This is a genomic window from Thalassotalea sp. 1_MG-2023 (assembly GCF_030546745.1).
Classification (GTDB): domain Bacteria; phylum Pseudomonadota; class Gammaproteobacteria; order Enterobacterales; family Alteromonadaceae; genus Thalassotalea_C.
The window spans coordinates 57,672-173,014 of the sequence record NZ_JAUOPD010000003.1; the positions used below are offsets into that span (position 1 = coordinate 57,672).

The 115,343-nt window shown below is 39.0% G+C and carries 89 protein-coding genes, 1 pseudogene and 1 riboswitch (2 of these 91 cut by a window edge); of the genes and pseudogenes, 51 read left to right on the plus strand and 39 right to left on the minus strand.

From position 1 onward, the window contains the following. The 4 genes from ilvD to ilvG form a co-directional block, all read right to left on the minus strand. Positions 1-1,424: the 5' portion of a dihydroxy-acid dehydratase gene (gene ilvD / locus Q4489_RS03090; RefSeq protein ID WP_303476957.1), read on the minus strand. It extends 445 nt beyond the left edge of the window; only the first 1,424 of its 1,869 coding nucleotides appear in the window; it begins with the start codon at positions 1,422-1,424; its stop codon lies off the left edge, out of view. A gap of 109 nt (positions 1,425-1,533) precedes the next feature. Next, a complete protein-coding gene (locus Q4489_RS03095) occupies positions 1,534-2,460 on the minus strand; it encodes a branched-chain amino acid transaminase (RefSeq protein WP_303476959.1) in 927 nt (308 codons plus the stop codon). A 44-nt stretch (positions 2,461-2,504) separates the two neighbouring features. Further along, positions 2,505-2,792: an acetolactate synthase 2 small subunit gene (gene ilvM, locus Q4489_RS03100; protein ID WP_286270620.1), complete on the minus strand. Its 288-nt coding sequence runs from the start codon at positions 2,790-2,792 to the stop codon at positions 2,505-2,507. Between the two features lies 1 nt (position 2,793). Further along, a complete protein-coding gene (gene ilvG / locus Q4489_RS03105) occupies positions 2,794-4,458 on the minus strand; it encodes an acetolactate synthase 2 catalytic subunit (protein WP_303476965.1) in 1,665 nt (554 codons plus the stop codon). Between the two features lie 442 nt (positions 4,459-4,900). Between ilvG and Q4489_RS03110 the strand changes: the two genes are divergently transcribed. Continuing rightward, on the plus strand, positions 4,901-6,421 hold the full coding sequence (locus Q4489_RS03110) for a YifB family Mg chelatase-like AAA ATPase (protein WP_303476967.1): 1,521 nt from the start codon (positions 4,901-4,903) through the stop codon (positions 6,419-6,421). A 71-nt stretch (positions 6,422-6,492) separates the two neighbouring features. Here Q4489_RS03110 and ilvY read toward each other — a convergent pair whose 3' ends face one another. Continuing rightward, positions 6,493-7,371, minus strand: a complete 879-nt coding sequence (ilvY, locus tag Q4489_RS03115; RefSeq protein WP_303476969.1) for an HTH-type transcriptional activator IlvY — start codon at positions 7,369-7,371, stop codon at positions 6,493-6,495. A 148-nt stretch (positions 7,372-7,519) separates the two neighbouring features. On the opposite strand from ilvY, the gene ilvC reads away from it, so the two are divergent. Next, positions 7,520-9,004 carry a ketol-acid reductoisomerase gene (gene ilvC / locus Q4489_RS03120; RefSeq protein ID WP_303476972.1) on the plus strand — a complete coding sequence of 495 codons (1,485 nt, stop codon included), beginning with the start codon at positions 7,520-7,522 and terminating at the stop codon, positions 9,002-9,004. Positions 9,005-9,100: 96 nt separating this feature from the next. Here ilvC and Q4489_RS03125 read toward each other — a convergent pair whose 3' ends face one another. Next, positions 9,101-10,357 carry a glutamate-5-semialdehyde dehydrogenase gene (locus Q4489_RS03125; protein WP_303476974.1) on the minus strand — a complete coding sequence of 419 codons (1,257 nt, stop codon included), beginning with the start codon at positions 10,355-10,357 and terminating at the stop codon, positions 9,101-9,103. Between the two features lie 16 nt (positions 10,358-10,373). Continuing rightward, the gene (gene proB, locus Q4489_RS03130; RefSeq protein WP_303476976.1) at positions 10,374-11,474 is read right to left on the minus strand and encodes a glutamate 5-kinase; all 1,101 of its coding nucleotides are present in this window, start codon (positions 11,472-11,474) and stop codon (positions 10,374-10,376) included. Between the two features lie 288 nt (positions 11,475-11,762). On the opposite strand from proB, the gene Q4489_RS03135 reads away from it, so the two are divergent. Both Q4489_RS03135 and Q4489_RS03140 read left to right on the plus strand, forming a co-directional pair. Next, the gene (locus tag Q4489_RS03135) at positions 11,763-12,659 is read left to right on the plus strand and encodes an acyltransferase (RefSeq protein WP_074496870.1); all 897 of its coding nucleotides are present in this window, start codon (positions 11,763-11,765) and stop codon (positions 12,657-12,659) included. 8 nt (positions 12,660-12,667) lie between these two features. Beyond that, complete coding sequence (locus Q4489_RS03140; RefSeq protein WP_303476980.1) at positions 12,668-13,909, plus strand: mechanosensitive ion channel family protein; 1,242 nt, start codon at positions 12,668-12,670, stop codon at positions 13,907-13,909. On the opposite strand, the gene tesB is transcribed toward Q4489_RS03140, so the two are convergent. Next, the gene (gene tesB, locus Q4489_RS03145; protein ID WP_303476983.1) at positions 13,906-14,763 is read right to left on the minus strand and encodes an acyl-CoA thioesterase II; all 858 of its coding nucleotides are present in this window, start codon (positions 14,761-14,763) and stop codon (positions 13,906-13,908) included. The genes Q4489_RS03140 and tesB overlap by 4 nt on opposite strands. A 195-nt stretch (positions 14,764-14,958) precedes the next feature. Between tesB and Q4489_RS03150 the strand changes: the two genes are divergently transcribed. Then, the gene (locus tag Q4489_RS03150; protein ID WP_303476986.1) at positions 14,959-15,201 is read left to right on the plus strand and encodes a hypothetical protein; all 243 of its coding nucleotides are present in this window, start codon (positions 14,959-14,961) and stop codon (positions 15,199-15,201) included. Between the two features lie 233 nt (positions 15,202-15,434). Here Q4489_RS03150 and Q4489_RS03155 read toward each other — a convergent pair whose 3' ends face one another. The 5 genes from Q4489_RS03155 to Q4489_RS03175 form a co-directional block, all read right to left on the minus strand. Further along, positions 15,435-18,284, minus strand: a complete 2,850-nt coding sequence (locus tag Q4489_RS03155; protein ID WP_303476989.1) for a pitrilysin family protein — start codon at positions 18,282-18,284, stop codon at positions 15,435-15,437. A gap of 18 nt (positions 18,285-18,302) precedes the next feature. Continuing rightward, positions 18,303-19,694 (minus strand): pitrilysin family protein, encoded by a 1,392-nt coding sequence (locus Q4489_RS03160; RefSeq protein ID WP_303476990.1) that lies wholly within the window; start codon positions 19,692-19,694, stop codon positions 18,303-18,305. After that, positions 19,681-21,018, minus strand: coding sequence for a pitrilysin family protein (locus Q4489_RS03165; protein ID WP_303476993.1), 1,338 nt, complete (start codon positions 21,016-21,018; stop codon positions 19,681-19,683). Before Q4489_RS03165 ends, Q4489_RS03160 begins: the two co-directional genes overlap by 14 nt. A 316-nt stretch (positions 21,019-21,334) precedes the next feature. Continuing rightward, complete coding sequence (locus tag Q4489_RS03170; protein ID WP_303476996.1) at positions 21,335-22,690, minus strand: hypothetical protein; 1,356 nt, start codon at positions 22,688-22,690, stop codon at positions 21,335-21,337. A gap of 132 nt (positions 22,691-22,822) precedes the next feature. Beyond that, positions 22,823-25,045, minus strand: coding sequence for a winged helix-turn-helix domain-containing protein (locus Q4489_RS03175; RefSeq protein WP_303476999.1), 2,223 nt, complete (start codon positions 25,043-25,045; stop codon positions 22,823-22,825). 296 nt (positions 25,046-25,341) lie between these two features. Between Q4489_RS03175 and Q4489_RS03180 the strand changes: the two genes are divergently transcribed. Next, positions 25,342-25,569: a hypothetical protein gene (locus tag Q4489_RS03180; RefSeq protein ID WP_303477003.1), complete on the plus strand. Its 228-nt coding sequence runs from the start codon at positions 25,342-25,344 to the stop codon at positions 25,567-25,569. 58 nt (positions 25,570-25,627) lie between these two features. Then, on the plus strand, positions 25,628-26,515 hold the full coding sequence (locus tag Q4489_RS03185) for a TraB/GumN family protein (protein WP_303477005.1): 888 nt from the start codon (positions 25,628-25,630) through the stop codon (positions 26,513-26,515). Positions 26,516-26,574: 59 nt separating this feature from the next. Here Q4489_RS03185 and Q4489_RS03190 read toward each other — a convergent pair whose 3' ends face one another. Beyond that, positions 26,575-28,626, minus strand: a complete 2,052-nt coding sequence (locus Q4489_RS03190; protein WP_303477368.1) for a prolyl oligopeptidase family protein — start codon at positions 28,624-28,626, stop codon at positions 26,575-26,577. 298 nt (positions 28,627-28,924) lie between these two features. On the opposite strand from Q4489_RS03190, the gene Q4489_RS03195 reads away from it, so the two are divergent. After that, positions 28,925-29,791 carry an SPFH domain-containing protein gene (locus Q4489_RS03195; protein ID WP_303477007.1) on the plus strand — a complete coding sequence of 289 codons (867 nt, stop codon included), beginning with the start codon at positions 28,925-28,927 and terminating at the stop codon, positions 29,789-29,791. A gap of 41 nt (positions 29,792-29,832) precedes the next feature. Further along, complete coding sequence (locus Q4489_RS03200) at positions 29,833-30,021, plus strand: hypothetical protein (protein WP_303477371.1); 189 nt, start codon at positions 29,833-29,835, stop codon at positions 30,019-30,021. Positions 30,022-30,324: 303 nt separating this feature from the next. On the opposite strand, the gene polA is transcribed toward Q4489_RS03200, so the two are convergent. From polA to gorA, 4 genes are all read right to left on the minus strand, one after another. After that, on the minus strand, positions 30,325-33,057 hold the full coding sequence (gene polA / locus Q4489_RS03205; protein ID WP_303477009.1) for a DNA polymerase I: 2,733 nt from the start codon (positions 33,055-33,057) through the stop codon (positions 30,325-30,327). Positions 33,058-33,655: 598 nt separating this feature from the next. Then, positions 33,656-34,621 carry an aldose epimerase family protein gene (locus Q4489_RS03210; protein WP_303477013.1) on the minus strand — a complete coding sequence of 322 codons (966 nt, stop codon included), beginning with the start codon at positions 34,619-34,621 and terminating at the stop codon, positions 33,656-33,658. A 213-nt stretch (positions 34,622-34,834) separates the two neighbouring features. Beyond that, positions 34,835-35,692, minus strand: a complete 858-nt coding sequence (locus tag Q4489_RS03215) for an N-acyl homoserine lactonase family protein (protein WP_303477015.1) — start codon at positions 35,690-35,692, stop codon at positions 34,835-34,837. Positions 35,693-35,715: 23 nt separating this feature from the next. Continuing rightward, positions 35,716-37,071 carry a glutathione-disulfide reductase gene (gene gorA, locus Q4489_RS03220; RefSeq protein WP_303477018.1) on the minus strand — a complete coding sequence of 452 codons (1,356 nt, stop codon included), beginning with the start codon at positions 37,069-37,071 and terminating at the stop codon, positions 35,716-35,718. Positions 37,072-37,233: 162 nt separating this feature from the next. On the opposite strand from gorA, the gene prlC reads away from it, so the two are divergent. The 3 genes and pseudogenes from prlC to Q4489_RS03235 form a co-directional block, all read left to right on the plus strand. After that, positions 37,234-39,282 (plus strand): oligopeptidase A, encoded by a 2,049-nt coding sequence (prlC, locus tag Q4489_RS03225; RefSeq protein WP_303477021.1) that lies wholly within the window; start codon positions 37,234-37,236, stop codon positions 39,280-39,282. A 12-nt stretch (positions 39,283-39,294) separates the two neighbouring features. Beyond that, positions 39,295-39,981 carry a DNA-3-methyladenine glycosylase I gene (locus Q4489_RS03230; protein ID WP_303477024.1) on the plus strand — a complete coding sequence of 229 codons (687 nt, stop codon included), beginning with the start codon at positions 39,295-39,297 and terminating at the stop codon, positions 39,979-39,981. A 134-nt stretch (positions 39,982-40,115) separates the two neighbouring features. Then, a pseudogene (locus tag Q4489_RS03235) lies at positions 40,116-40,778 on the plus strand (class I SAM-dependent methyltransferase); the annotation flags it as partial. Between the two features lie 141 nt (positions 40,779-40,919). Here Q4489_RS03235 and Q4489_RS03240 read toward each other — a convergent pair. Continuing rightward, entirely contained in the window at positions 40,920-43,733 is a 2,814-nt protein-coding gene (locus Q4489_RS03240) for a TonB-dependent siderophore receptor (protein WP_303477028.1), read from the minus strand. A 1,092-nt stretch (positions 43,734-44,825) separates the two neighbouring features. Next, complete coding sequence (locus Q4489_RS03245; protein ID WP_303477030.1) at positions 44,826-45,824, minus strand: LacI family DNA-binding transcriptional regulator; 999 nt, start codon at positions 45,822-45,824, stop codon at positions 44,826-44,828. Positions 45,825-45,989: 165 nt separating this feature from the next. Here Q4489_RS03245 and Q4489_RS03250 point away from each other — a divergent pair, with 165 nt between their 5' ends. The 6 genes from Q4489_RS03250 to Q4489_RS03275 all read left to right on the plus strand — a co-directional run bounded on the left by Q4489_RS03250 (position 45,990) and on the right by Q4489_RS03275 (position 56,587). Further along, a complete protein-coding gene (locus Q4489_RS03250) occupies positions 45,990-48,398 on the plus strand; it encodes a GH92 family glycosyl hydrolase (RefSeq protein ID WP_303477032.1) in 2,409 nt (802 codons plus the stop codon). Positions 48,399-48,447: 49 nt separating this feature from the next. Beyond that, positions 48,448-50,961 (plus strand): GH92 family glycosyl hydrolase, encoded by a 2,514-nt coding sequence (locus Q4489_RS03255; RefSeq protein ID WP_303477034.1) that lies wholly within the window; start codon positions 48,448-48,450, stop codon positions 50,959-50,961. Continuing rightward, positions 50,961-52,220, plus strand: coding sequence for a sugar MFS transporter (locus tag Q4489_RS03260; protein ID WP_303477036.1), 1,260 nt, complete (start codon positions 50,961-50,963; stop codon positions 52,218-52,220). Before Q4489_RS03255 ends, Q4489_RS03260 begins: the two co-directional genes overlap by 1 nt. Continuing rightward, on the plus strand, positions 52,217-53,227 hold the full coding sequence (locus tag Q4489_RS03265) for a carbohydrate kinase (RefSeq protein WP_303477038.1): 1,011 nt from the start codon (positions 52,217-52,219) through the stop codon (positions 53,225-53,227). Before Q4489_RS03260 ends, Q4489_RS03265 begins: the two co-directional genes overlap by 4 nt. Positions 53,228-53,237: 10 nt before the next feature. Further along, positions 53,238-54,413, plus strand: coding sequence for an AGE family epimerase/isomerase (locus Q4489_RS03270; RefSeq protein WP_303477041.1), 1,176 nt, complete (start codon positions 53,238-53,240; stop codon positions 54,411-54,413). Between the two features lie 209 nt (positions 54,414-54,622). Further along, positions 54,623-56,587, plus strand: a complete 1,965-nt coding sequence (locus tag Q4489_RS03275; protein ID WP_303477044.1) for a methyl-accepting chemotaxis protein — start codon at positions 54,623-54,625, stop codon at positions 56,585-56,587. Positions 56,588-56,600: 13 nt separating this feature from the next. Here the strand turns inward: Q4489_RS03275 and Q4489_RS03280 are convergent, their stop codons facing one another. From Q4489_RS03280 to Q4489_RS03295, 4 genes are all read right to left on the minus strand, one after another. Beyond that, complete coding sequence (locus tag Q4489_RS03280; protein ID WP_303477047.1) at positions 56,601-57,872, minus strand: GGDEF domain-containing protein; 1,272 nt, start codon at positions 57,870-57,872, stop codon at positions 56,601-56,603. 10 nt (positions 57,873-57,882) lie between these two features. After that, positions 57,883-58,899, minus strand: coding sequence for an ABC transporter substrate-binding protein (locus Q4489_RS03285; protein WP_303477050.1), 1,017 nt, complete (start codon positions 58,897-58,899; stop codon positions 57,883-57,885). A gap of 165 nt (positions 58,900-59,064) precedes the next feature. Next, positions 59,065-59,763 carry an exonuclease domain-containing protein gene (locus Q4489_RS03290; RefSeq protein WP_303477053.1) on the minus strand — a complete coding sequence of 233 codons (699 nt, stop codon included), beginning with the start codon at positions 59,761-59,763 and terminating at the stop codon, positions 59,065-59,067. Between the two features lie 4 nt (positions 59,764-59,767). Next, complete coding sequence (locus Q4489_RS03295) at positions 59,768-61,621, minus strand: putative nucleotidyltransferase substrate binding domain-containing protein (protein WP_303477055.1); 1,854 nt, start codon at positions 61,619-61,621, stop codon at positions 59,768-59,770. A 282-nt stretch (positions 61,622-61,903) separates the two neighbouring features. On the opposite strand from Q4489_RS03295, the gene Q4489_RS03300 reads away from it, so the two are divergent. The 3 genes from Q4489_RS03300 (at position 61,904) to Q4489_RS03310 (ending at position 64,494) form a co-directional block, all read left to right on the plus strand. Next, positions 61,904-62,155, plus strand: coding sequence for a DUF4212 domain-containing protein (locus Q4489_RS03300; protein ID WP_303477058.1), 252 nt, complete (start codon positions 61,904-61,906; stop codon positions 62,153-62,155). After that, positions 62,155-63,894, plus strand: coding sequence for a sodium:solute symporter family protein (locus Q4489_RS03305; protein ID WP_303477060.1), 1,740 nt, complete (start codon positions 62,155-62,157; stop codon positions 63,892-63,894). Before Q4489_RS03300 ends, Q4489_RS03305 begins: the two co-directional genes overlap by 1 nt. A 159-nt stretch (positions 63,895-64,053) precedes the next feature. Beyond that, positions 64,054-64,494, plus strand: a complete 441-nt coding sequence (locus tag Q4489_RS03310) for a hypothetical protein (RefSeq protein ID WP_303477063.1) — start codon at positions 64,054-64,056, stop codon at positions 64,492-64,494. Positions 64,495-64,522: 28 nt separating this feature from the next. On the opposite strand, the gene soxR is transcribed toward Q4489_RS03310, so the two are convergent. Further along, positions 64,523-64,963 carry a redox-sensitive transcriptional activator SoxR gene (gene soxR / locus Q4489_RS03315; RefSeq protein ID WP_303477065.1) on the minus strand — a complete coding sequence of 147 codons (441 nt, stop codon included), beginning with the start codon at positions 64,961-64,963 and terminating at the stop codon, positions 64,523-64,525. Positions 64,964-65,197: 234 nt separating this feature from the next. On the opposite strand from soxR, the gene Q4489_RS03320 reads away from it, so the two are divergent. From Q4489_RS03320 to Q4489_RS03330, 3 genes are all read left to right on the plus strand, one after another. Then, on the plus strand, positions 65,198-65,650 hold the full coding sequence (locus Q4489_RS03320) for a VOC family protein (protein WP_303477374.1): 453 nt from the start codon (positions 65,198-65,200) through the stop codon (positions 65,648-65,650). Beyond that, on the plus strand, positions 65,647-66,162 hold the full coding sequence (locus tag Q4489_RS03325) for a flavodoxin family protein (RefSeq protein WP_303477068.1): 516 nt from the start codon (positions 65,647-65,649) through the stop codon (positions 66,160-66,162). The genes Q4489_RS03320 and Q4489_RS03325 overlap by 4 nt, the downstream gene beginning before the upstream one ends. A 165-nt stretch (positions 66,163-66,327) precedes the next feature. Beyond that, on the plus strand, positions 66,328-69,771 hold the full coding sequence (locus tag Q4489_RS03330; protein WP_303477071.1) for a PAS-domain containing protein: 3,444 nt from the start codon (positions 66,328-66,330) through the stop codon (positions 69,769-69,771). Positions 69,772-69,814: 43 nt separating this feature from the next. Here Q4489_RS03330 and Q4489_RS03335 read toward each other — a convergent pair whose 3' ends face one another. The 4 genes from Q4489_RS03335 to coaBC form a co-directional block, all read right to left on the minus strand. Continuing rightward, positions 69,815-70,471 (minus strand): response regulator transcription factor, encoded by a 657-nt coding sequence (locus Q4489_RS03335; RefSeq protein WP_303477074.1) that lies wholly within the window; start codon positions 70,469-70,471, stop codon positions 69,815-69,817. Positions 70,472-70,560: 89 nt separating this feature from the next. Beyond that, on the minus strand, positions 70,561-72,027 hold the full coding sequence (locus tag Q4489_RS03340) for an aminoacyl-histidine dipeptidase (protein WP_303477078.1): 1,467 nt from the start codon (positions 72,025-72,027) through the stop codon (positions 70,561-70,563). Between the two features lie 115 nt (positions 72,028-72,142). Continuing rightward, positions 72,143-72,727: a nucleoid occlusion factor SlmA gene (gene slmA, locus Q4489_RS03345; RefSeq protein ID WP_074499580.1), complete on the minus strand. Its 585-nt coding sequence runs from the start codon at positions 72,725-72,727 to the stop codon at positions 72,143-72,145. 62 nt (positions 72,728-72,789) lie between these two features. Beyond that, complete coding sequence (gene coaBC / locus Q4489_RS03350) at positions 72,790-73,998, minus strand: bifunctional phosphopantothenoylcysteine decarboxylase/phosphopantothenate--cysteine ligase CoaBC (protein WP_303477081.1); 1,209 nt, start codon at positions 73,996-73,998, stop codon at positions 72,790-72,792. Positions 73,999-74,085: 87 nt separating this feature from the next. Here coaBC and radC point away from each other — a divergent pair, with 87 nt between their 5' ends. From radC to rpmG, 6 genes are all read left to right on the plus strand, one after another. Beyond that, positions 74,086-74,757, plus strand: a complete 672-nt coding sequence (gene radC, locus Q4489_RS03355) for a DNA repair protein RadC (RefSeq protein ID WP_303477083.1) — start codon at positions 74,086-74,088, stop codon at positions 74,755-74,757. A gap of 94 nt (positions 74,758-74,851) precedes the next feature. Further along, positions 74,852-75,157, plus strand: coding sequence for a PilZ domain-containing protein (locus Q4489_RS03360; protein ID WP_303477086.1), 306 nt, complete (start codon positions 74,852-74,854; stop codon positions 75,155-75,157). A gap of 154 nt (positions 75,158-75,311) precedes the next feature. After that, entirely contained in the window at positions 75,312-75,980 is a 669-nt protein-coding gene (locus Q4489_RS03365; protein ID WP_303477088.1) for an AAA family ATPase, read from the plus strand. Beyond that, a complete protein-coding gene (locus Q4489_RS03370) occupies positions 75,967-76,350 on the plus strand; it encodes a hypothetical protein (RefSeq protein WP_303477092.1) in 384 nt (127 codons plus the stop codon). Before Q4489_RS03365 ends, Q4489_RS03370 begins: the two co-directional genes overlap by 14 nt. A 252-nt stretch (positions 76,351-76,602) precedes the next feature. After that, positions 76,603-76,839 (plus strand): 50S ribosomal protein L28, encoded by a 237-nt coding sequence (gene rpmB / locus Q4489_RS03375; RefSeq protein ID WP_074499586.1) that lies wholly within the window; start codon positions 76,603-76,605, stop codon positions 76,837-76,839. A gap of 10 nt (positions 76,840-76,849) precedes the next feature. Further along, a complete protein-coding gene (rpmG, locus tag Q4489_RS03380; protein ID WP_044834320.1) occupies positions 76,850-77,005 on the plus strand; it encodes a 50S ribosomal protein L33 in 156 nt (51 codons plus the stop codon). A 69-nt stretch (positions 77,006-77,074) separates the two neighbouring features. On the opposite strand, the gene Q4489_RS03385 is transcribed toward rpmG, so the two are convergent. Beyond that, positions 77,075-77,458, minus strand: coding sequence for a PleD family two-component system response regulator (locus Q4489_RS03385; RefSeq protein WP_074499587.1), 384 nt, complete (start codon positions 77,456-77,458; stop codon positions 77,075-77,077). A 254-nt stretch (positions 77,459-77,712) separates the two neighbouring features. Here Q4489_RS03385 and Q4489_RS03390 point away from each other — a divergent pair, with 254 nt between their 5' ends. Beyond that, a complete protein-coding gene (locus tag Q4489_RS03390; RefSeq protein ID WP_303477100.1) occupies positions 77,713-78,894 on the plus strand; it encodes a trypsin-like serine protease in 1,182 nt (393 codons plus the stop codon). A gap of 62 nt (positions 78,895-78,956) precedes the next feature. Then, positions 78,957-79,289 (plus strand): hypothetical protein, encoded by a 333-nt coding sequence (locus tag Q4489_RS03395; protein ID WP_303477103.1) that lies wholly within the window; start codon positions 78,957-78,959, stop codon positions 79,287-79,289. A gap of 34 nt (positions 79,290-79,323) precedes the next feature. Here Q4489_RS03395 and Q4489_RS03400 read toward each other — a convergent pair whose 3' ends face one another. Together Q4489_RS03400 and Q4489_RS03405 are read right to left on the minus strand one after the other, a co-directional pair. Continuing rightward, entirely contained in the window at positions 79,324-80,283 is a 960-nt protein-coding gene (locus Q4489_RS03400; protein WP_303477106.1) for a M48 family metallopeptidase, read from the minus strand. A gap of 15 nt (positions 80,284-80,298) precedes the next feature. Further along, a complete protein-coding gene (locus Q4489_RS03405) occupies positions 80,299-81,972 on the minus strand; it encodes a M1 family metallopeptidase (protein ID WP_303477110.1) in 1,674 nt (557 codons plus the stop codon). A 148-nt stretch (positions 81,973-82,120) separates the two neighbouring features. Continuing rightward, positions 82,121-82,219: riboswitch (TPP riboswitch) on the plus strand. Positions 82,220-82,317: 98 nt separating this feature from the next. Here Q4489_RS03405 and thiC point away from each other — a divergent pair. Genes thiC through thiE form a run of 5 tightly spaced genes read left to right on the plus strand, consistent with a single transcriptional unit; the run spans position 82,318 to position 87,924 of the window. After that, positions 82,318-84,276: a phosphomethylpyrimidine synthase ThiC gene (gene thiC, locus Q4489_RS03410; protein WP_303477114.1), complete on the plus strand. Its 1,959-nt coding sequence runs from the start codon at positions 82,318-82,320 to the stop codon at positions 84,274-84,276. Then, positions 84,263-85,429 (plus strand): glycine oxidase ThiO, encoded by a 1,167-nt coding sequence (gene thiO / locus Q4489_RS03415; protein ID WP_303477117.1) that lies wholly within the window; start codon positions 84,263-84,265, stop codon positions 85,427-85,429. Before thiC ends, thiO begins: the two co-directional genes overlap by 14 nt. Further along, the gene (gene thiS, locus Q4489_RS03420) at positions 85,413-85,622 is read left to right on the plus strand and encodes a sulfur carrier protein ThiS (protein ID WP_303477119.1); all 210 of its coding nucleotides are present in this window, start codon (positions 85,413-85,415) and stop codon (positions 85,620-85,622) included. The genes thiO and thiS overlap by 17 nt, the downstream gene beginning before the upstream one ends. Before the next feature lie 2 nt (positions 85,623-85,624). Next, positions 85,625-86,431 carry a thiazole synthase gene (locus Q4489_RS03425; RefSeq protein ID WP_303477121.1) on the plus strand — a complete coding sequence of 269 codons (807 nt, stop codon included), beginning with the start codon at positions 85,625-85,627 and terminating at the stop codon, positions 86,429-86,431. Next, a complete protein-coding gene (gene thiE / locus Q4489_RS03430) occupies positions 86,428-87,924 on the plus strand; it encodes a thiamine phosphate synthase (protein ID WP_303477125.1) in 1,497 nt (498 codons plus the stop codon). Before Q4489_RS03425 ends, thiE begins: the two co-directional genes overlap by 4 nt. Positions 87,925-88,036: 112 nt before the next feature. Here thiE and Q4489_RS03435 read toward each other — a convergent pair whose 3' ends face one another. From Q4489_RS03435 to Q4489_RS03455, 5 genes are all read right to left on the minus strand, one after another. Next, positions 88,037-89,572, minus strand: a complete 1,536-nt coding sequence (locus Q4489_RS03435) for a DUF418 domain-containing protein (protein ID WP_303477127.1) — start codon at positions 89,570-89,572, stop codon at positions 88,037-88,039. A 190-nt stretch (positions 89,573-89,762) separates the two neighbouring features. Further along, positions 89,763-92,771 carry a PqiB family protein gene (locus Q4489_RS03440; RefSeq protein WP_303477128.1) on the minus strand — a complete coding sequence of 1,003 codons (3,009 nt, stop codon included), beginning with the start codon at positions 92,769-92,771 and terminating at the stop codon, positions 89,763-89,765. After that, on the minus strand, positions 92,764-93,390 hold the full coding sequence (locus Q4489_RS03445; protein ID WP_303477129.1) for a paraquat-inducible protein A: 627 nt from the start codon (positions 93,388-93,390) through the stop codon (positions 92,764-92,766). Before Q4489_RS03445 ends, Q4489_RS03440 begins: the two co-directional genes overlap by 8 nt. Continuing rightward, positions 93,383-94,006, minus strand: a complete 624-nt coding sequence (locus Q4489_RS03450; protein WP_303477131.1) for a paraquat-inducible protein A — start codon at positions 94,004-94,006, stop codon at positions 93,383-93,385. Before Q4489_RS03450 ends, Q4489_RS03445 begins: the two co-directional genes overlap by 8 nt. Before the next feature lie 119 nt (positions 94,007-94,125). Then, positions 94,126-95,358 (minus strand): cytochrome c, encoded by a 1,233-nt coding sequence (locus Q4489_RS03455; protein ID WP_303477133.1) that lies wholly within the window; start codon positions 95,356-95,358, stop codon positions 94,126-94,128. Between the two features lie 195 nt (positions 95,359-95,553). On the opposite strand from Q4489_RS03455, the gene yihA reads away from it, so the two are divergent. Both yihA and Q4489_RS03465 read left to right on the plus strand, forming a co-directional pair. After that, positions 95,554-96,189, plus strand: a complete 636-nt coding sequence (yihA, locus tag Q4489_RS03460) for a ribosome biogenesis GTP-binding protein YihA/YsxC (RefSeq protein WP_303477136.1) — start codon at positions 95,554-95,556, stop codon at positions 96,187-96,189. Between the two features lie 570 nt (positions 96,190-96,759). Next, positions 96,760-98,532 carry a DUF885 family protein gene (locus tag Q4489_RS03465; protein WP_303477138.1) on the plus strand — a complete coding sequence of 591 codons (1,773 nt, stop codon included), beginning with the start codon at positions 96,760-96,762 and terminating at the stop codon, positions 98,530-98,532. A gap of 56 nt (positions 98,533-98,588) precedes the next feature. Here Q4489_RS03465 and Q4489_RS03470 read toward each other — a convergent pair whose 3' ends face one another. Beyond that, complete coding sequence (locus Q4489_RS03470) at positions 98,589-99,128, minus strand: NADPH-dependent FMN reductase (protein ID WP_303477142.1); 540 nt, start codon at positions 99,126-99,128, stop codon at positions 98,589-98,591. Between the two features lie 144 nt (positions 99,129-99,272). Here Q4489_RS03470 and Q4489_RS03475 point away from each other — a divergent pair, with 144 nt between their 5' ends. Beyond that, positions 99,273-100,181 carry a LysR family transcriptional regulator gene (locus Q4489_RS03475; RefSeq protein ID WP_303477144.1) on the plus strand — a complete coding sequence of 303 codons (909 nt, stop codon included), beginning with the start codon at positions 99,273-99,275 and terminating at the stop codon, positions 100,179-100,181. Positions 100,182-100,248: 67 nt separating this feature from the next. On the opposite strand, the gene Q4489_RS03480 is transcribed toward Q4489_RS03475, so the two are convergent. Further along, a complete protein-coding gene (locus tag Q4489_RS03480; protein ID WP_303477147.1) occupies positions 100,249-100,851 on the minus strand; it encodes a DNA-J related domain-containing protein in 603 nt (200 codons plus the stop codon). 344 nt (positions 100,852-101,195) lie between these two features. Here Q4489_RS03480 and Q4489_RS03485 point away from each other — a divergent pair, with 344 nt between their 5' ends. The 11 genes from Q4489_RS03485 to Q4489_RS03535 form a co-directional block, all read left to right on the plus strand. Next, the gene (locus Q4489_RS03485; protein ID WP_303477149.1) at positions 101,196-102,188 is read left to right on the plus strand and encodes an alpha/beta hydrolase; all 993 of its coding nucleotides are present in this window, start codon (positions 101,196-101,198) and stop codon (positions 102,186-102,188) included. Positions 102,189-102,307: 119 nt separating this feature from the next. Beyond that, on the plus strand, positions 102,308-105,049 hold the full coding sequence (locus Q4489_RS03490) for an ATP-binding protein (protein ID WP_303477152.1): 2,742 nt from the start codon (positions 102,308-102,310) through the stop codon (positions 105,047-105,049). A 96-nt stretch (positions 105,050-105,145) separates the two neighbouring features. After that, positions 105,146-106,102, plus strand: a complete 957-nt coding sequence (locus Q4489_RS03495) for a magnesium transporter CorA family protein (RefSeq protein ID WP_303477154.1) — start codon at positions 105,146-105,148, stop codon at positions 106,100-106,102. A 235-nt stretch (positions 106,103-106,337) separates the two neighbouring features. Further along, entirely contained in the window at positions 106,338-108,197 is a 1,860-nt protein-coding gene (locus tag Q4489_RS03500) for an SLC13 family permease (protein WP_303477156.1), read from the plus strand. 162 nt (positions 108,198-108,359) lie between these two features. After that, a complete protein-coding gene (locus tag Q4489_RS03505; RefSeq protein ID WP_303477158.1) occupies positions 108,360-108,911 on the plus strand; it encodes a GbsR/MarR family transcriptional regulator in 552 nt (183 codons plus the stop codon). Between the two features lie 147 nt (positions 108,912-109,058). After that, positions 109,059-110,435, plus strand: a complete 1,377-nt coding sequence (locus tag Q4489_RS03510) for a cytochrome ubiquinol oxidase subunit I (protein WP_303477160.1) — start codon at positions 109,059-109,061, stop codon at positions 110,433-110,435. After that, positions 110,428-111,426, plus strand: coding sequence for a cytochrome d ubiquinol oxidase subunit II (gene cydB / locus Q4489_RS03515; protein WP_303477163.1), 999 nt, complete (start codon positions 110,428-110,430; stop codon positions 111,424-111,426). The genes Q4489_RS03510 and cydB overlap by 8 nt, the downstream gene beginning before the upstream one ends. A gap of 289 nt (positions 111,427-111,715) precedes the next feature. Next, complete coding sequence (locus tag Q4489_RS03520) at positions 111,716-112,864, plus strand: S-(hydroxymethyl)glutathione dehydrogenase/class III alcohol dehydrogenase (RefSeq protein ID WP_303477166.1); 1,149 nt, start codon at positions 111,716-111,718, stop codon at positions 112,862-112,864. 9 nt (positions 112,865-112,873) lie between these two features. Next, entirely contained in the window at positions 112,874-113,707 is an 834-nt protein-coding gene (gene fghA / locus Q4489_RS03525; RefSeq protein ID WP_303477169.1) for an S-formylglutathione hydrolase, read from the plus strand. Positions 113,708-113,890: 183 nt separating this feature from the next. After that, complete coding sequence (locus Q4489_RS03530) at positions 113,891-114,772, plus strand: P-loop NTPase fold protein (protein WP_303477171.1); 882 nt, start codon at positions 113,891-113,893, stop codon at positions 114,770-114,772. A 1-nt stretch (position 114,773) separates the two neighbouring features. After that, positions 114,774-115,343, plus strand: partial view of a mannosyl-3-phosphoglycerate phosphatase gene (locus Q4489_RS03535; protein ID WP_303477176.1) — the 5' portion only. 276 nt of this gene lie beyond the right edge of the window; the window shows 570 of its 846 coding nt (coding positions 1-570); its start codon is at positions 114,774-114,776; the stop codon falls past the right edge of the window.

Sequence of the window (115,343 nt, forward strand, 5' to 3'; positions counted from 1 at the left end):
ACTTCACCGGCAACCACTTTACCCTCTAGAATACCTGCTACTGCGGCATCTTGGCTTTCAAAGATATGGGCAGGGCCGATAAATGTTAAGTTGTCGTCACTAACGCCTGCAGTTTTGACAACACATCCATCAAGGGCGATATTGCCAGATAATACGGCTAAGCCGCCTTCGGTTGAGAACGCATTATCAATATTTCGAATACAACCATTTTCTCGGTCGTCATCTAAAGTGTCCCATCGGCAATCTTGGCTAAAAGCTTTAGTGGTACGAATACCTGCTGGGCCTGCACGATAGAATTTTTTAACCTCTTCATCATGGGTGACTTTAATGTCATATTTAGCGATAACGTCAGCTAATGTGGTACCTAATACATTGGGTACATCAGTATTTAATAAACCAGCACGGGCTAACTCGCCTAAAATAGCGATAACGCCGCCAGCACGATGTACATCTTCCATATGGTATTTAGGAGTAGAAGGAGCAACTTTACATAGTTGAGGTACTACTCGCGATAACTTGTCCATATCTTCCATGGTGTAGTCAATCTCTGCTTCTTGGGCAGTTGCAAGTAAGTGTAAAATGGTATTCGTTGAGCCACCCATCGCAATGTCTAAACACATCGCATTATGCAATGCTTCTTTACTGGCGATATTGCGCGGTAACGCTGACTCATCATTGTCTTGATAATATCGCTTAGTTAAGTTAACAATTTCTTTACCGGCATCTAAGAATAACTGTTTTCGATCTGCATGTGTTGCTAACATCGAACCATTACCTGGCAACGCTAACCCCAAAGCTTCTGCTAAACAGTTCATTGAATTTGCGGTAAACATGCCTGAACAAGAACCACATGTTGGACAAGCAGAACGCTCTACTTGATCACTTTGCTCATTCGAAACGGTTGGATCAGCGCCTTGGATCATGGCATCTACTAAATCAAGCTTGATAATTTGGTCAGAAAGCTTGGTTTTACCTGCTTCCATTGGGCCGCCTGAAACGAAAATTACTGGAATATTTAAACGCATTGCCGCCATCAGCATGCCCGGAGTAATTTTGTCGCAGTTTGAGATACATACCATGGCATCAGCACAATGTGCATTGACCATATATTCAACAGAGTCAGCAATAAGATCACGAGAAGGCAAGCTATATAACATACCGCTGTGGCCCATAGCGATACCATCATCAACGGCTATAGTATTGAATTCTTTGGCAACACCACCTGCTTCTTCAATGGCGCCTGCCACTAATTGCCCCATGTCTTTTAAATGAACATGACCGGGCACAAATTGGGTAAATGAATTAACCACGGCAACAATAGGTTTACCAAAATCATTATCTGTCATTCCTGTTGCACGCCATAATGCGCGAGCGCCCGCCATATTGCGGCCTTGAGTTGAAGTGGCTGATCTTAATTTAGGCATAATGTAATTCCATGAAGATAATAAATTTACTTGTGAAAACGAACTAAATCGCGAGTTTTAACAAGCAAACTTAGGGGGAGTATTTACCCCCTAGATTGCTATCAAATTGTTATTTAACTGGCGCTAACCAAGTATCATCAATTTGTGTTGTGCCATCAAAAATACCGAAAAACGCCGCTTGAATAGCTTGGGTTATCGGACCTCTTGTGCCACTACCAACAGGTAAACCGTCAACAGATTTAACCGGTACAACTTCCGTAGCAGTACCCGTCATGAAAAACTCATCGGCTAAATAAAGTGATTCACGCGAAACAGGTTCTTCGCGCACTTCATAGCCTAATTTACGAGCAAGTTGCATAACGGTATCTCGCGTTAAGCCAGGTAAAATAGATGCGGTACTAAATGGAGTGTAAATAACGCCATTACGCACTAAAAATAAATTTTGTCCTGCGCCTTCGCTCACCATGTTGTTTACATCAAGCGCAATACCCTCTGTATAACCGTGACGGCCTGCTTCCATTGAAATAAGCTGAGAAGACAAGTAGTTACCACCAGCTTTTGCCGCAGTTGGCATAGTATTTGGTGCTAAGCGATTCCAGCTTGATACACCTACTTCAACACCATCTTCAATGGCATCTGCGCCTAAATAGGCTTCCCATGCAAATGCTGCAACCATCAAATCTGCTCTTGCATCAACAGGTGGACGTAAGCCCATACCAACATCACCTAAGAATGCTAATGGACGTAAATATGCAGAATCTAAGTTATTTTGCGCAACGGCATCTTTACACGCCTGCATAACTTGTTCACGAGTAAAAGGAATATTCATGCGGTACACTTTTGCAGAATCAAAAAGTCTATCGATATGCTCTTCTAAACGAAAAATACACGTACCTTTGTGTGTATTATAGGCACGTATACCTTCAAATACTGACGAGCCATAATGTAAAGCGTGACTCATCACATGTACGGTTGCGTCTTTCCATGGGATAAGACCACCATTAAACCAGATGAGTTCTGCACTAACTTTTGCCATTTTCTTTTCCTAATTTTTATCATGTTCAGCGAATATACCGCTGATTATTTGTATTGGGTGCTTAGTAAATAATCTTGCGCGCTGCTTTGGCGCGAGCTTCTATTGTCTACTTTGACACCCTTGATGTCGATCAGTTTATTGATTTGGTCGACCAATAATTCAATAGGACGTTCGCTGCTAACTTGCAGTTCTATGGTGCCGATTTGTGTGCCGGTATTGACAACCGCACTCATACCATTGATTAAAAAGCCGCGATAACGCGTCACTTGTAAAATGCGTTCTAATACCACTTGTTTATCGTCAACTGTGATGAGTAATTGATAATGGTTCATCTTAGCTGCTCTCCATCATTTTATCGTTTGCTGTTTCTGGCGGTACAAGCGGCCAAACATTTTCTTGCGCGTCTATTTTCACTTGTAGAAGATATGGGCCGTTATGGTCTAACATTTCATCAACGGCTTCACTGACTTGATCTTTTTCGGTGATCATTTTTGATTTGATATCAAAAGCGTTTGCTAGCATTAAGAAATCTGGATTATCAGATAGATCGGTTTCGCTCAGTCGACCATCAAAAAATAGGTCTTGCCATTGTCTTACCATGCCTAGTTTTGCGTTATCTATCAGAACAATTTTTACCGGTAGTTGAAAACGTTTTATCGTAGAAAGCTCTTGTACATTCATCATGAATGAACCGTCACCTGTAACTGCGATAATAGTATCGTGTGGCCTACTCACCTGTGCACCGATTGCTGCGGGTAAGCCAAAACCCATGGTTCCCATGCCACCACTGGTTAAAAAGTTACAAGGTTCATTGAACGACATGTGCTGAGCAGCCCACATTTGGTGTTGACCAACATCGGTGGTTACACAGGCATTTTCAGACATTTTCTCGCTGATTTCATTTAATACTGCTGGCGCGTAAATACCTTTGCCGGGGTGATCATATTGCCAGGCAAAATCTTTCTTCATCGTTACGATTTTATCTTGCCAATCAGTGATATTTAAAGGCATAGAAAGTAACGGTACGTTGATTTTTAAATCGCCAAGAATAGCGGCATCAGCGGTTCTTCGTTTATTAATTTCAGCAGTATCAATGTCAAAATGAATAATTTTTGCATTAGGGGCAAATTCATTTAATTTCCCTGTGACTCGATCATCAAAACGCGCACCAACGGCAACTAATAAATCACATTCTTGTACGGCTAAATTTGCTGCTTTAGTGCCGTGCATACCTAACATACCTAAGTAATGTGGATTGTCGGCATTTATGGCACCTAGCCCTTTAAGAGTCGATACGCAAGGTAACCCTGTTTCGTTTGCAAATTGACGAACTTCATCTAACGCGTTTGCCATGCCTACACCGCCGCCAACATAAAGGATAGGTTTTTTGGCTTGCGATAACACCTCAAGTGCTTTGGAAACGTCAGCAGGGGGAAGCTTCACTTTATTGGTGATTTGATCGTAATGAATGCCTAATTTTTCCACTGCAGCTAGTTGAACATCTTTTGGAATATCAACTAATACCGGCCCCTGACGCCCTTCAAGTGCAATGGTGAACGCTTTATGAAGAACTTTTTCTAGTTCATCAACACTACGTACCTGAAATGAGTGTTTAGTACATGCCAATGATAGACCGAATACGTCAATTTCTTGGAAAGCGTCAGAACCCATTGCTGCGGTAGCAACTTGTCCGGTGATAGCAACAATAGGAATTGAATCGGCTAACGCATCAGCAAGCCCAGTGATCAAGTTGGTTGCACCAGGACCTGATGTTGCTAAGCAAACACCAATTTTTCCTGTGGCTCTCGCATAACCGATGGCTGAAAAGGCAGCGCCTTGTTCGTGTCGCACGAGAAAATGTTGAACATCACTATCATATAAAGCATCGTATATCGGCATAATAGCACCGCCTGGATATCCAAATACGTGTTGTACGCCATGTTGTTGCAGCACATCAAATAATAAAGATCCACCGGTGTGTTGATTGTCAGTTGCCATGATTATTTTTACTTTCCAGAGTGGTTAACTCTGCTAAGTAGACTCCTTTTGTATTGTTACCTTAACGTTCACGTTAATTAGCTGCCCTATACGAAAAACCCCCCGGTCCTTTAGGAGCGGGGGGTTTGTAGTTAATTTCTGAGTTTTCTTTAGCTCAACAAACGGCCCCGCGCTGATTTAATAATCACCACGACGAGAATGTTAATAATGACTGAGCTAAAATGTTGCATGTTTATTCAATGACTCTGAAATAATATTAATTTTTGCGCTTAATTCGCTTTCTTTTTAAATTAGTATCATAGCTCTAATTCAATGTGCAAGTTTTTTTGTTAGAGTTTTTCATAGCAAATGTTTACCTTTGGTTATAACCAGCTGCGATTAGCGTTATTAAAAAAGCGGGTCTACACTTGCTTTCAGGAAAAGCAGTGTAAATGGATTTATTATGTCTTTAGCGTGTGTTTATAGTCGCGCCCGTATTGGTTTATCGTCACCGTTGGTAACTGTAGAAGTACATTTAGCCAATGGCTTACCAGCCTTCAATATTGTTGGCTTGCCAGAAACCAGTGTACGCGAGTCAAAAGATCGAGTGCGTAGCGCAATTTTAAATTGTGGTTATGAATTTCCGGCAAAACGTATCACCATCAATTTAGCCCCTGCTGATTTACCCAAAGAAGGTGGTCGGTTTGATTTGCCAATTGCCGTCGGTATCCTCGCAGCATCAGAACAACTGCCAGTGGATGATATTGCGCAATACGAATTTGCTGGAGAACTTGCCCTTTCTGGAGAGTTGCGACAAATTGTTGGTGAAATTCCAATGGCAATGGCGAGTAGTCATTCTAAAAGAGCATTAATTATTCCTGCACACAACGCGGAGCAGGCTAGTTGGGTAGAGTCAGCGACAATTTTGCCTTTAACGCATCTTGCTCAGTTATACCCTCACCTGATGAAACAACAATGCTTACCTGTCGCAGAGCCTATAAGGCAAGCAGAGCATAACATCATTACCGAAGACGATATCAGCGATGTGGTTGGGCAACCGCTTGCTAAAAGAGCATTAGAAATAGCGGCAAGTGGTGCTCATAACTTGTTATTTATCGGCCCTCCAGGTACTGGGAAAACGATGTTAGCGAGCCGATTACCCGGAATTTTACCTGCGATGACTGAACAAGAAGGCATTGATGTTGCAGCGATAAAGTCGATAAGTCATCAGGCAGTGAACTCAACTGCCTGGTTAACAAGACCATTTCGTTCACCCCATCATACGGCCTCTTCCGCTGCGTTGATCGGCGGTGGTAGTATTCCACAGCCAGGCGAAGTGACCTTAGCGCATCATGGTGTGCTTTTTCTTGATGAGTTACCTGAATTTGATCGAAAAGTGTTAGATGTATTACGCGAACCGATGGAGTCTGGTGAGGTGACTATTTCGCGTGCGTTACAAAAGCAAACATACCCTGCGCAGTTTCAATTAGTGGCAGCGATGAACCCTTCACCTACAGGTTTTTATAATGATAACCGTAGTACGCCAGAACAAGTATTGCGATATCTAAGTAAGTTATCAGGACCATTTCTTGACCGTATTGATATTCAAATTGAAGTCGCCCGCTTGCCCAAAGGTATGTGGTCAGATAACGTGCCAGCAATGGAAACCAGCGCGCAAGTGCGACATAGGGTGCAACAATGTAGAGCCTTACAACTTGCTAGACAAGGTAAAGCGAATGCGTATTTGTCTAGCACAGAACTAAGAAAGTTTTGTGCGTTAACGCCAGACGATAACGAATTCTTAGCGTTAGCGGTAGAAAAATTAGGTCTATCTACGCGTGCACATCATAAAATTCTTAAAATAGCGCGTACGTTGGCAGATATGGAAAAAAGCCAACAGATAGCACATAAACATTTAATTGAAGCGATGTCGTATCGTGCGATGGATCGACTATTAAAACATTTAACCTCAGCCGTTGCTTAATATTTTACGCTAAGAAATGTTGATATTTGTTGCTGACTTTTTGCGTTGCTCTCTAGGTGTGTAACCCAGCGCTAGCTGATTGAATGTAAAAAAGCGGTAATTAAACTATTGGCTTTATGTTGGTTTAAACAACATACACCAAGCTCAAATGGTGGAATTTCGCCAATGTTTTCTACGTTTTTCACGCGATCTTTTACAGGGCTATTATCAACGACCACCTGCGGAACCATACCAACGCCACAACCTAGCGCTACCATACTTACAAGTGCCTCATGACCAGAAACCGTAGCATAGATATTCGGCTTTCCTTGTTGCCGACGACGAAACCAATAGTCGAATCGTTTTCGTGCGATGCCGTGTTCAGGCAATATCATAGGGATATTTCCCCATTCAATAACAGGCATATTGACTTGTTGTTGAACGTGGCAAACTTTGCTTGGAGCGATCACCGTTAACGGGACTTTTGCCAGAGGATGAAAATAAAACTGACGTGATAATGATTCGGGTTTAACGGCAATGGCTAAGTCAACAGATTGCGAGCTAAGTTGTTCAAAGGCATCGGCTGCATCACCCGTTACAAGCATAATTTCTACTAAGGGATGTTGTTGGCGAAACTGATCGAGCAATGGCGGTAAGTGGCTATATGCTGCGGTAACTGAGCAAAAAATATTAAGCTTTCCCTGTAACTGGGTTTGTTCTTGGCGCAGTGAAAGCTGTAATACATGCCAGTTATCAAGTTGCTGTTGTGCATATTGCTGAAACTGCTGGCCCGCTTGTGTGAGTACCACCGTTCTGTTGTCTCGGTGCAATAAGTTGCAACCCACTTCAGTTTCAATGCGCTGAATGGCACGGCTCAAGGTTGAGGTGCTAACGTGGTTTGCTTCAGCCGTTTTACCAAAATGTAAATTATTGGCGAGGTCGACGAACATCTTTAATGATTTTTGATCCATGGTAATGCCTATCGTTGCACTTTTTGCAATACAATGGTGCGAATATATCATTTTAAGCAATGTTCGTCTTGCAGTATTATGCATACAGGTCAGAAAATCTGACATCTTGTTTTAGTTAGTTCAGCAATAAAGCTGGCAAGGAAATATCATGAGCAATTATTTTAATACCCTAAGTTTACGCGAAAAATTAGCCCAATTGGGCAAGTGTCGTTTTATGAAACGTGAAGAGTTCAGCGATGGCTGTAACTTTATCAAAGATTGGAACATCGTTATTGTAGGGTGTGGTGCACAAGGCTTAAACCAAGGTCTTAACATGCGCGATTCTGGCTTGAATATTTCTTATGCCTTACGTGAATCAGCGATTGCCGAAAAACGTCAGTCGTGGGCGTGGGCCACTGAAAATGGTTTTACCGTTGGTACTTATGAAGAGCTTATTCCGCAAGCAGACTTAGTATTAAACTTAACGCCAGATAAGCAACATACCTCTGCTGTTTCGGCGGTAATGCCATTTATGAAACAAGGCTCAACGTTAGCATATTCGCATGGCTTCAATATTGTTGAAGAAGGCATGAAAATTCGTTCTGATATTACTGTGGTAATGGTAGCCCCGAAATGCCCAGGTACGGAAGTACGTGAAGAATACAAACGCGGTTTTGGTGTGCCTACACTAATCGCTGTTCACCCTGAAAATGATCCACAAGGTAACGGTTTAGCCATTGCAAAAGCATATGCTTCAGCAACGGGTGGCGATCGTGCAGGTGTGCTTGAATCATCATTTATCGCAGAAGTTAAGTCTGATTTGATGGGTGAGCAAACTATTTTATGTGGCATGTTACAAACGGCTGCAGTGCTTGGTCATGAACAGCTTGTAGCACAAGGTGTAGACGCAGCATACGCACGTAAATTATTGCAATACGGTATTGAAACTGTCACCGAAGGGTTAAAACATGGTGGCATTACTAACATGATGGACCGCTTGTCAAACCCAGCTAAAATCCGTGCTTTTGATATGGCTGAAGAATTGAAAGACGTATTACGCCCATTATTTGAAAAACACATGGATGATATTATCGAAGGTGTCTTTTCAGCGACGATGATGGAAGACTGGGCGAATGACGATGCAAATTTATTAAAGTGGCGTGAGCAAACGGCTGAATCTTCTTTCGAACAAGCGCCTGATTGCGAAACGGCGATCAGTGAACAAGAATATTACGATAAAGGTATATTTGTTGTCGCTATGGTTAAAGCCGGCGTTGAATTAGCGTTTGAATCTATGGTAGCTGCGGGCATTATTGAAGAGTCTGCGTATTATGAGTCGTTACATGAAACGCCATTAATTGCTAACTGTATCGCGCGTAATAAGTTGTATGAAATGAATGTAGTTATCTCTGACACTGCTGAATATGGTAACTACCTATTTACCCATGCTGCGCAACCAATGCTGAAAGACTTTGTTAGCAAATTATCGTTAGAAGATTTAGGTGAAGGTTTATCAAACACTTCTAACGGTGTTGATAATGTTCGTTTAATCGAAGTGAACGATGCTATTCGTAATCACAGTGTTGAGGTGGTTGGCCAAGAATTACGTGGTTATATGACTGACATGAAGCGTATTGTGGAATCAAACCTATAACATTAGCAATTCACCCTAGACCTGGCTCATCTGAGTTGGGTCAAAAACCGATATTGGTACTCTGGAGCTAATATCGGTTTTTTATTATCCTTCAGCTTATTCTCTTATTTGCCCGTCACCAATAACAATATACTTTTCTGTGGTCAGAGCGTTTAACCCCATCGGGCCATATGCGTGTAATTTACTGGTGGAAATACCTATTTCAGAACCTAAGCCCAATTGACCACCGTCAGAAAAGCGAGAGGATGCATTCGACATGACTACTGATGAATTTATTTGACGAATGAATGCTTGGCATCGACTTACATCTTGACTGACGATGACTTCAGTGTGATCAGAAGTAAACTGATTTATGTGCTCAATAGCCTCATCATAGGAAGATACAACCTTAATCGCTATTTCATAGGCAAGATATTCTGCGTGGTAGTCTTCATCGGTGGCCAGTGTGGCATGTGAAAAGTATGCTTTACTCTGCTTACAGGCATGCACTTTAACCTTTTTGTCTGCTAAAGCCTTTGCTGCAATGGGTAAAAAAGTATCAGCAATGTCTTTATGTACAAGCATGGTTTCAAAAGCATTACAGGCGCTAGGCTTCTGCGCTTTGCCGTTGATAAGAATATTGGTGGCTTTGCTAATATCTGCAAATTTATCAATATATAAGTGGCAAACACCTTTGAAGTGCTGAATCACGGGAATTTGGCTGTTTTCTGTAACATAACGAATAAGCCCTTCGCCACCACGAGGAATGACAAGGTCAATCGTTTCTCGTTGTTTTAAAAGTTGCTCAATAACTGCGCGACTGGTATCGGGGATAACTGAGATAATATTGCGATCAATTTGGCAGTCAACAAGTACTCGATGTAAACAACGAGCTAATGCTAAATTGCTATGTATTGCTTCTGAACCGCCACGCAGTATTACCGCATTGCCTGATTTGATACATAAAGCAGCAGCCTCAGCCGTTACGTTTGGTCTTGCTTCATAAATCATGGCGATAACGCCAAGCGGTATGCGCATTTTCCCTACTTGTATGCCATTAGGTCTCAATGATAAATCAGCCACATGACCTACAGGGTCGGTTAAGGCAATTATGTCTCTAATTGCATTTGCGATGTCCTTAATTCTTTCAGATGTTAATAGCAGTCTGTCTAACATCGCTTCAGTTAAACCGCGTTCGCGGCCTGCTTCAATATCTTTGTTGTTCTCAGCTAAAATGAGTTTTTCATCAGCTTCTATCGCATCTGCCATTTTTAACAGCAGCTCATCTTTAGCTGGTGTGGGTAATTGTGCAACTTGTCTAGCGGCAATGCTTACTAGGCGTGCATTGTCGGCAATATCAAAGGGTGTTGTCATTATTTAAAATTCCATGTTACAGAATAACCATATCGTCGCGGTGAACGATAACCTTACTTGGGCGGTAGCCTAAAATATTGAAAATCTCTTCGCTTTGAACGCCTTTAATTTGTTGCAATTCAGGTTGGCTATATTGGCAAATGCCTTTAGCAATTACACGGTTATTATTCGGGTCAACGAGATCAATAGCATCACCCGCGATAAAGCTTCCTTTGCAATCAATGATGCCAGAAGAAAGTAAAGAAGCGCCATTGCGACTTAATGCTTTAACAGCTCCTTGATCAAGGAAGATTTCACCATTACTTTTTAGAGTATGTTTAAGCCAGTGTTTACGAGCTGGACCTATCGTGTTTTGTTGGGCCAAAAATACTGTGCCTGGATTTTCACCTTTTAGCAGGTGTTCAAAGACTTCACTTTTACTCCCGTTAACAATATAGGTAGTGATGCCATATTCAATTGCTTTTTCGGCTGCTTGAATTTTAGTTTTCATACCCCCTGTTGCAATCGGGTTATGAGTACAACCTGCCATGGCATATATGTCTTCAGTAATTTCAGCTATTTCTGGAATTAAGGCTGCATCTGGGTTGTATCTAGGATCACTATCAAAAACACCATCAACGTCACTGAGTATAAACAAGCAGTCTGCTTCACTGACTAATGCGACTTGTGCAGCTAGATTGTCATTGTCGCCGACTTTTATTTCATCTGAAGCGACAGTGTCATTTTCATTCACGATAGGTAATACATGATTGGCTAAGAGAATACGTATCGTATTTTTAATATTGATATAATGCTGTCGGTCTTTTAAATCGCCATGTGTGATTAGTAACTGGCCGCATGCTTGATCGAAAAAACGTTGCCAGTTTGCCATCATTTTCATTTGTCCGACGGCACCCATCGCTTGTTTTGTTTGAATAGAAGGTATGGGAGAGCTGTGATGAATTGATTGCCTACCAGCAGCAACACTGCCTGATGACACTAAAATAATTTCTTTACCAGCTTGTTGGCATGCGGTAATAAACTGAGCAATAGACAGTAAATACTTACCACTACAACCGTTTGATTCGGGCGATACTAGCGCACTTCCGACTTTGATGACAGCCCTATGAAAATTCATTATTTTTCCTCAATTATCCAGTCATTGAGCATCCTCGATTCTAAAGAAACTTGCAATAATAAAATGTGTTTTTATTAGACGAGATCGTTATTTTTACATGCTTTAAGCAATAACGAGCTTCGAAGTGTCATTATCGTGACAAATATACGTTAACTTTATCATTTTGTCGGTGAGATAAATTTAAAATGATAGAAAAGTAACCAATTCGTTTTTTTAATAATTAGTAGCTGAAAGCAAGTGGAATTCCCTTTATCATAGTGTAATCCGAAATTACTTTTTTATTGTTTCATGTTGAGCTTTTTACCTGCACCAATTATCGGTTTAGTTTCATTTTTACTGTATACCATTAATACATTGTTTTGGTTAATACCCATTATTATTTTTTCATTATTAAAAGCGCTAGTGCCAGTTGCTGGATGGCAAAAGCTATTCAGTTACTTACTTGATCGAATGGCGAGTAATTGGGTTGCGATTAACACGGTTAATCAAAAATTGTTTACTAAAACAAACATTATTGTATCAGGGCTTGAAAAGTTAGAATTAAAGCAATGGTACTTAGTCGTTGCAAATCATCAGAGCTGGGTAGATATTTTGGTGTTACAGCGTGTGTTGCATGGTAAAGCACCTTTTTTGAAGTTTTTTCTTAAGAAAGAGCTGCTTTATGTGCCATTTTTAGGTATAGCATGGTGGGCGTTGGACTTCCCGTTTATGAAACGTTATAGCCAAAGTTTTGTTAAGAAAAACCCGCATTTAAAAGGTAAAGATTTAGAAACTACGCGTAAGGCTTGCGACAAATTTAAACATAAACCAGTGAGTGTGATGAGCTTTATTGAGGGCACAAGATTTACCCCCGAAAAACAGCAAAAACAACGTTCCCCGTTCCAACACCTGCTAAAACCTAAAGCGGGTGGTATAGGGTTTGTGATGTCGGCAATGGGTGAGCAACTTAATAAAGTACTTGATGTGACCATTTACTATCCAGAGAAAACGCCAACCTTTTTTGACTTTCTCTGTGGTCGTGTGCATACCATAGAAGTGCTCATTGAACTAAGAGACATCGACCAAGAGTTAGTGGGTGATTACATGAATGATCGTAATTACAAAATCTACTTTCAAAAGTGGGTGAATACTTTATGGGAACATAAAGATGAGCAATTAGCGCAATTAAATAAGAAATACCATTAGGACTGATTATGCAGGATTATTTTTCGACATGGTTATTGGAAAACGGCGTTCCTGAATATTATTTATCATCAATGACCATGATGCTAGGGACGATATTCATGCTGGTTGTTTCCGGTATTGTTTATTACTTGGCAAAGTTTCAATTGTTGGTTGTTGTGGAAAAAATGGTACTGCATTCTAAAAACAAATGGGATGACTTATTATTTGAACATCAAGTATTTAGCCGCACACTTGCTATTATTCCGTTAGTTACAGCATGGTTTCTTGTGCCACATTTATTTGTTGAAGAAAATCTTTATCGACATTTTTTATTAGTCTTTTTTCATATCGCGATCACGTATCAAGTAGCGCGTGCGATAAGTGCGTTGTTAAACGTATTAAAAAGCGGCTACCGTCAAGTGGCTAAAGAACGTTATATTCCCTTAAATTCAGCGCTTCAAGTGATTAAATTGCTGGTTTACCTTGTAGCAAGTATTTTGTCTATTGCTTTTGTACTGAATAAATCACCTTTATATTTATTAAGTGGTTTAGGTGCGTTAACTGCTGTGCTGTTGTTAGTCTTTCAAGATACGATAAAGGGGTTAGTGGCAAGTATTCAAATTTCAGCGAATAGAATGTTGGCGCCAGGAGATTGGATAGAAATACCACAATATGGTGCCGATGGTGACGTACTAGAGATTGGGTTAAATACCGTCAAAGTAGAAAATTTCGATCGCACTATTACAACGGTGCCTACTTATGCATTGATCAGTGGCTCGTTTAAAAACTGGCGAGGTATGTATGTTTCTGGCGGTCGGCGAATAAAACGGTCTATTACCTTAGATCTAGCTAGCGTTCGTTTTTATAAGCCTGATGAAATAAGTAAATTAAAAACTGTTAGGCTAATTCATGATTATTTACAAGAGAAAATACAAGAGATAAATAGTTACCATCAAGAACGTGGTATTGCACCGGAAGATGTGGTTAATCAACGACAACTAACAACGGTTGGTACTTATCGCGCTTACATTGATCGCTATTTGAAACAACATGATCAAGTGCACCCAGACATGACATGCATGGTACGCCAGTTACCAGCAACTGCTTCAGGGCTGCCCTTAGAGTTATATTTCTTTTGTAAAGACAAAGAATGGGTGAACTACGAAGCCATACAAGCAGATATTTTTGATCATTTATATGCAATGGCTCCGATTTTTAATGTACGAATATTCCAAAACCCGACTGGGGAAGATTGGCGTCAACGACCCTAACGTTGACGTATCACTCCTTCTTGCATGGTACTAGCAACTAAATCGCCAGCTTGATTATAAATTTGGCCGCGAACCAAACCACGCCCGCCTACTGTTGTAGGGCTTTCCATGACATATAATAACCAATCATCAAACCTAAATGGACGATGAAACCACATAGCGTGATCAATACTGGCAATTTGAAAGTTAGGTTGCCAGTGTGTTGTACCGTGTGAAAAAAGCGCGGTTGGTAGAAAATGAAAGTCTGATGTATACGCTAACATGTATTTATGAATACGCGGGTCATCAGGCAAATTACCGTTAGCTTTGATCCACATATGGCAGATAGGCTCTGCTTTTTCTGGCTTTATCCAGTTATATTGCTCTACGGGTCTCAGCTCGATTGGCTTTTCCGATAAAAATTTTACTCGAATACTGTCAGGGATATACTCTTGGTGCTCGAAAATAAAATCACTAAATGATGGAATACCCTCTGGACCAGCTACGGTTGGCATTGTGGGTTGATGATCAAAGCCAACTTCTTCAGATTGAAACGAGGCGGTCATGTAATAAATGGCTTTACCATTTTGTATCGCCTTAACACGACGTGTGTTAAAACTATTGCCGTCTCTAATATTTTCAACTTCGTACACAACAGGTTTTTGAGCGTCACCAGGCCTTAGAAAATAAGAGTGTAAAGAATGGATATGACGTGATGATTCTACGGTTTCTTGTGCTGCAGATAACGCTTGCCCCATTACTTGGCCGCCAAACAGTGCCTTAAAGCCTAAGTCTTGGCTTTGGCCGCGAAAAAGCCCTTGTTCAATCGGCTCTAAAGTTAATAAGTTTAATAAGTCGTTTAATACTTGGCTCATAATTATTGACTGTGTTTTTTGATTTATGGTGTAAGTATAAGAAAGTGAAGTTAACTTTGAAAGCAACGGCTCAAGAGAATCATAAAGCTGTTACTTTTTAATCATGATTTGTTGAAATTTCAAACCAACTAGGATATCTTCGCTTTCATATGTATTTGTTATTTTCATATCTATGGGGTATCTGTGGAAGCTGTAATGAACAGAGAGTTATTGCTAGAACGTAGACATTATCAACCAGAGCATTCAATGCTGTGGGATAAATTGTCGTTGGCGCAAAAATTTGCGGCGAGTAGTTTAACCCAATTTGGTTATGATCTATCGTTTATTCGTGCTAGTAACGCAGGAAGTTTAGCGGTACTCATGTGTGATGGTAATGTTGCAACGATTTCAGACGAAGGAGAAATAGACACCTCTCCAGCAATTACTATCAGACCCTAATCTCTGACAATGCTTGCCAAATGAAAGCTGCTAAACGCAGCTTTTTTTATAACAAAGTTTTATTGAAATAAATGATTATGTGAGTGTTAAAAGGCACAGAGGTATGGCATTGATTGCAAATAATGCTTATTAAAAAGTACATGTCTGTAACATTCTTGTTCACGTTGTATCACTTTCCGTCTTGATAAAAAAAAGCCTGATGTTTCCACCAGGCTTTGATCACAACTATTTACTTATAGTTCATGTTGTATTACTTGATAACCAAGTGCTTCAAGTTGAGGTGTTAGTGTGGCTGAGTCACCTACGACAACCATTAACATGTCTTGCAATTGTAAATGCTTTTTAGCAAGTGCATTGATTTCATCGGCTGTAATATTTTCAACAATATTAACGCGTTCTTGTACAAAGCTAGGCGTTAAGTCATGCGCTAAAATTTGCGCTAAAAAGCCTAATTTTGCTCGTGGCGTTTCATATTTTAGCGCATCTTTTTGGTTGATCGCATTACGCATAAAGGTTAATTCTTCACGTGTAATGCCACTCGTAGCATAACGTTCTATTTCTTTGACAAATTCAACAATTGATTTGTCTGTTGCATCTGCACGAACTTCAGCACTGGCGGTGAAAAAACCGGCTAATTTATTAGCACTAAAGTAAGAGCGCGCACCATAGGTGTAACCTTTGTCTTCGCGTAGGTTTAAATTAATACGACTATTAAATGCGCCTCCTAAAGGGAAGTTCATTAAATAAGACTTATAGTACTCGCCGGTAATGTCTTCTGTAAGTGAACGTTTACCAATGCGAATAGCAGATTGTGCTGCTTGGTCTTTATTGACTAAGTAAATAACACCAAGTTTGGTTTTGGGCTTTGGCAGGGTCAGATTTAATGATTTGCCTTCACCTTGCCATTGCGTAAATACTGACAATGATTTACTTACCTGCACTTGGTTAAGGTCAGAAACAACAATTAATTCACTTTGCTTCGGCTTTACGTGTGTTTGGTAGAATGTTTTCACATCGTTTAACGTTATATTCGATAATGTCTCTTCTGTACCGCCAATAGGCATAGATGCAATATTGTCGGCATGCAGTAATTGACGATAAGCGCTAGAGGCTAAATAGCCAGCATCTTTTTTACTATTGATCACGCCTTGAATTGAGTTGCTTTTATTTCGTTTAAATTCACTGCTAATAAATGCTGGCGCAGTAAGTTTTTCATTAACCAACTGTAGAGTGGCATCAATATTTTTGGTTAATGCATTAATATGCACATTAATGTGTTGGTTACTAGGCGAGATATACACAGAAGCACCGAGTTTTTCTAACGCATTACTCATGGCTTCAGCACTACGTTTAGTGGTTGATTCATTCAACATACTGGTAAGTAATGACACAACCCCTGCTTTATCTTTATCGCTGTAATAATGACCTGCAGGTATTTTTAATAAAATTGACGTAGTGGGGGTTTCTAAACTTTGTGTACCCAATACTTTAATACCGTTAGCTAATGTTGTGCGCCACATGTCAGGTACTTTCACTGCTTTATTTACACCGGCTTTAGGGATCACACTACGGTCGAAGTTATCGGTTGCTTTACGAATTGCTAAATCATCAGCAGAGGTAGCATCTGATGGCTTAATATCGCGAGCCGTGGGTGTAAAATTATCATTTGCGGCAATTAGGTCTTTCTTACCCTTTGGCACTACGCTCATGATCACGGCATGTTGATCTTTAATGTAGGTATTAAAAACCCGCATAACATCTTCTTTAGTAACGTTTGCATATCGTGAGATGTCTTGCTCAATATAGTTAGGATTACCGGTAAAAGTTTCGTTTGCAGCAAGTTGGCTAACTTTTCCTGAAACACTTTGTAATCCGAAGATATAGTTCGCTTCCATATCAGCTTTTACTTTGATTAAGTCATCTTCTTGTACACCGCGTGTTTCAAATTCTGTTAAAGAATCTCGGATAATTTTTTCTAAGTCAGCTAAGTTCTTCCCTGATGCAGGGTGTGGTAATGCGAGTAAATTGAAGGTACACGCTAATTCTGCACATGGATGGTTGACGGTTGCTTGAACAGCAATTTGATTCTTTACTAAGTTCTTATAAAGTAGAGACGTTTTACCTCCACCAAGAATACTTGAAAGTACATCTAACGGAGCTTCATCTTCGTGACGCACTGAAACTGTAGGGTAAGACATATAAAGCAAGGGTAAATGAACATTGTCTTCCATTGAAATATAGCGATCTTTATCAAGCGTCACTTTTTGCTTTTCAGGTGGCAAGACTTCTGGACCACGAGGGATGCTACCAAAGTATTTTTTTATTAAACTGAGCGTTTGTGCTGGCTCTATGTCGCCACCAATAGATAACGTGGCATTATTAGGACCATACCAACGTAAAAAGAAGGCTTTTAAATCATTAACATTTACGCGATTCAAATCTTCTAAATAGCCAATGACAGGCCATGAATATGGATGTCCTGCTGGGTAAAGAGCTTGTGATACACGTTCGTATAAGCGTCCGTATGGTCGGTTATCTACTCGCTGACCACGTTCATTTTTTACTGTTTCGCGTTGAACTTCAAATTTTTCTTGCGTAACTGCATCAACTAGAAAGCCCATTCTATCGGCTTCTAACCACAGCATTTTTTCTAACTGACTAGCAGGCACTGTTTGAAAATAATTAGTTCGATCAGTATTTGTGGTGCCATTCATGGTACCACCCGCTTCAGTGACTAATTTGAAATGTTGTTCATCGGCAACGTTTTCAGAGCCTTGGAACATCATGTGTTCAAAAAAATGTGCAAAACCAGATTTACCAATTTCTTCGCGACCAGAGCCAACGTGATAAGTCACGTCAACATGTACTAAAGGATCAGAAGTATCTTGATGAAGAATGACAGTTAAGCCGTTATCGAGCTTATACTTTTGGTACGGAATGACGGTTTTCCCCGGCTTTCCTTGTACTTGCTCTACAAAGTTAACACCTTCAATATTGGTGACAGCTTTGTCATCATTTGGACTATTGGTTTGTTGGCAAGCAGTAAGGCCAAGCATCAATAGCGGTATGGTCCATTTTTTCAAAGTATATCTCCTGAATGCTTATTGGATGTTAAATCCACTTTTTTTAATGTCTGTTTCGGTAATCTTACCGTATTTTGTTAACGCTTTTCTAATTTCATCTGCTTTACCTATGACGACAAATTGTAAGTTTTCTTTAGGGAAGTAGGTATTAATCAATTGGCGAGATTTTTCTATCGTTAAGGAATCAACCTGTTGCTCAAAGGTATTGATATAGCTTTCATCGAATCCATAGCCATACATATTTGCTAATAGGTCAGCTAATTGATTGGCAGTTTCAAATTTTGGTGGGAATTGACCTTTAACGTATGCTTTAGCAGAAGTTAGGGTAGCTGAATCAATACCTTGTTGCCATAAGCGTTGATAGGTTTTTAACGCGAGATCAATGGCTTCAATGGTTGTTTCTGTTTTCGTGAAAGTAGAAATAGTAAATGTACCGTCATGACTATATGACGTAAAACGACTTCTCGCACCATAGGTAAGGCCGGCGTTAACACGCAGTTCATCATTTAACCAAGAGGTAAAACGCCCGCCTAAAATAGTATTAATGACTGAAAGGCCAACGATATCAGGGTTATTTCTGGCGATACCTTTACCGCCAATTAAAAAAGTTGACTCGCGAGCATCTCCCTTATTTACAAGTAACACTTGCGGTGAACTAGCATGAGGGGTTTTCTTAATGTCTTGTTGTTGTAAATCGGGAGTAGCGCTAGACCATGATGAGAATAACTGTTGTATTTTCTCTTTCATTACTTCGGTTTCAAAATCACCGACAACAATGACCGCAGCGTTATTGGCTTTATACCACTTACTGTGATGTTGTTTAATCAAGGGAAGGCTTAATGACTTAATACTTTCTTGATCGCCACTCGTTACGGCACCATAACCGTTTTGACCAAATACAAGACGGTTGAAGTATTGATTTACTACAGATCTAGGGCTTTCTTTTCTTTGGGTTAACTGCAAAGCATGTCGACTTTTATGTTTCTTAAATTCTGTTTCGTCAAAACGTGGAAAAAGTACCGCATCACGTAAAATGTTCATGATGTTATCGGTGTCTTTTACAGCAAAAGAAGCTCCAATCGTTGAAAATTCTAAATTAGCTGTGCTGTACAACTCTGCGCCAACAAAATCTATTTGTTGATCTAATTGTGTTTTAGATAGGTGCTTAGTTCCTAATAACAAATTTTGAGCAGTGAGGTAGCTAAGCCCTGCGTTATTAGCATCATCAATAGCGCCAACATTAACAACGATATTAACATCGATTAACGGCACTTCATGTTGTTCCATTAATATGACCGTTAAACCATTTTTTAAGGTGAATTTTTCATAGCTTGGCAAGGTGTATCCTGCTGTTGCTATCTGGCTAATAAGGGTGAAAAATATGGCCAATAGGGCGTTATAAATCTTCATTACTTGAATCCTCCTGTGAAGATAATACACCAACAGTACGATTGGCTTTACGTAGGTATTTTTTGGCAACACGTTGTACATCATCTACGGTAACTTTTTCATAGTCTTGCGGCGCTGAAAATAATTTCTTGTAATCACCGAAGTACATTTGAAAGCTTCCTATCGTATTTGCCTTACCATTAATGGTCGACATCTCACGGTAGAAATTTACTAATTTTGTGTTTTTCACTTTTTGTAATTCTTGTGCGGTGATCCCTTCACGCATAATGGAATTTATTTCGGCAATTACCGATTTTTCCAGTACCTGAGCGTTAATGTCTTTAGCGGCAACGGCGTATATATAAAAAAGGTTTGGATCAATAGATTGCGGCATATAAGTAAAAATAGAACTCGCAATTTGTTTGTCGTTAACTAACGATTTTTGTAGTCGCGAACTATCACCTACCGATAATATATCACTCAAAATATCAAGGGCATAATAATCTTCATGTTGGGTTTCTGGTACATGAAAAGCCATTAAAATATTGGGAGTGGTTACCGAAGCTTTATGTAAATAAGCACGGCGTTCACCTTTTTGCTCTGGCTCAACAGTATGTATTTTTCTTGGGGGCTTTTGAGCGGGAATTGATTCGAAATACTGTTTAGCAAGAGATTTTACCTTAGCCACAGTGACATCACCTGCGATTACTACGACTGCATTGTTCGGCGCATAGTAAGTTTTGTGAAAACGTTTTAAGTCTTCTAAACTCCAATTGTCAATATCTGATTGATGACCAATCACTGACCAACTATAAGGATGAGCACGGAACGCGGCATTTTTTACTTCTTCTGAAATTGCGCGAAAATTAGAGTTTTCTAAACCTGTGCTGCGTTCTGAAGTTACCACGCCACGTTCACTCTCGACCATGTTTTTATCGATTGATAAATTTGCAATGCGATCAGCTTCTAAATCAAACATTGTTTCAATGGAGGCTGCAGGAAACCAGTCGGTATAAACAGTCAAGTTTTCAGTAGTATATGCGTTATTACTTCCACCAGCAGCTTCCATGGTACGGTCAAACATTTTTGGGCCGTATTTCTTCGAGCCATTAAACATCATGTGTTCAAAAAAGTGTGATAATCCGGTGATTCCTGGGTATTCATTTCTTGAACCGACCTTCCAGAATAAATACATGTTCGCATTAGGAATTGAATGATCTTCAAGTACTAAAAACTGCATGCCGTTTTTTAGTGTAAAGGTGTGAATATCTTCTACATTAGTGGCAAAGGATGTGTTTGCCACTAGAAGAGCGCACACTAATGCAAAGGCTTTAACGAACCTCATATTTTTTCTCCGTTGAGTGTAGTGCGTGGTTGTAAGTTATTATTATTTTAATCTTTATTGAGTGTTGGTGAGTTTACGGTAATGGCAAACAGATGCGCCTTCCTTGTTTACAGTGGCGTTAATTGTGAATTGTCTTCACTCAATTTAGCGTAACTGTTTTTTGTACAAAGGGGGTTTTTTATCCAACACTCTGATAAGTACATAGAATTGTATAGCACAAAGTTAGAATATAACAAAAGATTAACATGTGTTTCTTCTTATTTTGGGCATATTACGTTGAAAATAGCGAATTATGCGATAGAGCGTGTTTTTCTTGTTATTTTTTTCTGCGAATAATTAGCCATATAGCACCGAGTAATAATAAACTCGTTAGTGTCAGGCTGATCCATAACCATTGCATCTTTGATTGTTGCGCGAGTAACTTATTCATCATGTTAGCTTTAAGCGATTGATGGAGGCTTTCGCGTTCTTGAATAATAGCGTTAAAGTTGCGTTCTTGTTCGCTAAAGTCGTACTCTCTGTCGTGCTTGGCTTTGGTTAGTACCGCTTCATATCTTTTTGCTAACCACTTATTCGCTTCTTTATGATTGTTAATTGCGGTATTGGCCTCAGTATAGGCAGTGTAAACATCAAGTAGTGTACTTTTCATGCCTTCACTTTCGGCTAACTGATGAGCTCGTTCAATCATGGCGAAACCGTGCTGTATTTCGTCACTGTGTATCGTTGCTAACCCTTTGTTTAGTAAGCAAATAGCGGTCAAATTGATTTGATTGATTTGCTCGGAAATTTCAATACATCGTTTAGCTCGTTCAATGGCGAGTTGGTAATTTTTATATCGTAAAAAATAATCTGAAATATTGGCGTATACAGATGCTTGTATTTCTAGATCATTAGCTTGTAGGGCGTATTCTTGCGCTTTAAGGTAAGCATTTAATTCTTCGTCTTTCTTACCTAAATAAGCTAACGCAATCGCCCTATTAATGTAGTTAGCTGCAACCAAACTAGTTGGTGCTTGAGGCATTAATGACAACGTTGAGATAGCGTTATCTGACATGATTAATGCTTGTGCATATTCAAAACGATCTAGGTATAAGGTCACTTGATTAGTATAAATGGTAACAACCTTATCTAAATTGCCAACGTGCTGAAAATAAGCGTGCGCTTTAATATAATCTTGTAAGGCCTCCCCGCTTTTCGATAACTTGCTATATGAAACGCCACGCGTTATTCGGGCACTTGCTTCAATAAATAGATAATTAATACTGGCGGCTAAGTCTATTGCTTGGGTTGAATATTGTGCTGCCTGTAAGTACTTGCCTTGGCGCATTTTATTTAATGCTAGGCGTTCGTAATAAGTACTAAGTATCCATTGTTCATCATGTTGACTGGCAAATAACTGTAGAGTATTGATTAAAGTATTGGCTGCTAAATAGTCATTACTGGCTTGTTTAATCGCTATTTTGGCCAATAGATTTGCTATTTGTAGTGGTAATGCTAATTGCTCAATTTCACTGGTATCAAGTGACTTGTATTGCTGTTGTGCTGTTGATAAATCGTTGCGGGCATTCTGTGCAATATTGAGTAGCTGGGTAGCTAACGGGTTAGCATTGACTTGGGCAAATGGGTCAAATGTATCAGGTACTTCGTTTGATAATACATTTATGCTAGCCATAGTTAAATAAATGAAAACGATATATTTTAGTATTATCTTCACCCTATCACTCAGTTAGTTTCTACTGTGCATTTAATACCATCATACAATTGAAACCGCTTACATGGAAGTTATACATGTAAGCGGTGGTTGTTATTTTGCAGCATTAAGTAATGGTTTCTGCCAGGTAATACGTTTTATTTGTGATGGAGCATTGTTATATTTTGCAGCGATTGCACTGTGATTGCTGTCCATTTTAAAACCGGATGTTCTAAAGGGAATAGTCGTGCTTGATACTTCACCGGAATTAAGCGTCATTTTATATAAATTATTGCTATCTAAGCTGTATAACGCTTCCGTTGTAAGAGAAACTGAGCACCAGCATTGCGCGATGGGAATGGTAATTTTGTGTTTTGATTGACCGTTTAAGCGATGTAAATGATTGTCATTGATATAATATATTTGCTGATGCTCATCTTTAAGTAACATTTTGCCGCCATCTTGTGTTAATTGATGTTGAGCGTTAGTCGTTAAATTTGTTGACCAAATTTGTCGAATGCCATCATGTTCCATATCGTAATATATTTTTTGCTGATCTTCTTGCCATTGATAACTGCCAATGGCACCGTGCGTTGGCATTTCAACTGTCTGAACAGCGTTAGTTTTTACGTTAAAAGTTTCTAAGTGTTCGCCGCGTAAATATAAAAGGTGTTCTTGATCAGGCGATAACACTAAAGAGCCTATTTTTTTTGGTTTTTTCTGAGAGAATGCTGAAATTTGTTTTACTTGCTGTCCTTGTTTACGCCAAATCTGTAAATTACCTGTACGGCTTGAAATAAAATAGCGCGATTTTGTGTTATCTAATTGCGTCGTTGCATAGTAATTCATTGAATCAGATTTCACTAATGAGGTTACGTTAACTGTTTTTTGCTGGTTAAACAGTTCTGAGATATTAACCACCTCTAAATTTTGACCAGTTGCCATAGCGAGCAATATATTTGATGTATCTTCAACGGCCAAACCTACAACCCAGTTATTTATGTTTATCGGATATGAGCTAACGTTATCTCCAGATACATTAAAAATTGTAAGCTCTCTAGCGATTTGTACTGCAATATGTTGACTATCTGGAAACCAATCAAATACAAGCGGCACACCGGTATGCGGTATTTGATAAAGTTTATTATTGTCTCGGGTGGTTAAGTCCATTATATGTACCGATAATGGCTGGTCCCGCTGATGTCGTTGATATAGAAGTTTTTTATTGTCAGGTGACAGCTTAAGGTTAGTGACACCAAATTGAGTGTCACCTGACGGAATAAGTAAGGTCGACTTCTTTGTTTTAACATCGTAAACAACCACTTGGCCACCTTGTTTAACTTGGTCAAGCTCAATGAGGTACAACTTCTTGCCATTTGATGCTAAATGAGCGCCACCGTATATCTCTTTTTCACATGTTTTTAGTTTCGTAACGGGTGGGTTATCAACAAAGCTAGTGAGATCAAATAGGCCGAGAAAACATTCGTCTTTATAATTGGTCACTTCGGCGAGCACCTTGTGGCTTTCATGCTGCCAAGAGATAGACGTAACATCAAAATCTTTGTAAATCAATTGTACTTCTTTTAAATCACCTTTACGTTTTACAAAGCTGTTTATCTTTGGTTCGGCCCTATTGTTGTATGCGAACAATAAGTTATCTGAGGATACAATGGGCCTAAGCTCTTGGCCTGAATTCCACGTCACCCCTTGTATAGTATGTGAAATGGGTAATTTATTGACAGGCTCATTCGACAATTTTGAGCTCGCCTTTGCAGGTTTTACGTGATTATTTATATTGGTTTCACTGGTGGAAGTCGCTTGAAAATAAGTGAATATATGATAACCGACAATCAATAACACAAGTGATATTAACGCAAAAAACATGAAACGATAGTGTTTATAGTTAATGCGACTACGTTGCTGCATAACACTCGCTGACAAATTATCGGTAATATGTAAGTGCTCGCTATTGCTCTCATTGCTGGTTTCAATGGTAGCTTTATTGTTTGATGAATTCTCATCAGATATGGCAATAACCTCAACCGTAATACTGTAGCCTTTACGGTAATGTGTTTTGATTAACGGTGCTACATTTTCTGGGTGTGATAGCTTTTTTCTGAGTTCTGACATTGCACGATTGATAGCGTTATCGTCAACAAATGTTTGTTGCCACACATTTTCTACAAGTTCTTGGCGAGAAATGATCTTGTGAGGATGTTTTACAAAGTAACTTAGCAGCTTAAATAAAATAGGCTCTAACTCGATATCATTTGTGGAATTTGAGCAAAGAATGCATTTTTGCGGTATGAATAACCAAGGGCCTATTTGAAAATTCATGAATTGTACTTAATTAAGAAAATCTAATGGTAAATGTAACATATTTTTCACATCTACAAAATATCTCAATAAATTAGTTAGTTAAAGGTAAAATCGAGTTAAATAAGTCTATGATAAGGTTTTGATAAGGTTTGATATCTTTTAATAAATAGCAACAATAACAATATTTTATGCTGTTTTATTCTTATGGGTAAATTGATATGACTTTGGTAAGGGACAGGAAGCATTTTCTGCCGTAATCTTGTTTCCATCAGCGAGCAATCGCTACGGTATCAATAGCACGAGAGGAAGATAAGATGAAAAATATGACAAAACACAAACAGTATATTATTGGCCCATTAATCGCCTTACTGGCTTTATTATGTGGCAGTGCTTCGGCTAAATCAGTACAACAGATTACTCATAGTGATCTAAAAAAAATGGCAAAACAAGATATTCAATTAGTTATGGAGCAAAACAAACACCTCCTAAACCTAAGTACTAAAACAGTTACATTAAAACCAATAAACACATTAACAAAATAAATCACACATAATTAACATTAAATATAGTGCCATTGGGCACGTTTAACAGGATAAGAAAATGACATTTAATAACGTAAAAAAATTTATCACTAAAGCTGGATTAATTGCAACAATTGGCATCTTTAATACCAACGTATGTATGGCTGATACGTCTGTTTGGAAAGTATCGAAAGGGGAAGATCAAGTCTATATTGGTGGAACGGTTCATATTTTACCGGCAAGTGAATTTCCTTTACCAGCAGAGTTTTTAACTGCCTATCAAGCAACTGACACTATTGTTTTAGAAACTCAATTGCCTGATCCAACCGACACGAGCTTTCAAGCGAAATTAATGCAGCAAGTCTCATATACGAATGATAAAAAGTTGAGTGACAAGCTGAGTGATGAAACATTTAAACAGTTAGAAACTTATCTGGCCGCGTTTGGGATTAATGTCAATGAAATGAATGGCTTTAAACCTGGTTTTATCGTCATGATGATGGCAATGCTTGAAGCTAAACGTGCGCAACTTGCCGGTGAAGGAGTTGATGCCTACTTCAACAAAATGGCTGCAAAAGACAATAAAAGCAAAGAATACTTAGAGTCGAGTGATTTTCAAATTAACCTTATCGCAAATATGGGACAAGGGAATGAAGAAGAATTAATTAGTTCGTCAATAGCACAAATGAGCGAATTTAAAGAGATGTTTAATCAGTTGTTGCCGGCTTGGCGAGCGGGTGACAGTGAAACGTTATCGTCGTTAGTGATTGATCAGGTGAAAGACGAAGATCCTGACACGTTTAAACAAATGTTTACTGACCGTAATCAAAATTGGATACCGTTAATAGAGAAAATGTTTAATGATAACGATAAAGAGTTTGTTCTTGTTGGTGTGGGTCATTTAGTTGGTGAAAATAATGTTTTACAGTTACTTGAACAGTCAGGTTACGAAGTGACAAAGTTATAAAATAAAAAAAACGCTAGCTTGGTATTCAAGCTAGCGTTTTATTATAAACACAATATTAATTATTGATTAGGTAATGATTCAAAACCCATGTTAAATAACGTAAAGCCATAAATATCAGCATATTGTTCAATAGTTTTAGATATCGGCGTACCTGCGCCATGACCCGCATTTGTTTCAATACGAATTAACGTTGGTGCTTTACCACCTTGCTTATCTTGTAACTCTGCTGCAAATTTGAATGAATGTGCAGGCACAACACGGTCATCATGATCGCCAGTAGTCACCATAGTTGCAGGGTACTTGACTCCTTTTTTAACATTATGAACGGGTGAATAACCTTTTAAATACGCAAACATTTCTTTGCTTTGTTCAGCAGTGCCGTAGTCATATGCCCAGCCAGCACCAGAAGTGAAGGTATGGTAACGGAGCATATCAAGTACACCAACAGCAGGTAATGCAACTTTCATTAAGTCAGGTCGTTGAGTCATCACAGCACCAACTAATAAGCCACCATTAGAGCCGCCGTTTATGGCTAAGAAATCACTTGATGTATATTGTTCATCGATTAAAAATTCTGCCGCCGCAATGAAGTCATCAAACACATTTTGCTTCTGCATTTTGGTGCCTGCGTTATGCCAAGCTTTACCGTATTCACCGCCACCACGTAAGTTGGCTACTGCATAAATACCACCTTGCTCTAACCACACAGCACGAGTAACGCTAAAACTAGGCGTTAAACTGACGTTGAAACCACCATAACCATATAAAATAGTTGGATTTTTACCGTTTAATTTAATACCTTTTTTATAGGTAATTATCATTGGTACTTTTGTACCATCTTTCGACGGGTAAAATACCTGCTTAGATTCGTATAAATCGCTATCAAATTTAGCGCCTGACTTACGATACACAGAAGTTTTGCCGGACGTAACATCAAACGCATAGGTGGTGCTTGGCGTTTTGTAGTTGGTGAATGAGTAATACAGACGTGTTTCATCTTTTTTACCGCTAAAACCGCTTGAACTGCCTATACCAGGTAACTCTACGTCTCTAATTTTCTTGCCTTGATAATCGTACTGAGACACTTTTGAGATAGCATCAACCATGTATTCAGTAAAAAAGTAACCGCCACCGGTGGTAGCCGTTAATACATGATCAGTTTCTGGGATAAGCGTTTGCCAATTTTCAACCGCAGGATTTTTAGCATCAACGGTCACAATTTTTTTGTTCGGGGCATCTAAGTTAGTGACTAAATATAATTTACTATCTACATTATCAATAACATACGTATCAGAATCAGTATGATCTAAGATGTTAACAAGTTGGCTATCTTGTTTAGCAAGATCTTTAATAAATAAACGATTACCTGAAGTAGACACAGAGCCGCTAATCACTAAATAGCGATCATCTTCGGTCACATAACCACCGACATAGCGATGTTTTTCCGCAGCAGTTCCACCAAATACTAAGGTATCGGTTTTTTGAGCGGTACCTAATTTATGGTAATACAATTTATGTTGGTCAGTTTTGGCTGATAACTCACTACCTTTCGGTTTATCATAACTTGAGTAGTAAAAGCCTTCATTGCCAAACCAAGAAATTCCTGAAAATTTCACATCAACTAACGGCGCCTCAAGTTCTTTTTTCGTTTCTACATCGATAACAATGATTTTACGCCAATCACTGCCGCCTTCAGAAATTGAGTATGCGGCAATCGAACCATCTTTAGAAAAACTTAGTGAAGCTAATGAGGTTGTGCCATCTTCACTGAATTTATTCGGATCTAAAAATTCTTCGACATTACCGTCTTCATCTTGACGATATACCACACTTTGATTTTGTAATCCGTTATTACGATAGAAATATTGGTATTTGCCACGTTTAAAGGGGGCGCTTACTTTCTCATAATTCCACATTTCTTCTAAACGGTCTTTTAACTGTTCGCGATAAGGAATTTGAGCTAAATAGTCAAAAGTAACTTCATTTTGTTTACTTACCCACTCTGCGGTTTCTTCACTGCGATCATCTTCTAACCAACGGTATGGATCAGCTACTTGTTCGCCAAAATAAATGTCGGAAACTTTTCCTCGCTTGGTTGTTGGATATTTCATGTCGATTTGGTTTAACTCTGAGATAGTCTTTGATTTTTCTTGCTCAAACGCGTGAATGCATGTTGCACCCAGTGTTAATGAAGCAACCACTAAGGTGGTTAAAATTTTCTGCATAACACCCTCTATTAACAATAATTTAACGATAAGATCATAGCAATAATTCTGTAGTATCGCGGGATCTTTACCGCAAAAATGTTGTCACTGACCGTATTTGGGGGTCTGATAAGTTAAAAAACATTGACATAATTTAAATATGATATCATAGTGATATCATATTTATTCATTGTTGGAGATGAACATGTTTACAGAAAAAGAAATAAAAGCGCCAAATGGCATCATGTTTATATTTGTATTACTTGCGTTACAAATAGCTGGTATAGCTGCGTTAATTAATGGTTTACAAAGTCATGCGGGCTGGCAAATTATCGCCAGTGTTGTTGCGACAATTACGTTGTTTGTCTGCTGGTTTGGTTTTTTTATGGTGCACCCGAAACAAGCTGCAGTACTACAGTTATTTGGCAAATATGTTGGTACGGTGCATAGTCCAGGATTACGCTGGGCAAACCCATTTTACAGTAAGTCGCGTGTTTCGATGAGAGTGAGAAACTTTGAAAGCGGTAAATTAAAAGTTAATGATAAAAGTGGTAATCCGATTGAAATTGCTGCGGTTATTGTTTGGGAAGTTGTCGATACTGCCGAAGCGGTATTTCAAGTAGATGATTATGAGGACTTTGTTTCTATTCAAAGTGAATCGGCGTTACGAAATTTAGCTACAAGTTATGCCTATGATAATCATGACGAAGCAGAAATGTCATTGCGTGGTGACTCGGCGTTGATTTCAGATGCGTTAAGAAAAGAAGTACAAGAGCGATTAGATAAAGCAGGCGTAAAAGTCATTGAAACTCGAATAAGTCATCTAGCTTACGCACCAGAAATAGCAAATGCGATGTTACGTCGTCAACAAGCGATGGCCATTATATCGGCTCGTCAAAAAGTGGTTGAAGGTGCGGTTGGTATGGTTGAAATGGCGCTAACGCAATTATCAGAGCGCGAAATTGTTGAACTTGATACCGAACGCAAAGCGGCTATGGTAAGTAACTTACTGGTTGTATTATGTAGTGATGAAGCTGCTCAACCTGTGTTAAATACCGGTAGTTTATATTAATCATGTAGCAGAGCTTTTGCTCTGCTTTTTACATAGAGGCAATCGTGGCAAAAAAAGCATATCCATTACGAATTAATGAAGAAATTTTGTCAGCAATGCAGCAATGGTCTGATGATGAATTACGTAGTTTAAATGCACAAATCGAATATGTATTACGCGACGCGTTACGAAAGTCAGGGCGAAGTAAGCCTAAGCCTATTGAGCCAATTATTGACCCTGATGATGATTGAAACGTTTAGTTTCCATAGATCATATTTTGGATGATTTGTAATAAAAAAAGCCCGATGACATTATCATCGGGCCATTAGCTATGAGGAAAGCTAGAATATACAAATTATTACAACAAGTGTTCGCTAAGGAACAGATGAGATTATAGAGTAAAAACTCAGATGTTGTAAAGTAAAAATGTAATAAATTTACATTTTTGTTTTAAATTTACGGTTATTAATCGTTTGCATTGCTTATTCACCAATAAAAAAGCCGCTATTTGGCGACTTTTAATTTAAAGTGAAATAAAAGTACAAAGGAAAGCTTTAATGAGCTTGTTCCCAGTTGTCTCCTATACCCGCTTCTGCTATCAATGGCACACTGAGTTTTACAGCATCATTCATAATCGTGACTAAACTTTCTGTAACCTCTTCTACAATGTCTTGATGAATTTCAAAAATAAGCTCATCGTGTACTTGCATGGTCATTTTTATGCGCGGATCTTGTTTTGCTTCAATCCAAGTATCAACTGCTAACATTGCTTTTTTAATGATATCCGCTGCTGTGCCTTGCATAGGAGCATTAATTGCTGCACGCTCTGCTCCTTTACGGCGCATTGCATTCTTAGATTTAATTTCAGGTAAATATAAACGGCGACCGAAAAGTGTTTCAACATAGCCTTGTTCAGCTGCTTGTTGACGCGTCTCTTCCATGTAGGTTAAAACACGTGGGTAGCGTTCAAAGTACTTGTCCATATATTCCTGTGCTTTATTGCGAGCAATGTTGAGCTGTTTAGCAAGACCGAAAGCAGACATGCCATAAATTAAGCCAAAATTAATCGCTTTGGCACTTCGACGTTGATCGGCGGTTACTTGATCTAAACTCACAGAGAAAATTTCTGCTGCGGTGGCTTGGTGTACATCTTTACCTTGCGCAAAAGCGGAAACTAAACCAGGGTCTTCCGATAAGTGTGCCATTATGCGTAGCTCAATTTGTGAGTAATCAATGGCAACAATTTTATGATTTTCTGGCGCAATAAAGGCCAGCCTAATTTTACGTCCTTCTTCGCTACGAATTGGGATATTTTGTAAATTAGGATCTGTGGAAGACAATCTGCCTGTCGCGGCTACAGTTTGATTATATGAAGTGTGGACTCTGCCAGTTTTAGGCGAAACCATCAGTGGTAGCTTGTCTGTGTATGTAGACTTTAATTTGCTTAATCCACGGTTTTCTAAAATCACCTTAGGTAAAGGATAGTCTAACGCAAGTTCTTGCAGTACTTCTTCAGCCGTTGAAGGCGCGCCTTTGGGCGTTTTTTTGATAACAGGAATTTTTAATTCTTCAAAAAGAATATGTTGTAATTGCTTAGGCGAACTTAAATTAAAACTCTGTCCTGCAATATTGTGTGCTTCCACTTCTAACTCTTGTAGCCTAGCACCAATGGTTTGACTTTGTTGATCCAATAAATCACTGTCAATGAGCACGCCTTGTTGCTCCATTCTTGCGAGCACTGGCATCAATGGCATTTCAATATCAGTGAAGACTGATAACTGGCCTTTTAACTGTTCTAATTGTGCAAAAATTGCTTGGTGAAGCCTAAAGGTAATATCGGCATCTTCAGCGGCGTAATGCGCGGCTTTTTCTATATCAATTTGATTAAATGTTAATTGTTTAGCGCCTTTGCCGGCGATATCTTCAAAATGTACGGTTTTATAATCAAGATATTTTTCTGCCAATGCATCCATATTGTGACGTGTCGCAACACTATTTAAACAGTAAGACTCGATCATGGTATCGTAAATAGTACAATTGATAGCGACGTTATATTGCGCCAGCACATTAGCATCATACTTTAAATTTTGGCCAATAATGACTTGTTGCTTATCTTCAAGTAGAGGTTTTAGTTGAGCTAACACCCAATCTCGATCAAGTTGCTTAGGCGCATCTTCATAATCGTGGGTTAAAGGAACATAAGCAGCAACGCCAGGCGCTATCGCAAATGACAAACCTACTAGTTCTGCTTTCATGTAATCAACACTGGTTGTTTCAGTATCAAATGCGAAATAATCAGCAGACGTTATTTTCTCGAGCCACTCTGTAAAAGCTTCTTCGGAAAAAATAGTGTCATAATCGACATCAATTTGTTCACTTTTTTCTGGTGCTGACGGCGTGCTGGTTGATTCGTTGTTATCACCGTTATCTAATTCAGCAAGTAAACGACGCAATTCAAACTGCTTATATAGAGTGGAAAGTGTTGCTTTGTCGGGAGAGGTTGGTACTAACTCCTCAATGGATTTTTCAAGGGCTACATCAAGCTTTATTGTTGCAAGTTCATAAGATAAAGGAAGTTGATCAAGCGCGTTACGTAAATTCTCACCAATTTTACCTTTTACTTTATCAGCATTAGCAATAACTTGTTCAAGCGTATTATGTTCCAGTAACCATTTTACCGCGGTTTTAGGACCACATTTTTCAACGCCAGGAATGTTATCGACTTTATCACCCATTAAGGCGAGATAGTCGATAATTTGCTCGGGCTTTATGCCAAACTTTTCAATAACACCATCTACATCCATCTCTACATTGGTCATGGTGTTTATCAGACGGACATGCTTGTTCACTAATTGCGCCATGTCTTTATCACCGGTTGAAATGACAGTTTCAATGCCTTTTTCTGTTGCTTGAGCAGACAGCGTACCAATCACATCATCAGCTTCTACACCTTCAATAACTAACAGAGGTAACCCCATAGCTTCAATGATTTCATGTAAGGGGGCAATTTGCGTACGCAAATCATCAGGCATGGGAGGACGGTTGGCTTTATATTCTGGATACAAGTCATTGCGAAAAGTTTTACCTTTTGCATCAAAGACAACAACGATATTTCCGTTAGGATAATCTTTTTTAAGGCTCTTAATCATATTAAGTACGCCAGTTATTGCCCCAGTAGGTTGTCCATCGGCAGTTGATAGTGCTTGTAAATAAGGAACATGATAAGCGCGGAAAAGGTAAGAAGAGCCATCAACTAAAATGAGTGGAGATAAGTTAGGTGTATTCATGATTTTCGAGGTAACACAGAAAAATTTTGCTAAGCATGACATATTCAATGCTTACGCACTAGCGGTATCGAAAAATTCTTAAAAATTAGTATCTTTGCTTGTGGATAACTTTGTTGAAAACATTAGCTGTTCCCACAATAAAATGGATTTATTGCGGTGCAAAAATTACATAACAGTATGTTTCTTAAATAAAAAAGGTGAGATCAAAATCCTTTTAATTATTTATTCTTATTATTATCTAATGTGGATAACGAAAATTAAGCAAAGACGCTTGTTGGATAAAAATCCATCGAATATCCTCATTAGGGGTGAAACAGATTACCAGAATTTTTTTGCAATACCAGCGTATTATTAAACTATTTTTAAAGAATTATGAAACCTACAAATAACTAAAAAACATAAGCGAGAATACATAGGGGGTTCGTATACTTTAGATACATTATTATTAAACGATGTTATTAAAAATATTTTATACAAAGTAAGTATTTTTCATCTCGGCTTCATTATTTAATGCAAACTCTCCTGCTAATAATTGAATACTTATTCACTGCGGAGTATCAAAATAGCGGAACAATTATTGATTCTATTCCGCTAGCAATTAGTTATCTGTGATATCGGTTTGTGGCTTAACTAAACGATAACAAATTTTTGCTGAAAAAGGTTGCTCTGGCGTAGTGAGAGCAAACGGAAAGTCTTTTAAATTTGGACTGTTTGGAAAATACTGAGGCTCTAAACAAATACCTTGCTTTGCACTAAATCGGCCGAATAAGTGGTGACCGGTATAAACTTGCAAACCAGGTAAATCGCTCGATACGTGTAGTTGTAATTGTTTATCGGGGCTGATCAAGATGGCTTGGCTTTTATTTCGCGGATTGACGACAAAGTTTTGATCAACTTCATCACGCGGATCATGGGTTAAAATACGTGGTTTTTGAAAATCAAAGCGTGTGTCTTTTGTAGGAAGTATTGCCCCAGTAGGGATCATCTTACTATCAACTTCAGTGTAATATTCAGCATTAATTGTCAGTAAATGATTATCGGCTGCATTTTCAACACCAGCAAGATTGAAGTAAGGATGTGACGTTAAGCCTACCACCGTATTTTTTTCTGTTTCGGCGGATAATTGAATCTGTAATTCACCGTCATCTGTCAATTGATATTCCACGAAAAATGAAGTAGCGCCGGGGTAACCATCATGACCATCTGCTAATTGACAAGATAACGTGATTGATTGCGCTTGTTGGTCTTCGAGCTGCCAAAATTGTTGGCTTAGACCATGCCTACCTCCGTGTAATTGATTTAAACCTTCGTTGGCATCTAACTGATACGTTTGACCATCAATTTCAACGCGTGCATTTTCAATACGATTCGCAAAAGGGCCAACAATTGCCCCATGGTAAAACGGGTCATCTAGATATTCAGCTAGAGAAGAGTAGCCAAGCACGATGTTGCGCTCTTCACCATTAACGTCTGTATACCATTGAATAATGCGTGCACCAAAATTAGTGATGCACACCTCATCGCCTGCTTTGTTACTGATCAAAAAAGACCGTATATCGCTCATTGAATGCCTGCCAAGCGCTTAGTTAATACTATAATAACTTTATAGTATGACTTTTTATTGATAGCGCAAGAAAATTCAAGCGATAGGGTGGTTATTGTACGTTAACTGATTGATTATATAGCAATTGAATGCGATTAGCAGAAAGTTGGCGCATAGCTTAAAAAAACGTGCGCCAAACTAACGCACGTTGATATGTTGTTTTACAGCGGATAATTAATCGAGGTATTGGGGGATATCAGGCAGCTTTTCCACGTGTTTAGCTTCATGCTGAATAATCACTTTTGCATTTTTGACGCTGGCAATTTTTTCAAATTTCTTGAAAGATTCACGCGTTTGCGGTTCATCAACATTAAATCGAGGTACGCGCTTTAAGTGACGACTTTTTGCTTGATGATATAAGTCACCCGACAACAATACGGTGCCGCTGTTCGCTAGGTTTACTTGTAAAGCAGTGTGACCTACGGTATGACCAGGTACATTTAAAATCACGACACTACCGTCACCAAAAACATCGTAATCTTGTGTGAAGGTTTGACGCTTCATTGCACTAAGCTCGTCATTTAAAGCTTTTAAATCATCTGCACTCGCGATGTGGTCTAGCTCTGCTTGGCTGGTTAACCAAGTTGCTTGTTTAAATGAGGATACTTGCCCAACATGATCAAAATGACTGTGTGATAAAGAAAGGTATTCGATGTCTTTTGGCGACACATCAATGTTAGCGAGCTGTTCAACCAACGATTTTTCTAATGATAACGTGAACACACCATTAACCATCGGCTTTTTACCGATAAGCGATGCAGGTAAACCGGTGTCCCAAAGAAGATCACCTTTTTCATGTCTAATTAAATAACAGCTATCGGTGAATGTTGCCTGTTCATTTTTATAGTCGCCACTGGTTGAAAATACATCCATATCTGAGACTTTTATCGTGCCACAATCAAAGGTGTATAACTTTAACGCCGTTGCTTGTTCATTGTTGGCTTGAGTAAAACTACTGATGAAAAGCGTGCTTAATAGTGCGAACTTTTTAAACCATAATTGCGATAATTGTATGTTTTTCCGTTTTAGCATTTTTTACTCCATTAACGTTAAATTTAGGTCAGTGTAACAAACTCTTCCGCGGATGTTGGGTGAATCGCTACGGTATTATCAAAATCAGCTTTCGTCGCGCCCATTTTCATTGCTACAGCAAAACCTTGAAGTAATTCATCACTGCCAAAACCAATAGAGTGAATACCCACTATTTTCTCTTCCTTACCAACACAAATAAGCTTCATTTTTGTAGGGTCACGATAATCATCGGTCATCGCTTGATACAGTGCAGTAAATTGAGAGCGGTATACTTTGATTTGGTTTTCACCATATTTTTCAACGGCTTCTTGTTCACTTAAGCCGACTGTACCGATAACGGGGTGACTAAACACGACAGTGGCTACATTGTTATAATCTAAATGCTCATTTGGTTTATTGTTAAATAAACGCTCACATAATCGACGGCCAGCTGCAACGGCAACAGGCGTTAATTGCACCATACCCGTATTGTCTCCAACCGCATAAATACCTTCAATTTGAGTGTTTTGATATTTATCTGTGGGAATAAACCCTTTTTTGTCTAATGCGATACCGGTTGATTCAATATTTATGTTATCGGTTGCAGGTTCTCGACCGATTGCCCAAATCACGGTTTCCACAGGGCCCACGGTGTTGCCATTTTCTAAGTGAATATTTAACGAGCCATTATGATGTTGCTCAATAGAGGCTGGCGTACTGTGGTTGTGCAACGTTGGGCCGTGTTTAGCCATTTGTTCAACTAAGGTATCAGACAACATATCGTCAAAATCACGTAGTGGCTTTGCCTTTCTTACTAATAGATGCGTATCACTACCTAATGCGTGTAATACACCGGCTAATTCAACGGCAATATAACCTGCACCAATCACAGCAACCGATTTAGGCTGTTTAGTGAGCGCAAAAAAACCGTCTGAATCAATGCCAAGCTCCGCGCCAGGAATAGAGGGGATACTCGGCCGGCCACCAGTAGCGATAACGATATGATCAGCAGTGATATATTCGCCGTTCACTTCAACAGTATTCTTATTAATGAACTTAGCAAAGCCATCGATTAACGTAACACCGTTTGCTTCAAAACCACGACCATATGCTGCGTGTATACGTTTGATATAAGCTTCGCGGTTTGCCACTAATCGTGACCAATCAAATTTATCTGCTGAAAGATTAAAGCCATAGTCGTGACTGTAATGTATTGCATCGGCAATTTGCCCTGCATACCACATGGCTTTTTTAGGTACACAACCAACGTTTACACAGGTGCCCCCCACTTGTTTTGCTTCAATAACAGCGGCTTTTTTGCCAAGCTTTGCTGCGCGATTTGCCGATGCGATACCGCCGCTGCCAGCGCCTATGGCTAAAAAGTCAAAGTGTTGAGTCATAATTGTTGCTCCTGATCTGTCTGCAGATAATGGGGATTAGACCTTCAATATGCGGATAATTATTCATCCTTTCAAGCAAAGTTCATTCAGTTACTTGAATTCATATAGTTTAGCCTTTACATCTACTATCATAATAGCATCATCAAATAAGCTGACATTACTATGAGCAACCCATTATTAGAAAACACTTCGTTACCGCAATTCTCTAAAATTCGCCCAGAGCATGTAAAACCGGCGGTAGAAAAAGCCATTGCTGATTGTAAGAAAACGATTGAACAAGTATTAGAGAGTAACGACAGTTATACTTGGGATAATCTAGTAGAGCCAATTAATGATGCCGACGACATTTTAGGAAAGTTATGGTCACCGGTTTCACATATGAATTCGGTCGTGAATAGCGAAGCACTGCGAGAAGCCTACGAGTCTTGTTTACCTTTATTATCTGAATACGGCACCTTTGTTGGTCAGCATCAAGGTTTATTCGAAGCTTATCAAAACCTTGCAACGAGTGATGAATATCAAACACTTGATACGGCACAACGAAAAGTAATTGATAATGCATTGCGAGACTTTACCTTATCAGGTATTGCATTACCTACTGAGCAGAAAAAACGTTACGGAGAAATTGTCACGCGTTTATCGGAACTTGGCTCTACCTTTAGTAATAATTTACTCGATGCCACCCATGCTTATACCGTCAATATTACCGATGAATCGGAACTTGACGGTTTACCTGATTCCGCTAAAGACGCTGCCGCTGCTCAAGCTCAGGCACAAGAAAAAGACGGATGGTTGTTTACCTTAGACATTCCAAGTTACCTACCGGTAATGATGTATTGCGATAATCGTCAATTACGTGAAAAGCTCTATCGCGGGTTTGTTACACGTGCATCTGATCAAGGGCCGAATGCAGGTGAATTTGATAATAGCGATATTATGAATGAAATTTTGGCGTTACGTCATGAATTAGCGCAATTACTTGGCTTTGATAATTTTGCTGAGAAATCACTCGCCACTAAAATGGCTAACTCAACTAGCGAAGTACTTGGCTTTTTAGAAGATTTGGCTAAAAAATCAAAAAACCAAGGTATTGAAGATCTTGAGCAGGTTCAGGCCTTTGCCAAAGAGACCTTTAATGTTACTGATTTAGCACCATGGGATTTACCCTATTACAGTGAAAAATTAAAGCAAAGCCGCTTTGCAATTTCTGATGAAGAACTTCGCCCGTATTTTCCTGAGAAAAAGGTTGTATCAGGCTTATTCGAAGTGGTTAATCGATTATTCGGTGTTAAAATTACCGAGAAAACAGGAATTGATACTTGGCATGATGACGTAAAGTTTTATGACATTCATGATGCAAACCAACACTACCGTGGAAGCTTTTACCTTGACCTATATGCTAGGGCGAAAAAGCGTGGTGGTGCATGGATGGATGATTGTGTAGGCCGTAGAAAACTCACATCAGGAGAGGTGCAATATCCCGTTGCGTATTTAACCTGTAACTTTAACGGCCCGGTAGGAGATAAACCTGCGTTATTTACTCATGATGAAGTGGTTACGTTATTCCATGAATTTGGCCATGGTATACATCATATGTTGACTCAGATAGATGCCTGCGGCGTATCTGGAATAGATGGTGTTCCGTGGGATGCCGTTGAATTACCCAGTCAATTTTTAGAAAACTGGTGCTGGCAACCAGAAGCCTTAGCTTTCATTTCAGGCCATTATCAAACAGGTGATGCTTTACCAGAAGATATGTTAGAGAAAATGCTAGCGGCCAAAAATTATCAATCGGCGATGCAAATGTTGCGTCAATTAGAGTTTGGCTTATTCGATTTTCTAATGCACGCTAATTACAAACCTGATGCTGAAAATGATCAATACATCCAACAGGTACTTAATCAAGTTAGAGATAAATATTCAGTAGTGCCCGCGGCCGAATTTAATCGCTTTCAACATAGTTTCGGCCATATCTTTGGTGGCGGCTATGCAGCAGGGTATTATAGTTATAAATGGGCTGAAGTATTGTCAGCAGATGCTTTTTCTAGGTTTGAAGAAGAAGGTGTGTTTAATTCCGCCGTCGGTAAAGATTTTCTTAATCACATTCTCGAAAAAGGTGGCTCACAAGAGCCAAGCGAGCTTTTTAAAGCTTTTAGAGGAAGAGAGCCAAACATTGATGCTTTGTTACGTCATAGTGGCATTGCTGCTTAGTAGGTGACTAACATGGCACTGGAAACCGTCGACGCAATTTATCAACGTGCAGCAGAACGTAAAGGCGGGGCAGCTGCGCTTAATGCGCTATTAGCCCTACCAGCGCAAAACATTGATGAACTAACTGACGATCGCATATTGTCAGAAATGACTAAAAAAATATTTCAGTCGGGGTTTGTCTGGCGCGTTGTTGAAAATAAATGGCCTGATTTTGAAACTGCGTTTTTTAACTTTGATATTGAAAAAATATTAATGATGCCAGAAGAAATGCTCGAGCAAAAAGCAAGCGATCCCAAAATCATTCGTAATTTTAATAAAATAAAAACGATCAAAGCCAACGCTCAAATGATCTTCGAAGAACAACAAAATGGCCATCGTTTTGCTGAATTTATCGCTAAGTGGCCAAGTGCTGACATTATCGGTTTGTGGGCGTATTTGAAAAAGCATGGTCAACGATTAGGTGGCAATACTGGCCCTTACGCATTGCGGATGTTAGGTAAAGATACCTTCTTATTAAGTCGAGATGTTGAAGGTTACTTTCGTGCTCATGATTTGATCACGGGTGGTTTACATACTAAAACGAGCTTAAATACTATTCAGCAAAGTTTTAACCATTGGCAGCAAGAATCAGGCATGAAATTATCGCAATTAAGTCGGTTAATTGCATTTTCCACGGGTGATAATAATTTAATATCGTGAGTACATTCTTTATGCAAGAAGTTGCCGTTGGCTACGCTGATCCTATAGATGCCGAGAAAGCGAAAGCAGTTGCTGCCAAATGGGGTTTTGATTATATCGGCGACATTGCTGCTGTTGTTAACTTCCCTAAGCTTAAGTTTTTGCTACAAGTTAATATTCAGCGCTTAGAGCTGGTCAAACTTGATGAACCTAAACTGGGCGCAATTGCGGTTGACTTTGTGTCAGGCGCAGCTGCACATCGACGTAAATTTGGTGGTGGTCGCGGGCAAGATATTGCTAAGGCTGTTGGATTAAAGCATGGCTTTACTCCTTGCGTTTTAGATGCAACAGCCGGCTTAGGACGAGACGCTTTTGTACTAGCTACATTAGGATGCAAAGTGAATATGATCGAGCGTAATCCTGTAGTGGCCGCATTGTTGGATGATGGTTTACAACGCGCCTCTTTAAGTGTTGATGTAAATGATATTACCGATCGTATGACCCTGATGTTTGGCTCTTCTATTGATAATATGACAGATGAGAGTGGTATTGATGTGGTTTATTTAGATCCTATGTACCCACATAGGGAAAAGTCTGCCGCAGTAAAAAAAGAAATGCGCGTGTTTCAATCATTAGTAGGTGAAGATGTAGATAGCGATGCCTTGCTAGCACCAGCGCTTGATATCGCGAAATATCGTGTCGTTGTTAAACGACCGAGTTACGCAGAAAATTTAGCCTCAAAAAAGCCCTCTACAAGCATTAAAATGAAGAAAAATCGTTTTGATGTATACGTAAACAGGGCTATCCCGAAGCTATAAAAATCACTAATAAAGACATTGTCTTGGTTTTTAACGAGATTATTGGTTGGTGAAAAAATTTGTACTGTTATTTATTAATAAAAAGCCCTTGTTAAAAGGGTTAACAAAGGCTTTTTGAAAAGTTTACGCGGTTATCTACGTTTAGAAAGAATATTTAGTACTTAAAAAGAAGGTTGAACCAAGAAACGCTGGACTATAAGCGCCGGTTGAATTGGTATTCCCCTGTGTTAACATCGTTCTTCTTGGATCCTCGTTAAACACATTTGTAATGCCAACAGAATAACCTAAGTTGTCACTTTGTTGATAAGTTACATTGATATTAGAATACGTCCAGGCGTCTAGTGTATATTCAGGAGTGATGTCGTTTTCAGGACGACCATCAGTCGTTAATTCTCCGATAATGTAGGTTGTCCAGTTCATAGACCAATCATCAAAGTTCCAATTTACCATGAGATTAACTTTGTTCTCTGGTTGGAAGCCACCATTTGCTGTATGCGTTCCAACATAATCTGTTACCCCACCATCAAAAATACTGATCTCATGCTTTATTGCATGATGCCAAGTAAGTCCGAAGGTAAAATCACCATATTCTTGAGTGTTTAATCGGTAATGAACTTCTGAATCTAAACCTTGATAGTGCGATGCATTTAGGTTTTCATTATAAGTATCAACACCTAAGAGTACACCTTGTAATGGACCACTTTGGTAGCGATGAATGTCATCACAGAAGTCACCAGTTTCATTACATAATTCAATTTTACGTTGTGCATTGAAAGTGGAAATAGTGTCTTCTAGTTTTATGTCATAATAATCTGCACTGATAGAAAACCCATCTAACCACGTAGGGGTATATACAATACCAAACGTTTTAATTTTTGCTGTCTCTGGGTCAAGGTGTGGATTACCACCAGTGTTAGTTCTGATTTGTTCTAAACCGTCTCTAAAGCCAGAGCTTGGAGCACCAGTTTTTAAACAACCAGCATCATTCTCTGGTGTTAAAGGTCTTAAAGGTTCGTTATCTCCTAAGGTTTTACATGGATCAATACCGTCTGCAAAGGAAGGAAGTTGACCGGCAAATAACTCACGAATATTCGCAGCTCTAAAGGCCTGACTAATAGTTGATCTTAAGCTAATATCATCATTAACAGCCCAAAAAATGGATGCTTTTGAGTTAGTTGTTGCACCAGCATTAGTGCTGTAGTTTGAATAACGACTTGCTAAATTTACTTCTAGAGATTGGGCAAACTTCATGCCGCTTAGAAGTGGTATATTAATTTCTACGTACGCTTCTGAAACATTATACCCACCGCTTGTCGGTCGACCATTACCATCTGTAGTCGTAGCATGCACAGCATTGCTGTCAGTTTGAATTCGTCCATCTAGCTCCATATAGGATGCGCCTGTAGCTACGCCAATTATGCCGGCGTCTGTTTCAAATAATGAACCAGTAACATCAAACGTCGCTGTTTTTATGGAAGAATGACCATAGCTAACATTTGACCAATCTCCTGATACATAAGCCATTGCACGAGGATCTTGTGATTCACCTGGTGTTAAGAATACGTTTAAAGGTACACAAGTAGATTCTAAAAATTTAACCTCTTCAGGTCCTGTTCCGCATCGTAACTCACCTTCTGAATTAAAATGTGTAGGACCAACAGCTTCACGAACGCGAGCCCAATTAAACACTCCCTCTCTTGTTTCTTGGGTTTCGTAGCGACCAAATGTATAGCCTGCCCGCCAGTCCCAATCTTCATTGAAATCACCGCTTAAACCAAGTGCAATATGGAACTGGTTAGATGAAAATCGACTTTGTCGTGGGCCGAATTCATTCATACGTTTTGACCACTTAAAAATATCGTATGCATTACCATTACTATCTTTAGGGCCAAACTGCTGGTTATAATAATTATCTTTAGAAATTGGTATATCATCGTAACCACCAATCCAAGGAATCAGCGGTTGGGCAGCTGAGTTTGAGTCATTATTTCGATGTGAGTAAAGCACTTCAAAATCAAACATTACATCTTTTGATGCTAAAATATTGCCAAACTCATAATTACCTAACGCTGACATTGTATATTTTTCAGTTGGTTGTTGTAAAAATGACTGCTCATGATGATTATATCTATCAGCATCAGTAAACTGATGGAAATCACCATAATCTGAACCACGAGTTAAGCGGTTCCCGTCAGGATCTGTTACAGCTGTCCATGGAACCCAAAAGCTACCCCATGGGGTTACAGAACCGTCATTTTGTAATTGAACAACTTCATTTGAAAAAGGTATTTGATCAGAATAAATAGCCTTATCTTCGGAATAGCTAGCTGAAAAAGTGACGTTACCTTTGTCGCCCGAAACACCGCCAACGAGTTCAACAGTGGTTTTTGAGCCGTCACCATCAAAGTTATCACCATAGGTAGCGCTTATCTCGAATCCTTCAAAGTCTTTTCTAGTGATAATATTTACCACACCACCAATTGCATCGGAACCATAAATTGCGGATGCGCCATCCATTAGAATTTCTACGCGTTCGATGATCGCTGTTGGAATTGCGCCTAAATCGGCAGAAGAATCTGCACCTTTACCGCCAGCAGGAAGACGCTTACCGTTCAATAGAATAAGCGTTCTTCGCGCTCCAATACCCCTTAAATCAAAACGCACGGTACCACCGCCATTTGCTGACAATGAATTTTCTGATGGTTGTGAGACAGTCATCGTTTGTAATATATCGCCAATATTTTGATATGGACTCGCGTCTATTGCAGATTTATCAATGACAGTAACTGCGCCGGCAGCTACTAAATTAGTTCTGGCAATCCTTGAGCCGGTTACAACAATTTTTTCTGCTTTTTGTTTAGCCTCTTGATTATCAGTTGATGCCGCATTTGCCGTTGAACAAGCACTCGCTATAGCAAGTGCGAGAGTACATTTTACAAGTGGTATCTTTTTCATCTTGTTATCCCTATTTATCTTTTTATATTATTAATTGGAACGTTCCATTTTTAAAGTGCTCTAATGCAAAGCAGGAGCATCGATTAAACATTTAATTAACACTGTTTTTATATATAAAGGAACGAAATCAACTAGGTTAGTAATTAATCATAGTGGATTATTACCAATGATAGCCCTTTTCAAATTTTTTGATTAAATTAAAGCCAAAAACATTAAATCATTATTGGAACGTTCCAACAAGTACTTTTTAATAATTAACTAATGGTTGTTGATAATTGAAGAGTGATTTTTAACAACTGAAGACCTGTTTCTTTCACCTAGAACAGTTATTGTATGATAGAAATAAGTAAAAAAAATATTGTCAATAATACCGTTATTTATTGTGATATCCCTGTCGCTTTGCGTTACTTACACTTGATGTAAGTTAAATACAAGATTGAAAGATATAATACTACTAGCGCGTCGCGCACGTATTAATTTAAAAAACGATATTTTTTTAATGTTAAGGAGAACTTTCAATTAATTTACCTTAATGGAGTTTCGTTACCGAGGTTTAATTATATGTTTCGTCACTGTATGCTCTGATGTGTTAAAGAATAATGTTGCTAGCAGCCAATTTAACGTGGTAACAAGGTTTTTGATGCATTATTTGATTTAGGTAAGTCTTCTTTTTCTTAATGTTGATGTATGACCCCTTATTATTTACTTGTTTATAGAGGTTCGACCTGAGATCATTGTTTCGAGTTTTGGAAACTCAAACGGGTGATGAAGTCGTTAAACTTGATATGAAATCAAGTAGCCACATCGACAATATTTCAGTTGACTGATCGTAAATTCAAACTGAAATTATCAACGAAAATATATCGATTTCTTTAGAACGTTCCAATATATTCTTCATTTAAATGAAACGAATATTTAGTTAAGAATCATAGAGATTAGATACAATAATTGACGCTATTCAAGAATATAAAAAGTCAGATATAAGCATCTTAGAGTACTAACTTAAGTGCTCGCTAAGTACGGTATGTAATCTAAAAATAATAAATTCTATCCGTCAAGGTTGGGTTAACCTTCCTGTCTTTACTCAAAAAGCTAACAAGACGAACGTTCGATTAATTTTACGCCCACTAGTATTTTGTTATGAGCATTACTATCGGCCCCGACCAATTCTTGGCAAACAGCTCGTGCGATCTGATTCTCGTTTATATGAATAGTGGTCAGAGGTGGTGACATTAATTGTGAATCTTTTAAATCATCAAATCCTATAATACCGATATCCACTCCAGGTTTAATTTGTTGCTCTTTCATGTATTCAATAGCACCATAAGCGATAATGTCACTAAAACATACTATTGCTTCTATATCAGGTGATCTATCTAATAAAAGCTTCATTGCTTTTCGACCCCCATCTCTAGTGGTATCTGATTGGATAACGTGTTGCTCAGTTCTGTCGTCAGAGTTATTGATCATCGCTGTGCTATAACCCTTAAGGCGTTGGTGGTAATCTGAGATACTTTTATTTCCCCCTAAAAATGCAATTTTTCTATAACCTTTATCTAATAGAAGGTTTGTACTCAAATCTGTACCTGCAACGTTATCTGGAATGATAGTTGAAACATTTGCTCCCTGTATTTCACGCATTATATTAATGACTAAACGGCCTTTATCGACTAAATTATTTAAAAACTCAGGTCGTGTACCTGGTGCTGGACAAATAACATAAGCCGACACCTTATACTCTTCTAATCGCTGGATTAACTCTGATTGTTGATCCGCGCTTTCACCACTGCTAACTAAAATTGCGAACATGCCTATATTGCGGATCTGTTGCTCTAAAGCTACTGTTAGTTGGCTGGAATAAGGGTTGGTTAAGTCATTAATAACGATGGCGACTAAATTGGAACGTCTACTGCGTAGAGATGCTGCATCCCGGTTGTAAATATAGCCAGTGTCTTCGATAGCTTTAAGTACTTTTCGCTTAGATTTTTCGCTAACTTTATTACTGTGAGTTAACACCAAAGAAACCGTAGATTTAGACACACCAGCCTTTTTCGCCACGTCAACAACAGTAATGGTATTTTGATTCTTCAAAGGTGATTCCTTAAGTAAAAAGTGCTAGCAATGGTTGAATTATAACTTAACTCAAGATATATTGAACCCTATAAATTGGAACGTTCCAAAAAATAATGAGCTTGCCTTAATCAAATGAAAATAATGGATAAGCGTTTAGGTTTTATCGTTAGAGGAAAAATACGAATGCAGCAAACGACGTGCGACAATAGTTCAAAGAGAATGAACTCTCTTTGGACATTGATGTTATTGGTGGTATTAGTTGGTCTTTGTTTATCTACATCTGCTAACACTAATAAATTGAATAAAGCAGATAAAACAACCTGGGTAGACCCATTCATTGGAACCGGTGGCGATGGTCATACCTTTCCAGGTGCGGTTGTTCCATTTGGTATGGTGCAATTAAGTCCTGATACAGCTGCGCTTAGTCGCGGTATTGATCCTCAACATGATATTTATAAACATTGTGCAGGCTATCATTATGACGATCATACTATTATTGGCTTTTCGCATACTCATTTCAGCGGTACGGGGCATTCAGATTTAGGAGATTTACTAATTATGCCTGGCACAGGTACTGTTTTTACTAAGCCTGGCACAGAAGAAGATCCTGATTCAGGCTATCGATCGCGTTTTAGTCATGATCGAGAACAAGCCTCGCCAGGTTATTACATGGTTGAACTGGACGATTACAATATTAAAGCGGAGCTTACCACCACAACGCGTACGGGCTTGCATAAATATACCTTTAATGGCGAAGAAGACGCTCATGTTTTACTAGATTTAACTTCTTCGATATACAATTTTAAAAACAAAGTTATATGGAGCGACGTGCGTGTAATTGACAATCAAACGTTGTTGGCATATCGCTCAACTAATGGTTGGGCAAAACATCGTGAAATGTATTTCGCCATTAAGTTTTCTCGACCATTCGACCGTATTGAATTGATCAATGAGGATAATGCTCGCTATCGTTGTAATGGCTGTTTAGATAATGACCGTGATAAAAAGCCCTCAACAATTGTTAACGATGCCATTCAATTTACCGCAGGAAAAGACATCAAAGTGGTTGCTCATTTTGATCAAGCAAAAAAAACGCCATTACTGGTGAAGGTTGGATTGTCTGCGGTAAGTAGAAGTAATGCTTTAGAAAATTTAACGGACGAATTACCTGATTGGGATTTTGATCGAGTTAGAGCTGATGCGAAGCAGTTATGGCAAGATAAGCTGAGTGTTATTGATGCTGAAGGTACAAGTGCCGAAAAACGCCAATTATACACTTCACTATATCATGCACTACAAGCTCCTTCAGTGTACCAAGACGTCAATGGTGAGTATCGTGGTGTAGATGGAGAAATACATCAAACGACAGACTTTGAACATTATACCTTGTTTTCGTTGTGGGACACATATCGTGCATTACATCCGTTGTTAACATATGTGGCTCCTGAAAGGGTATCTGACATGATTCAATCAATGTTAGCGCATTATCAACAGAGTTATGACGGTATGTTACCAATTTGGTCGTTTCAAGCTCATGAAACATGGACCATGATTGGCTATCATGCTGTATCAGTAATTGCTGATGCATACCTGAAGGGGATTCGTGATTTTGATCATGACCTTGCGCTAAAAGCGATGTTAGAGACAGCAAATAACGCCAAATATGATGCGATACCTGAATATGTGAAATATGGCTATGTTCCTATGGATAAGCTTAGCGAATCAGTATCAATAACTCTTGAATATGCCTATGACGATTTTACCATTGCCCGTTATGCTGAAGCGTTGGGAAATAAAAAAGTTGCCGATGAATTTTACCGCCGCGCATTATCTTATAAAAATGTGTTTGATCCTTCGGTAGGCTTTATGCGTGGTAAAAACTCAAAAGGTGTTTGGAATCCTGAATTTGATCCTGAAGAGGCCAAATTAATGGGGCCATTTACGGAAGGAAATAGTTATCAATATACTTTTTATGTCCCGCATGATGCACAAGAATTAGTGAAATTAATTGGTGGCGATAAAGCCTTCGAACAGCGATTAGACACTTTGTTTGAAAAAGAATTGAGCCCAGAAAAGATTAAAGAGCACGAAGATATAGCGGGTTTAATTGGTCAATATGCACATGGCAATGAGCCAAGTCACCACATTGCCTATATGTATAATGATGCGGGTAAACCATGGCGCACACAAGAACGTATTCGCCAAATTATGGATACCTTATCATCCGATAAGCCTGATGGTCTTGCCGGTAACGATGATGTGGGACAAATGTCAGCGTGGTATATATTTTCCGCTATGGGTTTTTATCCTGTTGCACCAGGCAGCTTAAGTTACAGCATCGGTGCGCCACAATTACCTAAAATATCAATGAATTTAGCAAACAACAAAACATTTACGGTTAAAGCTAAAGAATTATCAAAATCTAACAAATATGTTAAGTCAGTTAAGCTTAATGGTAAAACGCTAAAACGTAGTTACCTTACTCATAATGATATTCAACAAGGTGGCGTTTTAGAGTTCCAAATGACGGATAAACCAAACAAGCATTGGGGTACAGCGTTAGAGCATCGACCACCTTCAATGAGCCGATAACAATTATTATTTTTAGGCCTTGTAAGTATGCAAGGCCAAGGACAATTTTATGAAAAAACGTTTTATATACTCTCTCACGTTAATGGCCTCATGTATGACCATGTTAGGTTGTGAGAATATGGTTGAATTACAGTCAGAGAAAGATTTGAATCTATCAAAAATTGAACCTAATTGGGTCAGCGAACCTGCTTCTTTTGTGAATCCTTTTATTGGTACTGAAGGTGTATACAACCATAGACAAGCTGCGAATGTAACACCGGGTGCATTGATTCCCTTTGGAATGTTTAACTTTGGCCCTGAGCATGCATATACCGAAGATTTATTAAAAGAAAGCAAAGGTATGGATAAGCGAGTTCGTATAGAAAAAGGCCGTATACCGGTATCTCCAGGCGGTTATAACTATGCGGCAACGCGGGTTAAAGGTTTTTCATTTACTCGATTATCGGGCACAGGTTGTTTAGGTGCCTCCGGTGATATTCCTGTGATGCCATTTACTCAAAAAATGATTCATTCGCCAGATACTGATTATCTTAATGCCTATTATAGTGCAGGTTTTTCACATAAAGATGAAACAGCAATACCGGGCTACTATCAAGTTGGTTTAGATAATGGCGTAAACGTAGAATTGTCTGCAACCGCCCGTACCGGTATTGCTGAATTCACTTTTAGCGAACCAGAAAATGCCAAATTACTGTTCCGATCTTCTTATTCTCAAATTGGGAGTGGAGATGCGTATACAAAAGTTGATGCAGAAAAAGGAGAAATCACAGGGTTTGTTACCAGTGGTAATTTTTGTGGATACTTAGGTGAATATAATCGCCGTGACTACTATACCCTACACTTTGTTGCCAAGTTAGACACGCCAATTACTGGTTCAGGTGGCTGGACAGATGACAAAGTGTTCGCAAATGCGACGGAAGCAAAAGGAGGAATGGGTTATGGTGAAAAAGGTATTCCAACATTAGGTAAAGGCTCAGGTGTATGGGTGGATCTAGCGGTAAATGATAAAAAACCTGTCACGATGCGTGTTGGTATTTCGTACGTTAGTTTAGAAAATGCTCGCGAAAACTTAGCTGCAGAGCAAGAAAACAATAAACGTTTTGAAACGGTGAAAACACAAGCATATCAAGCATGGAATAATGAACTCGCCAAAGTAAAGGTATCATCTGATAACAAAGATAAACTGACGACCTTCTATACTGCGCTATTTCACTCTCTTTATCACCCCAATATATTTAGTGATGTAAATGGGGAATATCAAGGATTTGATCAACAAGTACATCACATTACAGAAGAACAAAGTGCGCAATATGCAAATTTTTCAGGATGGGATGTGTATCGTTCTCAACTGCAACTTGTGACAATGCTTGATCGTCAACGGGGTAGTGATATAGCTCAATCATTATATAACCAAGCTTCTCAATATAACGGTGTTTGGGATAGATGGACGCATAACTCAGGTCCTACAGGAGTTATGAGTGGTGATCCATCAAGCATAGCTATGGCAAATTTTGTTGCTTTTGGTGCAGATAATTTTGAACTTGATGGTGCGTATCAATCACTGATTACTGCAGCAATGAACCCGACACCACTTGATTTAAGTAATGAAGGTTGTCCTGTGTTTTGCCGTGGTCAACACCCGTCACTTGATCAGTGGCAGACTGTTAATTACATTTCAGATCAGTCAAATAGTTGGGAAGGTGCTTCTGAAACATTAGAGCAAGCATCAGCTGACTTTGCATTATCGCAATTCGCTGAATATATGAATGACACCGAGCATGCGAATTTGTTGCTTAAGCGTTCAGGTTATTGGAAAAACCTTTTTAATCCTAATGCCAGCGATAAACTTGGTTATATTCAAGGTCGAAACCTTGATGGTACTTGGAAGGACGATTTTGATCCATTCAGTGGTCACTTGTTTGTTGAAGGCAGTCCCGCACAATATTTGTGGATGTTACCTTTTGATGGTCAAGGGCTTAATAAAAAGTTGGGTGGAGATCAAGCCATGGCTGATCGTTTAGATAGCCACTTTCATAAACCCGATGGTTCGTGGGTACTGTTTAGAGATAACGCAGAATTTTCCGATGTATCTAACCAACCATCGATCGCCTCTCCTTGGATGTACTTATTTTCAGGTAAAGCATATAAAACGCAAGATACTGTGCGAGAAACTATGGCACAGTTATGGAACAACACTACAAAAGGTATTCCTGGGCAAGATGATTTAGGACAAATGTCATCTTGGTATGTTTTTTCTGCTTTAGGGATTTATCCTTTATATCCCGGAAAAGCGGATATGGTGTTGTCTAGCCCGCTATTTAGTCACGCTAAAATTGGAAATCTAACTATTACTGCACCAGGAGCATCGGATGAAAATCGCTATATAAAAGCTTTAGAAGTGAATGGAAAAGCGAGTCAGAAAAGTTGGATTAATAGTGAGCATATTCAACGACCGGTGAATTTGAATTTTACGCTTTCGACTAAGCCAAATAAAACATTTGGCGCAGCAAAACATGATCGTCCGCCATCTTATAGTCGTTCATCGAGCAAGGAGTCGCACTAATGGCAGTTCAACCAGCAATATCTTCTGTGGCCAACAATGACAATGAACAATATCATTTTGCCTTTGGTGCAATGACAACTTTGTTCTTTATTTGGGGTTTTATAACGGCACTAAACGACATTTTGATCCCGTACCTAAAAGCAGCGTTCGACTTAAATTATACGCAAGCTATGCTAGTGCAGTTTTGCTTTTTTGGCGCGTACTTTATCATCTCGCCTGTTGCGGGCAAATTGATCAGCAAAATTGGCTATTTAAAAGGCATTATCACTGGCTTGCTGACGATAGCGACTGGCTGTGGCATTTTTTATCCGGCCGCAGACATTGGCGCTTATTGGGTATTTTTAACCGGATTATTTGTGCTTGCCTCGGGTATTACTATTTTACAAGTATCGGCAAATCCTTACGTTGCTTCATTAGGAAAAGAAGCGACAGCGGCAAGTCGACTAAACCTAGCACAAGCCATTAATTCTCTTGGGCATACTGCTGGGCCTATCTTTGGTAGTGCCCTTATTTTTGGTGCGGTAGCAACTACTGCGTCAAGTACAGATGCCAGTGCGGTTAAATTACCCTATTTATTAATCGCGGGTGCAACGATATTAGTGGCGGTAGCATTTAAATTTTTACATTTACCAACGATTAAACGTATTAGTGCTGAGCACGCAGAACCTGCCGATGTTAACCGCTCGATTTGGCAAGAAAAGTCACTGTTGTTAGGTGTATTGGCAATCTTTTTATATGTTGGTGCTGAAGTCTCAATTGGCAGCTTTTTAGTCAATTACTTTATGCAAAGTAATATTGCTGCAATGAGTGAAAAGCAAGCAGGTGATATGGTCGCTTATTACTGGGGGGCGGCAATGGTAGGCCGCTTTGTAGGAGCTTACTTAACGCGATTCATTTTACCTAGCTATATTTTAGCGTTTAATGGTGTGGTTGCTATGGCATTACTGGCAATAAGTATGAGTTCTACTGGAAATGTAGCTATGTATAGCATACTCGCTGTTGGCTTTTTTAATTCAATCATGTTCCCTACTATTTTCACTCTAGCAATAAGAGGGTTAGGCCCATTAACGTCAAAAGGCTCTGGACTATTATGCCAAGGTATTGTTGGAGGAGCTATTTTGCCTTTAATTCAAGGGTATGTAGCTGATGTTAGCTCTGTTCAGTCTAGCTTCATTGTGCCGGCATTAGCGTATATATATATTCTGTTTTATGCTCTTTATAGCGCTAAACAATCACCAAGAGTTGGAGGCGCAGCATGAAGCCAGTTATTTGTTTTGGTGAAGCGCTGATCGATTTTTTGAATGTGGATGTACAACAACAAGACAAACTGAGTATTAAAAGCTATCGTCAATTTCCCGGTGGCGCACCTGCAAATGCAGCGGTAGCTGTGGCAAAACTTGGCGGTAAAGCGCATTTTGTTGGACAGGTTGGAAAAGACGCCTTCGGTGATTTTTTGATCACGTCGATGTGTGAATATGGTGTTGATGTTAGTTTTACCTATCAACACCCTACGGCACCTACAGCATTAGCATTTGTGATGCTTGATAAAGATAACGATCGCAGCTTTTCGTTTTATCGAGATAATAGCGCTGACGTTATATTCTCTGCTAATCAAATTGATTCTGCTTGGTTTACAAATAAATCTATATTCCATTTTTGTAGTAATACACTAACAACCCAGTTGATTACAGAGAGCACTCAACAAGCGATTAAAATTGCGAAACAGCATAGCGCACTGTTGTGCTTTGATGTGAATTTACGACATAACTTATGGGCTGAAGGCTATGCTAATAAAGAACGAGTTCAAACATTTATTATGCAAGCTGACGTGCTTAAGTTTTCTGCCGAAGAACTTGAGTATTTAGCTGATGGCTTTACAGCTAAATATATTCAAGCTTGTATCGCGAATGGTTGTAAGTTGCTCGTAATAACAGACGGAGGTAGCACAGTACGATATATCACACCTTATGGCGATTATCGTTGTGAGCCGCCAGTAGTGGAAGTAGCCGATACAACAGGTGGCGGTGACGGTTTCATTGGTGCGCTGCTGTTTATGTTGTCTTTAATCGATAATTTTGACCTAACGCTTCAAGATGAGTTGTTGTTAAAAAATATTATTAATTTTGCTTGTGGCTGTGGTGGTATTGCAGTCAGCGAGCAAGGAGCATTCCCCGCATTTGCTCAATTTGAGCAAGCTTTGCATACGTTTAACGCACAACAGTCGAACGTATCGCAACATTTTACTAATCTTATCGAATTGTTATAAAGGACAGTGTGTGAATTTTTTTAGCCGTACCTTCTTGGCAGACCATTGTGTGTCTATCTATTCCTTCTATGAGCCAAATATTATTGATTGTGAGGGAGGGTACTTTCAAAACTTTAATGATGATGGATCATTATTCGACAAAGATGTTAGACATTTAGTCAGTAGTACCCGAATTATTGTCAATTATGCCTTAGCAGTAAAATACTTAGGCCAAACACAGCATATCGACAAAATTAAGCATGGCCTCGATTACTTAGAGAAAGTTCATTGGCGTGAAGCCGAACAAGGATATGCGTGGACGATTGCCAATAACGCTCCAAGTGATATGACTCAACAGGCATATGGATATGCTTTTGTATTATTAGCGTATGCCGCTAGTTTTAAAGCTGGAGTTGTTAAAAATACTGTAAAAATAGAACATATTTTTGATTTACTTGAACAGCGTTTTTGGCAAGTTGACTATGGCTTATACGCTGACACTTTATCGACCGAAGGTGAGTTATCTCCTTATCGGGGGCAAAATGCTAATATGCATATATGTGAAGCAATGATTGCAGCGTATCAAGCGACAGGAGTCAATAAATTCTTAGAACGTGCACAAACGATAGCAAAAAACATCTGTGTCGTTCTAGCGAATAAAACTAATGGTTTAGTATGGGAGCACTATGACGCTAACTTCGAAGCAGATTGGCTATATAACAAAGACGATCCAAAAAACATTTATCGTCCTTGGGGTTATCAACCGGGGCATCAAACAGAATGGACAAAGCTGTTATTACTTATTAATGAAATATCACCAGAGCCATGGTTAGTTGAAAAAGCTACCGAACTCTTTGATCGCTCATATCAACTTGCCTGGGATAATGAACACGGTGGTTTGGTATATGGTTTTGATCATGACGGAAATTGGTGCGATACAGATAAATATTTTTGGGTGCAAGCAGAAAGCATTGCATCGGCAGCCATGTTGTTTAAAGCAACTAATGATGAAAAATATTTAACTCACTATCATCAGCTTTGGCATTATTGCTGGGAAAATTTTATTGATCATAAGTACGGCGCTTGGTATCGATTGCTAAAGCAAGATAATAGCAAATACTCAAACAAAAAAAGCTCTGCAGGTGCAAAGTGTGATTACCACACATTAGGTGCATGCATTGAAGTATATAATTTACTTCAAAAATAAGAGTTTATTGATCAATATACCTACTTGATTGCTATTACATAAATAACTTAAAACCAAACAGTGTGTTATTGATGTGAGCCGAAAAGTTCACATCAATAAGGGTAGGATTCAAAGTTAACATGACATAAAAATGTCATGTTAATGTAACTTAATCGTCATAAAACTGTACGAGAATGCCTGTTCACACATTTTTAGTTGTAGGTAGTTTTGTGCGTGTATCCACTTTTTCTCGTTCCTCCGTTATTGCAATCAGTCTATTTGCCTTAATTTTTCTTGCGACGATGTATCATGTGAGTGAGTCATTGTCACAAAGCAGAAAACAATATGATGAATATCAACAACTAAAGTCACTGATTACGGTTGAGTTTAGTCGCACGGTTCGACGATATTTACAATCAGGTGATGCAAGTCAGTTAACAGAGGCTGAAGCTATCCTTGATGAAATACTCGTTCATACCGAACAGTTAGCGTTACCGCAACTAGCATTAGCAATATCACAGAAATCAAAAGCACTAAAAAAAGATATTGAGACTAAATACAGAGCGATGGGAAAACTCAGTGGCGACCCTCTAGCTTTACTACGAAACGGCGAGCGTGGTATTTCTGCGATAAATCAGCAATTATCAGAATATGTAATACAAACACAGGCGCTGGGTGACGAACAAAAACAAGATTACCTACAGCTAAATAACAGCCTTTCTTCTGCGCTGTTTGATTTAGTAGACAGTCGCGAAACTATGTTTAATCAACAACAAACTGGCAGTGAATCGCTATCATTTTCATTACAAGCACTCAAAGACTTAGAAGAGCAGTTGTCGGCAATGCCATTGTTGGAGATTTATACCGAAGAAGCGGACGAAGAAGACGACTTTTTTTCAGATGAAGACGATAAAGAAGACGCGAGTGAAGAGGCACTGTCAGAATTGTCTTCATTGATCAGCCGTTATCAGTTTGAATTAAAAAACACGTTAGAAAATGAACAGCAACGTCAACAAGGGTTGTCTTTACTGACCCATCAAGTGGATGATTTAGAGAGTATTATTTTAAATGGTGAAGCCGAAATTACGCAGGCTGAGAAACAGGTGAATCAACAATTATCTATTGTTGTTATAGGGTTATTATCATTTTTGATCATATTCTTAGCCACTAATTATTGGTTAACACGTAGCGTGGTGTTAAACCCGTTACGTAAACTGCGCGATAGTTTTGTCACGTTAGTTAATGAAGGTCGAGTTGATAATATCACCGGTATTCCATTAAAAACTGAATTGGGCGAAATTTCACATAGTTTCAATCAAATGGTGTCGAAACTGGCGCAAGAAGATACACAAAAAGCACAACAATTAAATTTAGTGTCAACCGCCATGAAAACGATGGAAAATCAAGCGGGAAATATTTTGGATTCCTCTGCAAGTACCGATCAACATTTAACGGGCGTAGTGCAAGTAATGGGAGCTTTAGCACAGGTGACTGACAACGTGAATACGTTGTCGCAACAAGTCGTGGACAACGCGAAAAATACTGAGCAGGCGATGAATGATAGCCAAACCAAGGTACATGAGGTATTGATCGCTAGCGAACAGACTAATCAGGCTGCAAGTGCTGGTAGGGAAGCTATCCTGTCACTTTCACAATCGGTAGAAAGTGTAGGTTCGATTGTTGATGTGATCAGCTCTATTGCTGATCAAACAAACTTACTCGCGCTAAATGCGGCAATTGAAGCTGCTCGTGCTGGTGAACATGGTCGAGGCTTCTCAGTGGTTGCAGATGAAGTGCGTCAACTTGCAGGTAAAACGCAGGAATCACTTAACCAAGTTAGCCAACGATTAGAACAACTCAATCAAGCGAGCTTGACCTTAGAAAATAATATTTATGGTATTGAAAACGCTTCTCATCAGCAAAAAGGTATCGCGGCTTTATTAAAAGAGAATGCTGAACATGTAGTGGAACAAGCGATAGCTTCTGCGAGTGTGGCTGAAGATGCCTTGGCACATATTAATCAACAGCGAGGCCACTTTGTAGAATTTGAACAAGCGATGGAAAGCGTACAAAATGAAGTTGTGCATTCACGTACCCTCGCTGAAAAAATTGTTAAAGATGTTAATGCGCAAGTTAGTGATATTCATCAAACGCTGCGTTTAGTGATGAACACGGAACATGACCACACTATTTAACTGACAAAGCTTTTTAGGCTGCACACACTTCAATGCGGTTTCGACCATTATTTTTAGCGCGATACATGGCTTGATCAGCATCATTGACCAATTGTTCAAAGCTTTTATGATCTGACGTTAAGGAACATATGCCGATACTCAAGGTAACAAAAACTTCTTGTCCTTTGAATACTAATGGTTGACTAGCAAGTTGTTGTTGAATTCGTTTTGCTGTTTCAATACCGCCACTGTTATCACAGTTAGGTAACATAATCACAAACTCTTCTCCACCGTAACGACCTAAGAAGTCAATATCACGTATTTCTGATTGGCAAACGTGGCATAGATGTTTAAGGAGTTGATCACCGCCAAAATGACCGTACTGATCATTAACTTTTTTGAAATAATCACAATCAAATAGCATAACGGTTAATGGTAAAGAAGAACGATTATTGCGAGAAAACTCTAACGCACCACGTTCATAAATAGCCCGTCGGTTAGCTACTTTTGTCAGTGGATCGGTTCGGGTCATTTCTTCTAATACTTCGGTTCTTTTAGCGATGATTTGCTGCATGGCATCAATGGAAACACTATTTTCTTGTAACTTTTTGTTCATTTCTTGAAAATGTTGAACAATGCTTTCAAATTCTTCTGAAGGGTATGTCAGCTCAATTTTTTGAAAGTCATCGGTAGCATTATGTGTAATGGCACTGTCTACTTCTGTCAGGGAGGTTTTTAGAATGCGTCGAAGCTTTATCGCGGTAAATGTTAATGTACCCAATGAAAGTAACAGCACTATCGCGATTAACATGAATTTATGTTCAAGGGTGTCGCGGATATTTTCTTGAACATCAGCTGATAAATTAACGGCGTCTGCTCGAATAGACTCAAGTTGGGTTAATAATCTCGCGTTAAAATGGTTCTGCATGATTTTGTTGGCGTTGTTAAATTGCACTGGCGTTTGCTTTTCAAATAATGCTTTTAGGTTTAGGTTGCGACTTTTAATACTGTTTAAAATAACTTGTTGTTTTGCTGTCATCGTGGGGGCGGTATTGAGTATTCTTTGTAATTGGTTGTGGTAATGTAACCACTCATCTATATCGTTATCTTTTGCAAACAATTGCTTACTCAGAATGACTTGCTTGATTACATCCGTGTGACTTTCAATACGTTGGGCAAAGGCTTCTCTTTGCGCAGCTAAAGTAATACTTTGATAGGCAAAATAAACGCTAAAAATAATCATACAAAAGACAAAGCAGCACCCGAAAGCGAAATAAGAAACACGTTGAATTAATGCTGTTGTCATGCGTTACCTGTTAAAAATAGACGTTAACTAATCGAGGGTTTATTTCTGATAAGGCCCTTGTATCAATGTAATGCCTATATTGATTATTGGCCATCAAAGTTTTGTTGTTTTGTGAAGATAAATGTTGTTCATATGCCCACATTGCTTGCGATTCAATACTTAAGAGTAATGAATTGTCTAGGCCGACTTTAAAAATATAGTCACGCCACACCCAGTCGATAAAAGCTTGATCCACGTTTAGTTTATTTTTAACAATTGCTTTGGCTTTTTTAGGTTGTACCGCAATGAATTCAGTTGCTTTAATGAGTCCTGCTAATAAGCATTGTGTGGTAGCAACATCTTGTGCCTGCGTATTAGTAGATATTAGATTGAAACTTAATGAGTTTAAATTCTTCGTTTGATGTACTTTTATTTTTTCGTTCAAGGTTTGAATGGTTTGAAAGGCGTAGGGTTCCCAAGAAACGATGACATCAACTTCTCCTGTTTCCAGTGCGTTGTGTAAATGGTCAGGGGAGTAATTTTTGATGATGATATCTGTATACGTTAACCCTTCAAGTGCGAGCAAGGCGGTAAAAAAATATTCACCGGCTGTTTTTAACGTTAAACCCACTTTTTTGCCTGCTAAATCCGTAATTTTTTCGACCTGTGAAGAGTGCTTACTTAACAGCTTAATGTCGTTGTCAGAGTGTACAAACATGGCATGTGACACGATAGGTGGACGATTCAAACTTTGAAAGGCGATAACTGAATCAGATGTTGTGGCATAATTAACTTGTCCTGATTCAACTAAATCGAACGCACGTTTACCACCGACCACATCAATGATATTGACAGAAACGCATTGTTTATCAAAGGCATTAATAGCCTTCGCTACATAAAGCGGTGCTGATAGTGGTGTAAGAGAAACTGCGATATCTATGGTTTGGTGTTGAGCTACTTTTTCATCGTCTATGTACTTCAATAGCAGTATCAATACACATCCTAGTGCTGCAATTACCATAAAGGCTTTTCGCCAACGATGTTTCAAACCCTTTTCTCTCCTTGATGTTTTCCATTAATTATAGACGATCTATTTTTCTAAGCAGTGATATTCAAGATATTTCGAATGAATTATTAGGGTCTGTTGAGCTTAAGCGTTTAGTTCGAACAAATTTTAATCTCGTAAAAGTAACAGGCCCTAATGATGAATCACTTAACTTAATAAATCTTTTAATGTTGCATTAGCGTAATGATGTTGGCTTTCTACTAAAAATAGCTCAGCAGTGGCGATTGCATCACTGAGTGCATTATGTGCTTGATAACGTGGTAATTGATAATGTTGTCGTAGCGCACTTAATCTCAATTCAGATGGGTCGTAGGCGACATCACGTTTATCTAAACGTTTTTTAGCGAGCAACAGGGTGTCTATTATAGGTAATGGTGGCGCGATACCATAAAGTTCTAAACAAGCTCGTTGTAAAAATTGTTTCTCTATGCGAGAGAAATGCACTAACACTGGTTTACCCGCAAGGGTTTTAAGTAAGTGTTTAACAACCTGTGCTAAAGGTTTTCCTTGTTGTTGTTGTTGATCGGTTATTTGATGGATTGCGACATTGTCTGCAAGTAATTCACGTTGAGTGTTGATGATTTGATGATATCCACTGCCAAGCAAAATTTGTTGATTATTGATTTCTACATGACCAACAGTTAATAACTTATCTTTTACTGCATTAAGCCCTGTGGTTTCAAAATCAAGTGCAATTAAATTGAGTTGGCTTAAGGGGGTATGCAAAGCCGGAAATGGTACGGAAAGATAGTCTTTTAATGGGCCCGCTGGTGCAGATAAGTAAGCCTTCTTACGTGCTATTTCCAAACCAAAAAACCAATTAAATAAAAATTGATGTCGCCACATATAATTAATAACTCGACTGTCGTGCGTCTTGTAATGTTTTAATCACTTTAAAAGCGTCTTTTAAATGCTCTCGCTCTAATTTTGAGATATCTTTTGGCGCTAAAAAATTGTCAGCTTGACAGTTAGCTGCAAGCTTTTTAGCTTGATGCTCCATTCGTAATAATGACAAAAATTCAAAAGCGTCGATTAAATTTGCCGCAGAAGACTTTGTTAAAGCAGGTGTGCCCGCTGTTTGTTTAAGACGTTCGATGGTATTGGTTGCTGAAATGCCTTGGCTAAGCGCGTAAATTCGCGCCAAATCAACAATAGGAGCGATACCATTATGTTTTAAATCCAGTACCTGTTTGTTTTCTCCATCTTTTATTAATACAAAGTCCCTAAAAAAGCCTAAAGGCGGTCTATTTAACAGTGCATTTCTTGATAAATGAGCGAGGAAAAGTGTGCTTTTCTTCGTTTTAGTTAGCAGTTGTGTTCTTACCTCGTTTAATAAATCCTCATTGCCGTGAACCGTGGTTAAGTCGAAAAAAACACTACTATTTAGTAGCGCTTGAGGGCTAGGAGTATTAACCCAACTATTGAAATATTCATGCCAAACTTGCTGAGTTTGACGCCATTGCTGATTGGTCGCCATAATGTCGCCTGGGCAATAAATAAAGCCACAGGTCGCTAGTCCATCTGAAACAAATGTTGCCAAATTGAGAAACCATTGATCGTGTTCTGGTTTCATGTCATTACTGATAATTAACGCATTGTCTTGATCGGAATGGGCAAATTGCTCTTCTCGAGCTTGTGAACCTGCTGCTAACCAAGCAAAGCTGACAGGAGCTTTACCTAGTTGCTGCTCAGCCAGTTCTATTAACCTTATGGTAAAAGCAGAAGTGATAGCGCTTATGCTTTTACCTACATGATCTGCTGTGGTGCCTAGCTTGGCCATTTTAATTTGTAGCTTAGGTAACAATTTACTAATTTGTGTTAATTCTTCTAATGAACTTGCTTTACGAATAAGGTGAGTTAAGTTAACCGCATTTTGGCTTTCATGATTCATTAAATCAGTAATGGTGACCATGGCTAACAATTTATTGTGCTGAAGAACAGGCAAATGGTGAATGCGCTTTGCTGTCATCAACATAAGCGCATCATAAGCGCGACTGCCTTCATTAATTGTCAGCATGTTTTTGGTCATTACTTCACTCACGGGCAGTGAATAGTCTAGCCCTTTTGCAATACATCGTTGTCGTAAATCTTTATCGGTTACTATACCAACTGGCAGGCGAGCAGTATCGTTGGAAGTAACAACCAAACATGAGAAACCTAACGTTGTCATTTCAATAGCGGCTTGTTGAATAGAACTGTTTTCAGTAATCGTGGCAACTGGACTATGGTAAAACTGGCTGATATCGGTGTTCATTAACGATGATGCTAAAATAGCATCCTCATTTAGTTGAGACATCTTACTTTTTAATCTTTGTGCCGAGCTATCTTGAAAAAAGTTAATCACTGCAGGGTATTGGCGAATAATTTCTTGCAGTGTTTGATATTGAATACAGTAAGCAAGCGTATCTTCTTCGGTTTCTACGGTAATGTCTTCGCTATGTTCTGTGTGGCAAAAAGCAGTACATATATCGCCTTCACCATATTTTCCAGTTAATTCATTATTTTTATTGTAATAGGCAAGAGCACCTTTTCTAATAATGAAAAGTGAATTTTGCTCACACTGGCTTGGTGGAAGTGTTTGCTGCTGTTTGATGTAACAAATTCGAATAGCGTTTATTAATGATTGAATTTTGTTTAATGGTAGTTGATCAAATGGAGGAATGGCTTGAATAAAGTCACGAACTTCGGCTATTTCATTATCCATGTTTGTTCCTTATATAAAATCAACATTTAAAATCTTAGTCTGTTGTAGTGCATTATTAGGTGTTCGGTCAACTAAGATCGTCACCCCCTAGACTAAAGTGTAATACCTCGGCAAAAAAAACCTTGTTAGTGTGTATCTTAGTTTAGTTTTATTGTGCTTTTTAAATCTATAAAAAGCTAAAGCATCATAAAACTAACGATAAAAACAACAGGTATTAAAAGCGCGAAATAATAAAAAAGCGCAATAATAATGGGCTTTAAAGCTCAATGCTAGGAGAAAACAATGGAAGACAAAGCGTCATATTGGCAAGATAATCTTCGCCTAATATTTATCTGTCTTGCTATCTGGTTCGTGGTGTCATTTGGGTTTGGCTTACTGTTAGTTGAGCCGCTAAATGAATTTCGTCTGGGTGGGTATAAACTAGGTTTCTGGTTTGCACAGCAAGGTTCTATTTATACATTCGTTGGTCTTATTTTTTGGTACACCAAAAAAATGAATGACCTCGATAAAAAATATAATGTGGAGGACGCGTAATGGATGAGTTAAGGCTCTATACGTGGATCGCCGTAGGCGGTACTTTTGCATTATATTTCTTCATTGCATGGTGGGCACGAGCGGGCTCAACTAGCGACTTTTACGCGGCTGGCGGCGGAGTAACACCGCTACAAAACGGTATGGCGATTGGTGCCGACTGGATGAGTGCAGCGTCTTTCATTTCGATGGCTGGCCTGATCGCCTTTTTAGGTTACGGGGGCTCTGTATTCCTAATGGGGTGGACAGGCGGCTACGTTTTACTCGCTATGTGTTTAGCACCTTATATGCGCAAACATGGTAAGTTTACGGTGCCAGAGTTTATTGGTGACCGTTATTATTCTCGTACTGCTAGAATTGTGGCGATTGTCTGTTTGATTATTGCTTCAATGACCTACATCATTGGTCAAATGAAAGGTGTTGGCGTTGCCTTCTCGCGCTTCTTAGAAGTTGATTACGACCACGGGTTATACATCGGTATGGGGGTCGTGTTTGTTTACTCTGTTTTAGGTGGCATGAAAGGGATCACTTATACGCAAATAGCTCAATACTGTGTATTGATCATGGCATACACTATTCCGGCAATCTTCATTTCCTTACAGTTAACAGGTAATCCAATTCCACAACTTGGTTTAGGTTCAACGTTAGCTGATGGTAGCGGTGTTTATTTACTTGATAAACTTGATATGGTGGTGACCGACTTAGGATTTAAAGAGTATACCACGGGAGTATTAGGTAATTCGGTTAATATGTTTGCTTATACGTTATCACTAATGATCGGTACTGCGGGTTTACCTCACGTGATTATGCGCTTTTTTACTGTCCCATCGGTAAAAGCTGCACGTTCATCAGCAGGTTATGCCTTAGTATTTATCGCGTTGCTCTATACAGTTGCCCCTGCGGTAGGTGCAATGGCAAGGTTGAATTTGATGAATACTATTGAACCAGTGGCGGGTCAAAACCTTGAATATGCTGAACGTCCGCAATGGTTTAAAGATTGGGAAAAAACGGGTTTATTAAAGTTTGAAGATAAAAATGGTGACGGTAAAGTACAATATGTTGCTGATGCTGATACAAATGAAATGGTAAAAGTTGACCGTGACATTATGGTATTAGCCAATCCAGCGATTGCAAATTTACCTAATTGGGTGATTGCATTGGTAGCTGCCGGTGGCTTAGCCGCAGCATTATCTACCGCCGCAGGTCTACTCTTAGCAATATCTTCCTCTATATCCCATGATTTAATGAAAGGGATACTTACGCCTGATATGTCGGAGAAGAATGAGCTATTAACCGGACGAATAGTCATGACACTGTCGATATTGTTGTCAGGTTATTTGGGGCTCAATCCGCCTGGATTTGCCGCCGGTACCGTTGCTCTTGCTTTTGGTTTAGCAGCATCGAGTATCTTCCCAGCATTAATGATGGGGATTTTCTCTAAAACGATGAATAGTAAAGCTGCTATCTGGGGCATGTGTTCAGGTATTGGTGCAACGTTACTGTATGTATTCCAACATAAAGGCATTATGTTTGTTAAAGGCACTGAGTTTTTAGGCGACATGGATCCAAATTGGTTTATGGGTATTTCACCAGAAGCTTTCGGTGCTGTTGGGGCATTGATTAACTTCACTGTCGCTTTTGTTATTCTTAAGTTGAGTGCTCCTGCACCACAAGAAATTCAAGACTTAGTAACAAACTTCCGCACACCACATGGTGAAGTGGCTGCGGCGCATGACCATTAATTAAATGCTCGCGCATTAATCAAAAGCTTCTACTTGTAAGGGTAGAAGCTTTTCTTTTCCGCGAAAATGATAGAATATTTGGTTTAACAAATAATATTACTGAGTAATAAAGTGTATTGTTTGCTAACCCAAGTATTATAAAAAAGATAGGATGATTGGATGAACCGTCACACCAAACTTGCCATTTTACTGGCCCCATTTCTTATTCTAGGTGGTTATGTATTATCAGACCTGTATTTAGAAGATCAAGCGAGTGATCTACGTTTATATAATATGCAGCCTTTTGGTCATTGTGATGTGATAAATCAAAAATGTGTGTTGCAATCAGGCGAGTTTGAAATCAACGTTATGCATGAAAACGGGATTACTACGGTTAATTCTACGTTTCCACTTGATACAGCAACACTCTTTACGGTGGATAACGCTAATAATCCAACTGGCTATCAATTAGGGATGAAAGACACACCTTATTACTGGAAACGTGAAACCAATTTAGGCGAGTTAATACCTAACAAAGGTGACAAATTAAAATTACGCTTTATTGGCGAAATTAAAGGCGGCAAATATATCGCTGAATTTTATAGCCAAACGGTAAAATAAGTTTTAAATAACGATATGCAATTGCCTGTTATTTTTTATCTAAAATAACAGGGCCAGAGCCTATATCTCCTAAGGTGTCTTCTGGATTATATAACGGACAGCTGTTCATTGATAAACACCCGCAACCAATACACCCCGTTAAACTGTCTTTAAGCCTTTTCATGTAACTAATACGCATCGTTAAGGCTTGCTGCCACTGGCTCGCGAGTACTTGCCAGTCTTGCGTAGTAGGCGTGCGATTATTGGGCAGTGAGGCAAATGCTTGTTTTATTTCCTCAAGGCTAACACCCATTTTTTGAGCTGCTTTGATCACCGAAATTCGTCTTAATACATCGGGCTTGTAACGTCGTTGATTGCCAGTATTGCGCCAACTTCTGATCAGGCCCTTAGCTTCGTAAAAATGTAAGGTTGATACGTTAACCCCAGCTCGTTTGGCGACACGTCCGACAGATAAATGTGCGTCTTGCATAATGGTGCTCCTAAGTTTTTTTCACTATAAGCAAAAAAAACCTTTACCTCAATATAACTTGAGGTTTTAAGCTTCGATTTATTCATAATAAAAACAGGAGTGAACAACATGAATATACCTAATCCAGTACTTTTAACCCCCCATGAGCGAAAGCCGTTATCGGTTTTTTTAACTAATTATTTAGCACTGTTTAATCACACAATGATGAACAAATAACGCAATAAGGGAGGTGTAATCGTGCATTTAGAACATATCAATCTCGTGGTAAAAGATATCCCTGAAACGCTGACATTTTACCAAGCAGCGTTTCCCCACTGGCATATACGTGGACGTGATACGCAAACTTGGTACGGTAAAAAGAGGCAATGGCTTCATTTTGGTGATGATTACCAATATTTAACTTTTAATGATGGAGGCACGGGTGAGAATAGAAACTTGCAGGGAGCTACTGTCGGATTAGCGCATTTTGCCTTTGTGACAAATAACTTGCAGGCACTGATTACTCGCCTTGAAACCGCAGGTTTTGAGCGTACAAGTAGTGGTGAAGTATTAACTCAGCGAAAAAATGCGTATTTTATCGATCCCAACGGCTTCGAAGTAGAGTTTGTTGAATATACAAGTGATATTCCTCAAGAGCGAAATAAGTATCAAGAATCACAAAAACATAGTCAGGAATTGAATGTATGAAGACCGTTATTATTGTGGCAACCTCGCGAAAAAATGGTAATACAACAAAAAGTGCTGATGCATTAGCTTCTGTGTTATCTGCTGATATTATCGACCTCACTCATTATCAATTATCGTATTATGATTATCAGCATCAAAACCAAGACGATGACTTTCTCACCTTGGTTGAACAGGTGCTTCAATATGATTTAATTGTGTATGCAAGCCCTGTTTATTGGTATGCGATGTCAGGGCAAATGAAGGTGTTTTTTGATCGGTTAACAGATCTGTTAACTGTTAAGAAGTTGATGGGAAGAGCGTTAAAAAATAAGTATAACGCTGTTATTTCAACGGGCGCTGAAGCAACCGCGCCTGATTGCTTTGTTAAGCCATTTGCGTTAACTGCTGGATATTTTGACATGATATTTTTAGGTAATTTCTATTTCCCTGTTTTTGAGCAGGAAGTAGCAATAAACGCAGCGTTTGAACAATATATTGCGACAACAGCAAAGTCGCTAATGCAAAGTATTTGAATTACTTGTTGCGCTCAGTGGCCGTTATGAACAGAATACTTACGGTGCTTTATATGGGTAATTTCTTGTAAAACAAAGCCTATTTAGCAATTAGACCAAAATCTAATTGCTTTTGTGCTCAATATTTGGAAACTTAGCTTATTCATAGTTTTTTTGAGCGGTTTTATGTTTCCTAATTGGCAGTTAACCCTGATCAGTATTAGTTATATTGGGTTGTTGTTTATTATTGCCTATTTAGGCGATAAGTATCGCCATCGACTAGCAAAGCAGGCGCAGAAGTATATTTATGCGCTTTCTCTTGGTGTTTACTGCACCTCATGGAGTTTTTTAGGAACGACCGGCCAGGCATCAAGTAATTTTTTATCGCATATTCCTATCTATTTAGGGCCAATAATAATTTTTTTATTTTTTTGGCCTTTTATTCAGCGCATTATCCGAATTAGTTTAAAATTAAACTTAACATCAATAGCTGATCTACTCGCGTCAAGGTTCGGTAAGTCACATAATTTAGCGATCATAGTTACCTTAGTTGCACTCATTGGCACTATGCCGTATATCGCCCTTCAATTGAAAGCAATTGTGTATTCGTTTCAACAATTGCAAGCCACTAATGTTGTAAGTACCTGGGGTTTTGGCTTGATTGTTAGTTTAGTACTTGCGGGTTTTACCGTCATGTTCGGTATTAGGAATATTGACGTTACTGAACGGCACCCAGGGGTTGTGCTTGCCATTGCTTTTGAAAGTTTAGTTAAGCTTATTGCCTTTTTAGCCGTTGGATTATTTGTCAGCTTCGTATTATTTGATTCTCCAAGTGAAATTTGGCATCAATCTGGCGCTAATATACAGCTATATCAAAACTTTAATACTCCGAATTTGCTGTCTATGTCAGCCATGTTGATCATTGTTATGGCAGCTTTTTTGTCGCTTCCACGACAATTCCAAGTGATGGTTGTTGAGCTTAAAGATGAAAAAGACACGTGGTTAAGTCGTCGCGTTTTTCCGCTTTATTTATTAGTCTTTGCGTTATTTGCTGCACCACTTGGCCTCGCTGGTGATTTATTATTAGGGGACTCAGTTCCCGCTGATACTTATGTGCTTTTCTTACCCTGGACACAAGAACAAACCTGGTTAACCTTAGTGGCTTTTTTAGGTGCAATATCTGCGGCTAGCTCTATGGTTATTATTTCTTCCATTGCATTAAGTACCATGTTAAGCAATGAGATTGTCTTTCCCATGTTGTTCCGTTCAAGTAATACGCGCCACACAGATTACGATAATTTCAGACAACGATTACTGAAAATTCGTAAGTTATTAGTGTTGATGGTGATTTTGCTTGGCTATGGTGTTTTTTTACTCGCTTCGCCCGATACATTAAGTTCATTAGGAGAAATTGCTTTTGGTGCATTTGCCCAACTAACCCCAGCATTAATTGCCGCTTTTTACTGGCGAAGAGCGAGTCTAACAGGCGTATATGGCGGAATATTAGTGGGCTTTACTTTGTGGTTATCGTTAAACTTTTTACCCCAATTTGGCTTTTATCAATCACCGATCACTGATGGTTTATTACCCTCTAAAAGCAGCGCAAATTTATTGAGTTTAGGGGTGAATGTACTGGTGATGTGGGCGTTATCTATAATGAGCCGGCAAAGTGTTCAAGAACGAGTTCAAGCCTCTGTGTTTCTTGAATGGCAACTACCTGATATGCAAGCAACTTCGCGTAAAAGTCGTAAAATTAATAGTCATGAACTTGAATTACTTGTTTCGCGTTTTGTTGGTATAAATAAAGCCGCTGACAGTTTTGCGCAATTTAACCAACAGCATAATAAAAGAGCATTAGGCTTGGCTGTCTATAATCAGCGATTATTGCAATATACTGAAAACACCCTAGCAAGTGTGATGGGTTCTTCGTCTGCACAGTTAGTGATCTCTTCAGCTTTAGACGGGCGAGATATTGCATTAGATGAGCTAGCTGTCTTGGTGGAAGATGCATCTAACCAAAAGCAACAGCAAATTCAGCATTTATTACAAAGTGCGATCGAAAATGCCAGTGAGGGTATTTCTATTGTTGATCGAGATTTAAAGCTTGTCGCGTGGAATAAAAAATACCTCGATATTTTTAAATACCCGAAAGAACTGATCTATGCAGGGGTTAAAATCGAAAAACTCATTCGCTATAACATTTCACGAGGCTTAGTTGGCGAAGGTAACATAGAGCAGCAAGTGAATAAACGAATAGCTTATTTACGATCTGGTAGTTCCCATAGTTCAGAGCGAGAGCAAGATAATGGTCAGGTTATCCGTATTGAAGGAAATCCGTTGCCAGATGGTGGTTTTGTGATGATGTTCTCAGATATCACGGCTTATCGACATGCAGAGCAAATGCTTAAAGCTGAAAATTTTGACTTAGAAACTGTTGTACAAGAACGAACACAAAAGTTAGAACAAGCCAATGAAGCGTTAGAATTTGCACGAGAAAAAGCAGAGCAAGCTCACATTAAAAAAAGCTTATATTTAAAGGCTTGTAGCCATGATTTAATGCAGCCTCTCGAAGCTGCTAGACTTTTTACTTCGGCACTTGCTAGTCAAGATAACTTAAATGAAGTACAGCAGCGACAAGTGAAAAACATTGATCACTCATTGAAAGTGGCGAATGACCTTTTGGCTGATTTAAGTGAAATTGCCCGTATTGAAAGTGGCAACATTAAAGCACACTTTGAAGCGTTTCCTTTGCAACCGTTATTTAACGATTTAAGCCAAGAGTTTTCCGCATCAGCACAAGAGTTATCGGTGGATTTTCGCGTTGCGTCAACCTCGTTGTGGGTGCTTTCAGATAAACATATGCTGCGGCGAATTTTACAAAATTTAGTCGGTAATGCTTTTCGCTATGCGAGTCCTGGTAAAGTATTGTTAGGAGCAAGGTGTCATGACGAAAAGGTGATTATTCAAGTGGCTGATAATGGCCCGGGAATTCCCGAAGACAAACAAAACATAGTATTTGAACAGTTTACACAATTGAATACACCACAAACATCTGGAAGCAGTAGAGGGTTAGGTTTGGGGTTAAATATTACCCAAAGTTTGGCAAATATTTTGGGGCATCAGCTCGGACTAACCTCTAAACTTTCACAGGGTTGTAGTTTCACTGTAGGGCTAAACAAGGCCGCAATAAATGTTCAACCAGTGATAGAGAAACCGCAAATTAATGTCGGCTTTAGTGGTATTACTGTGATGTGTATTGATAATGATCATGATGTGCTTAGTGGCATGGTTGAATTATTAAATGCTTGGCAATGTAATGTATTGGCGGCGGCATCTTATCAAGAAGCAAAAATCCTGTTTGCCGAGCACTATAATGATACTGAAATTTTATTGGTAGATTACCAGCTTGACGACGATCATAACGGCCTTGATTTGATACAAGCGTTAAGAGAACAATCGAATCAATATCTGCCAGCGATATTGATCACGGCTACCACCGATGAAGATATAGAAGAAAAAACTAAAGCAGCTGATGTTGGTTTTATGCGAAAATTAGTAAAACCTGCGGCGCTCAGAGCAATGATGAGTGCAATGTTAGCGAAAAAGCTACAAGATAAATACTTAACATAATGACGATATAATCAGCCACATTTAGGCTGATTAAGCGGCTAGGTTATTCTTCAGCAAACTGTTGTTCTGATAAGTCTAATTGACTAATCGCGATAACGGCTTGTGTTCGGTTTCTAACATTAAGCTTACGAAAAATCGCAGTTGCATGTGCTTTAATCGTTGCTTCTGATACGTTCAGGTCATAGGCAATTTGTTTGTTTAACATGCCTTGCGCAAACATCATTAAAATTCGATATTGCTGTTGGGTTAAACTCGCAACACTTTCAGCAATATCAACATGTTGTGTTTTACTATTTGGCGTAAAGGTTGGCGGTAACCAAATATCGCCCATAAAAACCTTTTGAATGGCAGCAAAGATAGTATCGACAGGCGTTGACTTAGGTACAAATCCCGCTGCACCATATTCCATAGCTTTACTGATGGTGTCTTGATCTTCGTGTGCCGAGACAACAACAACAGGAATTTGAGGAAAATGGTTTCTAACATGAATTAACGTATTAAAGCCATGAGCACCTGGAATATTGAGATCAAGCAACAACATATCAGCTGACTGATTCGTTTGTAGTTGTTGTTCAAGTTCTTCAATGGTTTGTGCTTCTACCCACTGTGTTTGCGTCAATTGTACCTTTAAGGTATCTAATAAAGCTTGTCTGAATAATGGGTGATCATCAGCTATTATTATTTGTTCTGGCTGGATCATAATTCTCGTTCCATAGTCTCTCCCTAAACTGAGTATACAGCTAAAAAATAAAAAAGCGTATTAGACTCAAGTCTAATACGCTTTAAAGATTAAAGGGCAGTTTTATCTGGTATTTGCTTTAATACCTCAACTAATAATTGCCAATATTTTCCGACGGAAGCAATATGTACTTTTTCATCAGGGGAGTGAGGGAATTTTATCGTTGGTCCGATCGAAACCATATCCCATTTGGGATAGGACGATTTGAATAATCCACATTCTAACCCAGCATGTATCACCATAATTTTTGGTAGCGTATTAAATAGCGCTTGATACACGTCGCGAACTGTTGCCATGATGGGTGAGGTAGTATCGGGTTTCCAACCAGGGTAAGCACCATCAAAGCTTATTTTAGCCCCTGCAAGTGTAAAAACAGAATGCACCATTGACTCAACAGCTGCGCGACCATCATCATTTAAGCTACGTATTAATGTCATGCATTCAAAACGCTTGCCTTTGGTGCGCATAACGCCAAGATTTAATGAAGACTCAACAATGCCTTCAATATCATCACTCATGCGAATAACGCCGTTAGGGCAAGCATTTATCGCATTTAATATTTGAGCTTGGCACTTTGGCGTCCAACAATGTTCGAATTCCTCAGGCGAAATAAGCAACATGTCTATGTTGGTTTCAATCGCTTTTAAACTAAACTGTATTGTGGCTAAATAATCATTAAGACACTGTTTTAATGCGTCAATATGTTTATTTTCAACAACAAAACTTGTTTCGGCTTCACGAGGAATCGCATTTCGTAAACTGCCGCCATTTAATTCGGTAAGTTTTATGTTAAAGCGCTCAGTGGCAATCAATAGGAAGCGCACTAAGAGTTTACACGCATTAGCACGACCCGTGTGAATATCAACACCAGAATGGCCGCCCTTTAGCCCTGAAATTGATAAATTAAATGCTGTCGTGTCTTTTTCTACGGGTTGGAAAGTTAAATCAAATTGCGCATTACCATCAATGCCGCCGGCGCAACCCATGTACACTTCACCTTCTTGTTCTGAATCAGTATTAATTAAAATGTCGCCTTGTAGCCAATTAGGTTGTAAGCCAAAAGCGCCAGTCATACCTGCTTCTTCATCTATCGTGATCAATACTTCTAATGGACCGTGTGCAATATCTTTACTCGCTAACACTGCCAGTGCTGATACTAAACCAATTCCGTTATCAGCACCCAGCGTTGTGCCGTTGGCTGTGACCCAGTCGCCATCAATATATGCTTCAATTGGGTCATTGAGAAAGTCGTGTTCTTTGTCATTATTTTTTTGTGGCACCATGTCCATGTGGGCTTGTAAAATAACCCCTTTTTTATTTTCCATTCCTGCTGTTGCAGGCTTACGAATAAGTAAATTTCCAACGTTGTCTTCGCTAACCTCAAGATTTAGCGAGGTAGCCCATTGTTGTATCCATGTTGAAACGCGTTGTTCATGTTTCGAAGGACGAGGAATTTGGCAGAGTTGATCGAATAATTGCCACAAGGGTGATGGGACAAGATCAGCTAATTGACTCACGATTGTGATTCCTTTTTATTGTGCGTTAAAAAGTAGGTTTATGGTTATATTATGATATGAATAAAAAAGCACTGATAGCTCAGTGCTTATTTTTGTATGTATTCAGGGTAAAGCTTTATTTACTCGCCATTAAAAATAACCATTGATCGTTAAAGCTCTCACTGGGTTTTTTTTCAAATCCGGTTCTCACGTATTGACAAATTTTTCCTTCAGCAAACGCAACTAATATGTTGGCCAATGCCAATTCTGGAATGTCAAAGCCTTTGCCTTCTCGTAGTTTGCGTTCACGTAATACTTGTTTAAATTGTGATTCGAGTTTTTCGAAAAACTGGTTGACCCGTGCACGCAAACGTTCATTCTCACCCATTAATGCATCGCCGGATAAAATACGGCACATGCCAGGATTACGCTCAGCAAAAATTAATAAAACGTGTAATATATGGTGGCATCTAACCAGTGCTTCTTTGTGATCGGTTAAAATCAAGTTTACGCGTGAGAAAATAGACTCTTCAATAAACTCTATCAAGCCTTCAAACATTCTTGCTTTTGACGGAAAGTGTCGGTAAAGCGCTGCTTCTGATACGCCTACTTGCTCAGCAAGTTTTGCGGTAGTGATGCGTTGCCCAGGACTTGTTTGCAACATTAATGCTAAACATTCTAAAATTTGTTGTTTACGATTAGGCTTTGCGGAACCCGACATATTATTATTCTCTAATGATTAAGGTTAATTCACTTGTTTATCGCAAGATTGTAACGATAAACTCAAAGTTTTTCATCTAGTTGGCGCTTAACAATTGCGATTAGTTGATCTGCAACACGTTGTTTCTTTGCCAGTGGTATATCAAAACTATTATCGCGACTAAATATTTTAAGGGCGTTGTTATCGCTATTGAAACCGTGCCCTGCTTTACTGACATCGTTTGCAGCGATTAAGTCTAAATTCTTACGCGCTAGTTTATCTTTTGCGTATTTTTCCACTTGTTGAGTTTCAGCGGCAAAACCTACGACAAAAGGCTTATCAGTAAGTTGAGCAACGCTGGCGACAATATCGGGATTTTTTTCAAGCGTGAGAGTTAGCTGGTCGTTGTCGGCTGTTTTCTTTATCTTGTGTTCAGCCACTTCTGTCATGCGATAATCTGAAACAGCAGCGCAGCCGACGAAAACAGTCGCTTTACTACAATGATTAAGGGCTTGTTGTAACATTTGTTGCGCGCTATCGACGTATACCATGTTACAGCCTTGAATAGGCGGTAAGCTTACAGGGCCAGAAATCACAGTAACATTTGCACCAGCTTGTAGTGCTGATTTTGCAATAGCGTAGCCCATTTTTCCTGAGCTGTGATTGGAAATATAACGCACAGGATCAATGGCTTCTCGTGTTGGACCCGCCGTGACAACCCAATGTTGACCGGATAAATCGTTAGATGAAAAATGTTCGCAAACATGAGCGACAATGTCACTGACTTCAATCATTCGACCCAGGCCAATATCGCCACAGGCTTGCTCACCACTGCCTGGTCCCCAAATATGCGTGTTTCGAGCAATAAGGGTGTGAATATTTTCTTGTGTAGCTTGTGCATGCCACATTTGTTGGTTCATCGCTGGGCTAATGGCGATAGGAGCATCTGTTGCTAACACTATCGTAGAGAGTAAGTCGTCAGCAAACCCATGCGCCATACGCGCTATAGTGTTCGCACTCGCTGGTGCAATAAGCATTAAATCAGCCCATTTTGCCAATTCGATATGCCCCATAGCGAGTTCGGCTTCAGTATCTAATAAACTGTCTGAAACCGCTAAGCCAGAAACGGCCTGTAACGTTAATGGTGTGATAAACGCTTTCGCGCTTTCTGTCATCACAACTCGTACATTCGCACCGTGCTCTTTTAATCGCCTAACTAATTCTGGCGTTTTATAAGCAGCGATACCGCCGGTGATACCTAAAACAATATTTTTATCTGCGAGTTGTTGCATATCTACTAAGTCAGGCTATTTTTATCGATAGCGTATAAGAATATCACTATTCATCACTATTGAAAATTGCTAAGCAAAGGAACTGCTATGTTAAAAGATTGGCCGATTATGGAAAAGCCAAGAGAGAAGTTATTATCACTTGGTGCACAGTCATTATCTGATGCGGAATTACTGGCTATTTTTCTTCGAACAGGCGTGAAAGGAAGCAACGTGGTTGAATTGTCTCGACAGTTGTTATTAACCTTTGGCAGTTTATCTGCTGTTTTTCAGGCTAGTCAGCATGACTTTTGTCAAATAAATGGGTTAGGGAATGCTAAATATGTACAGTTGCAAGCATGTCTTGAAATGGTTAAACGATGTCTTGGCGAAGAGTTAATAAACGGTGATGCACTGACAAGCTCCCAAGCAAGTAAAGCATTTCTGATTGGGCAGCTCAGGCACGAACATCGAGAAGTGTTCGCTGTTTTATTATTAGATACGCAACATCAGGTCATTGCTTTTGAAAAACTATTTTATGGGACGCTCAATGCCGCAGCTGTGTATCCTCGCGTAGTTGTTGAAACGGCCATACGTAAACATGCCAACGCGGTTATTCTCGCGCATAACCACCCTTCTGGTATTGCTGAAGCAAGCATGGCAGATAAGCAAATCACGAACCGTTTAACGCAAGCGCTTGCGTTGGTTGATATAACGGTACTTGATCACATGATTGTTGCAGGGCACCAATGTTATTCATTTGCAGAACACGGACTGTTGTAATTAATGCATTGGTTAAAAAATGTTTGATTTTCTTGCATAGCTAGGCAATGAGCGGTAATTTTAAATTATTGATGTTGGATGTTGAGATATAATAATGACAGAGCAAAGTGATACGCCAATTGAACGAAGACAGTCTTTTCGACTGGATATGGAAAAGGAATTAGTCAATATTCAATGGCAAGATGATTCAGGTACCGAATTTAATAAAACGATTGCTTGTTTAGATTTTTCCAGAGGAGGCTTAAAGCTTGATTGTGATCAGGAAATTCCAGTTAATGTGCAAGCAACGGTTATTTTTAAAGCGGCGGCGCCACAAAGCCAAAAACTTACTGGGCAAGTTGTTAGGTGTTTAAAGCAAGATAGTGGTTGGTATGAAATTGCATTGCGGCTTGATGATTAACGGTGCGATTTCATTTTTCAAAGGAAAATGTACTGCAATTATTACCACACGCTAGGTTTGAGTAAAAGTTAACCTATAATAATAACAGGCCCTAGATTTGGTCTATACTTAACAGTCTTCGTATAAGTATGTTGTAACAAAGGAAATCAACAAGATGATGATTTTAGTTGGTGGCGAAAAAGGCGGTAGTGGTAAAAGCTGCTTAGCTCAGAACTTAGCTGTATATTTTGCCAAAATTAAAAAGGGTATCGTGCTAATGGTTGATTGTGACCCGCAACGCACAACATCTGATTGGATTCAGGCACGAAATACAGATCCTTCATTACCTGCGATTAATTGTATTCAGCTTTATGGTAAGATTCGTAATGACTTACTGAGCCTTAATCAACACTATGATTATGTGATTGTAGATTGTGGTGGCCAAGATAACCTTGCGCTGCGCGCTGCTATGTCGGTTGCTGATCATGTTATTATCCCACTTAGACCAAAGCGTAGAGATTTGAAAACTGTACCGCATATGGAAGATATGCTCAGTACGTGTAAAATGGTGAATCCAAAAATGCTTGCCTCGTTTGTGATCACACAATGTCCAGCATTACCCACTCAAGCAAATCGAATTATTGAAGCTAAAGATGTGTGTAAGTCATATGGTATCAATGTATTGAATGCTGTGACTTATAGCAGGAATATTTATGATGATAGCGAAGAAAGCGGTTCTTCAGTGTTAGAAATAGACAGTGAAAGTAAAGCTGCGTTAGAAGTTATTGCCATTGCTGAAGAACTTATTGCTATGAAGCCGGATAACTCGCATGAGTTTAACTGATTTAAAAAAAACCAAGGACGGTAATCAAAGTAAAAAAAAGAAAGATTTCACGGTTGATGATTTTATTGCAGATGCTGAAAATTATGCGAAGGGGCGCCCTACCTTGGTAAGTGAGGGTATTAATCGACCCGCTAAATTAGAAGAAGCTTTAGCGGCGGCTGCTCAATTAGAAAACGCCGAGAAAAAAAGTAAAAAACCGTTTAGACACGCTACATTTACCTTAAGCGAAGATGCTATTGAGCAACTGCAAACTCTGTCAAAAGATACCAATCTTGCGAAATCACATATTATCCGTATTTTAATAAATGAATTATGTAATGAAGAGCAACAAAAAATGCTCAGTAAACTATTAGCCTCTAATGTAGACTAAATTCGTTTGTTTGATCGCCATAAAGTTCAGAATTTATTCGTAAATTGCGAGTGAAACATTGCATAAATGACCGTTGATATCTTTCTAATATTTTGAAATATAACAATAAAATTATATTTATCTTTATTAAGTAGATAAAAGCTAGATTTAAGTAATCAGTTTCACTATAATATGCCACCTTTTTCAGGATCCCAAGGCGACGGCCATGGGAAATTGTAGCTCGAGCTGAAATTAATTTTTGGAGTGACTCACATGTCTAGAGTTTGCCAAGTAACCGGCAAGAAACCAGTTGTAGGGAACAATCGTTCTCACGCAAGAAACGCCACTCGTCGTCGTTTCTTACCTAACCTTCAAGCCCATCGTTTTTGGGTTGAAAGTGAAAACCGTTTCGTTAAATTACGTTTAACTCCGAAAGGAATGCGTATTATCGATAAAAAAGGCATTGATGCAGTATTAGCTGATATTCGTGCCCGTGGCGAAAAAGTCTAAGGAATAAATCATGCGTGATAAAATTCGTTTAGTTTCTAGTGCTGGCACAGGTCATTTTTATACTACTGATAAGAATAAAAAGACTATGCCTGAGAAGATGGAAATCAAAAAGTTTGATCCAAAAGCTCGTAAGCATGTTATGTACAAAGAAGCTAAAATTAAGTAATTTTGGTTATCTAATTTAAAAGCCCGGTTTATCCGGGTTTTTTATTGCCTGATGATTGTGAAAATATTATTAATGCCAAGGCATATGAAAATCAATATTGGTACGTAATTGCTGCGCATCAATAGGTTTTGTCATATATGCACTCGCGCCAACATTCAACGCTCGACGCATGTCTTTTTCATCGTTAGAGCCTGAAATAATCAACACAGGAATATCTCTTCTACTTTTTGACTGCTTGATGCGTTTACAACATTCAAACCCATCCATATTTGGCATACTGATGTCCATTAAGATCATGGTAGGCTTAATTTCAGTCAATAATTTAAGTGCTTGAACGCCGTCTTTAGCAATATGAATTTTATGACCTAATTCTTTAATTTGATTGCAAATTACACGGATATTGGTAGAGCTATCATCGACAATTAGTATGCTTGATGTTAATTGGTCATCCATAACGCAGTTACTCAATAATTCACTTTGTACTATTAAGCGTAGAACAACATAGCATAACTAATCAACTAAAGTTTAAAATCTTGATAATACAATGATAATGTTAACTAAATGTGATTGTGTCAGTTATTTTTACAGCAAAATATTTTGTTTTTTTTAAGCGTTTGAAATTTATGGTTAATTTTAATTGGCGCTATTTTTGCATCACAACCCTTGTAATTATAATGTTAATAATAATAGCTAGAAAGAGAGCAAATATGTCCAATATTAAAACGAAGACGCGCAAACTTATTAGTGCCATGTCACTTGCTTCATTGGCAGTGATGGGCCAAGCAAACGCAGACCTTCTAAGCCTTGATATCGATAACTCGAATTCACAAGCGTATATCGCTTCAGGTAATGGTGATAATTCAGTAACGCGTGGTGACAATCTAGCCAGCATCACTGATCCTAATACAGCTAGCTCGCCGTTTAGTGGTGTGGTAAGTATTCAGATTCAAATGAATGGTTCTTATTTTATCTGTACTGGTGCTGCATTAAACAGTCGACATATATTGAGTGCGGCGCATTGTGTTGATGAAAACGACCAAGGTACAACGATCAATTTAGCTGATCCAAATAACGATGTTGTTGTTGTTTTTAATAGCGACGGTACATTTAACGATTTAATTCCTGCACAAAAAGTAGATATTCACCCTGATTACGACGGCTTTAATGTCTGTTCAGATGGCTCAATTGGCTGTTTAAATGATGATGTTGCCATCATTGAACTAGAGCGTGATATTCCAGCTGGCACAAAAACCTACGATTTATTCTCAGGCCAAGTATTTGATACGTTAAACTTATCTAGTCAAGGTGGCGGTGATGGTTCATTATTCACTATGGTCGGTTATGGTACGCGTGGTGATGGTCACTCTGGTTACTACACCAATGACGGCGATCCAGCAGGTTCTGCTGACTATTTCTCAAAACTCGTGGGCATGAATATTGTTGATGCGATTAACTTTGATGATGATGGTTCAGGTCAAGCTGAAGTATGGCATGCAGACTTTGATGGCACCTATACTGACAACGATGACCTGTTCGGTAATGGTGCGGGCCAAGAGTATGATATGGACTTTTTCTGTCAAGTTTATAACATCTGTAGTTCTTGGTTACCTGAAGGTATTGAAGCAAACATTGGTGGCGGTGACTCAGGTGGACCGTCATTTGTTTATAATGCCTTAACTGATACATACGAAATTGCGGGTATTAATACCTTTGGTGCGCCTACATCTCCAATAGCAAAAGGTGCTTATGGCGATCGCTTTGGTGGTATTTTGATGAATCCATACGCAAATTGGATTGCAGCGCAGGTTTCTCAAATCCCTACACCTGGCTCAATCATGTTATTTGGTTTAGCGTTAGCAGGTTTAGCAACAGCACGTCGCAAAGCATAATCAATCGTTATTGTATTTTTTGAGGGTTAGCTTAGGCTAGCCCTTTTTGTTGGGAGTAAAAAATGTGTAGATATGTTTTGTTATTTATATTGGTTTGCTTTGTAAATGTATCTGTTGCACAAGAGAAACCCGATGTAAAATTATCAAAACATCCTGAAACGTTTGGTAAAGTATCTAATAGTGTTATTTTACTTGATGTACTTGTGGATGAGCATGGTAAGGCAGCAGAAGTGAAATTATCAAACGCAGAGCGATACAATACATTTAACCAATTTGCATTACTTCGCACCAAAAAAGCGAGTTTTCCTGTTAAGTATGAACAGGGCGTACCGGTTAAGTATTGGATTAAAAAACATAAGGTTGAATACCAAGTTAAGCCAATGAAAACAAAATAACTTACTCAAAAACGTAACTAACTGAGTTGTGTAGTTAGCATGGTTTAAGATGCTTGATAAGCGTATCATACGTTTGTTGTTTGCTTAACGGTAATGCTGACTTATCTATTGAATTGATTAACTGGTATGCTTGGCAGTTCGTCTGTTGTTTGACGTACAATTGGCTTAATCTAAGTTTTATCAGCAAAATTTTATTTGTATCTTGTGCTTGTTGGGAAAATGATAATGCTTTTTCAAAATACAGTGTAGCCATGTTTAACTGTGTTAACTGTTCATAAATATCGGCAAGATTATATCGAATAACCCCTTGTTGCTGCTTATTACCTACTATATCTCCCCAATAAAGGGCTGTTTTCCAACGCTGCTCAGCTTCTTGATACTTCTTTAATTTTGCAGCCGCATGCCCTAAATTACCATGTAATTCTGTTTTAAAGAGTGCGTTTTTACTGTCTTTAAATTTTACTGTTAACTGAGATAGCAGTGAATAGGCCTGTTGTACCTCGCCGTATTGCATTGTTAAGTTGGCTAACTCTACAAGTCGCATAGGAGAGGGAAATATTTCATTCATCTGCTTGAGTAAGGCCATCGCCTTTTCGGCATATATTTTAGTTTTTTCGGATTTACCGAAAGCTCTTAACGATTTAGCATGGTAAATATAAACGGTAATCTTAAAGGGGATTGGCAGGTTGTCGTGGTTTAGCCATTTAGTCGTTTCTTCGAGTAACGATTTATTACGTTGTAAGTTAAACAACGCAACAAATCGATATTGAAGTAAGTCATATTTAACCAGTTTACTCTGATTTTTTTTACTGAGCTCAAGGTCTATTCGAGACAAGCAATCGATAGGCGAAGTAATACACACACTTTCTATCGATTTATCTTTGAAATTATTGGTAGATGACTTAGTTAAGGCATGCGCAACAAGCGTATTAAATACGCTTATCGTTAAAAAAGCATAACGTAAAGTTAACGTTTTTAACAATCGTTGCTTCATTTTTCATACAGCCGTTTAATTACCTAATATGTTCATAATATTGATATAAAAGTTTTTATCAACAACAAAAGTGGGATCTTTTTGACTAATTTGTACATTTGTCCATGAAGTTGTTGGACTAAGCCATTGCATTTTATCGTTAATTTTTACTTTTACAGGCATATCAAAACCAGATTTCACATTACTCCAACGTACACGTAATTGCTCGCCTTTTAAAAAATACTCTAATGTCGGAACACGGTTATCACGCAGATATTGATCAAAAATGTTCGATAGCAACTTACCTGTTTTGTTTTCCATGTATTGTTCAATTTGCTGCGTTGTTACAGTTTGGTGATAAAATTGTTTTCCTAAACCACGTAAGGTTTCTCGCCATAAATCATCGTTATTTACAATTTGACGAATAGTGTGCAGCATATTTCCGCCTTTATCATACATATCGCTAGAGCCTTCACTATGCACGTGGTATTCACCAATAATAGGTTTTTGGTTTTGTATGTTAATACGTTGGCCACGGGTATAACCAAACGCAGCCTCTTTGCCATAGTGGTATTCTAAAAATAAACTTTCAGAATAATTGGTAAAGCTTTCGTGGATCCACATATCAGCAATGTCTTTACTGGTAATGTTATTGGCGAACCATTCATGACCAGTTTCGTGCACGATAATAAAATCAAATAGCATTCCTGCACCGGTTAAACTGCGATCTCGGCCAAGGTAGCCATTTTGATATCCGTTACCATAGGTTACAGAGCTTTGGTGTTCCATACCTAAATAAGGGGCTTCAACTAATTTATAGCTGTCTTCGTAAAAAGGATAAGGGCCAAACCAGTGTTCTAGTGCTTCAATGGTACGCTTAGCATCTTTAAATTGTTCCTGAGCTTTTTTAAGGTTGTCACGCAGTACCCAGTAATCCATATCAAGCACACCTTTTTCCCCTTGATACTTTTCACCGAAGTGGACGTAGTCACCGATGTTAATATTTACCCCGTAATTATTAATTGGATTAACAACTTGCCAGTGGTAGGTTTTAGTTTGTTTTTCTTTATTATGATCAATGGATAACAAACGCCCATTAGATACGTCAACTAAGTGTTCAGGTACTTCAACACTCATCTTGATACCACGATCAGGCTCATCGTAGCCATGGTCTTTGTTAGGCCACCAAATACTTGCGCCAATGCCTTGATTGCTAGAGGCGATAAAATCAATACCGTTGCTATCTTTTTTCCATGTAATACCACCATCCCAAGGGGCGCGCTTTGCAACTTGCGGTTTACCCGAAAAGTGCAGAACTACTTGTTGTTCACTACCTATAGGTGAGTTGTTTAAAGTGTGAATAAAATAACTGTAGCCATCTTGATCGATGTTTAATACTTGGCCTTTTTGGGTCGCTTTTGTCAGCTTCATTGGCGGCTGTAATTCAATTTGCAGACGATCAGTGTTGCCGATAACACGATAACTTACAGTATTCGTACCCGCGATGGTTCGAGTAGAAGGATCTACTTCAATCGCTAAATGATAATGACTTAAATCCCACCACTGACGTTCAGGTGTGATTGAACCGCGTAACACGTCTTGGCGTGTAGTTTCGCCATTAGTGCCAAATAAATTATCAGCCATTGTGATAGGTGACTGTAGTGTGAGTGCTGTTGTTAAAGCGAGTAAACTCAAAGGAAATTTTTTCATTATAATGTCTTCTTTTTGATTTTATGTATACTGTATAATTTTTATCAATTTCTCTCTATCTTAGCCTGAAATAATCTTGCAGGCTACCGTAACATTCTCTAGAATTAGTCGGGTGAGTAATGTTACCTGAAAAAGTAAACCAACATTATCAATCTTGTCGGAGTGCCATTGGGCTGAGATCGCGTAAGCGGGATCCGTAGAACCTGATCTGAGTAATTTCAGCGAAGGAAACAAGGGAAATATCGATTTTATATTTTCTTGATCTACCCCAACTCCGCCTTATAAATCTGCATTGCTGTTAATTTGATTAACGCAATACTAAATCAAATAAAAGGTGAGAGAACAATGAGTTCATTAACAAAACGTGAGCGTCGTCAACAAGCAGAACAATTCTTAGAAAACGTTTCTGGCCAAAGCTATCCAAATTCAAATAAAGTTTATGTCGAGGGCAACTTACACGATATTCGTGTTGGGATGCGTGAAATATCAGTAGCAGACACTTTTGTTGGTGGCAGTGAAGAAAACCCGCTATTCGAGCCCAACGAACCTATACGTGTATACGATACTTCTGGTGTATATACCGATCCAAAGGTTAACGTAGATGTACATGTTGGTTTACCGAAATTACGTGCTGATTGGATTGCAGCTCGTGCAGACAGTGAATGTATCGCGGGAGCATCATCAGGGTATAGTCAAACAAGATTAGCGGATGAAGGCTTAGACCACATTCGTTTTGAAAATCTACCCAAAATTCGTAAAGCAAAACCAGGTAAAAATGTCACGCAAATGCATTACGCACGCCAAGGTATCATTACACCAGAAATGGAGTACATTGCGATACGTGAAAATACCAAACGTGCTGAAATGAAAGATGAAATATTAAAGCATCAGCATGAAGGAAGATCGTTTGGCGCTCAAATACCTGAGCAGATCACAGCAGAATTTGTCCGTAAAGAGGTCGCCGAAGGCCGTGCAATTATCCCTGCAAACATCAATCATCCTGAAACTGAACCAATGATTATTGGGCGCAACTTTCTGATTAAAGTCAATGCGAATATTGGCAACTCAGCCGTGTCATCTTCCATTGAAGAAGAAGTTGAAAAGTTAGTTTGGTCAACTAAATGGGGTGCAGATACGGTAATGGACCTTTCAACAGGTCGATATATTCACGAAACACGAGAATGGATTATTCGTAATTCACCGGTACCTATTGGTACAGTGCCTATTTATCAAGCGTTAGAAAAAGTAAATGGGGTAGCGGAAGACCTTACTTGGGAAGTATTTCGAGACACCTTAATTGAACAAGCAGAACAAGGTGTGGATTATTTTACGATTCATGCAGGGGTATTGTTGCGCTATGTACCTATGACGGCAAAACGTGTAACAGGTATTGTATCTCGTGGTGGCTCAATCATGGCAAAATGGTGCTTGTCTCATCATAAAGAAAGCTTTTTATATACGCACTTTGAAGATATTTGCCAAATATGTAAACAATATGATGTTGCCTTTTCATTGGGCGATGGCTTACGCCCAGGCTCTATTGCTGATGCAAATGATGAAGCACAATTTAGCGAGTTAAGAACGTTAGGTGAATTAACAAAAATTGCTTGGCAGCACGATGTTCAAGTGATGATTGAAGGACCTGGTCATGTGCCATTACATATGATCAAAGAAAACATGGAAGAGCAACTAAAACACTGTCATGAAGCACCGTTTTATACCTTAGGCCCATTAACAACCGATATTGCGCCAGGCTATGATCATATTACGTCAGGTATCGGTGCTGCCAATATTGGTTGGTATGGCTGTGCTATGCTCTGTTATGTAACACCCAAAGAACACTTAGGCTTGCCGAATAAAGAAGATGTTAAGGAAGGTTTGATCACATATAAAATTGCCGCCCATGCTGGTGATTTAGCGAAAGGTCACCCGGGCGCACAAATTCGTGACAATGCACTATCAAAAGCACGCTTTGAATTTCGTTGGCATGATCAGTTCAACTTGGGGTTAGACCCAGAGCGGGCACGTCAATACCATGATGAAACGTTACCGCAAGAGTCAGGAAAAATAGCACACTTTTGTTCTATGTGCGGGCCTAAATTTTGCTCGATGAAAATCACGCAAGATGTAAGGGATTATGCCGCTAAATTAGAGGAAGAAAACGGTGAATCTATTTCGATAAAATTGCTGGATGAGACGGTTACCGCTGATCTTTCCGCCCTAGAAAGTGCTGAACGAGGGATGGCAGAAAAGTCGCAGGAATTTAAAGATTCAGGCAGCGAAATATACCATGTTGCTAAATAAGCAGCGGCCAGAAAAAGTTGCTGAAATTGCTATTATCGGTGCGGGGTTAATGGGGCGCTTAGCTGCGGTTTCACTCGCGCGTGATGGGCATAAAGTCATCTTAATTGACAAAGATGATATTAACGGGACAAACAGCGCCGCGTATGCGGCGGCTGGCATGCTTACCCCGTTAGGTGAAGCGATGCATAGCGAGAAAAATATTGTTGAAATGGGCTATATTTCGCTAACGCTTTGGCCCACTTTATTATCAAGCCTTGCAAGTTATACTTACTTTCAGCAACAAGGTTCTATTATGGTTGCGCACGAGCAAGACCATTCTGAACTACTGCGGTATAAGCGATTCTTACAACAACACTATGCTAATCACACGGTGCAAGAACTGGATCGTCAGCGATTGGTGAACCTAGAGCCAGAGCTCTCAAGGCACTTTAATCAGGGACTTTTTCTACCGGAAGAAGGGCAGCTAGGTAATCGCAAATTGCTCTTGGCGTTAGAAAATGAAATAAAAACGTTAAATATTGAATGGCTAACGCTGTCTAATGTAAGCACAATTAGACATGTAAAAAACAGTGTTGAGCTAACGATTAATGACGAACAACGCACAGTTGAGTTAGTAATAGATTGCCGAGGTACTGGTGCGAGAAAGGCTGTAGCCCAACAAGCAATGCCATTAAATGACCTACGAGCAGTTCGTGGTGAGCTATTTCAGTTATTTGCGCCTGATGTAAAAATGCAACGCCCTGTACGACTCATGCACCCAAGGTATCAACTCTATATTGCACCAAAAACACATGGTCATTTTGTGGTAGGCGCGACTGAAATAGAAAGTGATGATAGCTCACCAATGACAGTACGGTCGGCGATGGAACTATTAAGTGCCGCCTATAGTGTGCATTCTGGTTTTGCCGAAGCTAATATTCGTCAGCATATAAGCCAACTACGCCCTGCGTTTAGTGATAATCAGCCAAAAATCAATATTGATAATAAGGTTATCCAAGTCAATGGACTCTATCGGCATGGCTTTTTAATTGCCCCAGTGGTTTTAGCGCAACTACTCTCTGCTGTGAATGCCACACTTTCAGCTGAACAAAGCGTACATTCTTCTTATCAACATTTATTACCGGTGAATTTTTCCCATGAATATATTCATTAATGGTGAGCAAGTTTCCTTGCTTGAACAAGCAAGTGTTGCTGACGCTCTACAACAATATTTAACGGAACAACAGCAAGCGTTAACGTTTGCGGTGGCATTAAACCGTGATTTTGTCGCAAATAGTGATTATGCAACAACATGCTTAACGGAACATGACACACTAGATGTGTTATTTCCAATTCAGGGGGGGTAGTCATGTCGTTTTCTATCTATGGCCAAGCTTTATCAAGTCGATTATTAATTGGCAGCGCGTTATACCCCTCACCTGAGATCATGAAAAAAGCGATTCTAGCCAGTGACTCACAAGTGGTGACGCTGTCATTAAAAAGACAAAATCCTAATGCCATGGGGGGAGAACAAATTTGGCGTTATATTCAGGAGATCGTTAAGGTTAAACAAGGTTTTTTATTACCCAATACGGCGGGATGCAAATCGGCAAAAGAAGCGGTTACTCTAGCGAAAATGAGCAGAGAAATATTCGCGACCGATTGGATAAAACTTGAAGTCATTGGTGATGATTACAACTTACAACCAGATGCGATTGAATTGCTAGCGGCTACAGAGCAACTAATCGCTGATGGATTCAAAGTGCTACCCTATTGCACTGATGATTTGGTGTTATGCCAGCGATTGTATGATTTAGGTTGTCAGGTGATCATGCCTTGGGCGTCACCTATTGGTACAGGTAAAGGGTTAATGAACCCCTATAACCTCGAGACTATACGCTTAAGATTACCAAATGCCACGCTAATCTTAGATGCAGGAATAGGTAAACCTTCAGATGCGTGTTTGGCTATGGAAATGGGCTATGATGGTGTGTTATTAAACTCTGCTATCGCATTGGCCGATAACCCGGTTGCCATGGCGCAAGCGTTTTCGTTGGCAGTAGCGTCAGGTGAAACAGCGTACGTTGCAGGGCTTATGCCTGAAAGACAAACAGCACATCCAAGCACACCTACATTAGATACGCCCTTTTGGCATCATCATGGAGCAACAAAATGACGGGTTCTGATAAACCAATTGTTTGGACCATTTCAGGGGCAGACTGTTCCGGAGGGGCAGGCATTGCTGCAGATATTAAAACAGGCCACAGCCTAAACGTTGAAACTTGTCACTTGATCACCGCCAATACCGTGCAAAACTCTCAACAGTTGTATTCGATTAACCCTGTGAATACATCTCTACTTTCTGAACAAGTCGATGCACTAAAAGAAGATAAAAAGCCTGCGGTGATTAAAATAGGCTTAATTGCGACCATTGACCAAGTACAATGGTTGATTACAACATTAACGGCCTTAAAAAAAGAAAATTCCGGATTAATAGTCGTATTTGACCCCGTTGGTAGCGCAAGTGTGGGGGGGAAGTTAACCACACTACAATTTGCGCATTTTCGCGATATATTGCCGTACATTGATATCGTAACACCTAACCTTGATGAAGCTAAAATGTTGACTCAATCAACGGTAAATGATGCAAATCTATTAGCGCGAAGGCTTTGTCAATATGGCGCAAACACTACCATCGTTAAAGGCGGTCATAGCGAGTCAGACAAGGTGACTGACCTAGCCTATGATAGCTTGAAAGATCAGGTGTTTCGGTTGTCTTCACCTCGGGTTAATACGCACTTCAGTCACGGGGGGGGCTGCAGTTTTGCAATGGCAATTGCATCATATATTGCACAAGGTTATTTATTAAGAGATGCGTTTACCTTAACAAAAACTTATATTCATCAGGGGTTGAAAGCACAAGAGAATAAGCTTGAACAATATGGCGCATTTGATCAGCCAAAAACAAATAAGCTTGTATCAGTTGCATTTCCAACGGTTGAATCTGTACTTAATCAACAATACCATGATTTAGCACCATTCCCTGTTATTGGCAGTTCTCAAGGGGAACAATCACTCGGGTTATACCCTGTGGTTGATTCGGTAGAGTGGTTAAAAAAATTACTGCCATTAAATTTGGAAATCATACAACTTCGGTTAAAAAACTTATCTGACGAAGAGTTAGATGCATTCATCATGCAGGCAGTTGCGTTGAGCAAGCATTATAAAACAAGACTGTTTATCAATGATTACTGGCAATTAGCGATAAAACATGGGGCATATGGGGTTCATATTGGTCAAGAAGATCTGCTCGAGGCTGATTTATTTGCTATTAGTCAAGCAGGGCTTCGATTGGGCATTAGTACCCATGGTTGCTATGAGTTTATTCTTGCTAAAAACCTTAAGCCGTCATATTTAGCGATTGGCGCTATTTTCCCAACGAAAACGAAGAACATGACTGGGCAAATTCAAGGCATTAATAATTTAAGCCATATTCTCACAATCGCAGACAATATTCCGGTAGTGGCTATTGGTGGCATAAACCAGTTAAATGTTGAAGAAGTTTGGAAAACAGGCGTAGATGCTGTTGCTGTGGTTACCGCAATTACAGAAGCTGACGATTACCAACAAGCAGTTACTAGGTTACAAAGTTGCTTGCAACCTAGTTAATCTTTGTTCTGCATAAACAATGCGTTTCTAGCCGTTATAAAGATGAAATAAATAGTAGTTATTCTATAGCACCATTTTTAATACGCATCTAAAGTCAGTTAATGAATGTTGATTAACGTTTCATTGGTTGAAGTGTTAAATACGTTGCACTTCGCCATAACCACTCCAATGGGCCAAACTTAAAGTACGATAGCCAAATTGAACTAATAACCGCTTGGAAGATGATGACGACGACCACAAAAAGCATTTGTTGTGTGCGATCTATTTGACCAAACATACCACCAGCATAACCATAGAATAGCGTAGTGAAAATAATAGAATGACTGATATAATTTGTTAACGCCATTTTACCTAACGGCGACAACCAAGAAAATGCACGTGAAAACCAACGTTTTTGATGTACTTTAACGAATAAACCCACATATCCGGCACACAGTACAAATTGACCAAGGAAAAACAGGTTATTACCGACTGCTTGTAATTCAGGTGCCGCTTTAGTTGCTGGATGTAAATTAAGATACACTCCTGATACACTCAATATTAACCCGAAGAAAAGGCCGCCGTAACATAACGTGTTGAAAAAAGACTGATGTTTTTCTGGGTGTTTTAATCGTTCACTTGCGATCAGCCAATAACCTACCATAAATAGAGGCAAACAAATAAACAGTGCAAAGAAAGGAGTATTGCCTAATGCTCGAATCGCCTTTTCCCATCGGTGTTGGGTTGCTTGCCAATAATCGCCTTCTGTAAAAATACGTTGTTCTTCATCTGAACGATAATGGCGTTTTTGTTTGCTTTCATATTGTTTATTGATACTTTTTTCAATACGCTCTTCGCGTGTTTCTGGGGTTGATTCTTTTGAGTGTTGATCAGCGTCTGAACCTTCAGGGGTCTGGCTGGTTTCCTCTTGTTCGATAGTAGTAGTTAGCGCTTCGCTCTTTTTAGGCTCATCTTGCATATTTGAGTCTTCATTTAAGGCTTTATACTCAGCTGATGTTAATAAAAATTCGCCGACACTTTTTGCGGTATGTACTCTTTGTTCAACTTGCGTGATGACTTCGCTATTTTCTTGCCAAGAGGCTGACGTTTTTTGGTTATCGTGACTAACGCCATAACCGATGCCAACGAAAGTTAATATGATAAAGGGCAGTAAAATAAGCGTAAATCCAGTTTTTGCAAAGGCTGTGGGGGAATTAAAACGTGATAATTTTTTCCAGCGTAAAAGAAATACAAAGCCTAATAACATCAAGCCAGCGACGGCATAATCGTGTAAAATATCGCCACCCCAAAGGAACACTAAGTGGCACATGCCAATAACGAAAAGAACTATCATTCGACGAGTGAACCAAGCACCAAAAGGTCGACCAACTTCTTGCGCTCTAATGAGCATAACAGCGAAGCCCATACCAAATAATAAAGAAAATAATTTATAGAACTTTCCTTCGATAAATACTTTCACGAGCCAGCTTGCTGCCCAGTTTCCACCTGTTTGTGTAAAGTCAAACTGCAATAAATCTACATCAGGTCGGTTGAACCATTCAACATTCATAAAAAGAATGCCAATAAGCGCAAACCCCCTTAAATAGTCTAATAAATTGATCCGTTGTTGTGCAGGTACTGGTGATAAGTCGTGAGGTTGTGTTGTCATAGTCTTATATTTTTTATTATCGATTCTTTTAATTTAAGCAATTAATAGTCCAGTAAATATCTTATTGAATAATAATGATTTTTTTATTCTACGTTAATAAAAGAGTTAATTTTCTCACTAAAAAATACCAGGTTTTACTAAATGATGAAGATCAATACTAGGGCGTGTTGATCTTTCGAGTACAAATTTACTATTGCGAAGCTAAGGGTATTTTAGGTGACCAAGTTTGCCATTCGGGCTCAACGGATTGGTAAAGTTTAAACACGGCAGGCAAAGTCATTTGCTCAGTTGACATTTGATTTGGTGTCGCAAAAGCAACACCGCCAGACATGAGCGATTCTAATGATTCTGACTCAACATTAACACCTGAAAAAAGACCAGCCTCAAGACTAAAGCCACTTGTATTCCAAAATTTCGATTCAGCGGTAACTAAGGGGGTATATCGATCGCTAATATTAATATAAATATTAACCTTGTCTGCGTTATCTGCTAGATCGATGCCTATCACGCTACCAACGGCTACTTGTTTATAAAGTACAGGGTTACCAACTCGAATCGAACCGAGTGAATTAGCCGCTAAGGTTAAGTTTAAGCCATAAGGAAGTGCTTTAGTTGCAGGTGCGGAATTGGCGGCAATAAAATGCGTTTTAGCCTTACCTTTGCCTGGAGAGACACCAATAAAACCACCTTGTAGTGCTGAACTTATGTGTTTATTGCCGGTGAGGCCAATACTGGCTTCATCAAAATAAAACTTTGAGCCTTCAACGGCAAAACGCTTGCCGTAATCGGTTAAATAGCCATATGCGACGGCGCCTTGTTCTTGATTAATAAAGTCGACATAAGAAATTGAACCAATTATTTGCTGATGAAATTTAATGCTTAGGCCAGCTTTAATACCCGCAATATTGGTAAATTTGATGCTAATAGCCTGCCCCGCTATTTTGGCTTTATGACGACTAGAAAATAAGGTGAACTTTTCGCCTTCTTTTGTTAACGGAGTTGCTCCTTCTTCTGGGTTATAAAAACTTATACCGCCACGTAAAATAGTTTCAACAGATTCAGCTTGTAATGAAACGCTAGTTAAATCAGTCGTTAATGAAATGCCACTGGAAACATAAAAACGAGAAAATTGATTAACTAAATGTTGGTTTTCTTCATCAATAGTAATGGTAATTAACGTACTATCGCCATTATTACTTAGATCGACACTGTCTATTTGACCGACTGAAATACCTTTATACGTTACTGGGCTCCCTGGTACCAGGCTGGCACCGTTATCACTCATTAATGTGAGTTGTAATCCACTGGCATGTAATTCTTTAGCGGGTGGTTTTTGATACATATGAAAGCGTTGTTTGAATGCTCCTTTTCCAGCCAATACGGCAATATAGCTTCCACCGAAAAAGGCATTGGTATCAGTAACGCCAGAAAGCGTTAATCGCGGATCTACCAACCAAAATTTTGTTGATTCTTTCAATAAATAGTCAAACTCTGGTAATAACCCAACAACGACTTCATGATGATCTTGCTTATGCTTAATAGCGTGAACTGAACCAATAACGTTGCCGCGATGAATAATACGCGTTGAACGCTTGATACCTTTAGCATCAGCAACTAATAGTGTAAGGGGTAATGATTGTTTCGCGATTTTTCTTGATGAAAGTAACGGAAATAGATCACCATTATTCACTGATTTAGCATTAACGGTTTCTTGGGTATCAAACGCAATACCGCCCGAAAGAATAGACTGAAGAGAATGTGCTTTAACGTCAACACCTTGTATACCAGCCTTTATTTTCACACCACTGGTATTCCAAAAACGTGTGTTACTTTTCACGTATTGTTTATATTGTTCTTTAATATGAATATGCACAATTACCTGTTCAGAAGTTTTATTTTCAATGGCTTGAACGGTACCAACGGGCTGTTTTTTATAGTAAATATGGGTGCCTATTTTTAAAGACTCAACATTGCTTGCTGTTAACATAATATGCAAACCTGGTTCGTCATAGTCATAAGCTGGCTTATGCGCATACACATTGAACTGTGTTTGGGGCTCCCCTTTTAATGACGGTCGTAAACTAAGGTGTGAGCCTTTTAGTAATGTGCGTAAATTGGTCACTCCACCTAAGTCTAATTCTGGGGTAACGGTATAAAACTGCGAGTCGCTAGTTAGATAAGGAACAACCCGAGGGCTCACTTTCGCGATCGCTGTAATTTTACGAGACGTTGGATCAATTTTACTAAAGGATTCTATCACCCCTAAGGTCAGCCCTTGATATTCAATTAAAGCACCTTTATCTATACCGGTGTCCCAATCAAGCATTAAGGTAATTTCATGCCCCATTTCGGCGGTTTGAAAGTCGGGGTGCAAAGTAAATTCATGACCTGACTTTGCAGAGGGCAACGGCGTTGAAAATTTAGGATCATCAAAGGCAACACCACCTGATATAATGGAACCCACTGATTCGGTTTTAACGTTAATGCCCGAGGTTAAAGAACCTGTAAATTCGAATCCACTGGCGTTCCAAAAAATAGAGTTTTCTTTTACTAAATAGGCATGTTCAGGCTTAATAAATACCGAAATATCGACGGTAGCATCGTCAACGTTGTACTGCACGCCTGACACATGGCCAACGGGAATTTGCTTAAAGCTAACGGGTGAGTTGGTGTTAATTGACCCAAGAGTGTTGGTTTTCAAGGTAATGTGTAAACCGGGGGTAGATTTATCAAGTTCTGGCGCTTCATTTAATGCGACAAAAAATCGACTAGGATTCCCTCTGTGTTCTAAATCGGGTTGAACATTTATATAACTACCTGATATTAAGGTATCTAACCCAGTAACTCCTTGAAATGACACATCCGCGGTGACATACCAAAACGTTGTATTATCAGTGAGTAATTCTTCACTACTGGCTACCATTTCAATTTGTACTAATAAACTTTGTAGATCATCAGTGACTTCTACTTGTTTGACAACACCTATCGGTAGGCCTTTATACCTTACTTCTGTTTTACCCACGACGATGCCGCTTGCTTGATTAAATTGTACTGTGATATAAACGCCTCGTTCATACACTGCTTTTACAATTAACCACGCACCAAATAGCAACGCAATAATCGGCACCAACCAAACAGCAGAAACGCTTTCTTTTGATGATATAATTGCGTCAAGCGGATGGTGTTGTTTATTACTCATGTGTTTGCTCTTTGTTATTGTTGTTGTCCCATAGCAATCTCGAATCAAAGCTATGTGCTGCCATCAGCGTTGCGATAACCATTAAGGCAAAGTAACTCGCTCCTAAAGAAACTTCAATATTACTGATAAAACCTAAATTCACCACAGACGCCATCACGACGACGACAAATACATCAAGCATTGACCACGGGCCAATATTTTCAACGATATGAAATAAATGGCTTTGCCTTTTCAGGCTCATATTGCTGCGATGTTTAACGTGATAAACCAAAAAAAATAATCCAATAATTTTCCCTAACGGAATAATAAAGCTAGCAATAAAAATAATGAACGCGATAGGGTAATGCCCTGTTTGAATGAACGTTGCAATACCCTGTAAAATAGTTGACGCTTCTGTCTTGCCAAAGGTATGAAGTGTCATCATGGGGTAAATATTAGCAGGTATAAACAAGACTAAAGAAGTTACTGTCCACGCTAGGGTGTGTTGTAAGCTGTTTGGTTTACGGCTGTAAAACCAATGAGCACATCGAGAACATTGTTGTTTTTCACTTTGCATTTTATTAATTTTTTGACACCTAGGGCAACAACCTAAACCATTCGAAAGTGCTGTTCTAGTCATTGTTCTGCTCCAACTGTTGCCATATAAATCGATGGTCTAACGTGATGGATAGCATGGTTGAACACATCAACAATAGAATGATACTGGTAATGCCCGTGCCAATAGCAATATCTGCAATATCCACTAATTTATACAATGACACGATGATCCCTAGAAAAAAGACATGAATCATTGCCCAGTTATTCAGTAGGTGATAAGAGCGGAAAAACACGATCAAGTGAGGTTTTTTACTCGCATACTTCAAACAAAAAGTTAAGTAAAACGCTGTGAACAAACGAACAGCAGGTACAGCAATAGCAAAAATAAAAACACAAAAAGCGATAAAATAAAAACCTTCATTTGCTAATAAAACAATACAGGTTAACAATGAGGCTTGGTTATATTGGCCTGCGGCATAAATACCCATTAACGGCATAACAGTAGCGGGTATTAATAATAATAACCCTGCAAATGAAATAGCTAATGTTTTATCAAGGGTATGTTTTTTAGGTGAATGAAGTACCGTATTACAACAGGGACAAAGCGCTTTTTGGTGGTTTGAGATATCGGGAAGATTTACAAGGGTATCACAGCGTTGACAGGCAGCTAAGGTATCCGTAGGTAACGACACTGTCATTGATATAACCCTTTGTAAAATTAGAAGTAATTTTAGTTTATGTGATCCTGATATAATCGCAACTTATTTTAAACATAAAAAAAGCAGCGATAACGCTGCTTTTTAATCGATGTTAATGATTATTTTAATGTAGACATATAATTAGCAAGTGCTGATATATCTGCATCAGAAAGCTTGCTGGCAATATCTTGCATCATGCCATTTTTATCGTTAGCACGAGCACCAGAGCGGAACGCTTGAAGTTGGGCTTTTAAATAACCAGGGTGTTGACCACCAACAGCAGGAAAGCTAGCGCTGTCCATACCACCACCATTGACAGAATGACAAGCGATACAAGCGGTAATGCCTCGTTCAGCATCACCACCAACGTAAAGCTCTTTGCCAAAAGCGTCAGCTTCGCCTACAACAGGCTTTAATTTTTGTGAAGCGTAATATGCCGCAACGTTTTGCATATCTTCTTCGCTAAGCGCGCCAACCATTCCGGCCATAATTGCGTTATCACGAACGCCTGATTTAAATTCTTTTAACTGTTTGAAAAGGTAAGCTTCACCTTGTCCAGCAATAGAAGGGTACATAGCATTAGTTGAGTTACCGTCTGCATTATGACAAGCAATACAGGTTGCAGATTTTGCTTTACCTAATTTTGCATCACCAACAAATGATTTCACCGCCACTTTGCCAGTAGATGCTTTTACTTCGCCAACCGCTGCTGTGTCTGCAAAATAAGCGCCTAGGTTAGCAATGTCTTCAGTAGATAAGTTCGCTGTAACTTGATTCATTGATGCGTTATGACGCGCATTGTCTTTGAAGTTATTTAATTGCTTTTCAATGTATTCAGGGTGTTGATTCGATAAATTAGGATTTATCAACACTTTGCTATCACCGTCTTTACCATGGCAAGTGATACAAGCGGTAATGCCACGATCTGCATCTCCGTGCTCATAAAGTGCCTTACCTGCGCTAGCATTTGGCACGTATTCTGGTACCGGAGCCGCCACTGTTTGCGTAGCGCTGGCATCACCACTTTCTTCAGGAGCAGAACCATCTATACCAAATGCTGAAAAGTACGCAGCTAAATCAGCCATATCTTGCTCAGATAAATTTGCAGCCATTGGCGACATTAATTGATCATTACGATCGCCAGATTTAAAAGCTTTTAATTGTTTTACAATATAGTCAGCGTGTTGACCCGCCAAGTGTGGGTATGTGTCAGCTGTACCCATACCGTTACTACCATGACAAGCTGCACAAACAGCTGCTTTTGTTTTTCCTGCTTGGGCGTCACCCGCAAAGGCATGAGCTTGAGCCATCATGCCCAACCCGATGACCATTGAAAATAAAACGTTTTTCATGGATTGCTCTCTGTTTCTTATTGCGCTTGATTCATAGCCAATCAAGCATCGTTGTTAGTTTTTTAATTATCGCGGCATTTTACACGAAACCAAAGGCTTTTTAAGCCTGTGTAAGAAAAAAACGTTAAAAAAAGTAAGGTTTTCACTAATTTTTTTCAAAAACAGATATAATAGCCCCATTACTAAAGATTAAAGATGGAAACGGTTTTGTCTACTTTTGCAGTCAATTTAAATAAAGCATCCTTTGTGATCAGTGCTCCTGATATTCGAAAACTTCCAGAAGATACCGGTATTGAAGTTGCGTTTGCAGGGCGCTCAAATGCAGGTAAATCAAGTGCATTAAACACGTTAACACGCCAAAAAAGTTTAGCACGTATCAGTAAAACACCAGGTCGAACCCAATTAATTAACGTATTTGAAGTTGAAGAACAGTTACGACTTGTTGATTTACCAGGGTATGGTTTTGCAAAAGTACCGCTTGAAATGAAAAAAAAGTGGCAAAAAGCGTTAGGTGAATATCTAGAAAAACGCGAAAGCTTACAAGGCTTAGTGGTATTAATGGATATTCGCCACCCACTAAAAGATTTAGATCGTGATCTAATTGAATGGGCGGTAGACAGTGAACTACCTGTATTAGCATTGTTAACTAAGTCAGATAAGTTATCTCAAGGAAAAGCGAGCGCAGAAGTATTAAAAGTTAAGAAAACCTTGCAACCCCTTGGCGGCGACATTAAGGTGCAAGCCTTTTCGTCATTGAAAAAAACAGGTGTTGATCAAGCTACCCAAGTGATTTGCCAATGGATGAATCCAGAAAATCTGATTGAAGCATAAATCACAATGCTCTATTAAGTACTGCCTAAACTCAGGTTTGTATAATATCAATGCTATATACGCATTGCTTATGCAAAGCTGAGACTGCTCATTAGATAACCTCTTTCTTGAACAAACCTATCATCACTTACCCTAGTCAATTTTTTAGTATTATCGTAATTTTATTGCGCAAACACTGTGAATATTAAGCGGGATTCAGACGGTTATTTTTAGGCAAAAAAAAAACCGAAGATGAATCATCTTCGGCTTGATAGCTTTGGGGAAAGCTAGAATATAAAATTTTTACAACAGGTGTTCGCTAGGAACAAAACTGATTATAGAGTATCAACTCTATAAAAGTAAAGTGTTTACTCTAAAAATATTTAAATTTATGTCATGAAGGTTGTGTGGAGAATGTTTGAAGTATCATCAAGTGAAATAGTAAGGCGTTTAATGTATTAATTTTTCAAAGGGGTTAATTGTCTTATTAGCTAGACCTTTCATCGTGCAAGGCTACTTTTATTCAGTTTTTTACGTTATGTTTCTTCGTTAACAAACGTTCTATCATTTCGTTTTTATACAGGTACCCTTATGAATTTATGCCCTTTTCGATACACGGTAGTGTTTATCAGCTTGCTTTTTGTTAGTGCATGTCAGCTAACGCCGATAAAGCCAAGTGCTGATGAGCAATTTGAACACACGGTTCAACAATTGTTAGATCACCGTGCAGGTAAAGGACAATATCAAACTAGAGTAAACGATGAAAAAAAACGTTATTGGCCAGATTTGTCACCTGAATTTTTAGCAAGACAGTACGAAGAACGTAAAAGTATTGCTGTTGCATTTGAGCAAATAGTGCAAGATGAGCTGTCAGCAGAAAATAAAATAAACTACGCCATCATTAAAGCGCAGCTAGATAATAAGATCGCTCATTATCGCTTTAAGTCACACTATATTCCGTTTAAGTCAGAATCAGGCTTTCATTCCAATATTAACTTTACCGTTGATGCCACGGTATTTAATCAGAAAAAAGACATTGAACAATATATAAATAAGCTCGCAGCAATGCCAACATACTTTGAGCAAAATATTGATTGGATGCGAAAAGGTTTGGCTGAAGGGATCACGCAGCCTCAAGCCGTTTTAGTAGATTATGAGCACTCTATATCAGCCTTTATCCCTGGAAAAGTTGAACAATCAGTGTTTTTAAAGCCCTTTGCTACGAGTTCAACGTTGATTGATGCTGAATTTGTTCAGGAACAGCGTGAGCGTTTAATCCACTTATTAACAACACAAATTATTCCTGCTTATGAAAAGTACTATCATTTTTTTACGCAAGAGTATTTTCCAAATGCCAGAAAAAATATTGCTGTTTCTTCAACGCCTAATGGCCTTGCCTATTACAATAATCGAGTAAAACACTATACAACGACTGACATGAGTGCAGAAGAAATTCATCAGCTTGGTTTGCGTGAAGTCGCACGTATTCGCTCGGAAATGGATGAAGTAATTGCCAAAACTGGTTTTGAAGGAACGTTTGCTGAATTTACCCACTTTTTACGAACAGATCCGCAGTTTTACGCAAAAACGCCGTTAGAGTTAATTAAAGAAGCGTCGTACCTTGCGAAGCAAATTGATGGCAAATTACCGTCATTATTTAAACATTTACCGCGTACTCCCTATGGTGTAGTGCCGGTTCCTGACAGTATCGCACCTAAATATACGACAGGACGATATATTAGGCCGCCAAATGATCGCCACTCAGGTTCATATTGGGTGAATACTTACGCATTAGATAAACGTCCATTGTATGTATTACCGGCGTTAACCTTACATGAAGGTGTGCCTGGGCATCATTTACAAATTTCTTTAAATAGTGAATTAGATAATCTGCCTTCGTACCGACAACACGCCTATATTTCAGCCTTTGGTGAAGGGTGGGGGTTATATGCTGAATGGCTAGGTATTGAAGCAGGCATTTATACTGATCATTACAGTAACTTTGGCCGTTTGACATATGAAATGTGGCGAGCAGCGCGATTAGTGGTTGATACCGGTATGCATGTAAAAGGTTGGTCAAGAGCCCAAGCAATGGACTTTATGAGAGATAACACCGCGTTATCACTACATAATGTTAAAACTGAAATAGACCGTTATATTTCATGGCCGGGTCAAGCTTTGTCATACAAAATAGGTGAAATCACAATTCGCAACTTACGCAAGCGAGCCGAAACTGAACTGGGTCTTGATTTTGATGTGCGTGAATTTCATTATCAAATTTTAAAAAATGGTTCAGTACCTTTACATGTGCTTGAAGCACAAATAGAGAAATATATTACTGAAAAATTAGCAGAGAAAGAGTAATAAACAGAATAGTGCGCTTAGCGGGCAAATAAGAATAAGCGCACATTACTGTTATTTTATATTGTTGCTTCGAATTTTTTTATGACGTTGCTAATGGCTTGATCTGTTTCTGGATCAAGTTTTCCATCAGTATACTTATCGTAGAAACTACCTAAGCTGAAAGTCTCTTTAACGTCACCGCCCCACCAAGGCATCAATGTTGCCATGCTTTTTAAGTTGGTTGCCCCCCCAGTTGCACCCGGAGATGTGCTCATCAATAGCACGGGTTTTACTTTGTCACCAAAAAAGGGTTTTCCGGGTGTGGTTAGCCGGGATAACCAATCAATAATATTTTTTAAAAACGCTGGCATTGAACCGTTATGCTCTGGTGAAGCAATGACTAAAGCATCAAAATCAGACATCAACTCACGTAGTTGAATTGCGCTATCAGGGAAGCCTTTTTCTTGAACATCTAAGCCGTATAAAGGCATTTCATATTCGTTAAGATCTATTATGGTTACTTCATGTGAGGTGAATTTCTCTGCTGCTAAAGTAACGAGTGTTTGGTTAATCGACTGACTATGGTTACTGCCTGAAAATGCTAACACTTTTTTCATACATACTTCCCCGTTGTGTAATTAGTGATTACGGCATATTTGCCAATAAAAGTTAAGTTAACGTTACTATACTGTGCTCTATTTAGTAGATAAACAGGAGTATAGTGATAATATAGTTCACTATAAGTAAACAATTGTGGTTGTATGATGGATAAAGTAAAAGCATTAACTGTTTTTAGGCGGGTGATAGAGTTAGGGAGTTTTAAAGCGGCTGCTGAAGATTTGTCGTTATCAAAGGCTGCGATTAGTAAAAATATTAACCAACTAGAAGATTACCTACAGGCACCCTTAATTCACCGCACCACTCGAAAAATGCATGTCACTGAAAAAGGTAAACAATATTATCATCAAGTGCGTAATATTTTAGATGAATTAAATACGGCTGATTTATCGATCATAGAATCTTCCAGTCAGTTAAGGGGCTTAATTAAAGTAAGCGTGCCAATGTCGGCTGGCTTATTATTAATAAATCCTGCAGTGTGTGAATTTATGAAGGAACACCCTGAAATATCAGTAGAGCTTTTAATGAGTGATCAATATTTAGATTTGGTAGAACAGGGTCTAGATGTTGCTATTCGTGGCGGTGGACCGTTAAAAAGTTCAAGTTTAAAGTCACGCAAAATACATGGGCTTGATCTGGTGCTTTGTGCATCAGCAGAGTACGTGGATATTCATGGTCAACCTAGCGAACCAGAATCACTTTATACACATAATTGTTTAATGTATAGCTTGGCTTTATCGCCTCGACAATGGGTGTTTCGCCAAGAAAATGAAGTTCGCACCATCGATTTACCGCCAAGTTCTTATGTGGTAAATAATGGCTTGGCATTGAAGCAAGCGGCAAGAGCTGGTCTTGGTATACTGTTAACACCCGAATTGTTTGTTGCAAAAGAGCTGCAAACAGGAGAATTAGTCAAGCTAATGCCAGATTGGCAAGCGGAAAAACACGCCTTATACGCCGTGTACCCTTTTCATAAAGAACAATCTAAAAATGTACGAACCTTTATCGATTTTATTATCAAGTATGTGACAAAAAACTGTGAGAATGCATGACGCGAATAGAAAGGTTTTCACTGTATTATTGCATTTGAACAATAAATGCATGTGTTGCCGATAGGTATTAGAACAGCTTATCTAATACAGCCTTGGCGTGACGAATTTTGCTAAACGTGTCAGCACAGCCACCCTTGTCAGGGTGATATTTATTAGCGAGTTTAAGGTATTGAGCTTTAACCATTTTTTTGTCTGCATCTATGGGTAGGCACAACGTTTCTAATGCCTCTTCCTTAGCGTCATGTGCAAGGTATTTTTGCCAAAAGCTTTTGATCATGTCGCTTATTTCGTGTTCTTGCGTTTCAAAATAATGTTGAGGGTTTAAGTAGTAACTCGCCAGCGGATCTGTTGTTTCAAGTGTGTTTTTAGATGAGTGCTCATCTAATATTGCATTGTTTATGGCGACTCTTTTTATACGAACAGATTCAATAAAAAGCTGATATTCTTGTGTCGTTTTATAATGTGCTTTTAAGTGGTAAAGGGCGTGCATACAAAGAAAGTGCGCGCTGAATAAATCTTTGTGATCTGCTAATGAAAAGTTGTTAAAAGGTGCGATACCCTCGTTAGCTAAATGTTTGATAATGTCATATTCATTCGAAGCAGGTGAAACACTGAAATAATGCTCAAGCTCATGAAATATTGGTGTTAAGTATGGGTTTAACGTGCGCATTTCGTCTATCAGTAGTTCATGTAAAGTCCATCATACATTAACGGGCTTTATCTTTAAAATTCAGATAAATAACAAATATTCTATTTCAATCATGTATAGCAATGCAGCTTTTAGCGCTGAATGCGTTAAGGTCTTTAGAGCTACTTTTAATGGAGCAATTATCGGTAATTGGAAAAGCAGATATTAACGTTTGGCTCTTAATGTTGTGATGCAATAAATTTATCTGGTTAACAGTGTAAAGTCGACTACACTTAATACTGAGTAAGTTGGCAGTATTTAAAGGATATTACTCTCATTCTTAGGCTATTTGTGAACCTTAGCTTTGCACTTCAAAAGGACTTTTTATGTTATTTGCAACGAATAGAACACCGAAAGAATCAGCAAGGAGTCGTAAAGGGCGAAAAATATCTTTCCCACCGCAAAAAACACGCACTAGCTTAGATATGTATTTTTGCCAACGCCTTGGTGAACATGACTACCGAGAAATAGGCAGTCCAGCATTTTTTCAATATCTTAAAAATCTTCCCAACACTATGCAAGTATTGTTGTACATACATGGTTTCAACAATACACCTGAACCTGATATTTTCCCCAATGCTTTACGCTTACAGCAGTTAATAAATCAACAATATGGAGATGAGTTTGCCTTAGTTGTACCACTTATTTGGCCATGTGATGATGATGCCTTTTATGCATTTATTGATGATTATTGGGATGATCAAAGAGCGGCAGATGCCAGTGGTTTAGCCTTTGCGCGAATGTTGGCAAAGTTTGATAACTGGCGCACTCAAGAAGCAAGTAAAGAAAACCCTTGCACAAGAAGAATTAACATTCTTGCCCATTCTATGGGTAATCGGGTGTTACGAAATGCGATAGCTTCATGGGGAAAATACGACCACTGTGGCCAGGTGCCTAAACTGTTTAGAAATATTTTCATGGTCGCGGCAGATGTGGTTAATCATTGTTTAGAACCTAACAATAATGGTGTACTAATTCCACAATCGGCTAGAAATGTCATTGTGTATTATGCCAATGATGACTTAGCCATGCCCGCGAGTAAATTAAGCAACATAAGGCATAGAACCGTCTCTGCTCGTTTAGGTATGACAGGGCCAGAAGATTTAACCAAGGTGGCCAAAAATGTCTATGAGGTTGATTGCGATAGTTTTAATAACCGGTTTGATATGCCAAAAGGTCATTCTTATTTCCTGAATAGTCAGGCGCAGGTGAGTCCTGCATTAGTGCATATGCTATCAGCCATGATTGACGGCAGGGTAAAACCTGCGAAAAGAAGTCACATATTAGCTTATCCATTAGAAAGTTTAGATGCTTTTTAATGAAGATGGTATTAAGCAACCTATTGCAGAATATAGGGTTTATCTTGTTTATTACACTACACTAATAATGTGCTATACCTTGTAAAAAATTTAACAAAAATATTAATAATGATCATCATATGAAAACAAACCTGAAATTAACTGCTAATAAATTGCTGTATTTAGTCTTAGCGATAAGTGCGTTCATATCAGGGGTATTTCTATCAAATTTTTCTTTTCTCACACAAATAATGCCAATTTGGTTACCGGCGGGTGTTGCTCTTGTTGGTTGTTATCTTTGGGGTTGGCGATTTGTTCCTGCAGTGTTTATCTGTTCTATCGCGCTGAATGTTTGCATCAATGCTGAGCTTTCTTTTATTGATCTATTATCGTTTAACGGTGCCAGCACGTTTATTATTGCCTTTGGTTCATCACTGCAAGCTGTTGTGGGTGGATATATGATGAAACGTTGGTTGGGAAACCCAATTGCTCAACCAACGACGAGAAAGTTGATTTATTTTATCGTAGGTGTTGGCGTAGTTGTGAACCTGATTGCCGCCAATATTGGGGTAGCAGCGTTAACCTATTTTAATGCCGATTATGCGATGAATAATTACTGGATTAACATGACTTATTGGTGGCTTGGGGATTCTATAGGGGTATTACTTGCAACACCTTTTTTGTTAAGTGCCATTTCATTTGCTGGTCAGAAAGAATTTCCTAAAAATGTCAGGGTTATTAATATAGTGGCAACAGGAGTATTGTTTTTTGGAGTGCTGCTATTGACCAATTTTTTCATTAATTACGCAGAGGATAATAGCCGTAAGCTTATTTCAAAAGAAATAAAAGTCGTTGAAAGTAGTCTAAACCGAGAGCTACATAATAACGTATCGCAATTACAAACATTAGCCAGTTTTATTCAAAATAATAACGTAGAGCTTGATACGTTTGGTCAGTTTACTCAAAAAATCCTCGAGAAAAATCCAACAATATACGCAATGTCATGGAACCCATTAATTACGCAACAGCAAAAACATCAAACAGAAATGATGCTACAGCGTATTTATCAACAACCTTTAACTATTAAAGGTGAGCCAATTTCACCGGATGATCCTATTGTATATGTAAAATATATTGCGCCTAACATCGGTAATGAAGAAGCCATAGGATATAACGTGTATTCTAATGTTGATCGTAAAGCAACCATACAAAAAGCGACAAACAGTTACTACCCGCAGGCAACGCCTATTATTCAGTTAGTGCAGATAAACAGCAAGCAGCCTGCCTTTTTATTGTTTATGCCAGTATTTGATGTGAGTGACAATAATCAAACACCGGCAGCAAAACAATTAAAAGGCTTTGCTACCGGGGTGTTTTTAGTCAATAGCATGATAAATGAAGTCTTTAATATTACCGGCAATAAGCTTTTTCATTATGCGTTTTTTGAAGAGGGGGCTTCACATTCTTTCGCAAAAAATGTTGATGGCGCAGGCTTCGATTTTACTAACAACATAATATCTACCGTACGCTTTGAACATTCAGGGCGAGTATGGCTTTTAAATCTGTCGCTTAATCAGCAATTTCTCAAACGCGAACAAAGTCATTCATTGTTTATGTTATTTATGTTCCAGTTTTGTTTAGTTATATGCATTATTACGATGCTATTACTGATGAATAATCGCCATTTGGTATTAAACAATCGAGTTCAACAAAGAACAGTTTCACTCCATAACGCGATGGAAAAAGCTAAGCAAGCCAATCAAGCAAAAAGCCGGTTTCTAGCCATTATTAGTCACGAAATAAGAACGCCTTTGAATTCCGTGGTCGGTTTTTCTCAGATGGCAAAACAATCAAGCGATCAGCTTGAAATAAAGGAATACATCAGCAAAATTGAAATCTCATCTGATATCTTATTAAACCTTGTTAACGACATATTAGATTTTTCAAAAATAGAAGCGGGGAAATTGCAATTATCTGAACAAACGTTTGATATGCATCGCAGCTTGCTTCGAGTTGCCAGTATCTTTGAAACCCTTGCAATGAACAAGGGGCTACAATGGCAGCTTGATGACCAATTACCAGCCAACATTCGATTTATAGGCGATCATGTGCGTATTGAACAAGTGCTTGTAAATTTATGCAGTAATGCGATCAAATTTACCGGTAAAGGTTCCGTTATGTTAAAAGCCATCGTTAATATCAACGATGATAATGCCCTGATAACCGTGACCGTAACAGATACAGGTATAGGTATTAGCGAGACTAACCAGCAGAAACTATTTACCTTGTTTACCCAAGCTGATGATTCAACTTCTCGTACTTATGGTGGCACAGGTTTAGGTTTGGCAATATCTCGAGAGTTAAGTCAATTAATGGGGGGCGATGTCACAATCGCTAGTGAAGAAGGCGAAGGCTCAACCTTCACTTTTACTGCGTCATTAAAAATTTCAGAGCATAATATAGCAAAACCTACTCCACCAACCGTGAGAAACTTTCCTCATTTGAACGTGTTAGTTGCCGAAGACAATCGCATCAACCAAGCGCTAATAAAAACAATTTTAAGAAAACATCAAATTGAGCCAGTAGTGGTTGATAATGGTCAATTGGCGGTAGAGGCGGTGATGCGTGAATCGTTTGATTTAGTGTTAATGGATTGTCAAATGCCTGTACTTGACGGCTACGAGGCAACTAAGCAAATCAGAGCAATTGACGCCTATAAACATTTACCTATTTTAGCGTTAACGGCTGATGTAAATGCGGAAAGTGTTGAATATGCCAAACAAGTAGGTTTTACTGAGCACCTAACAAAGCCAATAAATGTTGAGCGACTATTGGCGTGTTTTGCGAAAATAAGTGACGATATTGCCAGTCGCAATATCTAATTGAGACAGAAATGTTAAGTGTTTATACATGAAAGCATACGTTGTCTACCTTCTAAATTGGGTTGTTATAAGGTCAGTTAATACATGATTAAAACTATGTTGATATCCGCTTCTTCCACAGAAATGGGCGGCGAAGAGCTGATTGAAAAATGGCGGCAAGATGCTGATGCTACTTTATGGTTGGATCTAGAGGGGCTTGATCAAACCACAGAAAAACAAATGTTACTATCACTTGATTGCCACCCGCTGGCGATTCAAGACACGCAGCGTGATAGACACCCGCCTAAAGTCGAACTGTTTGAAAACTATATTTTTCTCTTGTATCGCGGTTTTGTTAGTTACGACGACATTTTAACGTTCGAACACTTGCAGTTAGGCATGTTTATAGGGCATCGAATTTTAATTACTTGCCATGCGGGTAGTTCTATTGCAGTCAATAATTTGTTCAATGAAAGTAGTGCTAAATATCTTGCTCGTAGTCCGGTGCATTTAGCATTGCAAATGTTTCATTCTAGTTGCGGTAACTACTTAAAACAGCTTTTTACCTTTGAATCACATTTAGAAAAAATTGAAGATCAATTCCAACTTAGCGGTAATGATCAAATGATGCGAGAAATTACCGCGTATCGTTCTCAACTGGTAAAAATTAGGCGTACTTTTAACTACCATGTGTCAATTGGTGAATCGTTAAGTCAATTTTTAGAAAATGATGAAACATCACTGATCACACCTGTTGAAATTCATACCTTAACCGATTTACGAGAACGCTTAGAGCGGTTAATGAGTTTGTCGCAAATGTACTATGAAATTTGTGGTGATTTAATTGATGGCTATATGTCGGTGACTTCGCATCAATTAAATGCCACGATGCGAGTGTTAACCGTTATTACTGCTTTATTTGTACCATTAACCTTCTTAGCCGGTATTTACGGGATGAACTTTGAGCATATTCCTGAACTTAAATGGGCGAATGGTTATTTTATTTTATTAGGGGTAATGTTGGTTATTTCGGTTGGGCTTATTGTTATTTTTAAACGGAAAAAGTGGCTTTAATGATAACTTTACTGCGACTTATCATATCAAGGCAAAGCAATACCTAGTCAAACGAATACATATTGTATTTCCGGTATGGTGATATTGGCTCAAATTCAAAACGTGTTGCTATGCTGAACATGTTTTGCCTTCTAGTATTTTGTCAAACTCCATTAGTAGGTATTATGGTTTACAAGTAAGTTATTTTTCTGACTTTCTCGCCTTTTAGCATTCCTAGTGCTAACGTTGAACTTGTGTGTTATTAACAATAATCAATAAGTTGAATGTGACCATGCCTGACATTCCTAATAATCATGCACTTGCTATGTTAGTGCTTACTGTGGTTGCACTTTATTTTTTCAGGCGTGAAGATATTCCATTAGAAACATCATCGTTAGCGGTATTAGTTGTGCTATGTATGATTTTTACGGTGTTTCCCTTCGATATTAATGGTCAGCATTTAGAACCATCCTCTTTATTTTTTGGTTTTGGTCATGAAGCCTTAGTGACTGTTTGTGCATTGATGATCATTGGTCATGCCTTAGTACGAACAGGCGCTTTAGTACCTGTGGGTAGAAATTTAGCGAAATTGTGGAAAATAAGCCCTGCAATTTCATTGTTGGTAACATTGATCATTGCAGGTGCATTGAGCGCTTTTGTTAATAATACGCCAATAGTGGTGCTACTTTTACCTATTTTAACCAGCGTTGCCTTACGCACAAAAACAGATACGTCACCCATGTTATTGCCCATGGGGTTAGCTACGTTAGTAGGCGGAATGACGACAACTATCGGTACTTCCACAAATTTATTAGTCGTGAGTGTGGCGAGTGATATGGGGTTGCCACGTATCGGCATGTTTGATTTTAGTTTGCCCGCAATTATTGCCGCTTGTATTGCCATCGCCTATTTATGGTTAATTGCGCCTAAACTGTTACCTCAACGAAAGGCGTCGTTACCGGATACTTCACCACGATTATTTAGTGCCTATCTTAATATTAATGAAGATAGTGTTGCCAATGGAAAAACCGTTGCAGAATTGTTGAAACTTACTGATGATCAAATGAGTATAGAATCAATACAACGCAGCCCCGAATATCGAAACATACGACCATTTCCCGATACGGTGATTAAAGAAGGCGATAGGCTGCACGTTAAAGATCATCCTGAACAACTAAAAGAGTTTGAGTCTGTTTTACAGGCAACGTTATTTTCAGGCGCACATAAAGTTGATGATGATCACCCTTTAAAAGCTGAAAAACAAAAGCTTGTTGAAATGGTTGTAATTCAGGCGTCAAACTTAGTGGGTAGAACCTTGAAAGATGTTCAATTTGCTAAACGATACGGTATCTCTGTACTTGCTTTACACCGTAATGGTAGTGCCATGGATATTGGCCGTAAAAGTATTGGCAACGTGATAATTCACGCTGGCGATGTGCTTTTGGTGCAAGGAGATGCAGATCAAGTGGCAGAACTAAAAAGTTCACAAGGGTTCTTAATTATTGATGGCGCGTCAGATTTACCCTATTCGCAAAAAGCCCCCATTGCTTTATTTGTGTTGTTTTTGGTTGTAGCTGTTGCCGCTATCGGTGTTTTACCCATTGCCATCAGTTCACTCTGCGGCATTTTAGTGTTGCTCATGACCAAGTGTATCGACTGGAGTGAAGTATCTTCTGCACTCAGTACGCAAGTGATCCTCATTGTCGTTGCGTCTTTAGCGCTAGGCTCTGCAATGATGCAAACCGGCGGGGCTGACTATATCGCGCAGGTTTTTGTGGCCTTCGCGGTCGATTTACCTCCATGGGGCATTATTGCCTCGTTAATGCTAATGCTTGCTATTATGACGAACATTGTCTCAAACAATGCGGCGGCGGTGATAGGCACGCCGATAGCAATCTCAGTAGCCAATCAACTTTCTTTGCCTGTAGAGCCTTTTATTTTAGCGGTACTTTTTGGCGCCAACCTAAGTTACGCAACCCCTATGGCTTACAAAACTAATTTACTAGTGATGAATGCTGGTGGTTATCAATTTTCAGATTTCATTCGTGCTGGCGTACCGTTAATTATTCTAATGTGGGTATCATTATCGTTTCTATTATCTTGGATTTATTTTTAATCATTCGTCTGTGATTTTGGTATATTCAGCTTTCAACTTCAGTGTTTAGCCTCAGTAACGGTGGCAGTAAAATAATTTGAGGTTATGCATAAATTTGTCTTGATCTAGATCAAGTTCCATTCTAAAATTCTAAACGTTCAGAAATTATTGAAAGTTTAGAAGATGAAGTTATCTCCTCGGATAGAAAGTTTTGTAATGCACTGTGGTGAAATGGGTAGCCGATGGGGTTTTAATCGCACCATCGGCCAAATAATGGGTTTGCTTGTCATGAGTGAACAGGCGTTATCAGCTAACGAGATAGGCGAAACGCTCAGTATCTCTCGCGGCAATGTAAGTATGGGCATCAAAGAACTGCAATCTTGGCGGCTTGTGAACGTACAACATATTGCCGGTGATCGTAAAGACTATTACTTACCTTCGGGCAGTATATGGGAACTTGCAAATCGCATTTTTGAAGAACGAAGCAAACGTGAAATCGATCCAACCTTATCGTTGCTGCGTGATTCGTTGCTTGATGAACCATCTAATCAACATGAAGAATATGCTTTACAACAGATGGATGAAATTCATGATTTATTAGAAACATTAACTAAATGGGCGCGAGAGTTACAAAGTGTTAGCCCAGAAAAATTAACTACCCTAATGAAGCTTGGTTCAGGTGTGGTAAAAATGCTTGATTTTAAAGATAAGGTTGTAAAGTCGAGTAAACACTAGAGGGGGTTGCTCTTTCGAGATTAAATTTTGTTTGAACTAAACGAGAAAGATCAACAAGCCCTAACTTCCTATAATTGATTATACTTTTAGTGCAATAACAATATTGTGCTACGGGCTTACTCACGCCAAATTTGGCAGAGGTATATTATGTTAGAGACAGAAATGCTGTCGCGTATTCAGTTTGCGCTTAATATTAGTTTTCATATTCTTTTTCCGACCATCACCATTGCGTTATGCTGGTTTCTTGTGTTCTTTAAAGTTCGCTATGACCAAACACAACATCCTGTGTGGATGCGAGCCTATCGTTTTTGGGTAAAAGTGTTCGCACTTACGTTTGCCTTAGGGGTGGTAAGTGGTATTACCATGTCGTTTCAGTTTGGCACGAATTGGCCGGGCTATATGGAAAAAGTGGGCAATATTGCAGGCCCACTGTTGGGTTACGAAGTATTAACGGCCTTCTTTTTAGAGGCAACCTTTCTCGGCATTATGCTTTTCGGCATGAAAAAGGTCTCTGCCAAAGTACATACCTTTGCAACGATAGTTGTTGCCATTGGCACAACATTATCTGCGTTTTGGATTTTAAGTTTAAATTCTTGGATGCATACGCCAACAGGCTTTGAAATAAGAGACGGGGTTGTGTTTCCTGTTGATTGGTTCGCCGTTATTTTCAATCCTTCATTTCCTTATCGATTCTTTCATATGATGATTGCGTCTGGGCTTACCGCCTCATTTTTAGTGGCAGGGTTAAGCGCATACCGCCTATTGCTGGGGGATGAAAAGCAAGCGCCTAAGCTGACGTTAAAGGTGGGTTTAACCGTTGCAGTGATATTGGCCCCCTTACAAGCATTCGTTGGTGATTTACATGGTTTAAATACATTCGAACATCAACCGCAAAAAGTAGCAGCGATGGAAGGAGCGTGGGAAACGGGTACAAATGCACCGCTTTTGTTATTCGCTATTCCTGATGAAGAAACTCGTACTAACAGTTATGAATTAGGTATACCAAATTTAGCCAGTTGGATTTTAACCCATAAAGCAGATGGGGAAATTAAAGGCTTAAATGACTTTATTGACAACCATCCACCAGTAAAACCTGTGTTTTATGGCTTTCGTGTCATGGTGGGTATGGGCTTGCTCATGATTTTAGTCGCATGGCTTGCCCGTTTTCAATTATACAAGCAGCAAAAGGTATCAAAGGGTTTATTAAAGGTACTTGTGTGGATGAGTTTTTCTGGCTGGATTGCAACGCTTGCAGGTTGGTATGTCACAGAAATTGGCCGTCAACCTTATTTAGTCAGTGGTATATTAACGGTGAAAGAGGCCGTCACTGATATAGCAGCTGAAAATGTTGTGATAAGTTTAACGATGTATGTCGTGGTCTATTTGTGTTTACTCGTAGCATACCTACATACCATTTTCTTATTGGCGAAGCGTGCCGTGAAGGTGGAAGAATTTGAGAACGAGGAGTTAACCAATGTAACTTCTCCTTACCGTGAAGATGAATGGGAGAATAATCATGTTTGATCAACAATCGCTTGCCGTTATTTTTGTAAGCTTAATGGCATTATCAACGCTATTGTATGTGATATTAGATGGTTATGATCTTGGTGTTGGAATGTTGTTACCGATAGAAAAAAAGGAACATGCCGACACCATGATAGCGTCAATAGGGCCATTTTGGGATGCAAATGAAACCTGGTTAGTATTCGCGGTTGGATTATTATTAATTGCTTTTCCTGCAGCGTATAATTTGATTTTAAAAGCGTTGTATCTACCTAGTGTTGTGATGTTAATTGGCTTGATCTTGCGCGGTGTTGCTTTTGATTTTAGAGCAAAAGCGGCTGTGTCGCATCGAAAAACGTGGGATAAAACCTTTAAAGCAGGGTCATTTATTGCGGCTTTGTCTCAGGGCTATATACTCGGCATTTATGTAACCGGCTTTGAGCAGTCTTGGATGGCAACATGTTTTGCGATAATGAGCGCTTTTGGTGTGGCTTGCGCGTATATGCTAATTGGCGCTTGCTGGCTAGTGATGAAAACAAATGGTGAGTTACAACAAACAGCTATTAAGTATGCTCAGCGTTGTGTGGCTATTACCTTTATTGGTGTGGTATTAGTATCTGGTTTAAATCTGTGGGTTAACCCAGAAGTTTATGAAAAGTGGTTTACCTGGCCTTATGGTTTGTTTTTATTACCAATTCCAATGGTCTGCTGTATTGCTTTTTTTCTTTGCTTTAATGTACTTAGACATTTGAAAAAAATGCCAGAACATGGCTCAGGGTTACCTTTTTTTATAACAGTGTTTATTTTTACATTAAGTTTTTTTGGCTTAAGCTTTAGCTTTTTCCCTGACATTGTACCTAATCAGTTAACCATTTGGCAGTCTGTTGCTGCACCAGAGTCACTTAACTTTATACTGTGGGGTGCGTTCATCGTTGTACCAACTATTTTAGCTTATACCATCTATTCGTATCGTGTTTTTTGGGGAAAAGCAGATGAACTCAACTATTACTAAGACGAATGGACTTTTTATTGAGACGATAACAAGGTTAAATACTTATGTTATTGATTACCTAGTTGGTTCAATCAAACTTGATTGCACTACTCAATAATGTAGATCTTTTGTTCTTTTTAGATCTGTAATTTCTCTTTTTATACAGGGCATTTTTTAATGCTCTGTTTTTTTATCACCTTTCAAAAGACAATCATCAACAATATTAGTGTTTGTAAATGAACGATTGATCTCGAAAGACTATTAGCACATCGTTATACTGTCTCAAAGCACATAAAAAATAGGAAAAACTATGTCTCTTAAATTAGCACCCGGCCAAACAACAATTAAATCAAAAGCTGCAGTTGCATGGGCAGCTGGTGAGCCATTAACCATGGAAGAAGTTGATGTAGAATTACCAAAAGCAGGTGAAGTGTTAGTACGTATTATTGCCTCAGGTGTATGCCATACCGATGCTTTTACGTTATCAGGAGAAGATCCTGAAGGCGTTTTTCCTTCTATCTTGGGTCATGAAGGTGGTGGTATTGTGGAAATGGTTGGTGAAGGCGTTACAAGTGTTGATGTTGGCGACCATGTAATACCACTTTATACCGCAGAATGCGGGGAATGTAAGTTTTGTACTTCAGGTAAAACCAATTTATGCCAAGCAGTGCGTGAAACGCAAGGCAAGGGTGTGATGCCAGATGGCACTTCGAGGTTTTCTATTAATGGCGAGCCTATTTATCATTATATGGGATGCTCTACGTTTTCTGAATATACAGTGTTACCTGAAATATCACTCGCTAAAGTCAATAAAACCGCGCCATTAGAAGAAGTATGTTTATTGGGCTGTGGTGTTACTACTGGTATGGGAGCTGTGCTTAATACGGCTAAAGTACAACCTGGGGATACAGTTGCAGTTTTCGGTTTAGGTGGTATTGGTCTTTCAGCCATTATTGGCGCAAGAATGGCGGGTGCATCGCGCATTATTGGTGTTGATATTAACGAGTCAAAATTTGATTTAGCGCAACAGTTAGGTGCAACTGATGTTATTAATCCTCAAAAAGTAGATAAGCCGATACAAGAATATATTGTTGAAATTACCGAAGGTGGTGTTGATTACTCTTTTGAATGTATTGGAAATGTGAATGTCATGCGTCAGGCACTAGAGTGTTGTCATAAAGGCTGGGGTGAATCAGTTATTATTGGCGTTGCTGGAGCAGGACAAGAAATTTCAACAAGGCCATTCCAGTTAGTAACAGGTCGTGTATGGCGAGGTACTGCGTTTGGTGGTGTGAAAGGTCGTTCAGAACTACCAGATATTGTAGAAAAGTATTTAGCAGGCGACTTTGGCTTACAAGAGTTTATTACCCACACCATGGGGCTAGCAGATATAAACACTGCGTTTGATCTCATGCATGAAGGCAAAAGTATTCGTTCAGTGATCCATATGGATAAATAAGGAGCGTACATGGAACAAATCAGTCAAGCAAAAGTGTGTGAAGGTATTCATCAGCAATTTTCACACTTTTCAACTTCCTTGCAGTGTACTATGCGTTTGGCGATATTTTTACCGCCTAACGCTAATGCAGATAAACCTGTGCCGGTCATTTACTGGCTCTCAGGGCTAACCTGTACCGATGAAAACTTTATGCAAAAAGCAGGCGCCTTTAAAAAAGCAGCAGAACTTGGCGTTGCTATTGTTGCACCTGATACGAGTCCACGTGGCGAGAATGTGGCTAATGATGATGCCTATGACTTAGGACAAGGAGCTGGATTTTACGTAAATGCTACGCAATCTCCTTGGTCTGAACATTACCAAATGTATGATTATATAGTGTCTGAGTTGCCGCAACTGATCGAACAAAACTTTCCTGTTACTGATAAACGTTCAATTGCGGGGCATAGCATGGGCGGACATGGTGCTTTAGTCATTGGTTTGCGTAACCAAAATCAATACCAGTGTATTTCAGCGTTTAGTCCGATTACGAACCCGTCACAATGCCCATGGGGTGAGAAAGCGTTCTCGGCTTATTTAGGTGACAATAAAAACGATTGGTTATCTTATGATGCTTGTCATTTACTGGCTCAAGCAAAATCAACACTTCCGATATTAGTGGATCAAGGTGATGCGGATAACTTTCTTGTTGAACAATTAAAACCTAAAAACCTTCAGCGTGCAGCTCAGCAACATGGCTCTGCATTAGAGCTTAGGATGCGGGCTGGCTATGATCATAGCTATTATTTTATCTCAAGTTTTATTGATGAGCATTTAGCGTTTCATCATCGTTGTTTACAAAAATAGCAGGACGCACCTTTTTGGTGCGCCTTTGCGTTAAAACTAATCAACTTATCATACGACTCTTGCGCTAAGGTGTTTTGTAACAAACTAATATATCATTAAATAACAACAAGATATTCTAAATTTTCTCTGTATGCTTGATTTGGCACAAGAGTTGAAATGAATACGATAATGTAGGATATATTTATGGACAAAATGCTCAGCGAATTTATTACCAAACACAAACTATCTGATGCGTTTCAAGAAACCGCATTACAGTTTTATGTGCCATTAGCAAGTACGTTACTTGAGCGTATTAATCGTGGTGAATCACCTTTATTTGTTGGTATTAATGGCTGTCAAGGTAGTGGTAAGTCAACCATGTGCGCGTTTATAGCTGAGTATTTAGCGAACAACTTCAATGTGAAAGTGGTGAACCTATCACTTGATGATTTTTACCTATCAAAGAGAGCGAGAAAGTCACTCGCAGAACAAATACACCCCTTACTAAATACCCGCGGCGTGCCTGGTACCCATGATATTGACTTATTATCTAGAACGTTATTGGCATTAAAACAAGGCCATTCTGGTGTGCAAACACCTGCGTTCGACAAGGCCATAGATGATGTTAAATATGTGGCGCAGTGGGAGTATGTGAAAGACCAACCTGATTTAGTACTTCTTGAAGGCTGGTGTTGGGGGGTAATGGGGCAAGACAGTACAGCGTTAAGCTTTGCAATTAATCAGCTAGAACACACTAAAGATGAACAATGTGTTTGGCGTGAGTATGTGAATAACCAATTAATGGATAATTATCAACCGCTGTATCCATTGTTTGATTATTGGGTGATGTTGGCTGCACCGTCATTTAATGCGGTGTATCAGTGGCGTTTAGAGCAAGAAAATAAACTGGCGGCCACTACCGAAGAGACTAATAACCATATCATGTCTTCAGATCAGATTAGTCAGTTCATTCAGTACTTTCAACGTTTAACCGAACACGGTTTAGCAACACTTCCGCAGCGAGTGAATTACCTGCTAACGCTTGATCATAACCGGCAAGTTAAACAAGTGGTTATAGGCGATTAATATGAAAAATACTTACTTAATATTTAGCGATCTAGATGGCACGTTACTAGATCATGAAACCTATAGTTGGCAGGCTGCTAAACCAACGTTATCGGCATTAAAGGCGGCTGATATTCCGCTTATATTAAACACCAGTAAAACCTTTGTTGAATTAGAAAAACTACGAAATGATCTCGCATTGTCTACACCATTTATTGTTGAAAATGGTGCTGCTATTTATATCCCTATTAATTACTTTGATAAACAACCAGAAGATGCTTTTCAACAAGGGGATTATTGGGTTAAAACATTTTGTCAGCCAAGAAGTTATTGGCTTTCATTACTGAAAAATGTGGCATTTGAGTATCAACAGTATTTTACTGGTTTTTCTCAGTTGACGGTGCAAGAACTCATCGCGCTTACTCACTTAACCGAGCAACAAGCAAAAAGTGCATTACAGCGAGAATTTAGTGAGCCGCTTCATTGGTGTGGTACAGATAAACAACGTAATACTTTCATCGACTTGATGTCAGATTACGGTGCAAATGTGTTGCAGGGAGGTCGTTTTTTACATATCAGTGGCGCTTGCGAT

Coding starts and splice junctions, on each gene's coding strand:
- Q4489_RS03160 (WP_303476990.1), bottom strand. CDS start 19,694: ATGAAGATTTATAACGCCCTATTGGCCATATTTTTCACCCTTATTAGC.
- Q4489_RS03170 (WP_303476996.1), bottom strand. CDS start 22,690: ATGGCTAGCATAAATGTATTATCAAACGAAGTACCTGATACATTTGAC.
- Q4489_RS03175 (WP_303476999.1), bottom strand. CDS start 25,045: ATGAATTTTCAAATAGGCCCTTGGTTATTCATACCGCAAAAATGCATT.
- proB (WP_303476976.1), bottom strand. CDS start 11,474: ATGAATTTTCATAGGGCTGTCATCAAAGTCGGAAGTGCGCTAGTATCG.
- Q4489_RS03265 (WP_303477038.1), top strand. CDS start 52,217: ATGAAGCCAGTTATTTGTTTTGGTGAAGCGCTGATCGATTTTTTGAAT.
- Q4489_RS03520 (WP_303477166.1), top strand. CDS start 111,716: ATGTCTCTTAAATTAGCACCCGGCCAAACAACAATTAAATCAAAAGCT.
- Q4489_RS03215 (WP_303477015.1), bottom strand. CDS start 35,692: ATGCTAAAACGGAAAAACATACAATTATCGCAATTATGGTTTAAAAAG.
- ilvG (WP_303476965.1), bottom strand. CDS start 4,458: ATGGCAACTGACAATCAACACACCGGTGGATCTTTATTATTTGATGTG.
- Q4489_RS03110 (WP_303476967.1), top strand. CDS start 4,901: ATGTCTTTAGCGTGTGTTTATAGTCGCGCCCGTATTGGTTTATCGTCA.
- radC (WP_303477083.1), top strand. CDS start 74,086: ATGTTAAAAGATTGGCCGATTATGGAAAAGCCAAGAGAGAAGTTATTA.
- Q4489_RS03390 (WP_303477100.1), top strand. CDS start 77,713: ATGTCCAATATTAAAACGAAGACGCGCAAACTTATTAGTGCCATGTCA.
- Q4489_RS03480 (WP_303477147.1), bottom strand. CDS start 100,851: ATGCGCACGTTAAACCCATACTTAACACCAATATTTCATGAGCTTGAG.
- Q4489_RS03475 (WP_303477144.1), top strand. CDS start 99,273: ATGATGGATAAAGTAAAAGCATTAACTGTTTTTAGGCGGGTGATAGAG.
- rpmB (WP_074499586.1), top strand. CDS start 76,603: ATGTCTAGAGTTTGCCAAGTAACCGGCAAGAAACCAGTTGTAGGGAAC.
- Q4489_RS03300 (WP_303477058.1), top strand. CDS start 61,904: ATGGAAGACAAAGCGTCATATTGGCAAGATAATCTTCGCCTAATATTT.
- polA (WP_303477009.1), bottom strand. CDS start 33,057: ATGAATACACCTAACTTATCTCCACTCATTTTAGTTGATGGCTCTTCT.
- Q4489_RS03425 (WP_303477121.1), top strand. CDS start 85,625: ATGTCGTTTTCTATCTATGGCCAAGCTTTATCAAGTCGATTATTAATT.
- cydB (WP_303477163.1), top strand. CDS start 110,428: ATGTTTGATCAACAATCGCTTGCCGTTATTTTTGTAAGCTTAATGGCA.
- yihA (WP_303477136.1), top strand. CDS start 95,554: ATGGAAACGGTTTTGTCTACTTTTGCAGTCAATTTAAATAAAGCATCC.
- Q4489_RS03505 (WP_303477158.1), top strand. CDS start 108,360: ATGAAGTTATCTCCTCGGATAGAAAGTTTTGTAATGCACTGTGGTGAA.
- Q4489_RS03530 (WP_303477171.1), top strand. CDS start 113,891: ATGGACAAAATGCTCAGCGAATTTATTACCAAACACAAACTATCTGAT.
- Q4489_RS03095 (WP_303476959.1), bottom strand. CDS start 2,460: ATGGCAAAAGTTAGTGCAGAACTCATCTGGTTTAATGGTGGTCTTATC.
- Q4489_RS03305 (WP_303477060.1), top strand. CDS start 62,155: ATGGATGAGTTAAGGCTCTATACGTGGATCGCCGTAGGCGGTACTTTT.
- ilvY (WP_303476969.1), bottom strand. CDS start 7,371: ATGGATCAAAAATCATTAAAGATGTTCGTCGACCTCGCCAATAATTTA.
- Q4489_RS03135 (WP_074496870.1), top strand. CDS start 11,763: ATGTTGAGCTTTTTACCTGCACCAATTATCGGTTTAGTTTCATTTTTA.
- Q4489_RS03360 (WP_303477086.1), top strand. CDS start 74,852: ATGACAGAGCAAAGTGATACGCCAATTGAACGAAGACAGTCTTTTCGA.
- Q4489_RS03290 (WP_303477053.1), bottom strand. CDS start 59,763: ATGTGGCGACATCAATTTTTATTTAATTGGTTTTTTGGTTTGGAAATA.
- Q4489_RS03185 (WP_303477005.1), top strand. CDS start 25,628: ATGACATTTAATAACGTAAAAAAATTTATCACTAAAGCTGGATTAATT.
- thiO (WP_303477117.1), top strand. CDS start 84,263: ATGTTGCTAAATAAGCAGCGGCCAGAAAAAGTTGCTGAAATTGCTATT.
- Q4489_RS03230 (WP_303477024.1), top strand. CDS start 39,295: ATGGCACTGGAAACCGTCGACGCAATTTATCAACGTGCAGCAGAACGT.
- Q4489_RS03330 (WP_303477071.1), top strand. CDS start 66,328: ATGTTTCCTAATTGGCAGTTAACCCTGATCAGTATTAGTTATATTGGG.
- thiC (WP_303477114.1), top strand. CDS start 82,318: ATGAGTTCATTAACAAAACGTGAGCGTCGTCAACAAGCAGAACAATTC.
- Q4489_RS03490 (WP_303477152.1), top strand. CDS start 102,308: ATGAAAACAAACCTGAAATTAACTGCTAATAAATTGCTGTATTTAGTC.
- Q4489_RS03485 (WP_303477149.1), top strand. CDS start 101,196: ATGTTATTTGCAACGAATAGAACACCGAAAGAATCAGCAAGGAGTCGT.
- gorA (WP_303477018.1), bottom strand. CDS start 37,071: ATGACTCAACACTTTGACTTTTTAGCCATAGGCGCTGGCAGCGGCGGT.
- thiS (WP_303477119.1), top strand. CDS start 85,413: ATGAATATATTCATTAATGGTGAGCAAGTTTCCTTGCTTGAACAAGCA.
- Q4489_RS03400 (WP_303477106.1), bottom strand. CDS start 80,283: ATGAAGCAACGATTGTTAAAAACGTTAACTTTACGTTATGCTTTTTTA.
- Q4489_RS03405 (WP_303477110.1), bottom strand. CDS start 81,972: ATGAAAAAATTTCCTTTGAGTTTACTCGCTTTAACAACAGCACTCACA.
- coaBC (WP_303477081.1), bottom strand. CDS start 73,998: ATGCAACAACTCGCAGATAAAAATATTGTTTTAGGTATCACCGGCGGT.
- Q4489_RS03165 (WP_303476993.1), bottom strand. CDS start 21,018: ATGAGGTTCGTTAAAGCCTTTGCATTAGTGTGCGCTCTTCTAGTGGCA.
- thiE (WP_303477125.1), top strand. CDS start 86,428: ATGACGGGTTCTGATAAACCAATTGTTTGGACCATTTCAGGGGCAGAC.
- Q4489_RS03510 (WP_303477160.1), top strand. CDS start 109,059: ATGTTAGAGACAGAAATGCTGTCGCGTATTCAGTTTGCGCTTAATATT.
- Q4489_RS03190 (WP_303477368.1), bottom strand. CDS start 28,626: ATGAAATATCCAACAACCAAGCGAGGAAAAGTTTCCGACATTTATTTT.
- Q4489_RS03445 (WP_303477129.1), bottom strand. CDS start 93,390: ATGACTAGAACAGCACTTTCGAATGGTTTAGGTTGTTGCCCTAGGTGT.
- Q4489_RS03365 (WP_303477088.1), top strand. CDS start 75,312: ATGATGATTTTAGTTGGTGGCGAAAAAGGCGGTAGTGGTAAAAGCTGC.
- Q4489_RS03385 (WP_074499587.1), bottom strand. CDS start 77,458: ATGGATGACCAATTAACATCAAGCATACTAATTGTCGATGATAGCTCT.
- Q4489_RS03255 (WP_303477034.1), top strand. CDS start 48,448: ATGAAAAAACGTTTTATATACTCTCTCACGTTAATGGCCTCATGTATG.
- fghA (WP_303477169.1), top strand. CDS start 112,874: ATGGAACAAATCAGTCAAGCAAAAGTGTGTGAAGGTATTCATCAGCAA.
- Q4489_RS03450 (WP_303477131.1), bottom strand. CDS start 94,006: ATGACAGTGTCGTTACCTACGGATACCTTAGCTGCCTGTCAACGCTGT.
- Q4489_RS03150 (WP_303476986.1), top strand. CDS start 14,959: ATGAACAGAGAGTTATTGCTAGAACGTAGACATTATCAACCAGAGCAT.
- Q4489_RS03125 (WP_303476974.1), bottom strand. CDS start 10,357: ATGACAACACCCTTTGATATTGCCGACAATGCACGCCTAGTAAGCATT.
- Q4489_RS03440 (WP_303477128.1), bottom strand. CDS start 92,771: ATGAGTAATAAACAACACCATCCGCTTGACGCAATTATATCATCAAAA.
- Q4489_RS03370 (WP_303477092.1), top strand. CDS start 75,967: ATGAGTTTAACTGATTTAAAAAAAACCAAGGACGGTAATCAAAGTAAA.
- Q4489_RS03260 (WP_303477036.1), top strand. CDS start 50,961: ATGGCAGTTCAACCAGCAATATCTTCTGTGGCCAACAATGACAATGAA.
- Q4489_RS03250 (WP_303477032.1), top strand. CDS start 45,990: ATGCAGCAAACGACGTGCGACAATAGTTCAAAGAGAATGAACTCTCTT.
- Q4489_RS03465 (WP_303477138.1), top strand. CDS start 96,760: ATGAATTTATGCCCTTTTCGATACACGGTAGTGTTTATCAGCTTGCTT.
- ilvC (WP_303476972.1), top strand. CDS start 7,520: ATGAGCAATTATTTTAATACCCTAAGTTTACGCGAAAAATTAGCCCAA.
- Q4489_RS03335 (WP_303477074.1), bottom strand. CDS start 70,471: ATGATCCAGCCAGAACAAATAATAATAGCTGATGATCACCCATTATTC.
- Q4489_RS03310 (WP_303477063.1), top strand. CDS start 64,054: ATGAACCGTCACACCAAACTTGCCATTTTACTGGCCCCATTTCTTATT.
- Q4489_RS03495 (WP_303477154.1), top strand. CDS start 105,146: ATGTTGATATCCGCTTCTTCCACAGAAATGGGCGGCGAAGAGCTGATT.
- Q4489_RS03240 (WP_303477028.1), bottom strand. CDS start 43,733: ATGAAAAAGATACCACTTGTAAAATGTACTCTCGCACTTGCTATAGCG.
- soxR (WP_303477065.1), bottom strand. CDS start 64,963: ATGCAAGACGCACATTTATCTGTCGGACGTGTCGCCAAACGAGCTGGG.
- slmA (WP_074499580.1), bottom strand. CDS start 72,727: ATGTCGGGTTCCGCAAAGCCTAATCGTAAACAACAAATTTTAGAATGT.
- ilvM (WP_286270620.1), bottom strand. CDS start 2,792: ATGAACCATTATCAATTACTCATCACAGTTGACGATAAACAAGTGGTA.
- Q4489_RS03325 (WP_303477068.1), top strand. CDS start 65,647: ATGAAGACCGTTATTATTGTGGCAACCTCGCGAAAAAATGGTAATACA.
- prlC (WP_303477021.1), top strand. CDS start 37,234: ATGAGCAACCCATTATTAGAAAACACTTCGTTACCGCAATTCTCTAAA.
- rpmG (WP_044834320.1), top strand. CDS start 76,850: ATGCGTGATAAAATTCGTTTAGTTTCTAGTGCTGGCACAGGTCATTTT.
- Q4489_RS03470 (WP_303477142.1), bottom strand. CDS start 99,128: ATGAAAAAAGTGTTAGCATTTTCAGGCAGTAACCATAGTCAGTCGATT.
- Q4489_RS03280 (WP_303477047.1), bottom strand. CDS start 57,872: ATGACAACAGCATTAATTCAACGTGTTTCTTATTTCGCTTTCGGGTGC.
- Q4489_RS03395 (WP_303477103.1), top strand. CDS start 78,957: ATGTGTAGATATGTTTTGTTATTTATATTGGTTTGCTTTGTAAATGTA.
- Q4489_RS03435 (WP_303477127.1), bottom strand. CDS start 89,572: ATGACAACACAACCTCACGACTTATCACCAGTACCTGCACAACAACGG.
- Q4489_RS03140 (WP_303476980.1), top strand. CDS start 12,668: ATGCAGGATTATTTTTCGACATGGTTATTGGAAAACGGCGTTCCTGAA.
- Q4489_RS03455 (WP_303477133.1), bottom strand. CDS start 95,358: ATGAAAAACGTTTTATTTTCAATGGTCATCGGGTTGGGCATGATGGCT.
- Q4489_RS03180 (WP_303477003.1), top strand. CDS start 25,342: ATGAAAAATATGACAAAACACAAACAGTATATTATTGGCCCATTAATC.
- Q4489_RS03195 (WP_303477007.1), top strand. CDS start 28,925: ATGTTTACAGAAAAAGAAATAAAAGCGCCAAATGGCATCATGTTTATA.
- Q4489_RS03210 (WP_303477013.1), bottom strand. CDS start 34,621: ATGAGCGATATACGGTCTTTTTTGATCAGTAACAAAGCAGGCGATGAG.
- tesB (WP_303476983.1), bottom strand. CDS start 14,763: ATGAGCCAAGTATTAAACGACTTATTAAACTTATTAACTTTAGAGCCG.
- Q4489_RS03295 (WP_303477055.1), bottom strand. CDS start 61,621: ATGGATAATGAAATAGCCGAAGTTCGTGACTTTATTCAAGCCATTCCT.